The following is a 112491-nucleotide window of genomic DNA, read 5'->3' as shown; positions in this document are numbered from 1 at the left end:
CTGGGGCTTCATCGCCTTGACTGTGGCGGCGGTGCCGACCGGCATGAAGGCGGGGGTGCGGATTTCGCCGCGCTGCATCGCGATCGTGCCGGTACGCGCCTTGCCGTCGGTGGCGTGGATGGTGAAGGTGAAACGGGACATGACTGTCCGATGCGATGTCGAGGGGTGAATGGCAATGGCTGATCACGGCGGAAACCTGTTCGCGCCGTTGCCCGACGCGCGGGCGGGGGAGGTGTTCACCCCGCTGCTGGAGCGCGGTGAGGTGCGGATCGAGCGAATCGTGTCGCATGGGCAGGCGACGCCGCCCGACGCGCCGTTCGTGCAGGATGCCGACGAATGGGTGGTGGTGCTTCGCGGCGCTGCGGGCTTGCGGATCGAGGGACAAACCGAGGTGGCGCTGGCACCCGGCGATCATGTCTTCATCCCGGGCGGCGCGCGGCACTGGGTGACGCGGACAGATCCCGACGCCCCGACCCTATGGCTGGCGGTCCATCTCGGCTGAGGCAGCGACATAGGTCACGACATCGCCCGGCGTCGCGAAGGCGAGGTCGGGGTTGAGGTGGGCGAACGCCTCGGGCTCGGCATAACCCCACAGCACAGCGGCGGCGCGGATGCCGACCTCTCGCGCCGCGTCGATGTCGCGCGTTTCGTCGCCGAGCGACATGATCTGCGCCGCAGGAACGCCGCTCTGGCGCAGAATCTTGCGGAACTTGGGCGCCTTGCCGAACAGCGACGCGCCGCACGCCCACCAGCTGAATCGCGCCGCGTTTTCGGGGCCGAGGACGGCGCGGGCATTCGCCTCGCTGTTGGAGGTGACGAGCGCGAGGGGGATGCCCATCGCCTCGATCGCGACGAGCATCTCGGTCACGCCGGCGAACAGATGTACCTTGTCGGTGTTGCGCCCGAACAGCTTGCGGACGTAGCGCGAGATGAAGGGCAGTTTCCAGCGCGGAATGCGCAGATGGCTGATGACGTCGCGCGACGTCATCTTGCGCAGCGGCTCGATCTCGTCGGGGTGCACGCGCCGGAAATTGTAGCGATCCGACAGATGGTCGATGATCGACAGGAACCAGCCGCCGCTGTCGGACAGCGTGCCGTCGAAGTCGAAGATGACCAGCCGCAGCGGCTGTGCCGGGTCAGCCATGCCCGGCTCCGTGGCCGCCATGTAGGCGGCACGGGTCGCCATCGCCGATCTCGATCTGGAGCGTCGCGTGGTTGATTCCGAAATCATGCGCCAGTCGGTGCTGGGCATCGTGGAGAAACGCGTCGCCTGGATGGCCGCCGGGCATCTGGAGATGCGCGGTCAGAGCCACCTGGGTCGTGCTCATCGGCCAGATATGAAGATCGTGGACCCGCGCCACGCCGGGCAGTGTGGCGAGACTTTCCTCGACCTTTTCGGCGTCGATCCCCGGGGGGACGGCGTGCAGCGCCATCACCACCGAATCGCGCAGCAACCCCCAAGTGCTCCACAGGATTACGACGACGATCAGCAGGCTGAGCGCGGGGTCGATCCAGTTCGCGCCGGTGAACAGGATCAACGCGCCGCCGACCACCACGGCGGCGGAGACTGCGGCATCGGCGGCCATGTGGAGATAGGCACCGCGGATGTTGAGGTCGTCCTTGCTGCCGCGCATGAACAGCAGGGCGGTCGCGGTATTGATGACGATGCCGATCCCGGCGACGATCATCACCGTCGCGCCTGGCACGGGCGAAGGATCGCCGAAGCGCCGCACCGCCTCCAGCGCAATCGCGCCGACCGCGAACAGCAGCAACACCGCATTGGCGAGCGCGCCGAGAATGGTCGAACTGCTCAACCCATAAGTGAAGCGGCGCGACGCGGGGCGCTTGGCGAGCGATGCTCCACCCCAGGCGATCAGCAGCCCAACGACGTCGGACAGATTGTGCCCGGCATCGGCGAGCAGCGCCATCGATCCGGTCGCGATCCCCGCCAGCCCCTCGACCAGCACGAAGCCGAGATTGAGAACGGTGCCGATCGCGAAGGCGCGACCGAAGTCCTTCGGCGCGTGGCTATGGCCGTGGCCTGAATGATTATGCCCGGCGGGGCCGTGGTGATGGTGAGAGCCGTGCATCGCGCTGACCTTAGCCGCAGTGCGGCAGGAGATGCTAGGACATCAGTTCAGCGATTGCGCTGCCGGCGATTGGGCTGCTCGGCAGGGCGCTGGCCCGGCTGGGGCAGGGCGCGCACCGTGAGCAATTCGCTGCGGCGCAGCGACCCGTCCTTGTCGGCATCGAAGCGGGTGAAGAAAAGATCGAACCGCGTCTGGAGCTCGGTCAGGGTGATGCGGTTGTCGCCATCGGCATCGACTTCGAACGGGCTGGGCAGGGCGTTGCGATTGCCCAGCCACCGCTCCGACCAGTCGCCAAAGGCGATATAGCCGAGTGCGGGCTGGTCCTTGGCGCTGAGCTCGAAGCTACGGCGCACCCCGGTGTCGAACTCCGCGCGGGTGACGATGCCGTCCTGGTCGGCGTCGAACGCGGCGATGGCCATCGCGACCGGCTCGGCGATCATCAGCGGGATCGGCGTCGCCATTCCCGGCTGGGGCGGTGGTGCGGCGGGCGTCGTCTGGGTCGCGGCGAGGATCAGGGCGAGGGCAGGGATCATGCGCGGTCCTCCGGCAACAACAGGCTGGCGTCGCCATAGCTGTAGAAACGATAGCCTGATGCAATGGCATGCGCATAGGCGGCCTGCATCCGGTCCAGCCCCATCAGTGCCGATACCAGCATGAACAGGGTCGATCGCGGCAGGTGGAAATTGGTGACAAGGCCGTCGATGCCCCGGAAGCGGTAGCCCGGGGTGATGAAGATCGCGGTGTCGTCTTCGAACGGGCGAATGGTGCCGCTGTCGTCGGTCGCGCTTTCGATCAGGCGCAGGCTGGTGGTGCCGACGGCGATCACCCGGCCGCCAGCGGCGCGGACGGCGTTGAGCCGGTCGGCCGTGGCGGCGTCGATGCGGCCCCATTCGGCGTGCATCCTGTGGTCGGCGGTGTCGTCGGTCTTGACCGGCAGGAAGGTCCCCGCGCCGACATGGAGGGTCAGCGTGGTATGGCCGATCCCGGCGGTGTCGAGTGCGGCCATCAGGCCAGGCGTGAAGTGCAGCGCCGCGGTCGGTGCGGCGACGGCGCCGGGTTCACTGGCGAACATCGTCTGGTAATCGTCGGCGTCGCGGGCGTCGGTCGGGCGCTTCGCGGCAATATAGGGCGGGAGCGGCATGCGACCGGCGCGCTCCAGCAGCAGCTCGACCGGCTCGTTCCCGGGGAAGAACAGGGTGAAGCTGCCATCGTCGTGCCGCGCTTCGGCGGTCGCGGTGACGGCGTTGCCGAAGTCGATGCTGTCGCCGACCTTCAGGCGCTTGGCATTGCGGATGAACGCGATCCAGTGGCGCGGCCCTTCGCGCTTGTGCAGCGTCGCGCCGATTTTCGCCGCGCCCCGCGTCCCTTCGAGCTGGGCGGGGATGACGCGGGTGTCGTTGAACACCAGCATGTCGCCGGCGCGGAGCAGGTCGGGGAGGTCGGTGACGACCCGGTCTTCGGTGCGATCTCCGTCGAGCAGCAGCAGTTGCGCCGAATCGCGGGGGCTCGCCGGACGGAGTGCGATCCGTTCGGCGGGCAGGTCGAAATCGAACAGGTCGACGTTCATCGCGATACTCGAATTCCTCCCCGTCGCCGGGGAGGAATGGACATCACTGGCCCGGACCTGCGGGGAGTGCCGCCGGGGCCTCGACCGGGGCAGGGGCAGCGGGGGTGAAGGGCGGGGGATTGTCGGCGGCGATGTAGGCGCGGACGACGCGGGCGGGGTTCGCCGGCGGCTCGCCGCGCGGGATCGCGTCGACCCACTGCATGCCGTCGAGCACGCGACCGAACACGGTGTATTTCTGGTCGAGCTGAAGGCGCGGGACCAGCATGATGAAGAACTGGCTGTTCGCGCTATTCTCATCCTCCGCGCGCGCCGCGGCGACCGCGCCGCGCACATGGGGGAGGTAGTTGAACTCCTTGGGCAGGTCGGGCAGGTCGCTGCCGCCGGTGCCGTCGCCCTTGGGATCGCCGCCCTGCGCCATGAAGCCGTCGATCACGCGGTGGAAGATCAGGCCGTCATAGAATTTGCGGCGGGTCAGCTCCTTGATCCGCTCGACCGCCTTGGGCGCGACATCGGGACGCAGCCAGATGGTGACGCGGCCACCGGTCGACAGGTCGAGAATCCACAGATTCTCCTTGTCGGTCGTGGCGGGTGGGACAGCACGGCCGGGCGGGGGCGGGACATGCTGGGCGGTAGCTGGCATCGCGAACAGCGAGCCAAGCAGGGCAACACACAAGGCAACAAGACGCATCGATATCCCCACCGGATTTCAGAAAACTGGAGCGGCTTAGAGCAAATCGCCGCTTGCGGCAAAGTGAATGCGGTGCACCCCGCCGCCAAGGATTGAACCGCCCCGAAAGCTGACAAAGTTACGCGAAACGCGCTTCATTCTGTCAGCTTTGGCCCATGGATGCCCGGCGTCCGACCATCGTGATTCGAGGCTATGCCGGTTGGGGGTTTGTAGGAAAGCGGTTTTTGCGGGTCGTCCTGATCCTCCCCTCGGCGCTGGGGCGAAGCGTGACGGAGAGGGTGGATGCATAACGGTCGAGAGGACGCAGCCGTCCTCCCCCTCCGTCGCCTTCGGCGCCACCTCCCCCTGGCGGGGGAGGATTTAGAAGTGTCAGCTGCCCTTGCGGCCGATCCTCTCGACGCGCGCGACCACTTCGTCGCGAACCGTCGGCGGCACGAACTTGCGGATCTCGCCACCGAACAGGGCGATTTCCTTGACCAGCCGCGACGCGATCGGCTGGAGCGAGACATCGGCCATCAGGAAGACGGTTTCGATCCCCGCGTTGAGCTGCTGGTTCATGCCCGCCATCTGATATTCGTACTCGAAATCGGCGACGGCGCGCAGGCCGCGCACGATCATGCTCGCGCCCTCACGCTCGGCAAAGTCCATCAGCAGCAGAATCGAAGCTGACCACATGGATTTCGCCGTCGAGATCCGCGACCTCGCGCCGGACCATTTCCATCCGCTCCTCGACCGTGAACATCGGGTTTTTCGACGGGTTGGTGGTGACGCCGATGACGAGCCGGTCGACCAGCTTCGCGCCGCGCCGGATGATGTCCATATGGCCGAGCGTGATCGGATCGAAGGTGCCGGGATAGACGCCGGTGCGGGTGGTCATAACGCTACCTCGTCATGCCAGCGAAAGCTGGCATCTTGTGCCGCAGGCGCGGCGCTTGTGGCGGGAGACCCCAGCTTTCGCTGGGGTGACGGTTAGGGAGTTACTCACCGATCCCGCTCGAGCACGAAACGGGCGATGGCGCGGAGGAGGTCGGCTTCGGGGCCGTAGCTGTGGAGGTGTTCGATCGCCTGGTCGACCAGCATGCGCGCCTGTTCGCGGGCGCGGTCGATGCCGAGCAGCGAGAGGAAGGTTTCCTTGCCCGCCGCTTCGTCCTTGCGCAGCTGCTTGCCGACCGCGTCCTGATCGCCCTCGACGTCGAGGATGTCGTCGGCGATCTGGAAGGCGAGGCCGATGTCGCGGGCATAGCCGCGCAGGCCGGTGCGGCCTTCGGGTGGCAAGCGACCGAGGATCGCCCCCGCCTCGACCGAACAGGCGATCAGCGCGCCGGTCTTGAGCGCCTGGCAGCGGGTGACGGTGGCGAGGTCGAAGCTGGTGGTTTCGGCGACCAGATCCATCATCTGTCCGCCCGCCATGCCCGATGGGCCGGACGCCTGCGCCAGATCGGCGATCAGCTCGGCGCGGACGAACGGATCGGGATGGGTGGCGGGATCGGCGAGGATTTCGAACGCGAGTGCGTGGAGGCAATCGCCGGCGAGGATCGCGGTCGCCTCATCAAACGCACGATGCACCGTCGGCTTGCCGCGGCGCAGATCGTCATCGTCCATCGCGGGCAGATCGTCATGGATCAGCGAATAGACATGGATCGCCTCGATCGCGGTGGCAACGCGCGCGGTACAGCGGCGGTCGACCGCGAACAGCTGCGCCGTCGCGAAGGTGAGCAGCGGTCGCAGCCGCTTGCCGCCGCCGATCGCGGCGTGGCGCATCGCTTCATAGAGCTTGGCGCGCGGGTCGGCGGGAACGGCGAGGAGATGGTCGAACTGACGGTCGATCTCTGCCGCGACGTCACGCAGTGCTGCGTCGAGGGTCTGGCTGGCGTCCGCCACCATCGCGCTCAACCCGCCGCGAACGGGGTGGTGCCGGTGACGTTGCCGTTGGCGTCGGCCCGCACCTGTTCGATCCGCGCCTGGGCCGCGTCGAGCCGGGCCTGACACTGGCGGCGCAGCGCGTCGCCGCGTTCGTACAGGGTGATCGCCTGATCGAGCGGCACGTCGCCGGTTTCGAGCTGGCCGACGATCCGCTCGAGCTCGCGAAGGGCGTCCTCGAAGGACAGGGCGGCGATGTCGGGCTGGTCGGTCATGCTGACGCTATGCGATGGCGGCGGAACCAATTCAACCTCCCGCGATTGGCGTTGCGACTGTAGAATGGGTCGAGCCTCCTGATCCTCCCCCGCAAGGGGGAGGTGGCACGCGTAGCGTGACGGAGGGGGAGGAAGCGGAGCGGCATGAGGTTGGGGACATTGCCATCCTCCCCCTCCGTCGCCTTCGGCGCCACCTCCCCCTGGCGGGGGAGGATTAATGATCTCGAGGAGCGCGCATGTTTACCAGCATCAATCCGGCGACGGGCGAGAAGGGCGAGAGCTTCGAAGAACTGGACGGCGATGGCGTCGAGGCGGCGCTGGTGCGGGCGGATGCGGCGTTTGCGTCGTGGCGGGTGAGTCCGGTGGAGCAGCGGACCGCATTGCTGAGTGCGATTGCGGACCGGTTCGAGGCGGGGAAGGACCATCTCGCCGAAACCGCGACGCGGGAGATGGGCAAAACGCTGGCGTCGGCGGTTGCCGAGGTGGAAAAGTGCGTCGCGGGGTTCCGCTACTATGCCGAGCATGGGGCGGATTTTCTGAAGGGCGAGGAAGTCGCACTGCCGACCGGGCGGGCGGTGACGCACTGGCTGCCGCTCGGGCCGATCCTCGCGATCATGCCGTGGAATTTTCCATACTGGCAGGTGGTGCGCTGGCTGGCGCCGACGATCCTGGCGGGGAATGTCGGGTTGTTGAAGCATGCGTCGCTGACCCAGGGGTGCGCGGCGCTGATCCAGCAGATGGTCCAGGCGGCTGGCGCGCCGGACGGGCTGTTCCAGAATTTGGCCGTGAAGTCGGACAAGGTGTCGCGGATCATCGCCGACAAGCGCGTGGTCGCGGTGACGCTGACCGGGAGCGAGGGGGCGGGGGCCAAGGTCGCCGAAGCCGCCGGGCGCGCGCTCAAGAAGGTGGTGCTGGAGCTGGGCGGGTCGGACCCGTTCGTCGTCATGCCCTCGGCTGATCTGGACGCGGCGGTGAAGACCGCGGTGAAGGCGCGGATCCAGAATGCCGGGCAAAGCTGTATCTGTGCCAAGCGGATGATCGTGCATGCTGACGTTTATGATGCGTTCGCCGAGAAGTTCGTCGCGGCGATGGATGCGGTGAAGATCGGCGATCCGATGGAGGACGGGGTCGAGATGGGGCCGCTGTCGAGCGTGGAGCAGCGCGACACGGTGCTGGAGCAGCTGGAGCGGGCGGTCGCGGCGGGCGCGGTGCGGCATGGCGGCGAGAAGATCGAGCGGGACGGCGCGTGGATGCGGGCGGGCGTGCTGACCGAGGTCGATCAGGAGGCGGAGTTTGCGAAGGAGGAGATTTTCGGGCCGGTCGCGATGTTGTTCCGCGCGGAGTCGCTGGACGACGCGATCCGGCTGGCGAACGATGTGCCCTATGGGCTGGGGTCGAGCGTGTGGAGCAACGATGCCGACGAGCAGGCGCGGCTGGTGCGCGATATCGCGGCGGGAATGACCGCGGTGAACCAGATGCTGGCGTCGGTGCCGGGTGCGCCGTTCGGCGGGGTCAAGCTGTCCGGCCATGGCCGCGAGCTGGGGCCGTGGGGGCTGCATGAGTTTATGAATTTGAAGGCTGAGATGCGGGCTTCTTAGCCCCTCCCCTGAAGGGGAGGGGCTAAGAAGAGCGCTCAGGACATCTGCATGGTTCATGCTATCAGGGCCGCATGAACGACAACCGAGAACCGCGCAGAAACTGGCGGATGCAATGGCTCGGCAGCATCCAAGAATTTGCTGACGGCGAGGCGCAGCACCGACGGTGGCTCGACCGAACGAACACTAACCCGCATTATTCATTCGTCGAGTATATGTGCTGCTATTTTGACAACCTCTGTTTGTCAGACAGGGGCTACGACTGGGCCGTCAAAGAGAATCTGATCAGCCTTATGGAGGCTGCGGCAGTGGCTGAGTTCCACCAGATCGTCGACGCCTATCACAGTCCGACTAACGATTATGACCATGACGCTATTCTGGCAGACCCCGCTTGGGCTGAAGTGGTCGAGGCTGCCAAGCGTGCGCAGGCCGCACTCCTCTGCCTAATCGGCGACGTGGACGAACAAAGGTCGCTCACGGAAGCTTAGTTAGCAGCTCATTGACCTACTCAAGAAGAAGACCCTCCCCAACCCCTCCCGCGAAGGCGGGAGGGGCTTAAGAAGAAGGGGGAGAGCCTAAGAAGCCGCCGCCTCCGCTGCAATCTCCAGCAGCAGATCCTTGCGGCTCAACTTCCCGATCATCGTCTTGGGCAGCTTCTCGCGCACCACCACCGCATCCACGCGCTCGTGCTTGCCGACCTGGGGGTTGAGCCATGCACGCAACGCCTCGCCGGTTACCGGGTCGGCATCCTCGTTCAGCGCGACATAGGCGCGGGGGACTTCGCCCATGCGGGGGTCGGGCATGCCGACGACCAGCGCCTCCTTGATCGCGGGGTGGCGGTAGAGGACTTCCTCGACATGTTTCGGGAAGACCTTAAACCCGCCGACCGAGATCATGTCCTTGAGCCGGTCGACGATGCGGATGAAGCCGTCCTCGTCGATCTGGCCGACATCGCCGGTGCGCAGCCAGCGCGTGCCGGCGGCGTCGTGGCAGAAGGTGGTGTCGTCGGTCTCCGGGCGGTCCCAATATCCGGCCATGATCTGGGGGCCGGCGAGGACGATCTCGCCCGGTTCACCCGGAGGCGCGTCACGTGAGGGGTCTTCCTTGTCCACCAGACGCACGCGGGTGGCGACGATCGGCTGGCCGATGGTGCCGGACTTGCCTTCGCCGCGATAGGGGTTGGCGGAGACGACGCCCGAGCTTTCGGACAGGCCATAGCCCTCGATCAGCGTGGCGCCGGTTTCGGCCTCGAACCGTTTCTTGAGCTCGGCGGGCAGGGGGCGCCGCCGGAGATGCAGTAGAGCAGGCTCGACCAGTCGGTCGATTTGGAATGCGGGTGGTCGATCAGCGCCTGGAACATCGTCGGCACGCCGGGGAGCGCGGTCGGCTTGGTTCGGTTGATCGCGGCGAGTGCCTGGGCCGCGTCGAAGCGGGGGAGCATCACGATCTCGCCGCCGGTCAGCACGGTGCGGTTGAGGACGCAGGTGTTGGCGAAGACGTGGAAGAAGGGGAGGACGCCGAGCACCTTGTCATGGCTGGTGCCGAGATCGGGGTCGAGCCGGGCGACCTGACGGGCATTGGCGGACAGGTTCTGATGGGTCAGCATCGCGCCCTTGGGCACGCCGGTGGTGCCGCCGGTGTACTGGATCAGCGCGAGATGGGTTTGCGGATCGATCGGTGCCGCGACGCACGCGCCGTCATTGGCGATCAGTTGCGAAAAGGCGGTGATGCGCGGGTCGTTGGGCTTGGCCGCGACCTCCTTGCCCTTGAACAGGCGGTAGAGGATCGACTTGGTTGCGGGGAGCGCGCCCGCGACCGAACCGACGACGAGGCGTTCGAGGCCGCTCTTGTCGAGCACCTTGAGCGCGGTCGGGAGCAGGGCGGTGGCGCTGAGCGTAAACAGCAGGCGGGTGCCGCTGTCGGCGACCTGCGCAGCCAGTTCATCGACGCTGTAGAGCGGCGAGAAATTGACCACCGTCGCGCCGAGCTTGAGGATGCCGTAATAGGCCGCGACGTAATGGGGCACGTTGGGCAGGAACAGGCCGATGCGGTCGCCCGGGCCATAGCCCAGCGCCTTGAGGCCGCAAGCGACGCGGTTGGCGCCGTCGAGCGTTTCGGCAAAGCTGTAGTGACGACCGAGAAAGTCGAGCAGCGGCGCATTGCCCTTGCGCCGCGCCGATTCCTCGAACGCATCGACCATCGAGAGCGGCGGCATCGGCTGGTCCCACGGACCGGGATGACGGTAGTTAGTGCGCCAGGCGTGCTCGGGATCGCTCATTTACACGAGTGTAAGCAAAGCCCGGCGGAAGGCAAGTCAGCGCAGGACGGCGCGTTCGGTCCAGGTGTAGAGAACCGAGACGGCAAGCACGCCGGTATCGACGGCAGCCTGGAACTTGCGCGGCGTCTTGTCGGTGATCTCGTGCGTCAGGATCTCGAACTCGGCGCTGGGGCGCACCGCCGCAGTGGTGACGAGCAGGGCGGCGGCACCGGCGACAATTGCTAGTCTGCGCTTGTTCAACTGGTCCATCATGCCCTCCCGATGGGCGCGCATTAGGAGAAGCAGACGCTGAACGAAAGCTGAATTCGGCGAGGTCAGGCCGCGATCGGCGCGGTCTTGACGCGGTCGCGACCGGCGGCCTTGGCGTCGAACAGCGCACGGTCGGCGGCGCGATAGAGCGACTTCCACTGCCTTTCGTCGGCGATCGGACCCTGGGCGGTGCCGATGCTGGCGGTGACGCGCAGGTCAAAGGGCATCCGCGTCGCGCGCAGCCGGGCAAGCATAGTCTCCGCCTCCACCGGGTGGACGGCGTCGCACAACAGCGCGAATTCCTCGCCCCCGATCCGTGCGGTCAGTCCGTCCTCGGGCGCGAGCGCGCGCAAGGTACGGGCGACCACGCGCAGCACTTCGTCGCCGCCGTCATGGCCGATCGTGTCGTTGACCTGCTTGAACCGGTCGAGGTCGAGGATCAGCAACGTCTGTGGCCCCTTGCGCCCGATGGCATGGCTCAGGAACGAACGACGGTTGAGCAGTCCGGTGAGCGGATCGAGATCGGCAAGGCGGCGTGCGACCGTCTCCGCCGCTACCGCCGCGTCACGCTCGCGGCTGAGCAGGCGGATGCGATAGGCGATGGCGATCGACGACAGCAACGCTTCCGCCGCCATCGAAACCAGCGTCGAATTGTCGAGCCAGAAGCTCCACGGTACCACGCCAAGGCTATTGAGGACGCGCAGGCACCCCGCGACGATCGGTGCCGCCCACGCGATGCCGAACAGCCACAGGAAGTTGGAACGGTTGCGCCAGGCGGACGCCACGACCGCGAGGATCGGGAGGATCATCGCGGCGAACACCCAATTGTAGATGGTGCTGAGCAGCGTCGGCGCGAGCGGCGCGAAGATCGCGAAGCCGATGCCCACCGCCAGCAGTGCGGCCATGCTGATCCGCATGAACATGCGCAGCCGCGGGCCGAAGACATGCTCCTCGAAAAAGGTGCGCGCGAACCACAGCAAGGACGTCGCCGCGAGCGTGAGCAGCAGATAGTTGATCCGCAGTCGCGTCGTGTTGGCAATGTCCGGCATCAGCCAGGCGAGCGCGCCCGACGAGGTGAAGGCATAGCCCATCAGCGTCGCGACCATCACCGCATAGGCGAGCTGGAACCGGTAGCGCAGCGTCGCCCACAAAGCGAGATTATAGGTCAGCAGCGCGATGCACAGTCCGCCGAACGCGGCATAGAGCGCGGCCATGAACAGGTTCGCGCGGCTGCTTTCGGCCTGGGTCGCAATGCGGACATTGCGCACCACGCCGTTCATGTTGCTCGCACCCTCCACCTTCCACAACAGCCGGTCGACGGGCGCGCGCAGGCGGGGGATGGGGTATTCGACGATCGCGCCGAGCTGAATGCGTTTGGTGAGGCCGACCGGGTCATCCGACGCGGTTTCGACGCGACCGTCCTTGTAGAGAATGTGCAGCGTGGTCTGGCCCTGCCACAGGCTGAGCATCCGCACGTTGAGCGGACGGCGCGAGCGCGAGCGTTCGCCGACGTGTTCGGAGATGACCCAATAGTCGCCGCTGCCCAGTTGCTTCTGCGGCGTGACGCAGTCGAACCCGGCAAGGTCGCGGGCGATGGTGCGGAAATCGTCGCCGGGCGCGGCGCGGCGGATGCAGGTGGCGAGAGGGCGACCGGTCGTCCCCGCGCTCCAGCCCGGTGGGCGGGCATCCGCAGGGGAGGCGAAGATCGCGGCGAACGCGACTGCCAGTGCGATCAGCGTTGCGATCCCCCGTGTCATGATCCCGGATTAGGCCGCGGAAGGCGAAGAAGTGGTTAACATCAACCGCTTGAATCGCCCGGCACGGCGTCGTTTGCGCACCGCAAGTCCATGCGATGCCTGTCCGATGCCGGGACGGAGGGTGCGTCGTGCTGGTTAACGGCGGGCGCAGGTTGCGCTAGGATAGCGGACAGTGAGGCGTGTGATGACACCGATGCACCTGATGGCCGCACTGGCGGCAGCGATGATCCTGACCGCCCCGGCACGTGCGGGCGACCGGTACGAGACGCAGCGGATCGCGGTTCCGGCGGCGGGGCTGGACCTGTCGACCGATGCGGGGATCGATATTCTCGCCGCGCGGATCGACCATGCGGTCAGACGTATTTGCGGGAGCGACCGGCGGTGCCGCGACGGGGCATGGGAAAGCACCGAATGGCAGGTCGACCGGATGATCCGCAAGGCGCGGGCGTGGCGGCGACTGGCCGAGGAACGCGCGGCGCAGTTGCGGGCGTGCCGGGACCGCTGTTCGCGACCGGCGAGCTGGTACGCGCCGCCGCCGCCGGCGGGGGTGACGGTGATTGTGGTGCGGCACTGAGGGGGTGCTGGGCTGACCATCGGGTCGCGACTCCGTTGCGGACGTACCGCAGGCAGGGCATCTCACCCCAATGAAGCTGCCCTTCATCCTTTCGATGCTCCTGCCGCGCAGGCGCACAACCGAGGACGATGCACGCCAGGCTATGATGGCTTGCGACATTAATCCCGATGAGATCGTTTGGGAGGTTGGCGCTGATGGCTCGTTCGCTATCGGTCGCAAGCACCCCGATGCTGACAACCTTACAGATGCTCGGATTAGCTGCTTGGTCGGCTGGGCGCAGCGCAACCGTATCAAGCTTGGGTTTGTCGGTTGGGAAAGCCGCCCGAACTGACGATTGGGGGAGCGAGAAGGACAAGAAGAAGACCCTCGCGTCATTCCTTCCCAAACGAAAGCCGCCCCGGTTTTCACCGGGGCGGCTTCGTTGTTCGCGTGTGACGCGGGTTACTTCGCCTTGGCCGGAGCGGCCTTCTTGCCGCCGCCCTTCTTCGACCCCTTTGGCGCTGCCGGGGTGATGGCGAAGGTCAGCGCGCCGTCCTTCAGCTTCACCTCGACCTCGCCGCCATGGACGAGCTTGCCGAACAGCAGTTCCTCGGCCAGCGGCTGCTTGATCTTTTCCTGGATCAGCCGACCCATCGGACGAGCGCCGTAGAGCTTGTCGTAGCCGCGCTCGGTGAGCCACGCCTTTGCCTCATCGTCCAGGCTGATATGGACGTTGCGGTCGGCGAGCTGGAGTTCGAGCTGGAGGATGAACTTTTCCACCACGCGCTCGACCACCTTGGTCGGGAGATAGTCGAACGGCACGATCGCATCGAGACGGTTGCGGAATTCGGGGGTGAAGAGCTTCTTCACCGCGTCTTCCTGCACGTCGTCGCGGCTGATTTCACCGAACCCGATCGACTCCCGCGCCATGTCGGACGCGCCGGCATTGGTCGTCATGATCAGGATGACGTTGCGGAAATCGACCGTCTTGCCGTGGTGGTCGGTCAGGCGGCCATTATCCATCACCTGCAACAGGATGTTGAACAGGTCAGGATGCGCCTTCTCCACCTCGTCGAGCAGCAGCACGCAATGCGGGTTCTGGTCGATCGCATCGGTCAGCAGGCCGCCCTGATCGTAACCGACATAGCCCGGAGGCGCGCCGATCAGGCGGCTGACGCTGTGGCGCTCCATATATTCGGACATGTCGAAGCGCTGCAGCGGGATGCCGAGCAGTTCAGCGAGCTGCTTGGTCACCTCGGTCTTGCCGACGCCGGTCGGACCGCTGAACAGATAGTTGCCGATCGGCTTTTCGGGATCGCGCAGGCCGGCGCGGCTGAGCTTGATCGCCGACGACAGCACTTCGATCGCCTTGTCCTGCCCGAACACGACGCGCTTGAGGTCGGTTTCGATGTTCGCCAGCACCTTGGTGTCGTCGCTCGACACGGTCTTTGCCGGGATGCGCGCCATGGTCGCGATGACCTGTTCGATCTCCTTGGGGGTGATCGTCTTCTTGCGCTTGGACGGCGGCACCAGCATCTGCATCGCGCCGACCTCGTCGATCACGTCGATCGCCTTGTCGGGCAGCTTGCGGTCGTTGATGTAGCGGCTCGACAGCTCGACCGCCGACTTGATCGCGTCGGGGGTGTATTTGACCGAGTGATGCTCCTCGAACGCCGAGCGAAGGCCGGCGAGGATCTTGATCGTATCCTCGATCGTCGGTTCGTTGACGTCGATCTTCTGGAACCGGCGCAGCAGCGCACGGTCCTTTTCGAAGTGATTGCGGAATTCCTTGTAGGTGGTCGACCCGATGCAGCGGATCGTGCCGCCCGACAAGGCCGGCTTGAGCAGGTTCGACGCGTCCATCGCGCCGCCGCTGGTGGCGCCCGCGCCGATCACGGTGTGGATTTCATCGATGAACAGCACCGCATGGGGGAGCTTTTCGAGCTCGTTGACGACCTGCTTCAGCCGCTCTTCGAAATCGCCGCGATAGCGGGTGCCGGCCAGCAGCGCGCCCATGTCGAGCGAGTAGATCACGGCTTCCTTGAGCACGTCGGGCACGTCGCCCTCAATGATCTTGCGCGCCAGGCCCTCTGCGATCGCGGTTTTGCCGACGCCGGGATCACCGACATAGAGCGGGTTGTTCTTGCTGCGGCGGCACAGGATCTGGACGGTGCGGTCGACCTCCGGACCGCGGCCGATCAGGGGATCGATCTTGCCGGTCATGGCCTTTTCATTGAGGTTGACGGTGAACTGCTTGAGCGCGCTCTCGCCCTTCTTGCCGTCGCTCTTCTGGCTCTTGTCCTCTTCCGCGCCCTTGGGAGGGGCGGATTCGACCGGGGTCGATCCCTTGCCGACGCCGTGGCTGATGTAGCTGACCGCATCGAGGCGGCTCATATCCTGCTGCTGCAGAAAATAGACGGCGTAGCTCTCACGCTCGCTGAACAACGCGACGAGCACGTTCGCGCCGGTCACCTCGTCGCGGCCGGACGACTGGACGTGCAGGATCGCGCGCTGGACGACGCGCTGGAAACCGCTGGTCGGCGAGGGGTCGGTGGTCTGGTCGACGCGCAGCGCCTGAAGCTCGGTATCGAGATAATGGGCCACGGTGGTCTTGAGCTCGCCCAGATCGACACCGCACGCGCCCATCACCTTGGACGCATGTTCATCATCCACCAGTGCCAGCAGCAGATGCTCCAGCGTCGCATATTCGTGGCGACGCGAGCTGGCGGCTTCGAGCGCGCGGTGAAGGGTCGATTCGAGGGCGGAAGCGAAACTAGGCATTCAGGTCACTCCAGTCGGGCCGAAGGAGGGATACGCGGCCCGTGCGGTCCCTATGTCGGGAGCCTCGCACCGTGCATCAAGCGCCGCACCAGCCCCCAAGAGTCTTATAGCGTGACGCCCGGGGTTTGGTGCTCCACTCATCGTTTGAATAAGGCATCCGCGCTTGCACGATGGTTAACGGCGCGTTGAATAATATTACGGCATCGCGCGATTTCGGCTTCGAGCAGCGCGATGCGCTCCTCCAGCTCAGTCACCGAAAACGGATCGAGGTCCTGGCGCGCGAGCTGGGCGGCGGGATCGTCCTTGCGGCGGGGAAGATCGTCCGAGTCCATGCAGGGCAAGGTCGGACGCGAGTCTGTTGATGTCAAGCGGCACCGGCCCACTCCTCCACGCAGGCTATTAAAGTTGCGTGGCCGGGTGGGGGAGGGGCCGGTCCCGCTAATGCACAAAGCGCAACTGCGGCCTTGACGTCACGGGGCGCGGCCCCGATTCAGGCGTAGTTCTAGGGGGATATGCATGACCAGCCTGCCCGACCGGATGATCGCGATCGATCCTGCTGCGCCTGGCGGGCCGGAGGTGCTGGTGCCGGTTGAACGCCCCGTGCCGGTACCGCGCGCCGACGAGGTGCTGATCCGCGTCGCCGCCGCCGGGGTCAACCGGCCGGACGTGATCCAGCGGCAGGGCGCCTATCCGCCGCCGCCGGGCGTCACCAGCATTCCCGGGCTGGAGGTCGCGGGCGAGGTGGTCGCGGTGGGCGCGGACCTGCCGGTCGAGATGATCGGCCAGCCGATGTGCGCGCTGATCGCCGGGGGCGGATACGCCGAATATGCCGTCGCGCCGCTCGGCCAGTGCCTGTCGGTGCCGGAGGGGCTTTCGATGGTCGAGGCGGCGGCGATTCCCGAAACCCTGTTCACCGTGTGGACCAATCTGTTCGAACGCGGCTACGCGAGCGAGGGTGATACGGTGCTGGTCCATGGCGGCACCAGCGGGATCGGCACGATGGCGATTTCGCTGTGCAATCTGTTCGGGGTCAGGGTTATCGTGACTGCGGGCAGTGACGACAAGGTCGCGGCTTGCCTGGCCCACGGCGCGGATCATGCGATCAACTACAAGACCGAGGATTTCGTGGCGCAGGTCAAGGATCTGACCGAGGGGCGCGGGGTCAATGTCGTGCTCGACATGGTCGGCGGCGACTATGTCGCGCGCAACATGAAGTGCATGGCCGATGACGGGCGCCATGTATCGATCGCGGTGCAGGGCGGCGCGATGGCCACCGTGCCGGTGTTCGAGATCATGCGCCGCCGCCTGACGCTGACCGGATCGACGCTGCGTGCGCGCGATACCGCGTTCAAGACGCTGGTTGCCGACGAACTGTCGCGCGCGGTGTGGCCGTTCGTTGCCGAGGGGCGGCTGAGGCCGGTGATCGACCGCACCTACCCGCTCGCCGAAGCCGCCGAGGCGCATCGGCGGATGGAGAACGGGGCGCATATCGGGAAGATCGTGCTGACCGTCTGAGCGCAGCCGGAAATGGTGGCGGGGCTGTTACCAACCCCCTAGACTGGCGAACGAATCGGGGGTTTCGACGTGTTCGCCTTTCTGTCAGCGCCGGAGAATATCGTCTTCGTTTCGGCGCTCGTCCTGATGCTGCTGCTCGGGTTCGTGCAGGCGTTGGGGCTGGCCGGAGACGCCGATATCGACGCGCCCGACTGGCTCGACTGGCTGGGGTTCGGGCGGGTGCCGTTGCTGGTCGTCATCGTGTTGCTGCTGGCGAGTTTCGGACTGATCGGGCTGATCGGGCAGCAACTGGCGCGCGACCTGTTCGGCGTCCTCCTGCCCGGCTGGATCGCGGTGCCGGGTGCCGTGGTGCTGGCGCTGCCCATGACCGGGCTGTCGGCGCGGCTGCTCGGGCCGATCCTGCCGCAGGACCATACGACTGCGATCGATGTGGACGATCTGGTCGGGAGCCAGGCGCAGATTCTGACAGGGCGCGCCACCACCGGATCGCCGGCGCGCGCGCGGGTCGAGGACTGGCACGGCCAGGCGCACTACCTGATGGTCGAGCCCGACAATGCGGGACAGGTTTTCGAAGAAGGCGAGCGCGTGCTGCTGGTGCGGCGCGAGGGCGATGTCTTTCGTGCGATCGCATATGGCGATCATCATCTGCCGAGACTGGGGGTTTAGTGCATGCAGGAAGTAGCCACGGCGGGCGGGTCGATCCTCCCCTATCTGATCTATGCGGGCGGCGGGCTGCTGACGCTGTTGATCATCGGGTTGGTGATCGCGCGGCTGTACAAGCGCGCGTCGAAGGAGATCGGCTTCGTCCGTACCGGCTTTGGCGGCGAGAAGGTGGTGATCAACGGCGGCGCGCTGGTGCTGCCGGTGTTCCATGAGACGATGCCGGTCAACATGAACACCGTGCGGCTCGCGGTCGAGCGCAAGAATGCCGATGCGCTGATCACGCTCGACCGGCTGCGGATCGACGTGAAGGCGGAATTCTATGTTCGCGTGAAGCCCGACAGCCAGTCGATCGCCACTGCGGCGCAGACGCTGGGCATGCGGACGATGAACCCCGACGCGCTGAAAGAGCTGGTCGAGGGCAAGTTCGTCGATGCGTTGCGCTCGGTCGCGGCGGGGATGACGATGAACCAGCTGCACGAGCAGCGCGCCGAATTCGTCCAGAAGGTGCAGCAGGTCTCGTCCGCCGATCTGGCGATGAACGGGCTCGAGCTGGAATCGGTCTCGCTGACCGGGCTCGACCAGACCAGCATCGAGCATTTCAACGCCAACAATGCGTTCGACGCCGAGGGTCTGACCAAGCTGACCGAGCAGATCGAGCTGCGCAAAAAGGCGCGCAACGACATCGAGCAGGATACCCGCGTCCAGATCGAGACCAAAAACCTCGAGGCCGAGCGCCAGTCCTTCCTGATCGGGCGCGACACCGAATTCGCGCGGCTGGAGCAGGAGCGCGAGATCGAACTGAAGCGCGCGGCGCAGGCGTCCGAAGTGGCGCAGGAGCAGGCGCTGCGCACCCGCGAGGCGGATCAGGCGCGGATCGAGGCGAAGAAGCAGATCGACAGCTCGCAGATCGAGGCCGACCGCGCGGTCAAGGAAGCGCAGATCGCCCAGACCCAGGCGCTGGAACTGGCGCGGCAGGAACAGCAGATCGCGGTGCAGAACAAGAGCCGCGAGGAAAGCCAGTCGCGAGCCGAGGCCGACAAGGCGCGCGCGGCGGCAGTGGTCGCCGAGGAACAGGTCGCGACCGCGCGCGAGGCCGAGATCGCCGAGCGTACCAAGCGGATCGAACTGATCGACGCGGCGCGTGAGGCGGAGCGTGCGGCGATCGGCGTCAAGGTCGAGGCGGAGGCGGAGAAGCAGGCGGCGGCGGACCGCGCCGAGGCGGCGCGGCTGGTTGCGGAGGGTGAGGCCGAAGCGGCGAAGCTGCGCGCCGAGGCGGACCGGGTGCGGTTCGAGGTCGAGGCGGCGGGCCAGCGTGCGATCAACGAGGCTGCGAACCTGTTGTCGTCCGACCAGATCTCGCTCCAGACCAAGCTAGCGCTGCTCAAGGTGCTGCCCGAGGTGATCCGCGAGGCGGCCAAGCCGATGGAAGCGATCGACAGCATCAAGATCGTCCAGGTCGACGGGCTCACGTCGGGCGGTACTGGCGGTGCGGGCGCGGCGAGCGGCGGCGGGGACGGGAACCTTGCCGATTCGGCGGTCGCCGCGGCGCTGCGCTATCGTGCGCAGGCACCGATGCTCGACGGGCTGATGAAGGAGCTGGGCTTTGATGGCGGCTCGCTCGACGGGCTGGTCAAGGGTGCGGCGGCGGCGGGGAATGTCGCGCTGGGCGAGGGAACGAAATCGGGGGAACGGACGATGACGCCGATCCTGCATGAATATGCCCCGTCGGGGAATTGCTACAAGATCCGCCTGGCCGCCGCGCTGACCGGCACCGCGATCGAGCGGCGCAGCTATGACATCATTGCGGGGAGACGCGGACGCCGGCGTTCCTCGCCAACGTCAACGCCAATGGGCATCCCCGTGCTGCAGCTGGGCGAGCGGTTCCTGCCCGAGAGCAATGCCGCGACCTTCTACCTTGCCGACGGGACAGCGCTGGTGCCGAGCGACCCGTTCGATCGCGCGGACATGCTGCGCTGGATGTTCTGGGAACAGTATAATCACGAGCCGAACATCGCGACGGTGCGGTTCTGGATGGGCTGGGTCGGGGAAGGGAATCTCGACGACCTTCAGCGCGCGCTGTTGCCGGGCAAGCGTGCGGCGGGCGTCGCCGCGCTCAAGCTGATGGACGAGCATCTGGCGTCACGCGCGTGGTTCGTGGGCGATGCACCGAGCGTCGCCGATATCTGCCTCTATGCATATACGCATGTCGCCGAGGAGGGCGGGTTCGTCCTGGAGCCGTTCCCTGCGGTGCGTGCGTGGATCGCGCGGGTCGAAGGGTTGAAGGGGTATATCCCGATCACCGCATGACAGATCGGTGACGCACACACGATTCGAGCTGTAACATTCCATCGCCATAGGCGGGCCGGGCAAGGGCATTGCACGGGGCGCGCACATGGCCACGATCACACGACTTCCGTTCGATACGCATGTCGCGGACTTCGCCGACTTTACCGGTACCGATCCGGTGATTCCGGAAAAGACCGTCACCGAGCGCCGCAGCTATCGGACGATCTGGATCAGCGACATCCATCTCGGCACGCGCGGCTGCAACGCCGAGATGCTGATCGACTTTCTGGATCATGTCGACAGCGACACCATCTACCTGGTCGGCGACATCATCGACGGGTGGCAGCTGAAGAAGAAATTTTACTGGCCCGCGGCGCATAACGACATCGTGTGGCGCATCCTGAAGCGCGCCAAGCGCGGCGCCCGGGTGATCTACATCCCCGGCAACCATGACGAGATTTTCCGCCAGTTCAGTGGGCTGAGCTTTGGCGGCGTCGAGATCAAGCGCCAGGCGATCCACCAGACCGCCGATGGTCGCCGACTGCTGGTGCTGCATGGCGACGAGTTCGACGCAATCACGCTGAGCCACCGCTGGCTCGCGCATGTCGGCGACGCCGCCTATACGGCGGTGATGGCGCTCAACCGCTGGTGCAACAAATACCGGCGCTGGCGCGGCCTGCCCTATTGGTCGCTGAGCAAGCACGCCAAGCAGAAGGTGAAGAACGCGGTCGAGTTCATCTGCGGCTTCGAGGAGATCGTCGCCAAGGAAGCCGCCGCGCGCGGTGTCGATGGCGTGATTGCTGGGCATATCCACACGGCCGAGATGCGGACGATTGACGGCATCGAATATTATAATGACGGCGATTGGGTGGAGGGTTGCACCGCTCTGGTCGAACATTACGATGGCCGGATGGAAATTCTCCATTGGGCCGACGAGATCGCAGCGCGTGACCTCGGCTCGGAGAGGGTCGAGGAGCGCGCAGCGGCTTGAGCGACGAGGAAATGCGGATCGCGATCGTGACCGACGCCTGGGAGCCACAGGTGAACGGTGTCGTCCGGACGCTGCAGTCGGTGAAGCGGGTGCTGGAGGCGCAGGGACATCAGGTGCGGGTGATTTCCCCCGACCTCTTCTACTCGGTGCCGTGCCCGACCTATCCCGAAATCCGGTTGGCGATGGTGCGCAGCCGGACGATCGGCGACCTGCTCGACGAATTTTCGCCACATGCGGTGCATCTGGCGACAGAGGGGCCGGTGTGTGTCGCCGCGCGCCGCTGGTGCCTGCGGCATGATTTCCCGTTCACCACCGCCTATCACACGCAATTCCCCGACTATGTCGAGGCGCGATCGGGCGTGCCGGCGGAGTGGGTGTGGCGCTATATCCGCTGGTTCCATGCGCCCGCCCAGTCGATTCTCGCATCGACTGCGTCGATCCGGCAAGCGCTGGTCGACCATGGCCTGACTCAAATTCGGCACTGGGGGCGGGGCGTCGACCTTGCCAATTTCCACCCGGGGGTGACGAAGCACCCGGCGATGGCGGACCTGCCGGGGCCTGTGCAGCTTTATGTCGGACGGGTCGCCGTCGAGAAGAATCTGGAGGCGTTTCTCGCCTCAGGCCATCCGGGGACCAAGGTGGTGGTCGGCGATGGCCCGGCGCGCGCGGCGCTGGCGGCGAAATATCCCGATGCGAAATTCCTTGGCCCGATGTTCGGCGAGGAACTGGCGCAGGCCTATCGCGCGGCGGATGTGTTCGTGTTCCCGAGCAAGACCGACACGTTCGGACTGGTGATGATCGAGGCGCTGGCGTGCGGGACGCCGGTGGCGGGCTATCCGGTGACCGGACCGGTGGATATCCTGACGCCGGAGACGGGGGCGATGGCGGATGATCTGGATGTGGCGATCGGCGAAGCGCTGACCCGCGATCGCGATGCGTGCGCTGCCTATGGCCGCAGCTTCACCTGGGAGGCAAGCGCGGCGCAGTTTTTGGGCGCTTTGGTGCCGATCATCGAGGAAGCGCGCGCGGCTTGAAGACATTTTTCTTCTAACCCCTCCCGCAAGCGGGAGGGGCTAAAGATACGCTGCGGGACTCAAAACCCACAGCCGCATTGACCGCATATAAAGATATCTTTATATCTCTATGCCCATGAACACGGCACTCGAATCCTTCCGCGCGCTCGCGGATTCGACGCGGTTGCGCATCCTTGCGCTGCTGCGGTTGATGGAGCTGAGCGTCGGCGAACTGGCGCAGGTGCTGGGGCAGAGCCAGCCGCGGGTAAGCCGACATGTGAAGATCCTGTGCGATGCTGGCCTCGCCGAGCGGCGCAAGGAAGGCAGTTGGGTGTTCGTCGCGCTGGGCGAGGCGAAGCGTACCGGACCGATCCTCGCTGCACTCGATGCGTGGCGCAACGAAGGTGAAGATCACTGGGCGATCGCGGACAGCGCGCGGCTGGCCGCGGTGCGCGCCGATCGCGCGGCAGCGGCGGCGGAGTGGTTCGAGGCGAACGCCCGGGAGTGGGATGCGATCCGCTCGCTTCATGTCGCCGAGGAACAGGTCGAGGCGGCGATGGCGACCGCGCTGGATGGCCAGCCGATCGCCAAGCTGATCGACATCGGAACCGGCACCGGGCGGATGCTGGAATTGTTCGCGCCGCGCGCCGAACGCGCGCTGGGCATCGACCGGTCGTCGGAAATGCTGCGGCTTGCGCGCGCGAAGCTGTCGGAACAGGGCATCGCCAATGCCGAGCTGCGTCAGGCGGACCTCTATGCGCTGCCGATGAGCGATGGCGAGGCCGATGCGGCGATCCTGCACCATGTGCTTCACTTCGCGCAGCAGCCGGGCGCAGCGATTGGCGAGGCGGCGCGGGTGCTCAGCGCGGGCGGTCGCCTGCTGATCGTCGATTTCGCGCCGCACGACCGCGAGGAATTGCGCAGCCGCGAGGGGCATGTGCGCCTCGGCTTTTCGGACGAGCAGATGCTCGGCTGGTTCGCCAAGGCGGGGCTCGCGCCGATCCAGACCCAGACGCTGGAGGGCGGCGCGCTGACCGTGAAATTATGGCTGGGCCGCAAGGCCGGACAGCCGGGGGAACAACTGCCAGTGAATGAGGTGAAGGCAGCATGAGTATCGAACGCGACCCGTCAGCGCCGCCGCTGTTTGCGGATGTGGCCGGGGATATCGAGGTCAGCTTCGAATTCTTCCCGCCCAAGACCGAGGCGATGGAAAAGACCCTGTGGGAGTCGGTCGAGACGCTGGCCCCGCTCGACCCGCGCTTCGTGTCGGTGACCTATGGCGCGGGCGGGACGACGCGCGAGCGGACTCACAACACCGTCGCGCGCATCGCGCGCGAGACCCCGATTCCTGCAGCCGCACACCTCACCTGTGTCGAGGCGACCAAGGACGAGATCGACGCGGTCGCCAATGAATATTGGGCGGCGGGCGTGCGCCATATCGTCGCGCTGCGTGGCGATCCGCCGCGCGCGGGTGAGAAGTACGCGACCCATCCCGGCGGCTATGAGAATGCCGCCGATCTGGTCGCGGGGCTGCGCAAGCTGCACCCGTTCGAGATTTCGGTCGCGGCCTATCCCGAATGCCATCCGGATTCGCCCGATGCGGCGCACGACCTGGATAATCTGAAGCGCAAGATCGATGCGGGCGCGAACCGCGCGATCACGCAATTCTTCTTTGAGGCGGATACCTTCCTGCGCTTTCGCGACGCGGCGGCAGCGGCGGGGATCAATGCCGAGATCGTCCCGGGGATCATGCCGGTGATGAGCTTTGCTGCGGTCCAGAAGATGTCGGCGATGTGCGGCACCGACGTGCCGGCATGGATGGCACGGCTGTTCGACGGGCTGGACGACCGCCCCGCCGCGCGCCAGCTGGTCGCCGCGACGCTGGCGGCGGAATTGTGCCGCAACCTCTATGCGGGCGGCGTGCGGCAGTTCCACTTCTACACGCTCAACCGCGCCGAGCTGAGCTACGCGATCTGCCATTTGCTGGGCGTGCGCCCGCGCGGCGCGGCGGCGAGCGTGGCAGCGTAAAGTTCCCCTCCCGCTTGCGGGAGGGGGTTAGGGGAGGGCCTGTCGGAGGCCGGGCCTTCCCGTGATTGAACAGGCCCTTCCCCAGCCCCTCCCGCAAGCGGGAGGGGAGAGAGAAAAGACATGACACCACGCGAAAAACTGCTGGCCGAAGCCGCCAAGCGGATCCTGATCACCGATGGGGCATTCGGGACCGAGATCCAGAACTGGAAGCTGGACGAGGCGGCCTATGCCGGAAACCTCGGCCTCAGCCATGACCAAAAGGGTAACAACGACATCCTCGCGCTGACCAAGCCCGAGGTGCCCGCGTCGATCCACCGCGCCTATTTCGAGGCGGGGGCCGATATTGCCGAGACCAACACCTTCTCCGCCAACCGCATCAGCCAGGCCGATTATGGCGCCGAGCATCTGGTGCGGGAGATCAACGTCGAAAGCGCGAAGATGGCGCGTCAGATCGCCGACGAGTTCGAGGCGAAGGATGGACGTCCGCGCTTCGTCGCCGGCGCGCTCGGGCCGACCAACAAGACGCTGTCGCTGTCGCCCGACGTCAATGATCCGGGCTATCGCGAGATCGATTTCGATACGCTCAAGGACGTGTATCGCGAGCAGATCGATGCGCTGGTCGAAGGTGGGGTGGACTTCATCCTGATCGAGACGGTGTTCGATACGCTGAACGCCAAGGCCGGCGTGATGGCGGCGATCGAGGCGGGCGAGGCGCTGGGCCGCGACCTGCCGATCATGATGTCGATGACGCTGACCGACCTGTCGGGCCGCAATCTGTCGGGCCATACGGTCGAGGCGTTCTGGGCGGCGATCCGCCACGCCAAGCCGGTGACGATCGGGCTCAACTGCTCGTTCGGGGCGGAGCAGCTGCGCCCGCATGTCGCGACGCTCTCCAAGCTCTGCGACACGCTGATCATGGTCTATCCCAATGCGGGTCTGCCCAACGAACTGGGCGCCTATGACGAGGCACCGCAGACGACCGCCGGGCTGGTCAAGGAATGGGCCGATCAGGGGCAGGTCAACATCCTGGGCGGCTGCTGCGGATCGACCCCGGAGCATATCAAGGCGATTGCCGATGCGGTGAAGGACCTGCCGCCGCGCGCGATTCCGACGCCGCCGGTGCGGACGCAGCTTGCGGGGCTGGAGCCGTTCGTGATGGCGGCGTGACCAAAAAATCCTCCCGGAACGGGGAGGGGGACCGCGACGCGAAGCGGCGTGGTGGAGGGGGCCCTCCACCAGCGGAAAGATTAGCGGAGGGCCCCTCCACCATGCTTCGCATGGTCCCCCTCCCCGTTCCGGGGAGGATTTGGAAAGTGACATGACCTCGACGACCCCCACCTCCACCGCCTTCGTCAATATCGGCGAGCGCACCAACGTCACGGGCTCTGCCAAGTTCAAGAAGCTGATCATGGCCGGCAACTATACCGCCGCGGTCGAGGTCGCGCGGCAGCAGGTCGAGAATGGCGCGCAGGTGATCGACGTCAACATGGACGAAGGCCTGCTCGACGCGCATGAGGCGATGACGACCTTCCTCAAGCTGATCGCGGCCGAGCCGGACATTGCGCGCGTGCCGGTGATGATCGACAGCTCCAAATGGGACGTGATCGAGGCGGGGCTGAAGTGCGTTTCGGGCAAGCCGATCGTCAATTCGATCAGCATGAAGGAAGGCGTGCCGCAATTCCTGGAACACGCCCGCAAATGCATGAACTATGGCGCGGCGGTCGTCGTCATGGCGTTCGACGAGGTCGGACAGGCCGATACCCAGGCACGCAAGGTCGAGATTTGCGAGCGGGCGTACAAGGAGCTGATGGGCATCGGCTTCCCGCCCGAGGACATCATCTTCGACGCCAATGTGTTCGCGGTCGCGACGGGAATCGAGGAGCATAACAATTACGGCGTCGACTTCATCGAGGCGGTGAAGGAGATCAAGGCGCGCTGCCCGCATGTCCATTTCTCGGGCGGCCTCTCCAACCTGTCGTTCAGCTTTCGCGGCAACGAGCCGGTGCGCCGCGCGATGCACAGCGTGTTCCTCTACTATGCGATCCCTGCGGGCCTCGACATGGCGATCGTCAATGCCGGTCAGCTCGACATTTACGACCAGATCGAGCCGGAACTGCGCACCGCATGCGAGGATGTGATCCTCAACCGCGATCCCGAGGCGGGTGACCGGCTGGTCGCGCTCGCCGAGAAGTTTCGCGGCACCGATGCGGTGGCGGAGAAGCAAGCGGCGGAGTGGCGCGGCTGGGCGGTCGAAAAGCGGCTGGAGCATGCGCTGGTCAAGGGCATCGACCAATATGTCGTCGAGGATACCGAGGAGTGCCGCCAGAAGGCCGCCAAGCCGATCGAGGTGATCGAAGGCCCGCTGATGGACGGGATGAACGTCGTCGGCGACCTGTTCGGGTCGGGCAAGATGTTCCTGCCGCAGGTGGTGAAAAGCGCGCGCGTGATGAAGAAGGCGGTCGCGCACCTGCTCCCCTATATCGAGGCGTCGAAGGAGCCGGGGGCGAAGGGCAAGGGCAAGGTCATCATGGCGACCGTCAAGGGCGACGTGCATGACATCGGCAAGAACATCGTCGGCGTCGTCCTGCAGTGCAACGGGTTCGAGGTGGTCGATCTGGGCGTGATGGTCCCGTGGTCGACGATCCTGCAGGCGGCAAACGAGAATGACGCCGACATGATCGGCCTGTCGGGCCTTATCACCCCCTCGCTCGACGAGATGGTGACGGTGGCCGAGGAGATGAAGCGCTCCGGCATGACCATGCCGTTGCTGATCGGCGGCGCGACCACGTCGAAGGTGCATACTGCGCTCAAGATCGCGCCGGCCTATGACGGGCCGGTGGTGCATGTGCTCGACGCGAGCCGCGCGGTCGGTGTTGCGACGACTTTGGTCAGCGACACGATCCGCGACGATTATGTCGCCAAGGTCGCCGACGAGTATGAGGCGGTGCGCATTGCCCGCGCCAACAAGGGCCAGAGCGATCTGGTGCCGCTGGAAACCGCGCGTGCCAACGCGTTCGACGCCGATATGAGCCTCAAGCCCGGCAAGCCGCGCATGCCGGGCGTCCACACATTTCCCGATTGGGACCTGAAGGATCTGCGCCAGTATATCGACTGGACGCCGTTCTTCCGTGCATGGGAGTTGGCGGGCAATTATCCGGCGATCCTGGAGGACAAGGTGGTCGGCGAGAGCGCGACCAGCCTGTTTGCCGATGCGCAGAGGATGCTCGACCGGATCATCGAGGAACGCTGGCTGACCGCACGTGGCGTTGCCGGGCTGTGGCCGTGCCGCCGTCAGGGCGACGACATCATCGTCCATGTCGAGGACGAGAAGCATGTCACCCTCCCGATGCTGCGCCAGCAGATCCAGAAGCGCGAAGGCCGCGCCAATATGTGCCTCGCCGACTTCATCGACCGGCAGGGCGACTGGATCGGCGGGTTCGCGGTGTCGATCCACGGGATCGAGCCGCATCTGGCGCGGTTCAAGGCGGCGATCGACGATTACAGCGACATCCTGTTGAAGGCGCTGGCCGATCGCCTTGCCGAGGCGTTCGCCGAGCGGCTGCACCATTTCGTGCGCACGGCTCTGTGGGGCTATGCCGAGGGCGAGCAGCTGACCAACGAGGCGCTGATCAAGGAGCAGTATCGCGGCATCCGCCCGGCACCCGGCTATCCGGCCTGCCCCGAGCACAGCCTGAAGCCGATCCTGTTCGAGATGCTGGGTGCGCACAAGAAGACCGGAATCACGCTGACCGAGAGTTTTGCGATGCTGCCGACCGCGGCGGTCAGCGGATTTTACTTCGGGCACCCGCAGTCGGAATATTTCGGCGTCGCGCGGGTGGGGCGCGACCAGCTGGAGGAATATGCCGGGCGGCGCGGGGTCAGTGTCGAGCAGGCGGAACGCTGGTTGCGGCCGAACCTGGACTAGCCGGTCACGCCGCCGGAAAACTGCCCCGCGTGCGGTTGGCGAAGGCGACGAGGCTGAGCATCACCGGCACCTCGACCAGCACGCCGACCACGGTGGCGAGCGCCGCGCCGCTCGACAGGCCGAACAGGCCGATCGCGACCGCCACCGCAAGCTCGAAGAAGTTCGACGTGCCGATCAGCGCGCATGGCGCGGCGATATTGTGCGGGACTTTCCACGCCTTGGCCGCGGCATAGGCGATGGCGAAGATCGCATAGGACTGGATCAGGATAGGCACCGCGATCAGCGCGATCAGCAGCGGGTTGGCGACGATCGTTTCCGCCTGAAATGCGAACAGCAGCACGACGGTGGCGAGCAGGCCGATGATCGACCAGGGCTTGAGCCGGGCGGTGAAGGCGTCGACCGCTGTTACGTCTCCGCCATGCGCGGCGACCACCCGGTTGCGCGTGACGGCACCGGCCACCAGCGGGATCACGACATAGAGCGCGACCGAGAGCAGCAACGTCTCCCACGGCACGACGATGTCGGTGACGCCGAGCAGCAAGGCGACGATCGGGGCGAAGGCGATAATCATGACGAGGTCGTTCACCGACACCTGCACCAGCGTGTAGGCGGGATCGCCCCTGGTCATCTGGGCCCAGACGAACACCATTGCGGTACAGGGAGCGGCGCCGAGCAGGATCAGGCCAGCAATATATTGCTGGCCCAGGTCGCGCGGGATCAGGTCTGCATAAATCCAGTCGAAGAACAGGATCGCGAGCGCGGCCATGGTGAAGGGCTTGATCAGCCAGTTGACGACCAGGGTGATCACCAGCCCCTTGGGCTTGCGCCCGACATCGCGGATGCTGGCGAAATCGACCCCGACCATCATCGGATAGATCATCGCCCAAACCAGCACCGCGACGACGAGGTTGACCGAGGCAATTTCCAGCCCCGCGAGCGCGGTGGTGACGCCCGGCGCGATCAGGCCAAGCGCGAGTCCGGCAAGGATCGCCAGCGCGACCCAGAGCGAGAGCCAGCGCTCGAACAGGCCGAGCGGGGAGGAGGTGTCGGTCATGGTGGTCCTGTCAGGAAAGTCGGTTGCCGGCGGCGTCGACGACGCGCTCGCCATCTTCCTTGGCGAAGGCGCCGCGCTGGGCGGCGGGCAGCAGGTCGAGTACCGCTTCAGACGGGCGGCATAGTGCGACGCCGAGCGGGGAGACGACGATGGGCCGGTTGATCAGCAGCGGATGCGCCATAATCGCGTCGAGCAGTGCGTCGTCGGAGAGAGTCGAATCGTCGAGGCCGAGCTGCGCATAGGGCGTGCCCTTCTCGCGCAGCCAGTCGCGCGGGGTCGCGCCCGCGCGGGCGAGCAGTTCGACCAGCAGTGCGCGGCTGGGCGGGGTCTTGAGATACTCCACCACATGCGGCTCGATTCCCGCATTGCGGATCATCGCCAGTGCGTTGCGCGACGTGCCGCAATCGGGGTTGTGATAGATGACGATATCGACCGGCTCTGACATTCCCCGACCCTCAGCAGCAGGCGGACTTGGGGGCAGACGCGGGTGGCGCGAGCTGCGGCGCGCAGCAGGCGTCGGGCCGCGCATTGTCCGACAGCGCGGACAAAGCGGGGGAGTCGCCATAGACGGTCGCCTCCCCTTCGGTCAGGAACGCTTCCCACACGACGCCATCGGGATCGGCGATCCAGCTCTTTTCGGACTTGGCATAGCAGCAGGTGGTTGCGCCCTCCTCCAGCACCGGGCGGTCGGCGGCGCGCAGGCGGCCATAGACTTCGACCAGCTCGTCGCCATCCTCGACCTGAATGCCGAGATGTTCGATCCCCGTCGCGGCGTGATTGCCCGCCGAGATCGCGAAATTGACACGCGGATCTTCCAGCATCCACTTGGCATAGTCGGGCTTGGTGACGCTGGGCTGCACCCCGAACAGGGTGGAGTAGAAGGCGATCGAACGATCGAGGTCGGTCACGCCGACATGCACATGCATGCGCTTCATGCGGATTTCCTTTCGGGCTGTTCGGCGGGGGCCGCGCATCCCGCGCCGCCGCAGCAATTTTCCATGAGATAGCCGAGCAGGCCGTTCATCGCGGCATAGTCGGCGGCATAGATCAGCGACCGCCCCTGCCGCGTCTGGCTGACCAGCCCGGCGCGGTTGAGATGGCCGAGATGGAAGGACAGCGACGAGGCGGGGACGCCGAGCTTTTCGGCGATGGTTCCGGCGGGAAGCCCGTCAGGCCCGGCCTGAACCAGCAGGCGGAACAGCGCGAGGCGATGCTCCTGTGCCAGTGCCGAAAGGGCTGCGACGGCGGCGGTGTCGTCTTTCATTTCCATAATCGTGGAAATATCGAATCGTTAGCCGCCGCGCAAGTATTATTTCGAGTATGTTGGAAATGTTGCGGGTCAGCTTGCGCCCGACGCATCCTGATAGAACATCAGCGCATTGCCGTCGGGGTCGTAGAAAGTGAGCAGGCGGACCATGCCGGGGATTTCGTTGATCGGGCCATCCTGTCGCACGCCCGCCGCATCGAGCGCCGCCTTGGCCGCGTCGAGATCGGTGACGCCGAAGGTCAGCGTCGCACCACCGGGGCCGCCCGCGCTCTCGACCTGCGACAGGCCTAGATTGACCCGCGCGACCCCCGTTTCGAGCTCGCACCACGCGATCTCGTCCATCCGGTAGAGCAGTTTCAGTCCCAGCACGCTTTCGTACCAGGGAATCGCGCGGTCGAGGCTGGTGACGCTGAGCGCGCAGGTCAGGCCGCCGTCATAGGGGATCGTCGCGTGAGTTGCCTCAAGGGTAGCTTCGCTTGCCATATCGTCCTCCCGACTCTATGGTTCCATTTGTATAGCAGATTGCGATTTGGTCAAGCGCGTGGATGATCCGGTTCTGACAAGTGCGGTATTGCAGCGGCTGGCGGCGGGGCGGTGGACGATTCCCGTGCTGGCGCTGCTCAGCCGCGAACAGGGGTCGCGCTTTGCGGTGATCGAGCGGCGCTTTTCGATGTCGCGCAACAGCCTGACGCGGACGTTGGCTTACCTGCGCGAACAGGGCTGGGTGATGCCCAATCCCGGCCATGGCCACCCGCTGCGCCCCGAATATGTGCTGACCGAAGCCGGGCGCGCGATCGGCGCGGCGTGCGAGCGGATCGAGGACGTGCGCGTGCGGCTGGGACTGGAGGCGCCCGATCTGTCGCGCTGGACGTTGCCGGTGGCGGATGGGCTGGGGGCGGACTGGACCCGCTTCAACGCGCTCCAGTCGCGGCTCGCGCCGGTCACGGCGCGCGCGCTGTCGCTGACGTTGCAGGCGATGATCGGACAGGATCTGGTCGCGCGGCGACTGGAGGATCGGTTTCCCCCGGTGGCGCTCTATGGGTTGACCGGGCGCGGCGCGGAGCTGGCGGGGGCGGTGGCGGGGTGATCAGGCCGCCGTGCCATGCCCCTGCGCCAGATACTCTTCCGACTGCATTTCCATCAGCCGCGACACGGTGCGTTCGAACTCAAACTTGCCGTCGCCCTCCGCATAAAGATCGATCGGGGCGGCGTCGGCCATCGCCAGCAGCTTGACCTTATGCTCGTACAGCGCGTCGATCAGCGTGACGAAGCGCGCCGCCTCGTTGCGGTTTTCCGGGCCGAGGCGCGGGATGCCGACGATGATGACGGTGTGATAGCGTCGCGCGATGGCGAGATAGTCGGACGCGCCGCGCGCTTCCCCGCACAATCGCTTGAACGAGAAGACCGCGACGCCCTTCAGCGCCTTGGGGACGTGCAGCGTGCGGCCCTGTACCGACAGGTCTTCGCTCGGCACATGCGCGCGGTCCTCGACCGAGAAATCGGTCAGGCGGAAGAAGGCAGCAGAGAGTGTCGCGGTGTTGGCCGGGCTGTTGGGGGTCAGCCACATGTCCATCATCCCCAGCCGATCGCGGCGATAATCGGTCGGGCCGTTCAATGGCAGGACGTCGAGCTTGTCCTTGAGCAGCGCGATGAAGGGCAGGAAGCTGTCGCGCTGCAGCCCGTCCTTGTAGAGATCGTCGGGCGGGCGGTTCGACGTCGCGACCACGCACAGCCCCTCGGCCATCATCGCGGTGAACAGGCGCGAGAGGATCATCGCGTCGGCGGTGTTGTTGATCACCATCTCGTCGAACGCGAGCAGGCGGAGGTTCTCGGCCAGCGCCTTGGCTACCGGCGGAATCGGGTCGCCGGCTTCCTTCTTGCGCTCCTCGGCGATCCGCGCGTGGACCTCGATCATGAACTCGTGGAAATGGACGCGGCGCTTGCGCTCGATCTTCACGCAGCCGAACAGCAGGTCCATCAGCATCGACTTGCCGCGCCCGACACCGCCCCACATGTACACGCCGCGCGGCGCCTCCGGCGCGCGCCGGGCGAGTCGCCACAGCACGCTGCCCTTGCGCGGTCCCTGTTCGAGTTCGTGCGCGAGATGGGCAAGACGGCGCGCGGCAGCGGCCTGATCGGGGTCGGCGCGCAGTTCGCCCGCGGCGACCAGCGCCTGATAGCGTTCGAGGACGCCGGTCATGGGGCTGGAGATGATTTGCGCACGGTGCCGGAAAAGCTGGCGAGAACACTCTCCTCCTGTCGCACCAGCCCGCGCATGAACAGCATCCGCCCGGTTTCACGCAGCAGTTCGACCTCGGCGACGATCGGCTCGCCGATGCGGCTGGTGCCGATGAACTGGGCCGAGAGATCGAGCGTCACTGCGCCGCCCGCGCTGAGCAAACCGAAGCTGCGCGCGGCGGCGAACAGCGCGACGTCCATGAAGCCGAGCAGCGCCCCGCCATGGGTCGAATCGCGCAGGTTGGAGTGTTCACGCCCCGGCACCATCCGCACCAGCGCCTTGCCGTCCACGATCCGGGTCAGGATCGGGCCGAGAAAGGCGTTGAAGCGGGACGGGTCGCGCAGCTCCCAGCGCTTCCAGCCTGGATGGTCCGGGTCGTCGGTGTAGGTGAAATGCGGCTCGGGATTCATGCGGGGCAGTTCTTGTCCAGGTCGCCGCTGCGGATGCGGTTGGCGTAATAATCGGCCATGCCGAGGATGCGCACCTTCTCGGTCGCGAATGTGCTGTGCGACGTTGCGCGGTCGTACCAGCCAGCGGCGCAATAGGTCACCTTCTGCGTCCCGCGTGCGCAGTCGACAAAGGCATCGAAACTCGTCTTCCACGCCAAAAACGCTGCGCGATCCATCGGTGCGCCATGGCCGGGGATCAGCGTGACGAAGGGCGTTGCGGCGAGCGCGTCGAGCGCCTTGCGCCAGCCATCGGGGCAGGCGGTATCGAGGAACGGCGCGGGATCGGTCACCAGATCGCCCGCGATCAGCACGCGGCTCTGCGGATCGTAGAGCCAGACGTCACCTTCGGTCGCGGCGTGGCGGGCGAGGTGGATGTCGATGCGACGTCCGGTGCTTTTGTCCGCGGTCGTTCGGCGGATCACGTCATCGGGGCGTAGCTCCTTACCCCGCGCAAAGGTGGCGAGGTCGCCGCGCACGTCGCTCGCCATCGGTTCGGGGATCTTGCCCGCGTCGAGCGCGGCGCGGGCACCCTCGGCGCTGCGTTTGAGGAAGCCGTCGAGCGCGCCGTCGATCGCATTGCTGGCCGATACGCGGACGTCAGGATGCTTCGCCTTGAGCGCAAGATTGCCGCTGACGTGATCGAGGTGCCAATGGGTGTTGACGATGCGACGGAGCGGCTTGCCCCGGGCCGCGATCGCCGCCTCGACCTTTGCCAGATGCGCTGCGTGGCGGCCGGTGTCGATCAGCAGCAGGCCGTCGGGACCCTCGATCAGCACCGAATTGCCATCGGGCTGGCGGCCGGGTTCGAAGCTGCCTTCGATCAGCCGGATGCCGGGGGCGACCTCGCGATCCTGCGCGGCGGCGGGGGCCGCGAGCAGGACCAGTGCAAGGACGGCGCGCGCGATCAAACGATCCGCTCGGCTTCCATCTTCTTGATCTCCGCGATCGCCTTGGCGGGGCTGAGGCCCTTGGGGCAGACATTCGCGCAGTTCATGATCGTGTGGCAGCGATACAGGCGGAACGGATCCTCCAGCTCGTCGAGCCGCTCGCCGGTCGCCTCGTCGCGGCTGTCGGCGAGCCAGCGATATGCCTGGAGCAGGATCGCCGGACCCAGGAAGCGGTCGCTGTTCCACCAATAGCTCGGGCAGCTGGTCGAGCAGCAGGCGCACAGGATGCACTCATAGAGGCCGTCGAGCTTGGCCCGGTCCTCGGGCGACTGCAGTCGCTCCTTGCCCGAGGGCGGCGGGGTCACCGTCTCAAGCCACGGCTTGATCGACGCGTACTGCGCGTAGAAGTGCGTGAAATCGGGGACGAGGTCCTTGATCACGTCCATCGCGGGCAGCGGGGTGATCTTGATATCGCCCTTGATATCCTCGATCGCGGTGGTGCAGGCGAGGCCGTTCTTGCCGTCCATGTTCATCGAGCACGACCCGCAAATGCCCTCGCGGCACGAGCGGCGGAAGGTGAGCGACGGGTCGATCTCCGACTTGATCTTGATCAGCGCGTCCAGAACCATCGGCCCGCAATCGTCGAGGTCGATGGTGAATTTGTCGTAGCGCGGGTTCTGGCCCGAATCCGGGTCGTAACGATAGATGGTGAAGGTCCGGGGCCGACCCGCGCCCTGCGGCGCCGGATGCGCCCTGCCCTTCGTGATCTTGCTGTTCTTAGGAAGGACGAAATCGGCCATTCTGAACCCCGTACGGTATCTATGGGGGCGTCGCCCCGTCAGCTTTTGCCGGTCAGATACATAACCGCCGCCCCGGCTGCAAACACAAGCGGTGGAAAAGTCGCATGGGCGGTTCGTTGTCGGGCGCACCGGGGGTGTGCAGGGCGGTGGAGAGGGGGGCTTGCGAACCCGCCCCTCTCCCGACGACCTACGCTTCGGTCAGGGGAGCCGAGCGCCCGCCCCAGTCGAGGTTGCGGGTCAGGTACATCACCGCCGCCAGCGCCGCGAAGAGCAGCAGCGATCCGATCAGCAGCGAATAGGCCTCCAGGCTGAGCAGGATGTATAGCACGCCGTAGAGCGCGATGAGCAGCCCGGCGATGAACCCGGCCCTGCGACGGCTGCCGAGTACAGCAGCGCTATAGGCAGTGAGCAGCGCGATGATCCCCGCGCCCGCGACCAGATAGGCGGGGGTGAAGCCGATGACTTCGGCAAAGGCGAGCAGCAGGACGAAGAACAGCACCAGCCCCGCGCCGACCAGCAGATATTCGACCGCCGACACCCGCACGCCCGCAACCACATCGAACAGCAGGAATGCCATGAAGGTGAAGCCGATGAACAGGAAGCCGTACTTCACGCTGCGGTTGACCTGCGAATAGAGGTCGACCGGCTGGATCAGGCCGACCTGTGCCTCGGCGGTGGGGACGTTGCTGCCGCGCGCATAGGCGGAGGTCGTCTGCACCTCCGGCGCGCGCAGCTCGACCGCGGAATCGGCGGTGCTGACCAGCGTTACCCCGAGCGCGAGGTTCGAAATCTTGTACGTCGCGGAAAAGCCGTCGGCGGTCACTCCGCGGCTTTCGGGCAGGAAGCCGCCGGTGAAGCTGGGATGCTGCCAGGGCGAGGTGACGGTCCAGCGGGTCGCACCGGCGCGCGGCGCGAGCGCGATCACCGAATGGCCGCGCAGCGCAAACGCAAAACGTGCGGTCACCACCCCATCGCGCAACATTGCGGCGTCGAAGCTGGCGAAGAATCCCGATCCACCGGTCGCGGCAGGGCCGTTGCCGGGCTGGGCGGCAACGGGGGCTTCGTCGATCGTGATGCGGTTGGCGGGTTTCAGCCCGCGCGGGTCTGCGACCCCGAAGCGCAGTTCGGCCTTGTCGAATTCGAGCGTGGCGACATCGACGATCCGGGCGGTGTCGGCGGGCAGGCGGAAGGTCGCGGCGCCGCTGATATCGGCGTCGTAGACCACCGCCTCATAGATTGAACGCGCGCGCCGCTCGGGCTTCACCTTTGTGTCGAGATCGAGCGTCGTCGGGGCGAGGAAGAGTTCGCGGCGCTGGACGGACGTGCGCGTCACCGGCTTTCCGCCTTCCTGCACGGTCTGCGTCACCTCTTCTTGATAGGGGATGGCGATCAGCGGACCGGCCAGCGTCTGCGGCCCGCCCCATCCCTCGGCGATGCTGCTTCGCGCCGTCTCCGACTGGCTCTGGCGGTCATAGACGAGGAGATAGACGGTGAAGAGCGGGATGGTCAGCACTGCCGCGACGAGCAGCGAGAGCAGCAGTTTCATTCCGGGCGAACGGTCGGGCGCATGCAGATCCATGGTGATCTCCGGTTGGTGAGCGCTTTGGGTAGCGCCGATCCACTCCGGCGGCATGAGCGGGCGGTGAGGAATTTCTGAGCGCGTCAGATCACGTCGAGGACAAGGCCCAGCTCGCGCGCTTCCTCGGCCTCGATATACCAGTTTTCCGGTGCGCGGCGGCAGACCTCCTCGAACGCGATCTTCGATCCGGCGATCAGGTCACGAAACCCCTCCTCCTCGATCCGGATCGAATGTTCGATCTCGTGCAGCTTGGCCTTGAGTGTCGCGGTGAGCGATTTGAGCGGGCCGGACAGATGCATGTCGGCGGTGAGGATGCGTTCATGCACCATGATCCGCGTGCCGCAGGTCAGGAATCGCTTGTCGGTCGGGAATGCCGCCATGAAGGTCGCTCCGGCCGAATAGACCGCGACCTTGCCCAGGAACAGCGTCTCGCGTCCTTCATAATCGCGGATCAGCCTCACCTCGTCGCCCATCAGCCGCGCGACCTCCGGGTCGCCGCCGAGGGTGGAGATCGCGACGACGAGCGTTCCTTCGGTCGGCGCGGCGGCGAGCTGGTCGCGGAAGCTCTGGTACATCAGCTGGTCGACCGGGCCAGACAGATGGACATGCGGCGCGGCGAGCAGCGGGTAGTTGGTGGCGTGGGTCATGCCGCGCGTAACCGGCGGCGCGGTGGGAGGTTCCGTCAGGGCGCGCCGAGGCTGTCGACCGACGGCTTGCCGACCGGCGCGGTCGCGACCTTGGGCATGCGCGCTTCGAGCGGGGCGAGCCATTTCTGCACCTCGACCCCAAAGCTCTGCTGGGGCAGCGATGGCTTGAGGCGGCCGCGCGTTTCCCACCCCGCGATCTGGGCGAACGCCTCGGTCACCGCGCTGCCGAGCGGCTGGGGCTTGCGCAGCGCGCGGTTGACCAGCGCATCGCCGAAAAAGGTCCAGTCATTCTCCGCCGCACAGCCAAAGGACGAGCGGTCCGACGCGGCGGCGCTGACGACCGCGCTTTGCGGGCCGGACAGGACGGGGACGAATACGCCCGAATAACAGGCGCTGACGATCAGCAACCGCCGCTCGATGCCGTGCGCGCGGAGCAGGGCGGCGAGGCGGCGGGGCGAGATCGCGCCGAACCCTTCATTGCCGTCATTATACACCACCCCGAACGGTGCGCCGTGACTGGTGGTGTAGAGGACCAGCACATCCTCCTTCTCGTCCATCAGCTCGGCGATGCGCGCGAGCGCCGCCTCGATATTGGCGGGCGATCCCATCGGGAGCGGGGAGGGGGCCTTGCCGTCGCTGCCGCCAAGGATGATCGTGCGCCCGAGCGCGTCATAGCGGCGGCTGAGCACCTTGCCCGCCTCACGCGCCTCGCGCCCGAACACGGGGTCGCTGTCGAGGCCGACCGACAGGACATAGGCATCGACCACTCCCTTGCGGTGGGGCAGCAGCGTGGCGAGTGCACGGGTCAGGCGGCGATGTTCGGCAAGCGCATGGGTTGCGGTCCGGTCGCGTTCGATCTGGAGACCGCCATCGGCCTGCTGCACCACCTCCTCCGGCGTCGAGCGCGCGACGCCCGGCGGCGGGGGGCGGTGTGCTTGGGCGGGGAATAGGGCTGCTGCTGCGCGGAAGCGGCGGGAAGCGCGAGCAGCGCGAAGGCAAACGGCAGGATCGAACGCATCAAATCACCCCCTTGGGGGAAGGTGATTGGCGATAACGATCAGGTCAAGCACCAGCTGGCGGCGGCGCGGTCACCTATTCCATTGTATCGGGCAACGACCCATCCGGTTTTGGCATTCTTTCGGGGCGCTGCGGGATGGGAGTGCCGGGATCGAGCTGCACGAAGATGGCGCCCAGTCGTGCGATTGCAGCCGCAACGCGCGCCTGGTCTGCGTTGCCGATGGTTGCATAAACTCGAACACCCCTGAGCGGGCCGACCTTTGCTTGCGTCGCCTCCAGGACAAGTACGCTCGCGAGATTGGCGGTGTCGTAGGATGCGATGCCGAGTACATCGCCGAGCGGCTCTCTTGACAGAGCTCCACCTAGCCATTTGCGAGATTGAGCATACTCCTCGCTCTCGGGCCGATCGAGGACCTGTGTGTCGGGATACGCTGTCTTCCACTCGGGATCGAGGCGCTGAAACGCTTCGGTCAAGTACCAGTGCAGGGTACGCTTGTCCCTGACTCCATCCGGCGCAACGAGCGGAGAGCGCAGCATTTCGATATGTGCGGCCTGCGCTGCGCGCACCGGAATTGCCTCTCGCTTGGCAATCGCGAGCGCTTGGCGCCAAGCGGTTGTCTCGCGCGGAATTGCTGTCCCTGTCGCGGGGTCGATGGCGATTTCCGTATATTTCTCGTCGTCGTCCGAGCCGCCGGGATACGCGATCTGCAAGACTAGCTGACCATTTTCAAAGCGATGCGTGCCGCCCCACCAAATGGAGCTAACCGATCGCGGAAGTGTCAGGAACCAGTCTTCGGGAAGAAAGTCGGTAAGCGCCATCGCGCGGACGAGCTTTCCGTCCCGATCATAAATGACAACGGCGCTCTTACCCCATCCACCCGAGTGCCAGTTGTCAAAGGTCGCGACATAGTCCCCCGAGATCGCTGACGATTGCGCTGGCGGGTGCGACGTCGTTGACCAGCACCGTCTCCCAGACACGCTCCCATCCGCCAGAGGTCGAGCGCTGCTCAAGGATCGCGCGTGGTTCATCTTGGCCGCCGGCGGTTTGCCCGGGCTTACGCTTCTATCGGATCGCATCCGTGAAATAGGACAGCTGGCTGTCAAGCGCGCGAGGCGTAACGGTGAGGCGACGACAACCACCCGGGGAAACATAGGTGGCGGTAGTCGGAAGAGCCCAGCTATCGGCGCAGGCTGGTCGCGGCCAGACGATCGCCGCTGGCGCGACGATTGCCGCGATAGCAGTGATCCAACAAGAGCCGGTCAGCAAAGCGCGCATGGGAAATTGTTAGCGCGCTTCCAGCCTCAATACACCCGCTTCTTCGGCTTGATATACTCGATCTCGTCGGTGAGCGTGTATTCGTGGACCGGGCGGTAATCGATCGCGACAGCGCCGCCCTTGCCGCCCCAGCCTTCGAACGATGCCACCGTGTGCTTCATCCAGGTCGCGTCGTCGCGCTCGGGGAAGTCCTCGTGCATGTGGGCGCCGCGCGATTCCTTGCGATTGTCGGCGCTGCGGATCGTCACGACGGCCTGGCTGATGAGGTTGTCGAGCTCCAGCGTCTCAATGAGGTCGGTGTTCCAGATCAGCGAGCGGTCGGTGACGGCGACGTCCTCCATCCGCTTGTACACCGCGTCCATGTGCGTGACGCCCTCGGCCAGCAGCGCGGTGTCGCGGAACACGGCGCAGTGGCGCTGCATCGTCTTTTGCATGTCCTGACGGATCTGCGCGGTGGGCGAACCGCCCTTGGCGTTGCGGAAATGGTCGAGGCGGGTGAGCGACAGCTCTTCCGACCCCTTGGGCAGCGGCTGGTGCGGTGCGTTGGGCTTGAGCAGCTCCTTGAGCCGCAGGCCGGTTGCGCGGCCGAACACGACAAGGTCGATCAGGCTGTTCGAGCCGAGGCGGTTGGCGCCATGCACCGACACGCACGCCGCTTCGCCCACCGCGAACAGGCCGGGGACGACCGCATCGGGGTTGCCGTCGCGCAGCTGCACCACTTCGCCATGATAGTTGGTCGGCACGCCGCCCATATTGTAATGGACCGTCGGCACCACCGGCAGCGGCTTGCGGGTCAGGTCGACGCCCGCGAAAATCTTGCCCGTCTCGGTGATCCCGGGCAGCCGCTCGGCCAGCACCTTGGGATCGATATGATCGAGGTGCAGGAAGATATGGTCGCTGTCCTTGCCGACGCCGCGTCCCTCGCGGATCTCCATCGCCATCGAACGCGCGACGACGTCGCGGCTGGCGAGATCCTTGGCCGAGGGGGCGTAGCGCTCCATGAAGCGCTCGCCTTCCGAGTTGGTCAGGTAGCCGCCTTCGCCGCGCGCGCCTTCGGTGATCAGCACGCCCGCGCCATAGATGCCGGTCGGGTGGAACTGGACGAACTCCATGTCCTGCAGCGCGATGCCCGCGCGCAGCGCCATGCCGTTGCCGTCGCCGGTGCAGGTATGAGCCGACGTCGCCGACTGATACACGCGCCCGCCGCCGCCGGTCGCGAGGACCACGGCATGCGAACGGAAGCGGTGAATGCTGCCATCCTCCATGCACATCGCGATGACGCCACGACACGCGCCGTTTTCCATGATCAGGTCGAGCGCGAAATATTCGATGAAGAAGTCCGCGTCGTACTTCAGCGACTGCTGGTACAGCGCGTGCAGCATCGCATGGCCGGTGCGGTCGGCCGCCGCGCAGGTGCGCTGCACCGGCGGGCCTTCGCCCATATTCTGCATATGGCCGCCGAACGGGCGCTGGTAGATGGTGCCATTGTCGTTGCGGCTGAACGGTACGCCGGCATGTTCCAGCTCAATCACCGCCGCCGGTGCTTCGCGCACCATATATTCGATGGCATCCTGGTCGCCGAGCCAGTCGGACCCCTTGACGGTGTCGAACATGTGCCAGGTCCAGTGGTCGGGCGAATTGTTGCCGAGCGAGGCGGCGATGCCGCCCTGTGCCGCCACGGTGTGCGACCGGGTCGGAAACACCTTGGTGATGCACGCGGTCTTCAGCCCCGCCTCGGCGCAGCCCATGGTCGCGCGCAGGCCCGAACCGCCCGCGCCGACGACGACGGCGTCATAGCTGTGGTCGATGATCTTGTAGGCGGCGGTCATTATGCGGGCGCTCCGGTGGCAACGGTGGTGAAGGCGATCTTGAGGATCGAGAAGATCGCGAACGTTCCGGCGGCGATGGTGAAATAATTGAGCAGCGTCAGCAGCACGATGCGCGTCTCGTCATGCTGATAATCCTCGATCACTACCTGAAGCCCCAGGCGGAAATGATAGAAGACGCTGATCACCAGCAGGATCATCGGCACGGCGGCGATCGGCGCGGACAGCCATGCCTGGACAGTCTCGTAACCCAGGTCGGGCAGGCGGATCAGGCTGACGATCAGCCAGGTCATCAGGAATAGGTTCGATCCCGCCGACATCCGCTGATGCCACCAGTGATGCGTGCCCTCATGCGCCGAGCCGAGACCGCGCACGCGGCCGATGGTGGTTCCGTTGCCCATTACTTCTTCTCCACCGCGATCGGGGTTTCGGCCTTGGGTGCCTTGGTCAACTCGCCCCGCACGATCCAGCCCCACAGCGCGGCGGTCAGCGCGACCGACACGACCATCGTGAGGACCGCAAAATTCTTGTTGGTCTTCAGCTCATAGCCCGCGCCCGCATCGAGGAAGAAGTGGCGGATGCCGGTCATCGCGTGCTGGAAGAAGCTGAGCGTCAGGCCGACGCCAAGCAGGTAGCCGAGCCAGTTGGGTGCGCCGGTGTCGCTCGTCAGGCAGTCGAGGAACTTGGCATAACCCTCCGGCCCTGATGCCAGTGCGCACAGCCACCACAGGAAGACGCCGACGCCGACGGTGGCCATCCCGCTGCCCGTGACGCGGTGCAGGATCGAAACCAGCATGTGCGGACCCCATTTCCAGACCTGGAGATGCGGCGAGAGCGGGCGGTTGACGTTGCGGGCCTTGGCCAAGGCATATCCCCTATGATTTGCGGTCTCCATTAGCCCGCGTTGCCGCCGATGCAAGATACAGCGACATGGTCGTCCCTAACTCGCCCTTAACCAATTCCCTTTTAGCGTTGTGAGTAAGGCCCGGCGTGAGGTGCGTCCGGGACAATGGGGGGACCGATTCCGTGACTCGAGCGCGAGCGAACAAGGACATGCCGGCAACCGGCGCGATGAGCGCGCGGATCGACATTGCCGCGCGGCTGCGGATCTTCGACTTTGACGGGTCGCTGGATCGCCTGAGCCGCGACGTCTGGGACCTGCTCGAACCCGAAATTCGCGCGGTTTCGGAGGCATATTGGCAGCAATGGCTGCGTTGTTTCGCCGACGAGCGCGACTGGGCGCCCGACGATACGAAAAAGATGATCGATGTCGGCGTCGTGTTCCTGCGCAACCGCTTCCTCGACACGCGCGGGCGCGCCTGGGTCGAATCGATCGAGCGTTCGGTCGCCGCCGCCTATGGTGCCGATGTCGAGCCGATGGCTCTGCTGTCGATGATCAACGCCAGCGACCGCGCCGCGCTCGAAGTCCTGGTCCGCCGGGTCGAGCCGGGCGATGCGCGGCTGCCGACGCTCATCGACACGCTGATGCGATTGTCGGCGCTGGAAAGCGACATCACCGTCGAAATCTACAACCTCTATCGCGAACACAGCGCTACCGTGGCGCGCGACCGGCTGGCGGGGCAGTTCCGCGATTCGATCGGCAACACGGTCGAGCGCGCGTCGAGCGAGGGCGGATCGCTCCGCGCCCAGGCCAGCCATACCTCGGCGGCGGCGCGTGGCATGCTGGGCAAGGCGAGCGAGGTCGCCGCAGCGGCCGAGCAGTCCGCGCTGGCGATGCGCGAGGCAGCGCATACCGCTGCAGGACTGATTCGCGCGATCGAGGATGCGCGAACCGAGGTCGAGGTTGCGGCCGATATCGCCACCCGCGCGTCGGCACAGGCGGGCGAGGCCGTGGCGATGAGCGAAATGCTGTCGGATCACGCCAAGTCGATCGGATCGATTCTGGGTCTGATCCGCGACATTGCCGGGCAGACCAACCTTCTCGCGCTCAACGCGACGATCGAGGCTGCCCGTGCCGGGGACGCAGGCCGCGGCTTCGCAGTGGTGGCGCAGGAAGCGAAGAGCCTCGCCAACCAGACGGCGCGCGCGACCGACGATATCGCGGGCAAGATCGCTGCAATCCAGTCGGCAACGCGCAGCACGGTCGAGACCAACGCCTCGATCCGCAACACCGTCCAGGAAGTTCAGGCCAGCGCCGACCGCATTCGCGGCGCGATGGAGGTCCAGGCGCAGACCGTGACCGCGATCACGGCAGCGGTCGACGAGACCGCGCTCGCGGCGGATTCGATGTCCGCTACGATCGGCGCGATCCGTGAAGATACCGAAAGCGTCGCGAGCGATATCGAGCGCGTCGGCCAGGGCTTTGCCGTGCTCGACGGTGAACTCGGCACACTCAAGAACAGCGCGGGCGAATTCATCGCAAAAGTCGCTGCATGATGGAGGGGATCAATGGCCGGAGCCAAGGAGCTCGGGCAGTGGAGCGGCGATGACCGCCCCATTGCCGAGCGAATCCGCGACTATGACTGGGACGGCGCGATCAGCGAGGGCTGCGCCCAGATCGCCGAACTGATCGCCGACGATTTCGAGACGATCGCACGGGCATTCTGGGATCATTATCTGACCCTGCCCGGCACCGAGCATGTCCGCAGCCTGTTCGTGGGCAACCGGCTGGAGGAGCAGATCGTCCTCAGCACGCGCTACACCCGCGTCAAATATTCGCGCCCGTTCGACAGCGAATGGGTCGAGATGGCGGCGAAACATGCCGACGACACGCATCGCGCGCGGATTCCGCTGCGCGCGCTGCTATCCGGCTTTGCCTTTGCCCATGCCCGTACCTTTGAGGTGCTCGGTGACCGGCTGCCCGACGATATCGCGACCTTCCGCAAGCTGAGCGATGTTGCGACACGCATGTCGATGCTGGAGGCGGATTTCATGGCCTCGCAGCTTGGCGTGCGCGATGCGGAACTCGCCCGGCGCGAGCGCAAGGGCCAGTCCGACCGCTTCCGCGCCGACATCGCCGGCACGATCGATGTCGCGAGCTCTCTGGGTGCGCGGGTGCGCGATCAGGCGCGCGGCGCGGCCAATGCGGCGCGGGGCATGCAGGGCAAGACCAACGAGGTCGCCGCCGCCGCCGAGCAATCCGCGTTGGCGATGCGGGAGGCGGCGACCACCGCCGCCGGCCTTATTCGTGCGATCGAGGATGCCCGCGCCGAGGTCGAGGTTGCGGGCGATGTCGCGCAGCGCGCCAGTGTCCATGCGAGCGAGGCGGTGCTGATGAGTGCGACGCTGGCCGGCCATGCCCAGTCGATCGAATCAATCCTGGGCCTGATTCGCGACATTGCCGGGCAGACCAATTTGCTTGCGCTCAACGCCACGATCGAGGCGGCGCGCGCAGGTGATGCCGGGCGCGGCTTTGCCGTGGTCGCGCAGGAGGTGAAGAGCCTCGCCAATCAGACCGCGCGCGCGACCGACGATATCGCCGCCAAGATCGCCGCGATCCAGGCGGCGACCGATCAGACCGTGGCCACCAGCACCACGATCCGCGCCACGGTGAGCGAGGTTCAGTCGAGCGCCGAGCGCATCCGCGAGGCGATGGCGATGCAGGCGCAGACCGTCACCGCGATTACTGCGGCAGTCGACGAGACTGCGCTCGCCGCCGATTCGATGTCCGACACGATAGGCGCGATCCGTGAGGACAGCCATGCCGTGGCGGGCGAGATCGACTCGCTCGAACACGCATTCGGCGAGATCGACGCGCGGCTCGGCCAGCTCAGCGACGCGGCGACGGATTTTTCGGCAAGCGTGGCGGCGTAAGCTCCCCTCCCGCAAGCGGGAGGGGAGATTTGACATGCGGGATGTTCCGACTAACCCGTCCGCCATGACGACCCATATCCTCGTGACCGGCGCCAGCCGCGGCATAGGCGCCGCGATCCTTTCCAGCTTCGACGGTCGCGACGTCCGCGCGGTGGGGCAGGGAACCGCGAGCGGCATTCCCGCCGACTTCACCGATTCGGACGCGCCCGCTGCGCTGTGGCGGACGGCGCTCGACCAGCTCGACGGGCGGATCGACGTGCTGATCAACAATGCCGGGATCTTCGAGGCGGCACCGATCGACCTCGACGACGATGCATGGCTCGCCGCGTGGGAGCGGACGATGCAGGTCAACCTGACCGCGTCGGCGCAGCTCAGCCGCTTTGCGGTGAAGCATTGGCAGCAGCGGGGCGAGGGCGGCCGTCTGGTCAACATCGCGAGCCGCGCCGCCTATCGCGGCGATAGCCCGGCACACTGGCATTATGCCGCGTCCAAGGCGGGGATGGTCGGCATGACCAAGAGCATCGCGCGCGGCTATGCGCGCGAGAATATTCTCGCCTTCGCGATCTGCCCCGGCTTCACCATGACCGGCATGGCCGACGACTATCTGGCCAGCCGCGGCGGCGACAAATTGCTCGCCGACATCCCCTTGGGCCGCGTCGCGATGCCCGATGAGGTTGCGACGATGGCGCGCTTCTGCGCGCTGGAGGCCCCCGCGTCGATGACCGGCGCGGTGCTCGACGTGAACGGGGCGAGCTACGTTCGATGAGTTCGTGGAAACTGACCCTGCCCTGTACCCGCGACGAAGCCGAAGCGATCGACTTCGAGGGCGCTGAACTGACCGGCATCGACCCCGCACCGGTGCTGCTGACCAGCGAGACGATCCCCGACGACCCGTTCGCCTGGCAGCTCGAAGCCTATTTCGAGGCCAGGCCGGGCAAGTCGGAGATCGCCGCCGTCCGCACGCTCGTCCCCAGCGCGAAGAAGGCGAAGGAGGTCGTCGAGCAAATTCCCGATGAGGATTGGGTGACGCTCAGCCAGCAGGGGATCGCGCCGGTTCATGCCGGGCGCTTCTATGTCCATACCTCTACAAATCGCGGGACGGTGCCGGTCGACGCAAAGACCTTCCAGATCGAGGCGAGCCGCGCCTTCGGCACCGGCACGCACGAAACCACCGCCGGATGCCTGCGCACGCTCGATGCGATGCGCGCGCGGGGGGAGCGGGTCCACAACCTCGTCGATATCGGCACCGGCACCGGCCTGCTCGCCTTTGCCGCGATGCATTTGTGGCCGCGCGCTTATGCGACGGCATCGGACATCGATCCCGTGGCGGTCGATGTGACGGCGGAGAATGCCGCGATCAACGGCGTGCGGCTTGGCGTGATGCAGGGGCAACTCGCGCTCGCCGCCGCGGCGGGGCTGGAACATCCGCTGCTGATCGGCCGCGCGCCCTATGACCTCGTCATCGCCAATGTCCTCGCCGGCCCGCTGATCGAACTCGCGCCGAGCATCAGCGCGGTGCTGGCCGAGGGCGGGACGCTGATCCTCGCCGGATTGCTGGAGACGCAGGCCGAGCGGGTCGCGAACGCCTATCGCCGCCACGGTCTGCGCCTTGCCGGCAAGACCCCGATGGGCGACTGGCCGACGCTGCGCCTGCGCAAGCGGACGCGCTATGGCTGGGAACGCACCACGCGGCCCGGCCCGGACGGGCAGGGGCTGGCTCCGGGGTTCGGGAGCTGGTGAGGGAATCCGCCAGTTACCGTCATCCCCGCGAAAGCGGGGACCCATCTCCTATGCTTTCCACTTACTAACCGGTTCGGCGCGCGGCACGTCCGGGAGATGGGTCCCCGCTTTCGCGGGGATGACGTCGGAGGTGGCAGATCAGGCCGCGTCCCGACTCCGCGCATAGTCCTGCGTCCCCAGCGTGATCACCCGGTCGCCCGGCTCGATCGCCGCAATCGCGATGTCCGGCTGAGCCAGAATCTCGTCGTAAAGCGGCGCGAAATCGGTTTCGATCGTGACGCGCAGCAGCTCGTCGAAGCTGGGGATGACGAAGTAGTTCTGCTGGAAATCGTCGATGCGGTACTCGGTCCGCATCACCCGCTTGAGGTCGAAGCCGATCCGGTTCGGGCTGTCGCTGTCGAGCGCGAAGCGGCTTTCGCCATAGCTCGAGACGATCCCCGCGCCATAGATGCGCAGATCGTCATCCTCCTGAATCAGCCCGAACTCGACCGTGTACCAATAGAGCCGCGATAGCTGCTTGAGCGCGCCATGCTGCAACGCGCGCTGCCCGCCGCGGCCATAGGCTTCCATGTAATCGGCGAACACCGGGTCGGCGAGCAGCGGGACATGGCCGAACACGTCGTGGAAGACGTCGGGTTCCTGCAGATAGTCGAGCTGATCGGCGCGGCGGATGAAATTGCCCGCGACAAAGCGGCGGTTGGCCATATGGTCGAAGAACACGTCGTCGGGGACGAGGCCGGGGACAGCCACCACCTGCCACCCCGTCGCCTTCATCAGCCGTTCGGACAGCTCCTCGAAATTCGGAATGCCGCTCTCGGACAGCTTGAGCAGGTCGAGCCCGCGGAGATACGCCTTTGACGCACGACCGGGCAGCAGCTTGATCTGGCGTTCGTACAGCGTGTCCCACACCGCGTGTTCTTCGCGGGTGAATGCCTCCCAATTCTGGGGGATGGTCCAGTCGGTACCGGCGCCTTCGGGGGGACGCTCCAAAACATGGGTTTCACTGATCATGCCGACAGCATAGCATGAGTGCGCGCGGCGCGGAACCGAGGGGTTTGCCGGAGATTGTGTCCGCGAGGAGTGATGCGATGCCCGTGAACGTCGAAGCCAAGGCCCCGCCCGCATCCGCGCTGCTCGCCGAATGGCCGCGCGCGGCGCTGTCGCTGGGGTCGCTGCCCTTCGCGTGGAAGGAGTTGCTGGCCGAGCCGCGCGGCGACGGGCGTCCGGTGCTGACATTGCCTGGCCTGGTCAACAGCGACATGAGCAACATCGTGATGCGCCGCTATCTCGATGCGCTCGGCTATCGCGCTTACCCTTGGGCGCTGGGCCGCAATTTCGGCGCGCGCGCGATCGGGGCAGAGGGCGAGCGGCTGATCGAGCGGATCGCGCAGGTTCGCGACGAGACCGGGGAAAAGGTGACGTTGGTCGGCGTCTCGCTCGGCGGGATCATGGCGCGGATCGCGGCGCATCGCAGCCCGGAGCTGGTGCGGGAGGTGATCACCGTCAGCTCGCCCTTTGCCGGACTACCCACCGCGACCAATGTGTGGCGGGTGTTCGAGCTGGTCAGCGGCCAGCGCGCCGACGATCCGGCGGTGCGCGCGATGCTTGAGGAGGCGTCGTCGCCGCTGCCGGTTCCGGCGACCGCGATCTGGAGCGCGAGCGACGGGCTGGTCAACGGCGCGGTCTGTCACGAGCCCGACTGCGAAACGGCCCGCTCGATCGAGGTCGATTCGAGCCATCTCTGGGTTCAGATGAAGCCGCAGGTGCTTCGCGCGATCGCGCAGACTTTGGGACGTGGATCGCCACAGAGCTAAGCGCCTCTGTGCTCCTGCGAAGGCAGGAGCCCAGAGCAACGCGCGATTAGCCTCGCCACTCTGGGCTTCTGTCTTTGCAGGAGCACCGAGGGGACTCAAATCAATCGCAGTCGTCGGGGTCCTTGCGGCACTTTTCGTCCTGCTTCTTGCGCTCGCGACCTTCCTTGGCCTCTTTCTCGCGCATCTTGCGGCCGTAATTGCGGTCGGCCTCGTCCTGGCTTGTAGTCGCCCAGTCGGCGGCCTGGCCGACCGCCTTGACCGGCATGGTGACAATGTCGAACGCGGTCTTGGCGACGCAGCCGCCCGACAGCAGCGGCAGAACCGCAACAGCAACAATCAAGCTCTTGCGCATCGCGCGGTCCCTCAGTCGGCCGAGCGGCGGGAGTGCCGGTCGCGTGCCTCAACCGCGAGATAAGGGTAATCGGTGAATAAACCATCCACGCCGGCATCGAGAAATCGCGTAATTTCTTCGGCCAGTCGCCCATGTCCCGCCGGGTTGATCCCTTTCCGCAGTCCGGAGGGGGAGAAAGAAATTCTCCGCGCGGAAGGTCCAGGGATGGACCTTGAGCCCTGCGGCATGGGCATCCGCGACCAGGGGGGAGACCGTGCCGTCGCCCGCCAACACCATGTCCTTTTGCGGGCCGATGCCGGCGGCATAGGCGGCGATGGCCTTCAGCCCCTCCGGCGTCGCCATCGCCTTGTAGCTTGGCTGCGCCTTGTCCGCCGGGCCGCCGTCCGCCGCCATCAGCTGGATCAGCGGCACCTTGGTCAGCTGCCTCAGCGCCTTCAGATTATTGACCTCGAACGACTGGATGAACACCGGCGCATCGGCGCGGTCCCAGCCCGCCGCCTTGAGTTCGGCGACCAGCAGCGCCTCCATGGCCAGGCCGATGCTGGCGAAATAGCTGGGATGCTTGGTTTCGGGGTAGATGCCGATCATGCGGCCCGTCTTCGCGGTCGCCGCCTTCGCCAGCGCGATGATCTCGCGCAATGTCGGCACCTCATACTGCCCGTCGAACTTCGTATTGCCCCGGCGCAGCAGAGGCAGTCGCTCCTTGGCGCGTAGCGTCTTCAATTCGGCGAGGGTGAAATCCTCAGTGAACCAGCCGGTATGGCTGACGCCGTCGATGACCTTGGTCGCCTTACGGTCGGCGAACTCCTTGCGGCTCGACACATCGGTGGTGCCGCTGATGTCATTCTCGTGCCGCGCGACGAGCTGGCCGTCCTTGGTCACTACCAGATCGGGCTCGATAAAGTCCGCGCCCTGTTCGATCGCGAGTTGATAGGCCGCGAGCGTATGTTCGGGCCGCTCCCCGCTAGCGCCGCGATGCGCGATGATGATGGGATTGGACGAGATGACGGGTTCCTTCGCGGCGGCGGGCGTCGCGATCATGGCCAGCGCCAGCGCCGCTCGCAACATCTTCGACATGGCCCTATCTCCTCCAAGCATCTCAACCGGCTAGGTGATTCGGATGACAGTAGCGAGGCACCATGGCCGATAACGACAGCGTGATCGCCGCAGCGCGCGGATGGGCCGGGGCGCGGATGGCGCTGGCGACGGTGGTGTCGACCTGGGGCTCCGCGCCGCGCCCGCGCGGGAGCCACCTACTGGTCCATGAAGATGGCCGCTTCGAAGGGTCGGTGTCGGGCGGGTGCGTCGAGGCGGACATCATGGCGCTGGCGGCGGAGGTGATCGCGGGCGCGCCGTTCGCGCTGCGCCGTTATGGCGTCGCCGATGCCGCGGCATGGGAGGTCGGCCTGCCGTGCGGCGGCGAGATCGAGGTGATGGTGCAGCCGGTGACGGCAGACGGCTTCGACCCGACGTTGTTCGATGCGATTGCCGATGCGCGGGCGGAGGGGCGGGGGCTGGAGGTTTTCACCGATCTGGCGACCGGGCGCAGCAGCATCGACCCGCAGCCCAACGCCTTCATCAACCGCTACGAACCGCCGCGCCGCTTGCTGATCGTGGGTGCGGTGCAGATCGCGCAGGTGCTCGCGGGGCTCGCTCGCGAACTCGGCATTTCGACCGTCGTGATCGACCCGCGCGGGCGGTTCCTGACGCCGGAGCGCTTTCCCGACGTGACGCTCGACGATCGCTGGCCCGACGAAGCGGTGGAGGCGCTGTGCCCCGATGGCGCGACGGCGGTGGTGACGCTGAGCCATGATCCCAAGATCGACGACCCCGCGCTGATCGCCGCGCTCAAGGACGGCGCGGGTTATGTCGCGGCACTGGGATCGCGACTGAGCCATGCGGCGCGGCGTGAGCGGCTGGCGGCTGCCGGCCTGACGCCCGAGCAGATCGACCGGGTCGAGGGGCCGGCGGGCATCGATATCGGCGCGATCGGCCCGGCGGAGATCGCGCTGTCGATCGCGGCGGGCATGGTGAGGGCGCTGCATGATCCGCGCTGAGCGCACCGCTCTGGTCCTGCTCGCTGCCGGGCGCTCGCGCAGGTTCGGCGACGCGGACAAGCTGACCATTCCCTATCTCGGACGACCGCTGGGGCTGCATGTCGTGGTCGCGCTGGAGGCCGTGCCGTTCTGCTCCCGGATCGGAGTGGTCGCGGACACCGCGCTCGATCTGGCCAACTGCGGCTATACCATCGTCACCAATGACGACCCCGCCGCCGGGCTGGGCCGCTCGCTGCGGCTGGGTGTCGAGGCGGCAGCGCAATTCGACCCCGATGCGATCCTGATCGCGCTCGCCGATATGCCGCGTGTCACCGCGACGCAGATCTATCGCCTGCTCGACGATGCCGATGGCGATGCGGCGATCGTCGCATCGAGTGACGGCGTGGTCCCGCGCCCGCCGGTGCTGTTCGGGCGAGCGCATTTCGCCACGTTGCTGGCGGCACAGGGGGGACATGGGCGCGCGCGATCTGGTGCGGCGCGGGCGTCATATCGTGGTCCCGCCCGCCGAATTGATCGACATCGACACGCCGGAGGATCTGGCAAAGCTGGCGCATGGCTGACCAGTCGCTGGCCATTGCGCTCGGGCTGCTCTCGGCCTTCACCCTTGCGCTTGCCAATATGGCGGTGAAGCGCGGGGAGGACATCCTGGTCGGCCGCGCGGTACTGTCGTCGAGCGCGGCGATTGTGATCGCGCCGTTCGCGCTGATCGTGCCGTTGCCCGATGCCGCGACCTGGACCGCGCTCGCCTGGGCGGTGCCGGCGCATTTTGCCTATCAGTTGTGCCTGGTGCGCGCGATGGAGCGCGGTGATCTCAGCCTCGTCTTTCCGATCATGCGGGGGGCAGCGCCGCTGCTGACTGCGGGATTTGCGATGCTGGTGCTGCGCGAACATCTGCCGCTGATCGGCTGGGTCGGGCTGGTGCTGGCGACGGGGGCGGTGATCGCCTTCGCGCTGCCCGCGCGCGGAATTTCGCTCGCCGCGCATCCGGACAAGGTCGCGCTGGGCTGGGCCTTTGCCACCGCAATCGGCGTCGCGCTTTACAATATGGCGGACGCGCGCGGGGTGCGCGTCGCGCCCAGCCCGTTCACCTATATCGTCTGGCTGTTCATGCTCGACTGCGTGTGCATCACCACCACCGCATTGCTGCTGCGCCGCCGCGAGCTGGGGCAGGCGGTAAAGGCGACCTGGAAACACGGCGTGGCGGCGGGGGCGCTGTCGAGCATCTCGTTCGGCTCGGCGCTCTACGCCTTCTCGCTGATGGAGGTGGCGAAAGTGTCGGCGCTGCGCGAGACTGCGGTGGTTTGGGCGGCGCTGATGGGCGCGTGGATGCTCGGCGAAGGATTTGGCGCGCGCCGCATCGTTGCGGCCCTTGTGTTGGCCTTCGGTCTGATCCTGCTACAGTTCAGCTGAGTTTTACTCGTGCCGCAGCGCGTCGATCGGGTTCAGGCTCGCCGCGCGGCGAGCCGGGAAATAGCCGAAGACCACCCCGATCCCCGCCGCGATGGCAAAGGCGATGATGTTGATCTGCAGGTCGAATGTCCACGGCACCTGCATCACCGGGGTGAGGATCGCGACCGCCACCTGCGCCACCAGCAAGCCGATCACCCCGCCCAGCATCGACAGCACGATCGCCTCGACCAGGAACTGCATCAGCACCTCCCGCGCCACCGCGCCGATCGCCAGCCGGATGCCGATTTCGCGCGTCCGTTCGGTCACGCTGACCAGCATGATGTTCATGATGCCGATGCCCCCGACGATCAGGCTGATCGCGGCCACCGTCGCGACGATGCTGGTCAGCAGCTGGGTGGTGCCCGTCAACGTCGCGCTGATCTGGGCGGTGTCGAAGATGTTGAAATTGTCCTGCTCGCCAGCCTCGATCCCGCGCCGCTCGCGCAGCAGGTCGCTCAGCGAAGCCTGTACCGCAGCAGTGTCATAGGCGCTGTCCACGCCGACCAGCATCAGGCGGATGTCGCGATTGCCCGAAAAGCGGCGCTGCACCGTCTTGATCGGCATGATGACGATGTCGTCCTGATCGCCGCCGAACCCGGCCTGGCCGCGCGTCGACAGCGTGCCGATCACGTCGCAGGAGACATCGTTGATCCGTAGCCGTTGACCCACCGCATTGCCGCCGCGGAACAGGTTCTGGCGGACGGTGTTGCCGATGATGCACACTGCCTTGCCCGCCGCTTCTTCGGCTGGGGAGAAGGTCCGCCCCCCGGTCAGCGGCCAGGGCTGGACGCGGAAATAGTCGTTGGTCGTGCCGTTGATCGTGGTGGACCAGTTGGCACCGTTATAGATCGCCGTGCCGCTTGCCTGCGCTTGCGGAGCCACCGCAGTGACGCCGGCAATCTGTTCGCCGATCGCCTCGACATCCTGCTGTTCGAAATCGGGCGGACGCGGCCCGCCGCCGCCACGACCAAAGCCCTGGCCGGGGCGGACCTGGAGGATGTTGGTGCCGAGGCTGGCGATCTGTTGCTGCACGGCCGCCGTGGTGGCGTTGCCGAGCGTGACCATTGCCACAACGGCAGCAACACCGATGATGATGCCGAGCGTGGTCAAAAACGAGCGCAGCTTGTGGCGCAGGATCGAGCGGATCGCGAGGGTGAAGATGGTGCCGAGCATCAGGCGCTGACCCCCGCCCGGGCGCCGGTATCGATCCGCTCGACCAGCCCGTCCTTGAAATGCACGATGGTGCGGGCGAACGCCGCCATGTCGGGCTCGTGGGTGACCATCAGCACCGTGATCCCGCTGTCCTTGTTGAGGCTGGTCAGCAGCTGCATGATTTCCACCGAGCGTTCGGAATCGAGATTGCCGGTCGGTTCATCGGCGAGCAGCACGTCGGGGCTGGTCACGATCGCGCGGGCTATCGCCACGCGCTGTTGCTGGCCGCCCGACAGTTCAGCGGGTGTATGGTCCCACCACGGGTCCAGCCCCACCTTCTCCAGCGCGGCCATGCCCAGCATGTGCCGCGTCTTCTTGTCCTCGCCGCGATAGAGCAGGGGCAGTTCGACGTTTTCGAGCGCGCTGGTGCGGCTGAGCAGGTTGAACCCCTGGAACACGAAGCCGAGATAGCGGCGGCGCAGTAGGGCGCGCTGGTCGCGGTCGAGCGTTTCGACATGGACATTCTTGAACAGAAACTCGCCGCGCGTCGGCACGTCGAGGCAGCCAAGGATATTCATCGTCGTCGACTTGCCCGATCCGGACGGCCCCATCACCGCGACGAAGTCGCCCTGTTCGATGTCGAGGTCGACGCCTTTCAGCGCCTGGAATGCGGTCGGCCCCTCGCCATAGGTCTTGGTGACGCCGCGCAGGCGGATGATCGGGTCAGCCACCCGTGCCGCCTCCCGCGCCGCCGCCGCCGGAGCGGCGCTGACCTCCGCCGCGCTTCGACTGGCCGCCCTTGGACTGGTCGCCGGCAAATTGGCCGGTGATGACCTCCATGCCCGGCTTCAGGTCGCCCGATAGGATTTCGGTCACCTGACCGTTGGTGTCGCCCGTGGTCACCTCGATCGCGCGCGGTTGACCATCTTCGCCCTTCACATAGACAGTCTGCTTGGCACCGCGCGTGATCGTCGCGCTCTTTTCATTGTCCTGCTGACCGCGACGACCGCGGCGCGGAACCAGTGCACCGGCCATCCCACCGCCACTCGACGCCTGCTCTCCCCCGGTGCTGGGGGTAAAGCGCAGCGCTGCGTTCGGGACCAGCAACAGATTGTCCTTCTGCAGCGTCACAATCTCTGCCGTCGCGGTCATGCCGGGGCGCAACTTTTGCTCCGGATTGGCGACCGACAGGATCGCGGCATAGGACACGACCTGTGCGGTCGTACTGGTGGTGCTGGTGGTGGTCTGTGCCGACAGGTTCGATCCGACATCGACGCGCTGGATCACCGCGGGGAATGTCTCGCCGGGGAAGGCATCGACCGTGAAGCTTGCCTTTTGCCCCTGTTTGACCTGGCCGACATCGGCCTCGTCAATCGCGACCTCCAGCTCCATTGCGCTAAGGTCTTCGGCGATGACGAACAGGGTCGGCGTGTTGAACGACGCTGCGACCGTCTGGCCCGGCTCGACCTGACGCGCCAGCACCACGCCGTTGACGGGGGAGCGGATGATCGCCTTGTTCCGCTGGGTCACCGCCGATCGCAGCGCCGCCTGTTGCGAGGTGACCTGCGCCTGGCTGGCGCGCACCGTCGCGACCGCGCGGGCAAGTGCGGCGCGGGCATTGTCGAGCTCGGTCTTGGCCGGGACGCGCCCGCCCGACAGGCGGCTCACTTCCTCGAACCGGGCAAGCTGGCTCCGTGCCTCCGTCAGCGTCGCCTGATTCTGTGCGACCGTCGCCTGGGCGGCGGCGACCGATGCGCGTGCCTGGGTGATCGAGTCGTCGAGCCGCTCGGGGTCGATCAGCGCCAGTGGCTGGCCGGCCGTCACCCGGTCGTTGACGTCCACCAGCACGCGGTTGACCAGACCTGACAGCTCGGAACCGACCTGAACCTGATTGGTCGGCGCGAGCTTGCCCGTCGCGGAGACGGTGACGGTCAGCGACCCCTTCTCGACCGCGCGCGTGGCATAGCCCGCTTCCTCGGTCCCGCCGAACATCTTCCACGCGCCGAACAGCACCGCGACGACGACCAGCGCCAGCGTGATCCATTTGGCATGGCGCTGCCACGCCGGGGTCGTCTTCCCGCCGAGAAACTCGTCGATCTTGGGGTTCGCAGTTGCGTCGGCCATCAATTGCTTCCGGTGATGATTGCGGGGGGCGGGGCGGGGACGGTGTCCGGGGTCGGCGCGACCGAGGCGTCCCAGCCGCCGCCCAGCGCGAGATAGAGCTGGATCAGCGCATTCGCCTTGTCCGAGCGGGCCTGATTGAGGCCATTGCGCGCGGAGATCAGCGACGCCTCGGCCTGGCTGAGCGTCAGGAAATCGGCAAGGCCCGCACGGTACGAGCTGCGCGACAGGATCGCGCTGTTGGTGGCGGCGTCGAGCGCGATGGTGAACTCGCGCTCGCGTGCCTGCGCGGTCTGCAGCGCGACGGCGGCGTTCTCGACCTCTTCGATGCCGACCAGCACGGTCTGTTTATAGGCGTAGAAGGCACCATCCGCCGCCGCCTGCGCCGAGCGCACCTGCGCGCGGTTGCGCCCGGCGTCGAAGATGGTCTGGGCGATATTGGCGAAGACCCGCCCGGTGATGACGTCGAACAGGCTGCCGATGCTGCCCGCGCCCGCATCGATGCTGCCGCCAAGCGACAACTGGGGGAAGAGTTGCGCCTCCGTCACGCCGATCTGCGCGACGGCGGCGGCAAGGTTGCGTTCGGCCAGCCGCACATCGGGCCGCTGGCGCAGCGTGTCCGCGGGAATGCCCACCGCGATCCGTTCGGGTCCCTGGGGGATCGGGCGCACCGCCTCCATCTGCGCCTTGAGCGCCCCTGGAGCCTGACCGGTCAGCACGCCGAGGCGGGAGACGGCGCTGTTGTAGCTTGCTTCGATTGACGGCACGGACGCGGCGGTCTGCGCCCGGCTGGCGCGCGCCTGTTCCTGATCGAGCGAGGAGACGAGACCCGCCTGCACGCGAAAGCCCGCAATCTCCAGATTGTCGTCCTGAATGGACAGGCTCTCGCGCGCATTGGCGAGTTGCGCCTGCGCGGCGCGGGCAAGAATGTAGTTGCGCGCGATCTCGCCCTGAATCGACACGAGCGTGGCGGCGTAGCTGTAGCCGGATGCCTCCAATTGCGCGCGGCTTGCCTCGACCCCGCGCCGCACGCCGCCGAACAGATCGACCTGATAATTCACGTCCGCGCCGAGCGAGAAGCTGGTGCTGCCGCCCTGCGACACGGTGGTGACGGTGCCGTCGGGCAGGGTCACCTGGGTGCTGGTGCCGCGAATCGGCTCGCTGCGCGACGCGCCGCCGCCGGCGCTGACCGACGGGAGAAGCGTCGCGCGCGACTGGACCAGCGCCTCGCGCGCCTGACGGAGGCGAGTGACGGACTGCGCCACGTCAAGATTCTGCGTTGCCGCCTGTTCGACCAGTCCGGTCAGCATCGGATCTTTGAACGCGGTCCACCAGCGTTGCAGATCGGCCTGCGCCTGCTGGTCCGCCGCGACCGAGAAGGTGGGCGGAACCCCGAGTTGCGCGGCGCTGCTCGGACGGTAATCGGGTCCGGCGGCACACCCCGCCAAGGGAAGCGCGGCGATGCCGAGGATCAGAAACGGGCGAACCATCATCTCGCGAAAATGGCTGTCACCTGCGGGAACGTCCACCAAAAGAGTGTCGCAAATTGTAAGCATCCGCGTTGGAACACGCGCGAAACGAATTAGTTGCGCGGGGGATTTACCGCGTCAGCCATTGATCCAGCGCCAGATGCCGGCGGGCATTTGCGCCAGCGGAAGGTGCGCCCAACTCGCCGCGAGCCACAGGATCGTTCCGCCGACGACCGCAATCCTCCCTGGCCACGCAGCGGCACCCTGTGCGCGACCCTGCGCGATGGCGACGAACGGCCAATAGCTGGTCACGCCCTGCCAGCGCGGCCAGAAATCGGGCTGGAGTTTGCGCTTCTTGTCGTCCTGAAACTTTGCGCCGACCAGGGCAAGCAGGCCGATGCTCGTTGCCAGCACAATCTGCGCCGGCTGCGGAAAGACCAGGATATGCACCAGCGCCCACAGGGCGAAGCTCCACATCATCGGGTGACGGGTGATCGCGAACACCCCGCGCGGGCGCGGCACGGCCTTGGGCCTTCCGGTCGGGTCGGGCAGCGCCGGGTTGCCGATCAGCGACCCGACCAACAGCACCGATGCGAGCAGCATGATCGCGCTGGCGGCAGCCCACAGTGCATCGCCGACCGCCCAGAGCGGCGCTTCGTCTGGAATGCGGCCATAGGCGTGGACCATCCAGCCCAACGTGGCGAATGCGACGAGGGAATAGAGCCCAAGAAAAATCCGCTCGCCGACAGCGTCGACCAGCGGCTTTCGCAAGGGATGGGAGAGGAGAAAATGGGTTCCCAGAAACGCCGCACATGCCGCGATCAAAGTTTCCATTTTCCCTCTCCCGGTGTCAGTCGATCAGCGCTTCTCGTCTTCGAGATGCACGCCCGGTGCTTGCGGCTCGGCCAGCTGGGCAGTCCCGGCGAGCTCGCCGTCGTCGCGCAGCGTGTCGAGGTGCATCAGCTTCTTGATCAGTGGCGATACGACCAAGATCGCTACGCCGACGCCGATCGCGACCCAGCCGATCGTGCTGTACACATCCAGCACCGTCTGAACATTTGCCGCCTCACCGCTTGCACTTTCCGAACCCGTCGCTGCGGCGATCAGTCCGGCGACGAAATTCCCGGTGGCTGACGCGAAGAACCAGGTGCCCATGATGAGCGATGCCATATGGGCCGGTGCCAGTCGGTTCATGGCGCTCAGGCCCACCGGTGACAGACAAAGCTCGCCAGTGGTGTGGAGCAGGTAGATCAGGAAGATGAACACGAGCGGGATCATCACGCCATCGCCCGCTCCCGCGCCGCCCGCGACCAACACGAGAAAGCCGATACCAAGTTGTACGACTGCCAGACCGAATTTGGCCGGGGTGGACGGCTCGATGCCCTTGCGACCCAGCGTGGTCCAAAGCCAGGCAAACAGCGGTGCCAGCAGCACGATGTAGATCGCGTTGAGCGACTGGAACATCGACGCCTTGGCTTCCCACCCAAAGATCGTGCGATCGACATGCCGATCGGTGAGCAAGTTGAGGGACGAACCCGCCTGTTCGAACAACGCCCAGAACAGGATCGATCCGACGATCAGGAACATCGCCGCGAAAATGCGGTCGCGATCGTGATTGGAGCGCCCAATGGATTGCCAGATGACGACGAGCAGGGACAATCCGAAGCCGCCGAGCGCCAGATTTTGCGCGGCGCTGTCCGTCATTGCTCCGATGAACATGGCGAGGAATGCAGCGATCGCGAGCGCGCCGCCGAGTGCGAACAGTCCGAGGGGCAGCTTGGGAGCTGCGGCATAGGAGCCGTGGACGAAGACGAAGGTCGCGACGCCCAGGACATAAAGAATCAGGATTGTGCCGCCGATGCCCAGCAGGGTGCCCACGACCGCCTGATTCTGCACCAGCCACCAGCACACCACCACGGCGACTAGACCGACCACATACAGCAGCCATTCGAGCTTGATGCCAAGGACCGGCTTGGCAAGTTTTGCGGCGTCGGGGGCTTCGCCCTTGCCCATGAGCAACGGCTTGCCGAGCACGAAGACGATCAGACCCAGCAGCATGCCGACACCGGCCGCGCCGAAGCCGTAGCTCCAGCCATAGGTTTCGCCGAGATAGCCGCAGAGCAGCGAACCAAGCGCCGCGCCGAGGTTAATCCCCATATAGAAGATCGTGTACGCGCCATCACGCCGCACGTCCGTTCGCGGATAGAGTTGGCCGACGATCACCGAGATATTGGCCTTCAGGAAGCCCGAGCCGACAATGATGAAGGCGAGCGCGAGCCAGAAGACGTTGAGGGCGCTGGGATCCTGACCGCCAGTACCCTCGAACCCCATCAGGAAGTGGCCAAAGGTCAGCAGCACTGCACCGTACAGTACCGCCTTGCGCTGCCCCAGATATTTGTCGGCCAGATAGCCGCCCAGCACCGGGGTGATGTACACCAGCGCGGTGTAGGCGCCGTAGATAACGCTCGAAGACTGGTCGGAAAAGAGCCAGTGCTTGGTCAGGTAGAACATCAACAGCGCGCGCATGCCGTAGTAGGAGAATCGCTCCCACATTTCGGCGAAGAAGAGGATGAAGAGGCCGAGCGGGTGGCCCAAAAAGGTTCGCTCGCCGCCCGGTGCGGCTGCTGGTGTGTGCGCCATCGGCACGAAACTCCCTGACATTTCTTGGCCCCTGGGGCCGGATGGCGGGGAGACTAGCGGCGAAAACCCGCATGTGAAGCATGATTGTTACAGTGGAAACCGTGACCGGTTCGGCTTGGCCCATTGCGACTCGTTCGCAATGGCCCTTTGCGGCGGCGGATCGGCGCGCTAACGGGCGCGGATGACTTTCAACGACACCACCACCCCGCTTTCGCTGCTGCGCACCCGCCGCTCGGGCAAGGCGCGCGACCTGATCGCTCCCGGCCCCGACGCGGCACAGCTGCGCGACATCATCGAGATCGCCGTGCGGACGCCCGATCACGGCAAGCTCGCCCCGTGGCGCTTCGTGGTGGTGCCGGGTGAGGCGCGCGATGCCTTCGCGACGGCTTTGGTCGATGCCTATCGCGCCGAGCGACCCACCGCCGCACGGCTGGAGATCGAAGCGATGGAGCAGTTCGCGCGCCAGGCGCCGACGCTGGTGGTGGTGCTGCACGCGCCGAAGGTCGGCAGCCACATTCCGCTGTGGGAACAGGAGCTCTCCGCAGGCGCGGCAACGATGAACCTGTTGCACGCCGCGCATGCGATGGGATTCGCGGCAAGCTGGTTGACCGGATGGGCGGCGTTCAGTGACACGGTGCGCGACCTGTTCGGCACCACGCCGGAGCGGATTGCGGGCTTTGTCTTCATCGGGACCCCCGCCAAGCCATTGGAAGAACGTCCGCGCCCAGATCTGGATGCGATCGTGTCGGACTGGGTAGCTTGAGCGTCAGACGGTTTCAGTAGAAACCGCATTGGGGGTGGAACTTTAATCCCCCGTGCTGTATTAAGGCAGCATGACAGCACTCGAGCATGAAGACAGCCCGGTTTATCTGAAGCTGCGCGCCAGCATCGCGACCGCGATCCTGCGTGGCGAATACCGGGCGGGGGACCAGTTGCCATCGGTGCGCGCGCTCGCCGCCGAACATGGCGCCAACCCGCTGACGGTGGCCAAGGCCTATCAGAGCTTCCAGGACGACGGCTATGTCGAGGTTCGTCGCGGCGTCGGCATGTTCGTGCTGGCCGGAGCGGTCGAACGGCTGAAGCTGGCGGAGCGCGAGCGCTTCCTGACCGGATACTGGCCCAAGGTGCGCGAGCATATCGCGCTGCTGGGGCTCAGCGCGCACGAATTGCTGGATCGTGAGATCGCCTGAACCAGCCGTCACCCCAGCGAAAGCTGGGGTCTCGTGCCTTTAGAGCTAGGCGCGTTGCAGTAGACCCCAGCTTTCGCTGGGGTGACGATCAGGCCGCGAACGTTTCCGCATCCACGGCGTACAACGCCTCCGCGCTCGCCGTTGCCGCCGCCTTGAGCCCCATCGCCTCTGGCACCACCTGCGCGACATAGAAGCGCGCCGCTGCGCCCTTCATCGCCAGGAACGCCGGGTCGCCCTGCGCCTCCGCCGCGATCCGGCCCTGTGCCTCCATCAGCCAGCCACATACCGCGACCGACAGCATCGTGAGGAACGGCGCGGAGCCCGCCAGCCGGTCGTCCATCTCGCTCGCCAGCATGTGCCGTGCGACCTCTTCGCACGCATCGATCAGCGCGATCAGTCCCGCGTCCTGCGCCTCGCCTTTCATCCGCGCGGTCAGCGCCAGCAACGTCGCACCGCCATCCATGCTCAGCTTGCGCCCGACCAGATCGGCGGCCTGGATGCCGTTAGTGCCTTCATAGATCGGGGTGATCCGCGCATCGCGGAAATGCTGGGCCGCGCCGGTCTCCTCGATATAGCCCATGCCGCCATGAATCTGGACGCCGATGCTGGCGACCTCATTGCCGATATCGGTGCCATGCGCCTTGGCGAGCGGGGTGAGCAGTTCGACCAATGTCTTCGCCTCCGCATCGCCGGCATTGGCACGGTCGAGCTGGCCAAAGGCGAGATAAACCAATGCGCGCGCCGCCATCGTCTGCGCCTTCATCCGCATCAGCATGCGGCGGACGTCGGGGAATTCGACGATCGTCGCGGGCTTGCCGTTGCGACTGCCCTGCACCCGCTCACGCGCATAGGCGACCGCGCGCTGAGTCGCGCGCTCGGCGACCTCGACCCCCTGAAGCCCGACATTGAGCCGGGCATTGTTCATCATCGTGAACATCGCACGCATGCCGCCCATTTCGGGACCGATGAGCTCGCCGATGCAATCGTCATTGTCGCCAAAGCTGAGCACGCAGGTGGGGGAGGCGTGAATGCCGATCTTGTGCTCGATCGACACCACGCGCACGTCATTGGCCGCACCCGGATTGCCATCGGCGTCGAGGCGGAACTTGGGGACGAGGAACAGCGAAATCCCCTTGGTCCCGGCGGGTGCATCGGGGGTGCGGGCGAGGACGAGGTGGATGATATTGTCCGCCATGTCATGGTCGCCAAAGGTGATGAAGATCTTGGTCCCCTTGATCGACCATTTGCCATCGGCGCGCGGTGTCGCGGTGGTGCGGAGCGCGCCGACGTCGCTGCCCGCCTGCGGCTCGGTCAGGTTCATCGTGCCGGTCCATTCGCCGGTCGACAGCTTGGGCAGATACGCCGCCTGCTGCTCCGGCGTGCCGTGGTGGATCAGCGATTCGATCGCCCCGACGGTGAGCATCGGGCAGAGCGTCAGCGCGAAATTGGCGCTGCCGATCGTCTCCATCACAGCGGTCGCGAGCGAGATCGGTAGCCCCTGTCCGCCGAACGCCTCCGGCGTGCCGATCGTCCCCCAGCCACCATCGACATAGGCCTTGTACGCCGCTGCGAACCCGTCGGGCATGCGCACGCCCTCTGGCGTCCATTTCGCGCCGACCGTGTCGCCGGTGCGGTCGAGCGGTGCCCATTCCCCGGCGGCGAGCGCACCGGCCCCTTCCAGCACTGCATCGAGGATATCGGCATCGACGCCGAGTTCGGCGATCTGCGCGACATGCTCCAGCACGAACCGCTGTTCGGCGATGGCGGGGGTGAAGCTCATTTCGTCCTCTCTCTTGCAGCGCTTTTGCCCGCGCTATAGCCACCGGAAATGACCGCGCCAAATATGCAGATTTTACCGTACGGCGAGGCTGCCATCGCGCAGGCCGCTGCCATCATCGCCGCGGGTGGATGCGTCGCGACTCCGACCGAGACGGTGTACGGGCTGGCCGCCGACGCGACCAATGCAGAGGCGGTGGCGGGCATCTATGCGGCCAAGGGGCGTCCCAGCTTCAACCCGCTGATCGTCCATGTCGCCGATCGCCGCGCGGCCGAAGCGATCGCGATGTTCGACCGCGACGCGCGCGCGCTCGCCGATGCCTTTTGGCCCGGTCCGTTGACGCTGGTGCTGCCGCTGCGCCCCGACGCGCCGATCGCCGGGCTGGTCACCGCCGGGCTGTCGACCGTGGCGATCCGCGTGCCGCAGCATCGCGCGATGCAGGCATTGTTGGCGGCTACCGGAAAGCCGCTCGCCGCGCCGTCCGCCAATGCCAGCGGATCGATCAGCCCGACCCGCGCGAGCCACGTAGCCGCGTCGCTGGCGGATCGCATCCCGCTGGTGATCGACGATGGCGCGACCAGCGGCGGGATCGAATCGACCATCGTCGCGCTCGGCGCGCAGCCGCGCCTGTTGCGGCCGGGCCCGATTTCGGCGGCGGATATCGAGCGCGAGATCGGGCGCTGGCTGGGTGTGGCGGGGGACAAGGTCGAGGCGCCCGGCCAGCTCGCCAGCCACTACGCCCCGCGCAAGCCGCTGCGGTTGAACGCGACCGAGGCGCGCGCCGGCGAGTGGTTGATCGGGTTCAGCGACGTGGCTGGAGACGATACGCTGTCGGCCAGTGGCGATGTCGTCGAGGCGGCGGCCCGGCTGTTCGACGCACTGCACCGCGCCGATGCATCGGATCGCGCGGGAATTGCCGTCGCGCCGGTGCCTGACGGCGGGATTGGGCTGGCGATCAACGACCGGCTGCAGCGGGCTGCGGTGCGTTGATTGTCGCGTCACCGGGGTGACGGCAAGCGCTACGCCCCCTCTTTCGCCTTCAACCGCTCGGCAAAGCTCTTGCGCAGCTTGTTGAGCTTGGGCGGGATCACGCCCAGGCAATAGGGGTTCCGCTGGCCTTCGCCTTCCCAGTAATTCTGGTGATAATCCTCGGCCGGCCACCAGGTGTCGGCATGTTCGATCGTCGTGACGATCGGCGCGGGCCATTCGCTGGCATTGCGTTCGATCCCTGCGCGCGCCGCCGCTTCCTGTTCGGGCGACTGGGGGAAGATCGCCGAGCGATATTGCGTGCCGACATCGCCGCCCTGACGGTTGAGCGTCGTCGGATCATGCGTCGCGAAGAAGATGTCGAGCAGATCGTCATAGCGGATCTGTTCGGGATCAAACGTCACCTTCAGCGCCTCGGCATGGCCGGTATCGCCGCCGCACACCGCCTTGTAGGTCGGGTTGTCGACATGGCCACCGATATAGCCGCTTTCGACCGACTCGACGCCGATCAGGTCCTTGAACACGGCCTCCACGCACCAGAAGCAGCCACCCGCGAGGATTGCGGTTTCGGTAGTCATTCGCTTCAACTCCTTGCTACGAGGCCCAAGATAGGATTGAGCGCAACGCGCAACTAGGGGTGAGACGAAGATGCGCGACGGCACGGTGATGGTGACGGGCGGGGCGGGCTATATCGGCAGCCATGCGGTGCTCGCGCTGCTCGATGCGGGGTGGCGCGTCGTCGTTTTGGACAATCTGGTCACGGGTTTCGACTGGGCGGTCGATCCGCGTGCAGCGTTGATCGTCGCCAATATCGCCGATGAGGACAAGGTCCGCGCCGCGATCCGAGAGCATCAGGTGACCGCGATCATGCACTTCGCCGGGTCGGTGGTGGTGCCGGAATCGGTCAGCGATCCGCTCAAATATTACCGCAACAACACCGCCGCCAGCCGCAGCCTGATCGAGAGCGCAGTGGCGGAAGGGGTGAAGCATTTCATCTTCTCCTCCACCGCCGCAACCTATGGAATCCCGGAGGTCGTGCCGGTACGCGAGGAGGCGCCGAAACAGCCGATCAACCCCTATGGCATGTCCAAGCTGATGACCGAGATCATGCTGAAGGACGTCGCCGCCGCGCACCCGATCAACTATTGCGCGCTGCGCTATTTCAACGTGGCGGGCGCTGATCCCGAAGGGCGCAGCGGACAGAGCACGGCGGGCGCCACTCACCTGATCAAGGTCGCAGTCGAGGCGGCGACGGGCAAGCGCGACGGGGTTTCGGTATTCGGCACCGATTTCGCGACACCCGACGGCACCGGGGTGCGCGACTATATTCATGTCAGCGACCTTGCCGCCGCCCATGTCCATGCGCTCGACCTGCTGATCGCCGATCCGGGGAGCAGCCATACACTGAACGCCGGTTATGGGCGTGGCTATTCGGTGCTCGAAGTGCTCGACGCGGTCGATCGCGTGACCAATGTGACGATCGAGCGCCGAATGGAGGGCCGCCGCGCGGGTGACCCGGACGAGCTGGTGTCGGACAATCGCGCGATCCTGGCGGCGCTGCCGTGGCGGCCGCAATATGACGATCTCGACCGCATCGTCCGCGATGCGCTCGCCTGGGAACGCAAACTGGCAGAGAGGCAAGTGCAATGATCGAGCTGTTCCTGTCCGCCTTTGCAATGCTGTTCGTGGTGATCGACCCGCCCGGCTGCGCACCGATCTATGCCGGGCTGACCAAGGGCGCGCGCCCGACCCAGCAGCGCGCGATGGCGGTGCGCGCGGTGATGATCGCCACCGCGATCCTGCTGGTGTTTGCGCTAGTCGGCGAAGCTCTGCTCCGGACGCTCGGCATCAGCCTCAGCGCGTTCCGCATCGCGGGCGGGATCATGCTGTTCATCATCGCGCTCGAGATGGTGTTCGAGAAGCGCCAGGAGCGCCGCGAGGATCGCGCGGAAAAGGTGATGCAGACGCCGGAGGTCGAGGATGTATCGGTGTTCCCGATGGCGATGCCGATGATCGCGGGACCGGGGTCGATCGCGACGATCATGCTGCTGGTCTCACGGGCGGAAGGGCCGGGCGAGACTGCAGCAGTGTTCGGCGCACTGTTGCTGGTGCTCGCGCTCACCCTGTTCGCACTGCTGGCCGCAGGACCGCTGATGCGGGTGCTCGGAGCAAAGATCGAATCGGTCATTACCAGGTTGCTCGGCGTGCTGCTCGCGGCGCTGGCGATCCAGTTCGTGATCGACGGAGTGAAGCGGAGCTTCGGGGTTTAGGGCGCGAGCCTCAGCGGTCGTACCGGATGCGCCACAGCCGGTAGGGGGCGCCTTTGGGCAGCGGCATCGGCTCCAGCCAGTCGGGGACGTTGCCCTTGGCCAACTGACCGTAGAACCCATCCTTCGCCCGTGCGCGGTACATCGTCGTCTCGGCCATATTGGGGCAGACCAGCAGATATTGCGCGTCATAACGCCGCGCGATGCCGCGAAACGCCTGCGGTGCGCCCTTGAAGGCGTGGTGGACGTCGAGGATCGCGCGCTCGTTGCGGTGATAGGGGCCGGCGATGCCCTTGTGCCGCGTCATCACGATCAGGCGCGGGCCAAGGTCGACATGGGTGAACAGGGTCGAGGGGGGCAAAGCGCGGTCGAGGGTCCGCATCGCGGCGGCGCTCATGCAGCGGCTGTTCGCCTTGCTTACCGCGACACGGACCTTGCTCGGCGGGCCGTTGACCGGGAGATACTTGACCACGAACCCGGCGAAAAGGCCGGATACCATGAGGAAGGCGGCGACCGATCCCAGCACGCGCACGGCCATCCACTTATGCCCCAGAAACCACGGCATGACCGTCCAGGCGAGCCACACCGCGCCCGGCACCGCGAGCAGCTGTGCCGCCGGTCCCGCGCGCACCTGCCACAACAGCATCGCTCCGGCGAAGGCGGTGAACAGGCCGATCGCGACCCAGGCGACCAACTGGTCGGCGGTCTTCGCACGCCATGCGGCGAACCCCGCGCCGATGATGCCGATCACCGGCAGCACCGCCATCGGAAACGCCATGCCGAAGCTGTGCTTGTAGATCGGCCGGGCCTCTCGGACATTGTTGAGCCAGGTTTCGGCCAGCTCGTCCGACACGCCTTCCGGGCGCTGGAGGCAATTCGGGAACAACCCTGCGAACCCGCCCGCGACGATGCTGCCTGCGATCACGGCAAGGCCCAGCCGGAGAAGTCGATTGGCGGGATTGGCGAGGCTCAGGAGGAACAACAGCGCCCCCGCCGCGACCATCACCGACAGCCACACTGGGGTCAGCGCATCGCAGCGCATCGCGTAATTGGCATTGGACGCAAACAGCACGAAGCCCGCGCTGCTCCCGCCCGCGAGGCTGAGGCCATAAGCGCGCATCCGCGGCATTTCGTCGCGGTCCCACACCCAGCGCAGCGCGACGATCGCTCCGGCCATCGCGCAGAACGGCAGCAGTTCCAGCCCGATCGTCAGCGAGCCCGCGCTCGCCAAACCGACGGTGAGGCCGCCGCGCGTGCGCTGCGGGTCGGCAATGCCCATCACGGCGAGTGCGAGAAAGGCGAGCTGCCAGCCATGATGGTCGATGCGCAGCGGCACGAACTGCGCCATCGTCGCGGTGCAGCCCATCAGGATGATGATCGCCAGCGTCCATGCGGCGGGCGCGATCAGCCGGCGGACGGCAGCGCCCATCGCCAGCATCGTCACGGCGAGTGGAAACAGCGGCGCGATCCCCGCCGCCAGCCGTTCGGCCATCGCCGTGCCGGTAAACGGCTGGAACAGCAGGATCAGCCCCGCGATCGGCAGGTCGACGAGGCGCGACCAGTGGATGTCCAGACCGTTCGGCGGGCTGAGGCGATATTGCCGCAGGTCATACCAGTCCTGCCCGGCGAGCAGGCCGCGTACCTGCATCAGCCGCATATTGTCGTCGGTATCGCTCAGCGTGAGCGCGTTGATCAGCCCCCAGCGCTGCCACAGATACCAGCCCGCGATGACGGCCCAGGCCAGCAGGGCCCAGCGCACCCATCGCGCGGTCAACTCGTGTTCGAGGTCGAACCCCGCGAATCGTGTCGAACTCAAAACTGCTTCCCCTTCTGCAGCGCGAGCATTAGGGCGGCGCGCGAGTTCAGGGCAAGGCGGGCGTGGCTTCACTCATTCATCGACTGGACGATTTGCGGCGGAGCGGGATGCTCGGCCAGCTGATCCGTTTCGGCATCGCGGGGGGCATCTCCACCGTGATCTATTCGGCCGTCTATCTGCCGCTGGTGTGGTGGGTGTTCCCGAACCTCGCCGTTGCGGCGGTGCCATTCGCCTTTGCGGTCGCGGTCACCTGCGGCTTTTTCCTGCATAGCTTCTGGAGCTTCAAGGGGCATGGCAGCCGCGACAATAGCGGGCGCCAGCACTTCAAATTCCTGATCGTCCAGGGCTTTGGGCTGTTGCTCAACGCGCTGTTCACCTGGGTGCTCGCCGACCTGATGCACTATCCCGAATGGGTGCCGCTGATCCCGATCGTGACCGTAACCCCCGTCGCGACATTTGCACTCAACCGCCAATGGGTGTTTGGGTAGAGGGTCTGAACTCACTTGAAACGAGGATCGAGATCGCCCGTGGAAGGCCGCCGACAAGGAGCGCAGCGCAGACGCGTAGCAGCGCTACGCGCAAGCAAGCGACGCTGCTCGGCGGCCTTCCACGGGCGACCGCGCGGCGGGCCGAATTTGGCGCCATGCGTCGTCGATCGTCGGTCACGATGTAATCCCATCGCTCCCTCCTCTCCCCTCGCCTGGCGCCAAATTCGGCTCCGTCTCGACCTCGTTTTAAGTGAGTTCAGACCCTAACATGGACCGCATCGTTTACGACCGCATGGCCGAGCATGATTCCACCCATTGGTGGTATGTGGCGCGCCGCGACATCCTCGCCGATTATATCGCGCGCTATGTAAAGCCGCCCAAGGACGCGCGAATTCTCGAGATCGGCTGCGGCACCGGGCACAACCTCCCCATGCTCGGCGCGTTCGGGCAGGTCGACGCGATCGAAATCGACGCCGCCGCGCGCAGCGTCGCCAGCGCACGACTGGGCAAGGAAGTCGGCAGCGCGCCACTGCCCGAGTTGAGCGGTGTGGCCGAGGGTCAATATGACCTGATCGCGGTGCTCGACGTGGTCGAGCATGTCGAGGACGATGTCGCCGCGCTTGCCGGCATGGCCAAGCGGCTGAAGCCCGGCGGGACGATCCTGATCACCGTGCCGGCGCATCAATGGATGTGGAGCGCGCATGACGTGGTGAACCACCATAAGCGCCGCTATTCCAAGGCGACACTGACCGCCGCGCTGGAAAAGGCGGGGCTGAAGTGGCGCAAGCTGCGCTGGTTCAACTCGCTGCTGTTCCCCGCTGCAGTCGCCGCGCGACTGGCGGGCAAGCTGACCGGCAAGGACGACAGCGACGATTCGCCACCGCCGGGGCCGCTCAACTGGGCGTTCGAAAAGATCTTCGGGCTAGAGCGCCATCTGCTCGGCCGCGTGCCGATGCCGCCCGGCCTTTCGATCATCGTGCTGGCACAGCCGAAGTAAGCGATAGCCGCCACGCGACGCGGATACTGGTCGCGAACACGGGCGCGTAGCTGCGCAACTCGTTGCTCGCCGCCGCGTCGAAGGTGCGGAAACGGGCCTGTGACTCCATCGCCCCGGCCATTGCCGCGCGCAACCGGCTGCGGGCTTCGGCTTCCAGTCCGGGGCGGGTGGCGAGCAGGTCGCCCAGGCTCCACTCGCCGATAATGCGGTCGCGATTGTCGGGGGGCAGGAAGCGCGCCTTGATACTCAACGCCTGCCGGTAGCGATCCTCCGCCTCCGCGGTCATCCCGGCGGCGCGGTAATTGGCGGCGAGGCCGTTGAGCAGGTTGGCGACGTCCGGATGATCCGCGCCCGATGCGGCGGTGAACATCCGCATCGCCTCGTTCAACAGATCGCGACCCTGCGTGAGGAAGGCGCGTTTGCGCAGCGGATCGAGGCCGCCGCTATCCTCCATGTCGGTGGGTGCGACCACCGAACGGGTGGCCCCCGCGCGCCGCCGGAACATTGGCGGGATCACCGTTGCGGTCGCCATGCGGTAGAAATTATTGCCGCGATTGTTGAGAAGAATGGCGAGGTCGGGGTCGCCGATCTGGCGAGCAATCGTCACCGCTTCTGCAAACAACGGTTCGGCGTCGAATGCCTTGCCCTGCGCTGCCAGCACCTCGGCCATGGCGTTGAGCGCCCAAGCCAGCTCCATCGCTCCCGGCGACACGGCGCGCTGAATGTCGAGCGAGCGCCGCGCCAGCGCCCCCGCCTCGTTCAGCGCGCCGCGCGCCATCGCCAGCGCGGCGAGCTGGCGCAGGCTGCGCGCGGTGTCGCCATGCTTCTCGCCAAGCTTGGCCAGCCGGATCTCGAACGCGCGACGATAGAGCGGTTCGGCGTCGTTGAGGCGCAACTGCATCGCCAGATTGTCGGCGAGCTTCTCCGCAGCATCTGCCGCCGCGACAGTAGCGGAGCCGCGCCGCTGGACCTGTTCATAGTGCGTCCGGCGCGCGCGCTCGGCGTCGGCGTAGCGCCCCGCCGCTTCGAGCGCGGGGGCGTCCTGGACCAGCATCATCGCGGCGAGCAGCATGGCCTTCTCCCCCTCATCGGGGGCGGCGTCAGTTCGCTTCGGCGACCGCCACCAATGCCGCGTCGATCATCGGCGTTCCCGACGCATCCCCCGGCACATCATTGGCATAGGCGGCGAAGGTGAGCAATTTTCCACTCTTGCCAATCATATAGCCGGCGAGCGCGTTGGTCGCGTTGATCGTCCCGGTCTTGGCGAAGATGCGGCCTTCCAGCGCGGTGCCCTTGAACCGGCGCGACAGGGTACCATCGACCCCGCCGACCGGCAGCGTCTCACGCCACGCCGCGCCCCAGGGCTGGCGCGCGATCCAGTCGAGCAGGGTGACCATGCCGCGCGGCGCGATGCGGTTATAGGTCGACATGCCCGATCCGTCGGAGAAATCGAACGCGGTGCGCGGCACCCCGGCGGCGGCGAACAATGCGGCAACCCGCTTCTGCCCGTCGGCGACCGATCCGGTCCCCTCGACCAGCCCGGTGCGGCGCAGCAGCAATTCGGTGTGCAGGTTTTGGCTGACCTTGTTGATCGTGTGCACATCCTCCGCCAGCGGAGGCGGGGTCAGTGCGGCGAGCCACACCGGAGCGGGTGGGCGCGGGGGCGGGGCGGCGCGCTTCGCCGGATCGTCGGTAGCGGGATCGAGCGTGCGATAGCGCGAGGTGATCGTGCCGCTCACCTTCACCCCGCGCTCGCGCAGCATCGCGGCGAGCCGCCATGCTGCATAATGCGCCGGGTCGTCGATGCCGAAGCGGATCGTCTGGGGCGTCGCGTCGGCGGCGATGGTGCCGGTGAAGCGGATCGTTCGGTCAAAGGGGAGGCGGTCGAAATCGATATCGGTCTTGCCGCCCGCGACAGTCACGACGCGATTGTCGATCTTTACATAGCCGAGATGCTCGACCTTCGGTGCCTCGCCCGGCTTGCCCGGGGGTGACGGTCGCGGCCAGCTCGTTATCGTCGAGGGTGAGCGCGGAATTGGCGGTGCCGTAGCGCGACGGGATGTTGTTCCAGCTCATCCCCGAGCTCCAGCGTTCGTCGGGGAACAGGGTCGCGTCGCCGGTGATGTTGCGGACCCGGCGGATACCTGCTGCGATGGCGTTGGCGAGCTGGCCGAGGCAGTTGGTGACGCAATCCGCCGCGCTCGACAGGCGGGCGTCGCCGCGCCCGGTCAGGATCACGTCCTTGCCCTCGACCCGCACCGCCGCGCCGCCGCTGGTGTCGGGCGCGGTGATCGCGTCAGGCATTGTCCACCATGCTGCGGCCGTGGTCACGATCTTGGTGTTGGACGCGGGGATGAAGCGCTCGTCCGGGCGGATCGACACGATCTCACGCCCCGCGCCATCGCCGACGACCAGCCCGAAGCGCGCGCCGGTCGGGGCCTTGGCGAACTCCGCTTCGACCCGGTCGCGCAACGACGGCGCGTCCTGTGCGAGAACCGGCGCGGCGAGCGCGAGCGCGGCAAGGGCAAAGGCGTGCTTCACAGCAGCGTCGGCGGTTCAGGCTTGCGCTTGGGCGTCTTGGTGGGGGCGGGTGCGGGTTCGTCGGTGTCGGCGCGCGGGGGCGCGAACGGCGCGACGGTGACCTCCCCCGAATCCTGGAAGCGGTAGCCGAGTGAGGCGTGACCCTTCACCGGCCCCGCCACATCGGCGACGAGGTAGAGCGGACGCCGCTTCGATTCGACATAGAGGCGGCCGAGATACTCACCGATCATGCCAAGCACGAACATCTGCACCGCGCCGAGGAACACCACCACCAGCATCGTCGAGGTCCAACCCTGCACCGCGTTGCCGAACAGCCACCCGACGACGATGTAAAGGAACAGCAGCGCCGACAGGCCGGTGAGTGCGAGACCGACATGGCTGGCGAAGCGGAGCGGCGCGGTCGAGAAGCCGGTCACCGCATCGAGCGCGAAGCGGACCATCTTGGCCAGCGGATATTTAGTCTCGCCGGCGTGGCGCTCATGCCGGTCATAGACGAACGGTACCTGGCGGAACCCGACCCAGGCGACCATGCCGCGAATGAAGCGCGCCTGTTCGGGCAGTGACAGAAAGGCGTCGAGCGCACGGCGGGTCATCAGGCGGAAATCGCCGGTGTCGAGCGGGATCGGCGTGTCGGTGATCCGGTCGAGCATGCGGTAGAAGAGCGCGGCGGTCGCTTTCTTGAAAAACGTCTCGCCATCGCGCTTGCGGCGCACCGCATAGACCACGTCCGCGCCCTGTTCGCGCATGGTCGCGCGCATGTCGGACAGCAGCTCGGGCGGGTCCTGAAGATCGGCGTCGATCACGAGAATCTCCTCGCCCGCGCACAGGTCGAGCCCGGCGGTGAGCGCAAGCTGATGCCCGTGGTTGCGCGACAGATTGACCGCGACCAGATGCGGGTCGGCGGCTGCCAGTCGCTGCATTACCGCCCAGCTGCCATCGCGCGACCCGTCATTGACCAGCACGATTTCATAATCGTCGCCAACCGCGGCGCGCGCCGCTGCGGAAACGCGACCGTGGAGTAGCTCGAGACAGCCTTCTTCATTGTAGCACGGCACGACGACCGAGAGCTTGGGACGTTGCATGCGACGGCTTCTAACGCGGCGCGCGGCCTTCGTCATGCGCGATTTATGCCGACGTGGTTGACACCCGAAACGACGCCGCCTACTCGAACCGCAAATGAGAATCACTCGCATTCGCAAGTTGAAGGGGTTTGGTATGAAGTCGCAGCGTATCGTTCTTGTCTCGGGAGTCGCGCTCGCCGCGCTGCTCGCTTTGCCCGCGCGGGCAAACGACGCGGATGCCGACCCCAAGGACGTCGTCACCATCACCGCGACCCGCACGCCGATTGCGACGCAGGATGCGCCCGCGACCGTCAGCGTGATCGACGAAGCGCAGATCGCCGATGAACTCGTCACCGACATCAAGGAACTGGTGCGGTTCGAGCCGGGGGTGAGCGTCGCGCGCCAGCCGACCCGCTTCGGCGCGGCGCTGGGCACCACGGGGCGCGCGGGCAATGAGGGGTTCACGATCCGCGGCCTCGGCGGCAACCGCGTGTTGATCCAGGTCGATGGCGTGCGCGTCCCCGACGGGTTCACGTTCGGCGCGCAGGGCGTGGGGCGCGGCGACTATGTCGACCTCGGCCTGATCAAGTCGGTCGAGATTCTGCGCGGCTCGGCGTCGGCGCTTTACGGCAGCGACGGACTGGCGGGCGCGGTCAGCTTCATCACCAGCGATCCCGAGGATCTGTTGCGCACGGGGCAGAATGTCGGTGGCCTCGTGCGTGCGGCCTATTCCTCCGCGGACAACGAGTTCAGCGAGACCGCGATCCTCGCCGGGCGCTCGGGCGACTGGTCGGTAATGGCGGCCTATACGCGCCGCGACTTCCATGAATATGAGAATCGGGGGACCGTCGGTGGCACCGGCGCGGCGCGGACCCAGCCCAACCCGCAGGATGGACGGTCGAACGCCGCGCTCGGGCGGCTGGTCTGGGAGAGCGGCGGGCACCGCATCCGTCTGACCGGCGAGTATCTCGACACGCACCTCTACACCGATGTGCTGACCGGCCACAGCGCGAGCGTGCTCAACCTCGACGCGACCGACACCGGCCATCGCTGGCGCGCAGGACTCGACTGGAGCTGGCAGGGCGACGGCACGATCGAGGCGGCGCGGCTCGCCGTCTATCTTCAGGATTCGGAGGACAGCCAGTTCACGTCCGAGGATCGCAACCCGGCGGTCGATCGCACGCGCCTCAACATCTTCGCCAACCGCGTCTACGGCGCAGCGGGCGAAGCGCGGCTGAACTTCGGGACGGCGGAGGCGCCGCTGCGGATCATCCTGGGTGGCGACGTCAGCCGGACCGAGCAGCAGGGACTGCGCGACGGGACCGTCCCGCCGGCGGGCGAAACCTTCCCGACCCGCGCCTTCCCCGATACCGACTATACGCTGATCGGCTTGTTCGCGGCGGGTGAAGTGGCGCTTGGTCCTGTGACGCTGCACCCGGCGCTGCGCTTCGACCATTTCGACCTGTCCCCCGATACGAGCCAGACCTTCCCGGGCATCACTCCGGTCGCGCAGAGCGGGTCGCGTGTGTCGCCCAAGATCGGCGTGGTCGCGAAGCTGGGCGAGCGCGTTCGCCTGTTCGCCAACTATGCGCAGGGGTTCAAGGCGCCCGAACCGAGCCAGGTCAACGCCTTCTTCGGCAATCTCGGCTTTGGCTATATCGCCGCGCCCAACCCCGATCTGCGCCCCGAAACCAGCGCCAGTTTCGAAGCAGGCGTGCGCTTCCTCAGCGACAATGTCCGGCTCGACGTCACCGCCTTCCACGCCGATTATGACGACTTCATCTCGCAGGAGGTGGTCGGCGGCAGCTTCACCCCGACCGATCCGGCGATCTACAAGTTCATCAACATCGACAAGGCCGAGGTCGAAGGGATCGAGGCCAAGTTCGAGGCGTGGAGCGACACCGGCTTCACCGGCCGCCTCTCGATCGCCTACGCCACGGGTGACGAGATTGCGCCGAGCGGCACCCGCTCGCCCCTGCTGACGGTCGATCCGTTCAAGGTCGTGATCGGCGCGGGCTGGCGCGATCCGGGCGGGCGGTTCGGCGGGCAACTCATCGCCACGCACAGCGCGAAGAAGGAAACCGACCGCGCCGGCGGCGGCTACACCCCGCCCGCCTTCACCACGCTCGACCTCACCGCATTCGTCAAGGTCACTGACAGCATCACGCTGCGCGGCGGCGTCTTCAACCTGACCGACGAAACCTATGCCTGGTGGAGCGATGTGCGCGGCCTGTCGCCGACTTCAACTATCAAGGACGCCTACACCCAGCCGGGCCGCAACGGCAGCGTGTCGGTCAGCTTCCGCTTCTGAATACCGACATCAACGGAGGGTAAGGTGAAACACTGGATTCGATTGAGCATCGCCGCCGCGCTGCTGACCGCAACCGCCGCCCCGGCGCTGGCCGACGGCCCCGTGCGGGTGCGCACGCCCGAGGAAGAGAAGGCGAGTTTCGAGGCCGACCGCCGCGACATTCTGGCGATGGCTGGTAACTACAAGGTCAAGTTCGACATGCGCGAATCGACGCCGTGGCGTGGGGGCTATGCGCCGATCGAGGCGAAGATTTCGGGCGGGCATGAATCGGTCCGCGTGATCGAGGATACCGGCCGCATCATCCGCCTTCAGCACCTGCTGGTCGTGACCCATGAGGGCAAGGACCACGTCATCAAGCATTGGCGACAGGACTGGGAATATGAGCCGGAAAAGGTGCTGGTCTATTCCGGCCCCGACAGCTGGACCTGGGAAGAAGTGCCCGAACGCATGCGCGCCGGCCGCTGGTCGCAGACCGTGTATCAGGTCGATGACAGCCCGCGCTATGGCGGCTGGGGCCAGTGGACGACCGAGGGCGGGGTCCGGCGCTGGCGCTCCAACTGGATCTGGCGTCCGCTCGCCCGCCGCGATGCGGTGCGCGGGCCGGTCTATGACCGCTATCTCGGCATCAACCGCCACCAGAACTTCCCCGGCGGCTGGGTCCATTGGCAGGACAACACCAAGATGGGCCAGTTCGACGGCAAGCTTCAGCCGGTGGTGCAGGAATATGTGCTGAACACCTACACCAGGTTCGACGGCTACAGCGTCAAGGCGGCGGACGAGTATTGGGCGGCGACCAAGGGCTATTGGGCCGCAGTGCGCGCCGAATGGGACCGCATCGCTGCCGTCAAGAACGGCATCCGCATCACCGAAGCGGCCGAGTCCGGCACCGTGATCGCCAGCCGCCTGCTGGAAATCGCTGGCGACGTCCGGTCGGGCAAGCTTGCTGAAGCTGATGCGATCAAGACGGCCAAGGCGCTAATGGATCAGGCCACCCGCGCTGCGAACTGACGTGACCCTCCGGCCCGCGCAACCGTGCCGGTTCCTGCCTGCCCCGGACTTCAGCCCCTGCGGCGGGCGTTTTGGTGGTTGAGGAACGGCGAGATTGGGTAGAGCGTCGCGCGTCCAATTTGGATCGCTCTACTGCCGTTTGCCCTGAGCTTGTCGAAGGGCAGGGGGCTGCCCTCCGTGAGCGCGGCAGCGGTGCTTCGACAAGCTCAGCACAAACGACTGTGTAAGCCTGCCTTGCGCCCTAAACCCGCTCCGCCGAACTCACCGCGTCCGCCGCGCGGAGTGCCGCGATCAGTTTCATCAGATGCGCGGCGTCGCGCACCTCGACGTCGATCAAGTTGGTGTGGAAGGTCGTGTCGCGCGTGTCGAAGCGGATGTTGAGGATGTTCGCCTTGTGCTGGCCGAGCAGAGTCGCGACCGCGCCGAGCGCGCCGGGTTCGTTTTTCAGCGTCACCGCGATGCGCGCAGTGCCCCCCCTCCGCCTTGTCGCCCCAGCCGATATCGACCCAGTCCTGATCCTCGACGGCGTCGAGCCGGGAGCAACTGATCTGGTGAATTTCGATCGGGGCGTCGGGGTGGCGCACGCCGACGATGCGGTCGCCGGGGACGGGGTGGCAGCACGCGGCAAGCGTGAAGGCGACGCCCGGGGTCAGCCCCTTGATCGAGATCGGCATGCGCTGCACCGGCTGGAGCAGCGCTTCGTCGGCGGTCGATCCAGGCATCAACGCTTCCATCACCTGCGCATCGGTGACTTTCTGGCGCGCGATCGCCTCCATCAGTGCGTCGGCATCCTCCAGCTTGAGCCGGGTCAGCGCCGCGCCAAGCGCTTCCTCGCCGATCGGCACCGGCAGTCGGCCGACAATCTCGTCATAGAGCTTGCGGCCGAGCGCGATGGTCTCGTCGCGCTCCTTGTGGCGCAGATGGCGGCGGATCGCGGCGCGCGCCTTGCCGGTGATCGCGAAGTTGAGCCAATTGTCCTGCGGCCGCTGCGCCTTTGAGCGCAGGATCGCCACCTGATCGCCCTGCGCGATCTCGGTGCGCAGCGGGACGACGCGGCCATTGACCTTCGCGCCCACCGCCTGGTCGCCCAGATCGGTATGCACCGCATAGGCAAAGTCGATCGGCGTCGCGCCCTTGGGCAACTGGATCAGCTCACCCTTGGGCGTGAAGGCGAAGATGCGATCCTGATACATCGCCATCTTGGTATGTTCGAGCAGCTCCTCGGGGCTTTCGGCCTGTTCGAGGATATCGACCAGATCGCGGATCCAGCTGACCTGCGTGTCGGGGCGCACCGCATTCTGCTTGTACGACCAGTGCGCGGCGAGGCCATGTTCGGCCTGGCTGTGCATTTCGCGGGTGCGGATCTGGATTTCGACGCGGGTGTCGCCGGCATGGATGATGCTGGTGTGCAGCGAGCGATAGCCGTTGCGCTTGGGCGTCGAGATATAATCCTTGAACCGCCCCGGCACCATCGGCCAGCGGCGATGGATGATGCCGAGCGCGCGATAGCATTCCTCTTCGCTGTCGACGATCACGCGGAACGCCATGATGTCGGACAGCTGCTCGAAGCTGACGTGCCGCTCCGACATCTTCTTCCAGATCGAATAGGGGTGCTTCTCGCGCCCCGAAATCTCCGCCTCGACTCCGCCGCGCGAGAGCAGCAATTTGAGACCCGAGCCGATCTTGGCGATGCGGTCCTCGCCTTCGACGGTCAGCGCTTCTAGCCGCCTGGTGATCGACTCATAGGCTTCGGGCTCGAGCTGCTGGAAGGCGAGCGTCTGCATCTCCTTCATGAATTCGTACATGCCGATCCGCTCGGCGAGCGGGGCATAGATGTCCATCGTCTCGCGCGCGATCCGTCGCCGCTTCTCGGGCTTCGCGATATGGTGCAGCGTGCGCATATTGTGCAGCCGGTCGGCGAGCTTGACCAGCAGCACGCGGATGTCGTCCGACATGGCGAGCAGGAATTTGCGGAGGTTCTCCGCGGCGCGCTCGCTTTCGGTCTGCGCCTCGATCTTGGACAGTTTGGTGACGCCGTCGACCAGCCGCGCGACGCTGGGGCCGAACTTCGCCAGAATCTCTTCGGGGGTGGCGACGGTATCCTCGATCGTGTCGTGCAGGATCGCCGTCGCGATCGTCTCGTCGTCGAGATGCAGGTCAGTCAGAATGCCGGCCACCTCGATCGGGTGGCTGAAATAGGGGTCGCCGCTGGCGCGCTTCTGGCTGCCATGCGCGTGCATCGAAAACACATAGGCGCGGTTGAGCAGCGCCTCATCGGCTTCAGGGTCGTAGGACAGGACCCGGTCGACTAGTTCATATTGACGCAGCACCGGTCGAAGATGGGGGCGGGTGGTGCTGCTTTGCAACAGGATTCACGCGGAACGGGCACCGGCGCTGGCCGATGCCCGTTCAGTGTTGCGTCAAGGTGACGGGTGTGGCGCGATTACTTCGCGCGGGCGTTGCACGCCGCAAGCGCCTCGGCGTCGAATGCGGTGCCGCCGACTGAGAAGCTGGACAGCGCGCCGACGCGCTGCACGACGCGCTCGCACATCACCTTCTCGCTCATCGTCGACTTCGGCGCGGCGCAGATGCCGTCCTTGCACTTCCAGACAGTGGTCTGGGTGATGAAGCTGGCCTTCTTCGGCGCTTGGACCGGGGTGGCAGTGTAGTGGCCGGACTGGGCAAAAGCGGGGGGTCGCGGCGCTGACGAGGCAGAGCGCGGCAGCGGCGATCGGGGCAAGGCGGATCATGATACTCTCCCTGGGGTGCACTGCAACAAAGGTTGCGAATCACTACTTACTCCGATAGGTTTTCAGTTGCAACTAGAAACTGTTGCTGCACCGCAAGGAACTAATCGCGTTGTGTGGCCGTCAAAATGAGGTAGATTCAGCGGTTATGGGCCACAATGGACTGCGAGAGCCGCTTCGACAGCTCGCCAACAACTGCAGCCTTCCGGCCGCGCTGGAGGCGATGGGAGAGCGCTGGTCGTTCCTGATCCTGCGCGCGTCGTTCAACGGCCTGTATCACTTCGAGGAGTTCCAGTCGGAGCTAGGCATCGCCCGCAACATTCTCGCCAACCGCCTCGCGCGGTCGGTCGATCATGGCATCCTCGCGCGACAGACCTGTGACGACGATCGTCGCAAGGTCGAATACCGACTGACCGAAAAGGGGTTTGCGCTGCTCCCGACCATGGTTGCGCTGCGGCAATGGGGTGAGCGCTGGGAGACAGGAATGCCCGCGACGCCGGTGCTGGTCGACGCGCGCGACCATCGCCGCATCGCGCCAGTTCAGGTGATGAGCCATGATGGGCGCGTGCTGGGCAAGCACGACCTGATCTGGTCGCTGCCTGAAGATGTTGTCGGGGAAGGCGCAGTCGAAGCCGCTGAATAGTCACGCGGCGGCGAGTTCGCTGCGGTTGCGGCCGCGCGATTTGGCACGGTAGAGTGCGACGTCGGCAATGCGGAACACTTCGTCGGACGACAGGTCGGGGCCGATCGGCGCGATGCCGACACTGACGGTGATGGTGAACGTCGCGCCGCCGGCATGGATACGAGCGTCCTGAAGCGAGTTCCGCACCCGCTCGCACGCTGCCAGCGCGGCGGCGGTCGACAGGCCCGGAAACAGCACCGCGAATTCCTCGCCGCCCAGTCGCCCGATCACATCCTCGACCCGCAGATTGGCGCGCAACACATCCGCGAAGTGCAGCAATGCCGCGTCACCGGCATCATGGCCATGGCCGTCATTGACCTGCTTGAAATGATCGAGGTCGAACAGGGCGAGCGTGCCGGGCCGGTCCGGGGTGTCCATGCGATACTGGTCGATGCGGTCCTGGAAGGCACGACGATTGAGCACGCCGGTCATCGGATCGGTGTTGGCCTGCCGCACCAGATCGGCCTCGCGCGCCTTGCGCTGGCTGACCTCGCGGATCACGGTGACGACGCTCAGCACCGCATCCTGCTGGTTTCGCACGGCGCGCGCTGTCGTCTCGAACCAGCGCACACCGCCCGTCGCGATCTGGCCGCGAAATTCGAAACGGTGGACGCGATCCGGTTCGGCGATCACCCGGCGATAGGCGTCGCGCACGCGCGCGCGATCGACCTCGTGCACCAGCTCGACCGGGCTCTTGCCGATAATCGAGTCGGGCGGATGGCCGGTCACGTCGCGCATCGAGGGCGAGGCGAACTGGACGACGCCGTAAGGGTCCAATGTCATCACCACGTCCGAGACATGATCCGAAATCAGCCGATAACGCGCCTCGCTCGCCGCGACGGCGACGGCGAGTCGCTGGTTTTGCGCGATCATCGTCGCGAACGGGACCGCGATCAGGAACAGCACGGCCAGATAGAATTGGAAGAATAGCAGCTTGAACGCATGGCTCCCGTCGATCAGCTCGATCGGACCCATGCCCGCGACGGTGAAGCCCGCACCGATCACCGCGATCAGGAAGACGCCGAGAGTCGCGCCGGCGACGCGAAAAGCCATCGTCGCCGCAATCAGCGGAAGGATCGGTACGAACAGCAGCGGCAATCGGGTCTGGGCGAAGCAGAGTGTGGTCACACCGACCATCAGCGTCGCGATCACGACGAAACGTGTCACCGTAGCGCGGCTCGCGGCTTGCTCTCGATAGGTGTTGCCCGCCAATGCAAGTAGTGCGATCGGGGTGGCGATCAGCGCGCCCAGGCCATGGCCAATACCCCAGCTCATCCAGACCGCCCAGGGGTTTGCTCCTTGATAGAGCGCCAGCGTCGCGGCGGAAATGACCCCCGTAGCCAGCGGCGCGACCACCCCTGCCGCAGCGACAAACCCGGCCAGCGCGCGCAGCGACAGGAACACGCGCGCGTCCGCGCCGAAGCGGGCGAGCAACCCCCAGGCGATCAGCGCTTCGGCGATATTGGCAACGCCAAACACCGGCGCGAGGGGGGCGTAGGGCGAGACCGCCAGCGTCGCGGCGACCGATGCGCCAAAGCAGCTCGCAATGTGCAGCGGGCGTTCGGTTGCGGGGCGGGTCAGCAGGGCCGCGACCAGCACGCCATTCGCGATCCACAGTAGCGCCACATTGCCGCTCAGCCGGGTGAATGCAATCGCCCCCGCTGCGCACAGAAAATAGGTGAACGCAATCGCGGCGACCACCAACAAGTCAGTTCGAAACAGGCTGCCGCGATGCATCCACCGACGCTAGTCAGTGCCGGTTAACACCACGTTTCGCGTACCCCCATCCGAACCGCGTATCACAACCGCTTCAATCGCTTGGCAGCATTCGCGCGCGGATGGCGGGCGGTACCGGAGTTGAGCGCCCCGCGTCGAGATCGACGTTGACGTGAACCAGCTCAATCACCGTGTGCAGCACGCCGGTCTGGGCATGGACCAGCTCGACGCGGCTGGTCACGCTCGACGTCCCGATCCGGTCGGTTCGGGCATAGGCATCGAACTCGTCATCATAGCGGAGCGGGGCCCGGTAATCGACGGTCGCGCGGGCGACGTGGAATTCCATCGCGAGCCATTCGGGCAGGTCGGCCAGGGCCAGCCAACGCCAATATTCGCTGAGCGCCACATCGGCATATTCGAGATAGCGGGAGTTGAAGACCACCTTCTGCCCATCGATCTCCGCGTAACGCACGCGCAGCCGGTGGCAGAAGGCAAAGCCCTCTCTCGACGGCGCGATCACGCCGATTTTGCGCCGGTGTTCACGCCCATCGACTGAAGATAGCGCTTCACGTTGCGTGCGGCCTGACGCAACCGTTGCTCATTCTCCACCATCGCGATGCGGACGAACCCCTCGCCATTCTCGCCGTAACCGACGCCGGGCGCGACCGCGACCTTGGCGTGTGTCAGCAGCTGCTTGGAGAATTCGAGGCTGCCGAGATGCGCCAGCGCGGGCGGGAGCGGAGCCCAGGCGAACATCGATGCAGGTGGGGGCGGGATGTCCCAGCCGGCGCGGCCGAAGCTCTCGACCAGCACGTCGCGGCGTTTGTGGTAGAGCTGCCGGTTCTTCTCGACGATGTCCTGCGGGCCGTTGAGCGCAGCACAGGCGGCGGCCTGAATCGGGGTGAAGGCGCCGTAATCGAGGTACGACTTCACCCGCGTCATCGCGGCGATCAGCTGCTTGTTGCCGACCGCGAACCCCATGCGCCACCCGGCCATCGAATAGGTCTTGCTGAGCGAGGTGAACTCGATCGCGACATCCTTTGCGCCCGGCACCTGCAGGATCGACACGGTGGGCTTGCCGTCGAAATACAGTTCCGAATAGGCGAGGTCGGACAGGATCCAGACCTTGTTGTCCTTCGCCCAAGCGACCAGGCGCTCGTAGAACGCAAGGTCGACGGTCTCGGCGGTCGGGTTCGACGGATAGTTGACGACCAATATGCTCGGGCGGGGGACAGTGAAGGCGATCGCGCGCTCGAGGCTGTCGAAATAGGCCTCGTCCGGGGTCGTCGGCACCGCGCGGATCGTCGCCCCGGCCAGGATGAAGCCGAAGGTGTGGATCGGGTAGCTCGGGTTGGGCGCGAGCACGACGTCGCCCGGCGCGGTGATCGCGGTGGCGAGGCTGGCCAGCCCCTCCTTCGACCCCATCGTCACCACGACCTCGCTATCGGGATCGATATCGACGCCGAAGCGGCGGCCATAATAATTGGCCTGGGCACGGCGCAGGCCGGGGATCCCCTTCGACTGCGAATAGCCATGCGCGTCGGGCTTGCGCGCAACCTCGATCAGTTTTTCGATGACATGATCGGGCGGGGGCAGGTCGGGATTGCCCATGCCCAGGTCGATAATGTCCTCTCCCGCCGCGCGCGCCGCTGCCCGCATCGCATTGACTTCGGCGATGACATAGGGGGGCAGTCGCTTCATGCGGTAGAATTCTTCGGACATACTGCTGGCTTTCGGCTCCTCGTGGTCGCGCATTGCGCTTGGGCTCGTTATACAGGGGGGCGGGGCGGCAAGCCAGAGGAGAGGCGCGTGGCGACGGCAAAGAAAAAGACGGCGACCGCAAAGACGAAGCCTGAGCCGACCACCACAGCAAAACCCAAGGCGAAGCGCGCGGCCAAGCCCAAGGCGGCGGGAGTGCCACCGCCGGAATCCGATGCCCCGGCTCAGCCGGGCCTTGAAGATCTGCAGCACTGGACCTGGGTGTTTGGCCGCGCGCAGCAGATGATGATGGAGCAGGGGCTGGACCTCGCCGGGCAGATGTCGGCGATGCCCCAGATGCCCGCCATGCCGACGGTGCCCCCGCTCGACCCAGCTGCCGCGATGCGTGCGGGGGCCGAATTCTGGGCCGACACGATGAATTTGTGGCAGCGCTTCCTCGATCCCGCCAAGGCGCAGAAGTTCGAGGAAACGCCAGAACAGGCACGTGACAAGCGCTTCAAGGCGCCGCAATGGCGCGAGCAGCCGGTGTTCGACTTCATCCGCCAAAGCTACCTCACCTTGTCGGGACATCTGCTCAAGGGGGTCGACCAGATCGAGGGGCTTACCCCGAAGCAGAAGGAGCAGTTGCGCTTCGCGACGCAGGGCTTCATCGACGCGATGAGCCCGAGCAACTTTCCGGCGACCAACCCGCTGGTGGTCGAACGGACGATCGAGACCAAGGGCGAGAATCTGCTCAAGGGTCTGGCGCACATGCTCAACGACCTTGGCAAGGGCCAGATGACCCAGACGGTCGAGGGCGCGTTCGCGGTGGGGGAGAATATCGCGACCACGCCGGGCCGGGTGGTCAAGCGCACGCCGCTCTATGAGCTGATTCAGTATTCGCCGACCACCGACACGGTGTTCGAAACCCCGCTGGTGATCTTCCCGCCGTGGATCAACCGCTTCTACATCCTCGACCTGACGCCGGAAAAGAGCTTCATCCGCTGGGCGGTGGAGCAGGGGCTGACGGTGTTCGTCGTGTCGTGGAAATCGGCCGATGCGAGCATGGCCGATGTCGTGTGGGACGACTATGTCGAGCGCGGTCAGATCGACGCGATCGACACGATTCGGGAATTGCTCGGCGTCGAGAGCGTCCACACGATCGGCTATTGCGTCGCGGGGACGACGCTCGCCGCGACGCTGGCGGTGCTCGCCGCGCGGGGTGAGGCGGCGAAGGTCAAGAGCGCGACCTTCTTCACCGCTCAGGTCGATTTCAGCGAGGCGGGCGACCTCAACGTATTCGTCGATGACGAGCAGCTCGCGCTGATCCAGTCGTTGACCAGCGATGGATTTCTCGACGGACGGTACATGGCCGCGACCTTCAACCTGCTGCGCGGGCGCGACCTGATCTGGAATTACGTCACCAGCAATTACCTGCTGGGCGAGGATTATACCCCGTTCGACCTGCTCCACTGGAATTCCGACGTCACCAACCTGCCGGCGAAGTGGCATGCCAGCTATCTGTGCGACCTGTATCGCGACAATCTGCTGGTCCAGCCGGGTGCGCTGGCGATCGGGGGGACGCCGATCGACCTCACCTGCGTCAAGACCCCGGCCTATGTCCAGGCGGGGCGCGAGGATCATATCGCGCCGCCGCGCAGCGTGTGGAAGCTCACCGGCCATCTCGCGGGGCCGATTCGCTTCGTGCTGGCCGGATCGGGGCATATTGCAGGCGTGGTCAACCCGCCCTCGTCGGGCAAATATCAATACTGGATCAACGAGGCGGGCGCGACCAATATTGACGAATTTGTTGCAGGTGCGGTCGAGACCAAGGGGAGCTGGTGGCCGGACTGGATCAAGTGGATCGAAGCGCTGGATGCAGCGCGCGTTCCCGCAAAGAAAGCCAGAATCCCTAGCGTAAATGAGGAACTCGGGGCGGCTCCGGGACGTTACGTCCGAACCCGCTGAATTTTTTTGTGCACTGCACAATAAACCTCTTGAAACACGGTTTACATCGGCGTATATGCTGCAATGCAATAGTCGCAGCGAGGACGTCGATATGGCCAGCAAGGGTCCGCGTACCGGGGCGAAGAAGCCGGTAGCCAAGTCGCCAGTCGCGAAGGTCGCGCCCAAGGTTGCAGCTCTGGCCATCGAGCCGAAGCCGGAGCCTGTGGTCGAAGCCGTCGCCGCGCCGGTCGAAGCCGTCGCCGCGCCGGTCGAAGCCGTCGCCGCGCCGGTCGAACCGGTGGTCGAAGCCGTCGAAGCGGCAGAGCCCGTCGTCGCGGCCGAGCCGATTGTCGAACCGGTGGTCGAGGTTGTCGCCGAGACCGTCGAGCCGGTCATCGAAACTGTCGCGGAAACCGTCGAAGCGGTCGCCGCACCTGTAACCGAGATTATCGAAGACACCGCCCCGCAGACGGCGGACACCGCAAGCAAGGGAATTTATACCATGGAAGCCATTGAAAAGACCCAGGCGATGTTCGCCGAGCTGAACGACAAGGCGAAGGCGCAGGTCGAAAAGAACACCAAGCTGGTCGGTGAAATGACCGAACTGGCCAAGGGCAATGTCGAAGCGCTCGTCGAGAGCGGCAAGATCACCGCCAAGGGCCTCGAGACGCTGGGCCAGGACGCTGCGGAATACAGCCGCAAGTCGTTCGAGAACGCGACCGCCACCCTGAAGAGCATGTCGGCAGTCAAGTCGCCCGCCGACTTCTTCAAGCTGCAGAGCGACTATGTCCGCAGCGCGTTCGACTCGATGGTCGCCGAGACCTCGAAGAACACCGAAGCGTTCATCAAGCTCGCCGGCGACGCCGCGCAGCCCGTCTCGAACCGCGTCGCGGTCGCGATGGAGAAGATCAAGACTGCGGCCTGAACCGGCCATCGGTCCTGATTGGACGAAATTGGGGCGGTCGCGGGAGCGATCGCCCTTTTTCTTGTCCTGCACCCGCGATTTCGCACGATCCGCCCCTTGCCCTCCACCCGGGCCTGCCATATTTTTCCGGGCTCATGTCAGCACCGCATCTCACGACCCCGATGGCCCCGATCGCGATGGCCGACGATCCCGACCGCGATGACGAGGACGGGACCAATACCGGCGTCGCGACCCGCACCCGCGCGAAGACCAAGAAGCCGACGCCCTATCGGGTGCTGATGCTCAACGACGATTACACGCCGATGGAATTCGTCGTGCTGGTGCTCCAGCGCTTCTTCAAGCTGGATATGGAAGAGGCAACGCGGGTGATGCTTCAGGTCCATCAGCGCGGCGTCGGGGTGTGCGGCGTGTTCAGCTATGAAGTCGCGGAGACCAAGGTGGCCCAGGTGATCGACTTCGCCCGGCAGAACCAGCATCCGCTTCAGTGCACACTCGAAAAGGCGTGAGCCGCCGATAGCTAGATGTAGCGTCACCCCGGGCTCGACCCGGGGCCCCGCTATCTTGCCTGGTCGAAGAAGCTGGACCGCGGGTCAAGCCCGGGGCGACCGATTGGCTCAGTAATCCCGCCCGCGATAACGATGGTCGGTGCCTTCGACGGGCGTGTCGCCGATGAAGGTCGCCCAGACGCCCGCGGGTTCCCAAACTGAATTCAGTTCGGCGCGTGCGGCCTCCTCGCCAATCGCATCGCGGCGGTAGCGATAGAAGAATGCCGAAACGCGCGCATTGACGATGCAGTGGACATGGACCGCCCGCCCGTCCGCCTCGGCCATGGCGGCGGCGAAGGCGGCATAATCCGATTCGGTCGGGGCTGAGAAATCGACCGGAATATAGGTATAGCGCATGCCCAAGGCTGTGACGCTGGCCGCTTCGTCGGGCAGTGCCTGGACATGTTCGTGCGGGCCGAGATTGATCACATCGGTCACGCCGAGCGCGGCGATCTCGGCTAGCTGCGCTTCGGATGGCTGGCCCGAGCAGGTCAGCGTCGGGCCAAGACGGCGCCAATTGAGGATGGCGGGGTCGCTCATCCCGCACCTATAGCATTGCGGTTGCGGACAGGCGACCGGCTCAGCGCGCCTCCGGCAACCAGCTCAGGTCCAGCCCTTCGTACCGGTTCACATAATTCGCCGCACGTCCCATCGCCGCCTCGTCGAGCAAGGTGACGCGGCCCGATCTGCGACCGATCATCCCCTCTTCCTCCAGCTGGCGCAGCATGCGGTTGACATGGACCGACGTCAGGCCGGTCGCGTCGCCGATCTCTTCCTGGGTCAGGCCGAGGTTAAACGCCTTGTCGATCGTCTTGTCGGTGCCGCGCAGCCGGTTGCGCATCTCCAGCAGCAACGCCGCAACCCGCGCCTTGGCCGAGGTCCGGCCGAGTGCGGCAAGCCGGTCGGTCAGTGCCACCCGCTCGATCTGGCAAAGGACGAGGATCAGCGATGACAGGCGAGGGTGGGCAACGCTCAGCGCGCTGAACGCCTGCCGGTCGAACGGGCAGACGACACAGTCCGAAAGCGCGCACAATGTCTCGGGCGATTCGCGATAGACCAGGCTGGATACGCCCAGCATGTCGCCTGGGAAGTGAAAGCGCAGAATCTGGCGGCTGCCATCGTCGAGCAGGACATAGCTCATCACCAGTCCCTTGCGCAGGACGAATAACTCGCCCGCCGGCTCATTCTCACGCAACAGGATCGCGCCGCGCCGGATATGGCGCTGTCGTTCCTCCAGCCGCTCCAGCGCAGCCCTCTCTCCCGGCACGAGCGTAACCAGCTCGCCGAGAATTTCCGCGAAACAACTCCCTGACACTCTGTCCCTTCCCCCCAACTTCCCCCTGCAAAGCATTGCTGCAAAATCAGCGCATTAAAGTCGATCAAGCCGCGTAACGGTTGGCCGCACTTGCGCGCGGATTTCGAGTCGATAGAAGCCCGTCAATGGACCGTATTCTCATCCGCGGCGGAAACCGCCTATCCGGTAACATCGCTATATCCGGTGCGAAGAACGCCGCGTTGACGCTCATGCCGTGCGCGCTGTTAACCGACGAGCCGCTGACGCTGCGCAATCTGCCGCGTCTCGCCGACGCCGACAGCTTCGGGCATCTGCTCAACGAGCTGGGCGCCTCGACCGCGATCGAGGGGACGCGTCCCAATGATTTCGGCCGCGTGCTCACCGTCCGCGCATCCCGCCTGACGTCGAGTGTCGCGCCGTATGACATCGTGCGCAAGATGCGCGCGTCGATCCTGGTGCTCGGCCCGTTGCTGGGGCGTGAGGGCGAGGCGACGGTTTCGCTGCCCGGCGGCTGCGCGATCGGCAACCGTCCGATCGACCTGCATCTGAAGGCGCTGGAAGCGATGGGCGCGGAGATCGAGCTGGCGGCGGGCTATGTCAAGGCGACCGCTCCCGGCGGGCGTCTGGCTGGCGGGCGCTACCGCTTCCCGGTGGTGTCGGTCGGCGCGACCGAGAATGCGCTGATGGCGGCGGCAACCGCGCGCGGCACCACGGTGCTCGAAAATGCGGCGCGCGAGCCCGAGATCGTCGACCTGTGCAACCTGCTGGTCGCGATGGGCGCGTCGATCCACGGCATCGGCAGCGAGACGCTGACGATCGAGGGCCGCGACCGGCTGCACGGCGCGACATACAGCGTGATGCCCGACCGGATCGAGGCGGGCAGCTATGCGTGCGCCGCCGCGATCACTGGCGGCGACGTCGTACTCGAGGGCGCGAAGGCCGACGATATGCGCGCGACGCTGGACGCGCTGGTCGAGGCAGGCGTGACGGTCGAGGAGAAGCCCAACGGCATCCGCGTCGCCGCCGATGGTCCGTTGAGGCCCATCACGCTGTCGACCGCACCCTATCCGGGCTTTGCCACCGACATGCAGGCACAGTTCATGGCGATGCTGTGCAAGGCCGATGGCGCGAGCGTGCTGACCGAGACGATCTTCGAAAACCGCTACATGCACGTGCCCGAACTGACCCGGATGGGCGCGAATATCGACGTGCGCGGGCGCACGGCGGTGGTCCATGGCGTCGATCGCATGGTCGGCGCGCCGGTGATGGCGACCGATCTGCGCGCATCGATGAGCCTGATCCTCGCCGGCCTGGTTGCCGAGGGCGAGACCCAGGTCAGCCGCATCTATCACCTCGACCGAGGGTATGAGCGGCTGGAGGAAAAGCTGCAGGGCGTCGGCGCGGACATCGAACGCGTCGGTGACGGCTGACCCGCAGGCTGTTACCTGACCGGCGAGACCGACTCGCCGGAGACTGCATATGCGCCTGATCGTTGGATTGCTCGCGGGCCTCGCGCTCAGCGGCTGCGCGTCGCAGCGTGCCGCCACGCCCGCCGCGCCCATGACGGTGCGGATCATCGCCTTCAACGACTTTCACGGTGCGCTCGAAACCCCGGCGCGGCCGATCGACTTGCAGGCGGCCGACGGCAAGACGGTCAAGGTGCCCGCCGGTGGCGCGGCCTATTTCGCCTCGGCGGTGAAGGCGCTCAAGGCGGGCAACCCCAACAATGTCGTCGTCGCGGCGGGTGATCTGACCAGCGCCAGCCCGCTCGTCTCCTCGCTGTTCCTCGACGAACCGACGGTCAAGGCGCTGAGCATGGCTGGCCTTGAGTATAACGCCGCGGGCAATCACGAATTCGATCGCGGGACGAAGGAGTTGCTGCGCCTTCAGCGCGGCGGGTGCGAAAAGAACGCCGTCGCCCAGCCGTGCCAGCTCGAGCCGTTCAAGGGCGCGTCCTACACCTATCTGGCGGGCAACACGCTCGACGCATCGGGCAAGAGCCTGATGCCCGCGACGGGCCTAAAAAGCTTCGGCAAGGGCCGGCGCAAGGTCACGATCGGCTTTATCGGCATGACCACGCGGATGACCGGCACCTATGTCGATCCGGCGGGCATCGTAGGATACAGTTTCGCCGACGAGGCAGAGACCGCGAACAAGCTGATCCCGCAACTGAAGGCGCAGGGTGCCGACGCGATCGTCATCCTGGTGCATGAGGGCGGCTATCCCGCGCGGTCGGATCAGCCGGAGAAATGCGAAGGGCTGTCGGGACCGATCCTCGACATCATGGACCGGCTCGATCCCGGGGTGGACGTGATCGTCTCCGGCCATACTCACCGCGCCTATATCTGTGATTACTCGGTCACCAACCCGGCCAAGCCGGTACTGCTGACCAGCGCGGGAAATAACGGGGTAATGCTGACCGCGATCGACCTGACCTTCGACCTCGCGACGAAGAAGGTGTCTGAACGCTCGGCGAGCCAGCGGATCGTTCAGGGCAGCGGCAATGTCAGCGCGGGCGGGCCGGTGAAGAGCAATATGTACTTCCCGGTCTATCCCGCCGATCCGGAAGTCGCCGCGCATGTCGCACGCTATGCCGCCGCCGCCGCGCCGCTCGCCCGCCGCCCGGTGGGCAAGGCGTCGGCACCGATCCTGCGCGACGAGGATAGCGAGACCGTCGAATCGCCGCTGGGCCTGCTGATCGCCGATGCGCAACTGGCGGCGACGAAGAAGGATGGAGCACAGATCGCGCTGATGAACCCCGGCGGCGTGCGTGCGTCGATCACCCCGGCTGCGGACGGGACGGTGACGTTTGGCGACCTCTATACGACCCAGCCTTTCGGCAATAACCTTCAGGTGCGCGAGTACACGGGCGCGCAGCTGCTGGCGGTGCTCGAACAGCAATTCACCAACGCGGACGGGCCGAAGCTGCTGTTCCCGTCGGGCCTGACCTATAGCTATGACCGGTCGAAGCCGGAGGGGCAGCGGATCATTGCGCCGCTGGTCGATGGCAAGCCGCTCGATCCGGCGGGCAGCTATCGCGTGGCGATGAACGGGTTTCTGGCCGGCGGCGGCGACAGCTTCACGACGTTGAGGGTCGGGCGGATCGTCGCGGGCGGCGTGCTCGACCTCGACGCGCTGGAGGCGTGGTTCGCGCGGGGGGCAGGTGGTGACCCCGCCCGCGCTCGGACGGGTCAAGGATGTGGGGGCGGAGTAACGCTGGATCGTCACCCCCGCGAAAGCGGGGGCCCATCTCCCGAACGCGCGGCAAACCGCACCGGTGTGGATTTGGAGGGCGCAGGGGATGGGCCCCCGCTTTCGCGGGGGTGACGGGCGTGGGTTACGCCCGCACCACCTTCGCAATCGCGTCGAGCAGCCCGTTGACGAAGCCCTTCTCGCGCCGATCGTAAAAGGCGTCGGTGACGTCGAGATACTCGCTGATCGCGGCCCCGGTCGGCACGTCCTTGCGCGCCAGCAGCTCATAGGTGCCCGCGCGCAGGATCTGGCGCATCGGGCGGTCGATCCGGTCGAAGCTCCAGTCCGCCGTCAGCTTCGACGCGATCAGCGCGTCGATCTCGTCGCGGCGCGCATCGACGCCCTTGACGATATCGTCGAAGAACATCGGATCGGCGTCGATATATTCCTCATCCTCGATTGTCGCGCCCAGCCGGTGCTGGTGAAACTCGGTGAGCAGCTGGGGCAGGGGGGTCTTCTCCATCTCCTGCTGATACAGCGCCTGCACGGCGGCGAGGCGCGCGGCGGCGCGGGCCTTGGATCGGGTCTTTGCGGTTGGGCTAGGCATATCTATCTCTTTAACAATTCGGGGCGGCGACGCGCTACGAGCTTTTTTTCGGAGCAAGCATTAAACGTCGGTCCAGAAATCCGAGTTGGGGTCGGCGATGGCCGCCTTGCTATCTTCGCTGGCGTATTCCCAATTTATGATGTGCCGTGCTTCAAAGTCGATCCACGCTCCATGATCTAGCCGGGCATCGTCGGGTCTACTCGCAGGGGTATTCGCCAAACGGCCGCGATACTTGCCGCGATCGTTCGAATGGATGATTAGCCACATTCGTTCGACCGCCTCCCCACCTTCGATTTCAGCGCTGGGAAACCTAAAGATCGCTTTGGCGTATTCGCCCGGCTCCAGTCGGACGCGTGTTTCCTTTGGCGCGATATGGAAGGTGTCAGGATAGAGCTCGGCTAACTCTTCAGCGTCATCCAGCGTCCATCTCACCGCATTCATCGCGGATGTCCGAGCCGCAGCGCCACCGACTTGGCATGCGCCGGAAGCCCTTCGGCCTCCGCCAGCGCCACTGCGGCGGGGCCGATCGCCGCCAGCCCCTGTGCATCGAGTGCGAGGAAGCTGGTGCGCTTCATGAAATCGAGCACCGACAGGCCGCTGGCAAAGCGTGCGCGGCGGCCGGTGGGCAGGACGTGGTTGGGGCCAGCGACATAATCGCCGATCGCTTCGGGCGTCATCCGGCCGAGGAACACCGATCCGGCATGGCGCACGCGCGCGAACAGCGCATCGGGATCGTCCACCGCCAGTTCCAGATGCTCGGGCGCGAGCTTGTTGACCAGCGGGATCGCCTCGTCGAGGTTCGCGGTCAGGATGATCGCGCCGTTGGCGTCCCAGCTCTGCCGCGCGACGTTGCGCGTCGACAGCTCGCCGATCTGGCGATCGACCGCTTCGGCCACCTTGCCCGCCAGCACCGCGTCGTCGGTGATCAGGATCGACTGGCTGGTCGGGTCATGTTCGGACTGGCTGAGCAGATCGGCGGCGATCCATTCGGGGTCGTTCTTGCCATCGGCGACGACGACGATCTCGCTCGGCCCCGCGACCATGTCGATGCCGACCACGCCGTACAGCTGGCGCTTGGCCTCCGCGACCCAGGCATTGCCGGGGCCGGTGATGACATCGACGGCAGCGATCCGCCCGGTGCCATAGGCGAGCGCGGCGATCGCCTGCGCTCCGCCCACGCGCCAGATTTCATCCACCCCGGCGATATGCGCGGCGGCGAGGACGAGCGGGTTGATCTCGCCATCCGGGGTCGGGGTGACCATCACGACGCGATCGACGCCCGCGACCTTGGCGGGGATCGCGTTCATCAGCACCGAGCTGGGATAGGCCGCGCGGCCGCCGGGGACATAGACACCGGCTGCTTCGACGGCACTCCAGCGCGCGCCGGTGCGGATGCCGGCGGTGTCGGTCGTGTCGCTGTCGCTGGGCTTCTGCAACGCATGGTACGCGGTAATGCGTGATGCAGCGAGTTGCAGTGCGTTGCGCAGGTCGGGCGCAAGCGCATCGAACGCCACGGCGCAGTCGCTCTTCTCGATCCGCCAGCCGGTTTCGTTAAGGTCGTGCTTGTCGAACTTGCGGGTAAATGCGTGCAGCGCGGCGTCGCCCTCGTCGCGGACGGATGCGACGATGGTGCGCACATCGCGCGCGACATCGGCGTCGGCCTCGCGCCGCGCATCGACCAGCTCGCGAAACGCCTGGGCGAAGCCGGGTTCGGAGGTGGACAGGCGGATCATGCCGCGACCGCCCGGCGGAAAGCGTCGACCAGTGGCACGACTTCGGCGCGCGTCTTGAACGCGGCGCGGTTGGCGATCAGGCGGCTCGACACCTCCATGATCGTCTCGACCTCGACCAGCCCGTTTTCCTTGAGCGTGCGACCCGACGAAACCAGATCGACGATGCGCGGGGCCAGGTCGAGCAGCGGGGCCAGCTCCATCGCGCCATTCAGCTTGATGCACTCGGCCTGCACGCCGCGCGCCTCGAAATGGCGACGGGTGAGGTGCGGATATTTGGTCGCGACGCGGACATGGCTCCACCCGCGCGGATCGTCGGTCGCGGCGAGCGCGGAGGGTTCGGCGACCGACAGGCGGCAATGGCCGATGCCGAGATCGACCGGCGCGTAAAGCTCCGAATAGGCGAACTCCGCGAGCACGTCCGATCCGACGATGCCCAGCTGCGCCGCGCCATGCGCGACGAAGGTCGCGACATCGAACGCGCGCACCCGGATCAGGTCGATGTCGGGGCGGTTGGTCTTGAAGCGCAGCGCGCGGCTGCCCTCATCCGAAAAGGCCGGTTCCGGCACGATTCCGGCACGCGCGAGCAGGGGCAACGCTTCCTCGAGGATGCGTCCCTTGGGCACGGCCAGGATGATCGGATCGGGCGGGCTGTCGGTCATGGGTTGCGCGCCTTTACTTGGGGGGCGTTGCGGCGCAACAAGAGCGCAGCTTTATCGGCGGAAAGGGCAGGGCATGACCGACTGGATGGCGCTGGAGGATGTGCGGACCGCGTTCGCCAATCAGGTCGACTATTGCCGCGCCAACGATGCGGCGCTGACCGCCAGCGTGGTGCAGGCGATCCTCGACGGGATGGCCGGGCCGGGGGCGTTCCGCGCAAAGCTGCGCGACTGGCCGGGCAAGCCGATGGCCGACGCGCTGCCGCTGCGTGCGGCGGGCGGGTTGCATGCGCTGTATCTGACCGGTGCCGCGCCGTCGCTTGGGCCGCTCTATGCGGGGGAGGCGGTCGATGCGGGGCAGCTTATCAACGCAGCGATCGACGCGCATGACGCGGCTTTGCTTCCTTGGCTCGACGGCCCGCCGCAGACCAATGAGGCGGCGCGGTCGAGCAACTATGCCGCCGCGATGCTGTGGCTGGCGGCGCAGGGGCTGCCGGGGCGGTTCGAGTGTATCGAGATCGGGTCGAGCGCCGGGATCAACCTGATGATGGACCGCTATCGCTACGATCTGGGCGGGGTCGGGGTGGGGCCGGAAGATGCGGCGATGCGGATCGCGCCTGAGTGGCGCGGCCCGCCGCCGCCTGCGGGTGCGGTCGAGATCGTATCGCTGCGCGGCTGCGACGTCGCGCCGATCGACCTGACCGATCCCGAGGCACTGCTCCGCCTGCGCGCCTATGCCTGGCCGGAGCATCGCGTGCGGGCAGAGCGGCTGGAGATCGCGGCGGCGGAAGCGGCCCGGCGCTCGCCCGATCTGGTGGAGGCCGACGCGGCGGCGTTTGTCGTCGAGGCGCTCGCCCGGCCACAGGCGGCGGGGACGACTCGCGTGCTGATGCATTCGATCGTGTGGCAATATCTTGCGGCCGAGGGGCAGGCGGCGATCACGGAGGCGATGGAGGCTGCGGGGGCGACGGCAACGCCCGAGCGCCCGCTGGCATGGATCGCGGTCGAGGCGAACCGACAGACCTTCCGCCACGAACTGACGGTGCGGATGTGGCCGGGAAGCGGGGAGCCGCAACTGCTGGCGGCGGCGCATGCCCATGGTGCGTGGGTGGAGTGGATGGGGTAGTTATAAATCTTCCCCCGCCAGGGGGAGGTGTCAGCGCAGCTGACGGAGGGGGAGGACGGCGGCGCACTCGCAAATGTTGTGCTTCCTCCCCCTCCGTCGCCTTCGGCACCACCTCCCCCTTGCGGGGGAGGATTGATCGCCCGTCGGTCGCCCCGCAGACCAACCGTCACCCCGGACTTGTTCCGGGGGCCACCGGGAGGCAGGCGCGAGGCAAGCGGCTCAAGCGACGCGCTGGAGCATGAGTGGACCCCGGCACAAGGCCGGGGTGACGAGCTTGTTTTAAGCTACGAACTTGCAAAAGCCGTCTGTCGAGAAACGACCCCATAGCGGACATTCCGGAATTGGCCTTATGATGGCGCAATGCGATGCCTGCGATACATGCTCCTCTGCCTGCCACTGCCGCTGCTGGCTGGATGCGAACCGGAGCGCGGTATCAGGTCAGGTCGAGATGTTCCTTCGCCAGTAGACATAGCATGCGTTGATCGAGCTCTTCGTTAGGCTTTCGGCAAAATCGAACGATGGGATTATGTTAGCGACGGAGGCATCTTCCCGAAGGGAACCTCTGTCGCACAGTTCGCCTACTTCAAGTCGGATGACGGAACAGGGTGGGCCAAACTACACGTTGGTTCGCTGGGGCAGATGACCCGCATCTCGCACGACTTCACCGGCATTGGCGCGAAGTTGCCTCAATCCGCGTTTCCACCCGCCATCGAGGCAATGGCTAACGCCACAGATATTATTCAGGCTGCATGCGGGCTGAATATCGCCGCAGACGGGTGGCAAGAGATTGGGCAAGATGTGGAAGCGCTAGATTGACCTCGACCTAATGGCCGGTTCCCACCCACAGTCGGACAAACACTCCGCAAATGCGGCCGCATCCAACCTCAGAACCTACGCCCCCGCCTCACTCTTCCCAGTCTTCCCCATCCCCCCACGCAAACAACCGCGGGATCGGTGCATTACGCTCCATCCACTCGCTATACGCCCGGTATTCGGGGTCTTCGCCGAGATGCTTCTCCTCGGTCTTGGCGCGGACATAATAGATCAGGCTGACCAGCCCGAGCAGCAGGGTCGCGCGCGCCGCGTCGGCGAGGCTGCCGGTGGTGACGAGCAGCGGGCAGGTCGCGATCCACCAGAACAGGTTCTTCGACAGATAGGCCGGGTGCCGCGTCCACGCATAGGGGCCGTGGGTGATGATGCCGCGATGGGTGAGGTTGGAGAAGCGGAAGCCGAACGCCATCGTCGCCCAGGCATAGATCCCGGTCAGCGCCACCAGCACCGCGCCGACGATCCACAGCAGCACATCATGCCCGGCCAGCCAGTGCGTCCAGTCCGACGTGCCGGGGTGATAGTCGAGCGGGCCGCCATTGCCCATCAGGATGAATGGCGGGTAGCAGATCAGCGCCACCGCCCACGCGCCCGCGTACGGGTTGGCGGTGCGGATATGGCTGTCGAGCGGGCGGAAGGTGAGAATGTAGCCGACCGTCGCGAACGCCACGTCGAGCATGAACATGCCGGTGATCAGCCAGTTGGCGAGCGCGATCGGGTTGGTCAGGATGCCGCTCGCATCCGCTCGCACGAATGCACCGAACCCCGGCGGCACGATGGCGAGCATGAAGGCGAGGAAGAACGCCTTCACCGCCCAGCTGCGCAGGTGATTGTGGATCGCGGCCTCGTCCACTGGCTCTTTCGACCCGATCAGCCATGCGCCGAGCATGAAGGCGCCGTCCTTGGGCTTTTCGAGGTGGCGGTCGATCCACAGCACATAGGGGATCGACAGCACGAACAGCGCGGGTGCGGCCATCTGGAAACACCACATGGCAAAGGCGAAATTGCCCTCCCAGTAGAAGCGGCACACGGCATAGATGCCCGCGATCGCTCCCCCAGGTCAGCCACAGGCCGGCGAGCTTGGTGATCGAAATGTCGAGCGTTTCCTTGAGCGGGCGCGGATCGCTCCACTTGACCCCGGTCGTCGGATTGCGATGCACCTTGTCGACGAACACCGCCCACAACACCATCGGGATGCCGCCCGCGGCCAGGTTCACCAGCGCCGCGAACGGCCCGTCGAGGCCATAGGTCCGCGCGACGGTCAGCCAGATCGCCATGCCGACCAGTCCGGCCAGGCCGCATCCGGTGCTGACGGCGGATTTGGGCCGCGGATCGGCCTTCACGCTGCGGGCAAGGGCGGGGTCGTGATACATGGCGTATCGTCTAGCGCGAAAATGGTAAGCAAGCCGTGAAGCACAAATCCTCCCCGGAACGGGGAGGGGGACCATGCGCAGCATGGTGGAGGGGGCCCGAGGCAACCGACTCCTTTGCCTCGGGCCCCCTCCGTCAGCGCTACGCGCTGCCACTTCCCCGTGCCGGGGAGGATTTACGCGCGTCCCGGGCGTGGCTACGGTAACAACATCTCCCGCCTCTCCCGAAAGGTTCCTGCATGCGTCGCGCCGTTGCGCTCACCGCCCTGTTGCTCGCCACCTCTGCTGCCACCGCCCAGAACAGCACGCCCCAGCCACTGCCGTTCGACAACCGAATCCCCGCCGCGCGCGACACCGCCTATCCCGGCACGATGATGGTCAAGGTCGATGCGACCGACATCCAGCAGGCAATCTATCGCGTGAAGCAGGTGATCCCCGTTGCGGATGCGGGGCCGATGGTGCTGATGATGCCCGCCTGGCTGCCGGGCAAGCATGCCGCACGCGGCGAGATCGAGAAGCTGGCGGGCCTCAAGATCAGCGCCAATGGCAAGCCGGTTGCGTGGAGCCGCGACACGGTAGATGTCTGGGCGTTCCATGTCGAGGTGCCGGTCGGCGCCAAACAGCTCGACATCGAGTTCCAGTTTCTCGGTGCCACCGACCGCGATCAGGGGCGCGTGTCGATCGCGCCCAATATGCTCAACCTGCAGTTCGAGCAGGTCAGCCTCTATCCCGCCGGTTACTTCACCCGGCGCATCCCGGTGGCTGCGACCGTGACTTATCCCAAGGGCTGGACCGCCGTGTCTGGCCTGCCCGCGAAGAAGCAGGGCGACGCCTATGTCTATGAGACCACCGATTACGAGACGCTGATCGACTCGCCGGTGTTCGCCGGGCGCCACTATCGCGAGTTCAAGCTGTCCGAGCGCGTCGACCTCAATGTCTTCGCCGACGAGCCAGGCGAGCTTGACGCAAAGCCCGAGCAGATCGAGGCGCACAAGAAGCTGGTCGAACAGTCGATCAAGCTGTTCGGGTCGCAGCATTACGACCGCTACGAATTCCTGCTCGCGATCAGTGAGGAAATGGGCGGCATCGGCCTCGAACATCACCGCAGTTCCGAGAACGGCGTCGGTCCGGGCTATTTCACCAAGTGGAGCGAAGGCCCAGGATCGCGCAACCTGTTGCCCCACGAATTCGTGCACAGCTGGAACGGCAAGTTCCGCCGCGGCAACGACAGCTGGACGCCCGATTTCCGCACGCCGATGCGCGATTCGCTGCTGTGGGTCTATGAAGGGCAGACGCAATTCTGGGGCTATGTGCTGCAGGCGCGCTCGGGGATCGTGTCGAAACAGGATACGCTCGACATGCTCGCCAGCATTGCCGCGAGCCTCGACAACCGCCCGGCGCGGCAGTGGCGTGCGCTGGTCGATACCACCAACGATCCGATCATCTCTGCGCGCCGCCCCAAGGGTTGGGTGAGCTGGCAGCGGTCGGAGGACTATTACAATGAAGGCATGCTGGTGTGGCTCGAAGCCGACGCCAAGCTGCGCGAACTGTCCGGCGGCAAGAAGTCGATGGACGATTTCGCGCGCGCCTTTTTCGGGATGCGCGACGGTGACTGGGGCGTGCTGACCTATGACCTGGCCGAGGTCGCGGCGACGCTCAACGGCATTCAGCCCTACGACTGGGCGACATTCCTCAAGACCCGCGTATACGATGTCGCGCCCAAGGCGCCGCTCGCCGGGTTTACGGAAAATGGCTATCGCCTGATCTATACCGATGAGCCGACCGCCGCGTTCAAACATGCCGAGAAGCGCGCGAGCCGCGCGGACTTCAGCTATTCGCTGGGGCTGGCGGTCGGAAAGGGCGGGGCGGTGTCGAGCGTCACCTGGGATTCACCTGCGTTCAACGCGGGACTCGACCTGGGTGATACCATCGTCGCGGTCGCCGGGCGCGAATATAGCGACGACCGGCTCAAGGCTGCGATCACCGAGGCGAAGGCGAGCAAGGCACCGATCAGGCTGCTGGTGAAAAGCGGCACGCGCTATCGCGAAACGACCATCGACTATACCGGCGGCCTGCGCTATCCGCGCCTCGAAAAAATCGGCACCGGAGAGGGTGGCCTGGATAGGTTGTTGCAGGCCCGCTGAGGCGGGCAAGGCATCGGCCGAACCAGATATAAGGAAGACCAATGCGTATCGACATGATCCCTGTCGGCGACAATCCGCCGCACAGCCTGAACGTCATCATCGAAGTGCCGACCGGCGGCGAGCCGGTGAAGTATGAGTTCGACAAGGAATCGGGCGCGCTGTTCGTCGACCGCATCCTGCACACGCCGATGCGCTATCCGGCGAATTACGGCTTCGTGCCGCACACGCTGTCGCCCGATGGCGATCCGCTCGACGCGCTGGTGATTTCGCGCTCGCCCTTCATCCCGGGCTGCGTCGTACGCGCGCGACCGATCGGCGTGCTGAAGCTGGAAGACGAAGCCGGCGGCGACGAAAAGCTGGTGTGCGTGCCGGTCGACACCACCTTCCCTTATTATTCGGACGTGGGCGAGCGGCAGGACCTGCCCTCGATCGTGCTCCAGCAGATCGAGCATTTCTTCAAACACTATAAGGACCTGGAGTCCGAAAAGTGGGTCCGGATCGGCCAGTGGGGCGATGCCGAGGAAGCCAAGCGCATCGTCGTCGAGGCGATCGAAGCTGCCAAGCAGGCCAAGGCTGCCGCGACCGCCTGACCCGCTTTACGCTGAGCAATTTGCAAGGCCCCGGATGCACCTGCATCCGGGCCCTTGTTCGTTCAGAACGCGCCGCCTGCCGGGCGGACGATGATCTCGCTGACATCGACCCCGCCGGGCTGGGCAATGGCATAGGCAATCGCGCGGGCGATGGCGTCGGGGGTCAGCGACTTCTGCCGCCACTGCTTCAGGCCCTCGGCGATCTCCGGCACCGTGATGTCGTCGCCCAGTTCGGTCGCGACCACGCCGGGGGAGATGATCGTGGCGCGGATATCGTCATGCTCCATCCGCAGCCCTTCGGTGATCGCCCAGACGGCATATTTGGTGCCGCAATAGACCGCTGCGGTCGGAGCGACCATGTGCGCGGCGACCGAGGCGACGTTGACGACATGGCCGCTGCCCTGCGCCGTGAAGCGCGGGAGCACCGCCGCAATGCCGTTGAGCACGCCATGGACATTGACGTCGATCATCCGCTTCCACTCGTCGCGCTTGAGCGCATCGAGGCGGGAGAGGGGCATCACGCCGGCATTGTTGACCAGCACGTCGACGCGACTGAAGCGCGCTTCCGCCGCCGCGACGAACGCCTCGAAGCTGTCGTCATCGGCAACGTCGAGCTGCTGCCAGGCGACATTCGCGCCCAGTTCGTCGGCCAGCGCGGCAAGGCGGTCGGTGCGACGCGCACCGATGAACAGGCGGGCACCCGCGGCGGCGAGTTCACGGACGGTCGCCTCACCGATGCCGCTCGATGCGCCGGTGACGAGGATGGTCTTGTCGATGGGCGTGGTCATGGGTCGGTTCCTTTCCGCTGGAGTTGATGGCGGTGAAATGGCCCCGGAGCCGCCGAAGGCGGTAGAGTGATTGCCCGCAGAAATTGCACGATTCTCCAAATCAATCGCGCGCGACTTGCGATCCCGCATCGTGCGCGCGACAAGGCGGATATGGAACGTATCGCGCAACTCGCATCGGTCATCGCTCGCCATACGCCGGAACCCGGTATGTTCGCGTCGCGCGTGCCGCGACTGGCGCTGATCCGCGGGCATGAGCCGACCCAGCCGGTGCCGGCAGTCTATGAGGCATCTCTTTGCCTGATCGCCCAAGGTTCCAAGCGCGTGTCGCTGGGCGAGCACAGCGTCGTCTATGACGCTGCGCATTATCTGGTGGTGTCGGTCGACCTGCCGCTGGTCGGCCATGTGCTTCAGGCCAGCCCGGACCAGCCCTATCTTTGCTGCAAGATTGACCTCGACATGCCGGCGCTCGCCGATCTGGTGGTGGCACAGGGCGGGCCGGGCGCACCGGCGGGGCTTCCTGCGCTCGCGGTTTATCCCAGCGATCCGGGGCTGGTCGATGCGGCGTGCCGACTGGTCGCGCTGCTCGACACGCCCGGCGATATCGCGATGCTCGCTCCGCTAATCGAACGAGAGATCCTCTATCGCCTTCTCGCCGGCCCGCACGGGCCGATGCTGCGCCATATCGCGGCGGGGGACAGCCATTTGCGGCAGGTCAGCCGCGCGATCCAGACGATCCGCAGCGGCTATGACAAGCAACTGCGCATCCGCGACATCGCCGATGCGGCCGGGATGAGCGGATCCTCGCTGCACGCGCATTTCAAGGCGATGACCCGGATGACGCCGATCGAATATCAGAAACAGCTGCGACTGCAGGAAGCGCGGCGGCTGATGCTGGCGGAGGGGGCGAGCGCGGGCAGCGCAGGCTTTGCGGTCGGCTATGACAGCCCGTCGCAGTTCAGCCGCGAATATCGCCGCCTGTTCGGGGCTCCGCCACGCCGCGACATCGCGCAGATGCAGGGCGCATTGGCGAGCGCGTGACGCGCGTCAGCCGCGCTTCTTCTTCACCGGAGCGCGGCGGCTGGCCTCCAGTGCCAGCTCCGCCCAGCGCTGCATCGAATCGGCGTCGTCATAGACATCGTCCGGCGCGCGGCGGTAGTTCATCGACATCGTCTCGCCGTCCTTGCCGGTGAAGGTGAAGGGCGGGCAGCCTGCTTCGTCCCAGACGGGCGCGCTGACCTTGTCGTTCTTGAAGTAGATCGCTTCCTCGTCGACCACCGCGAACACCAGACCGTCGCAATAGAGCGTCGCCGCGCCCATCATCGGGCGGTGCGTGATGGTGCCGAGCGGCTCCAGCGCCTCCTTCGCCCAATCGACCAACCCCGCGTCAAACGCCACTGGCCAGCGCCTCCAGCGCATCGTCCTGCATCCGCCAGCGTTCCCAGCCATCGACATGCGCCGCGCCGATGGTCCGGTAGAAGCCCTTGCCCAGCTCGTTCCAGTCGAGGACGTTCCACTCCAGCCGCGCGCCGCCGCGCTCGATGACCAGGGCGGCAAGGCGCGACAGCAATGCCCGACCGAGGCCCACGCCGCGCGCATGCGGCTCGACGAACAGATCCTCCAGCCAGATGCCCGGCTTCCCCTCGAAGGTCGAGAAGGTCTGAAAGAACAGCGCAAACCCCGCTGGCGTGCCATCCACTTCGCCGATCAGCACCTCCGCAGCCGGGCGAAGGCCGAACAGGTGGCGGCGCAGCGTCGCGTCGTCGAAGCGGACCTCGTGCGCCAGCTTCTCATACTCCGCGAGCTTGCGGATGAACCCCGCGACCAGGGCGAAATCCTGCACCTCCGCCTGACGAATCGTGATCAAATCTGTGCCTCCGTATCGGCGACCGGGGCATGGTCGCGCCGCCGCGCCGCGATGATGCAGCCGCCGACGATCAACGCAGCGCCGGCCACGGTGAAGAAGGAAACGCTCTCGCCGAACACGACCCATCCCCACAAGGTCGCCCACAGAAAGCCGGTATATTCGGTCGGCGCAAGATAATTGGCCTCGGCGCGGGCATAGGCCCAGCTGAGCAGGAACAACGACGCGGTGGCGAGGATCGCGGCAAGCGCGAGCGCGGGGACATGATCGATCGCGGGTAGTTCGAGCAGCCACGGCGCGGCGAGCAGGAAGGCGAGCGAGATGAACAGCGACTGGTAGAAGGACACCTCCATCGGCCCCGCGACCAGCGACTGTTGCCGCATCAGGATGATGTTCCAGGCATAGCAGACCGCCGAAACGAGGATCGCGATGGCGCCAAGGAACGCATCATGCCCCAGCTCAGCCTGCGCCTGTCCCCACAGGATGAGGAGGACGCCGGCAAAGGCCAGCGCGGTGGCGATGATCGTGACGCGCGTAATCCGCTCCCTGAGCAGCCATGCGGCAAGGAACAGCGCGATGATCGGCGCGATGAACGACAGCGCGATCGCCTGCGCCATCGGCACTCGGCCGAGGCCCCAGAAGAACAGAAAGGCCATCACGGCGGACACGGCGGCGCGGACCAGGTGCAACCGCATCGCCTCCCGACTCGGCCGCTTGGGTCGCGACAGCGCATAGGGCACTCCGCTCGCGACGATCCCCGCCATCGTCCGCCAGGTCAGCGCATTGTACGCGCCGAGCGCCAGCACCAGCCCCTTCATCACGGCATCCATCGACGAGAAAATCGCGATGCCGAGCGAGGCGACGGCAAAGGCGATGAGGGGGGAGGCGGGGCGCATGGGGGGCGATTGGCGGGCGCGCGCCGCGCGGTCAACCTATCGCGACGTCGCCTTCTCCTTCGCGAGCCGCGCGTCGAGCCGTTTGCCATAGGTCGCGGCGAGCGTGCGGCACGCGCCTGGCTCGATCAGCGGGTTGGGCACACGCCGCCGCGTCAGCATGGCGAGGTGCTCCAGCGTGGCATTGGTGTCGGGATGCGTCGGGATCGCGATGTCACAGCGGAGCGCGGCCAGCCTGGCGGCACCCCGGCGCAGCATGGTGACCCGCTCCGGATGATCGGCGAAACGGTAATCGTCGTCGCTGACCGGATTGATGCTGGCAGCGAACACGATGTTGACGCAGCTTTTGCCTTCGCACGAGCGCCAGGACCAGCTGCTGCTGCCTGTCGTATGCCCGGCGGTCGCGTGCGCGGTGACGGTGACGGAGCCGAGGCGGATCGTCGCGCCATCGCCGACCCCGCGCACGCGGGCAACTGGCGGAAACGGCGCGTGAATGTCCGCCTGCGGATCGTCGGAGCCGACCTGCCCCGCGCGCAATGCCGGCGCGGCCGCCGTGCCGGCGATGACCATCGCCCGGCTGTCGCGCGCTAGTGCCGCGATGCCGCCGGCATGGTCCCAATGCGGCTCGGTGCTGAAGATGTAGCGGATTCGCTTGGGGTCGAAGCCGAGCGACCGGATGTTCGCCTGAAGCGTGCGCACCGATTGCGGGACGCCGCCGTCGAACAGCAGCAACCCGGCACCGGTATCGACCAGCACCACGGCGAGCCCGCGGAACCCGACATAATAGCTGCGCCCATGCAGCCGCTGCGGTGCGATGTGCGGTTCGATCCAGCGTTGTGCATAGTCGGGCGCGATCGGTCGCAGCATCGGGTCTCCCGCGTCGGTCTGCGCGGCCGGGGCGGCGCCAGAGAGCGTTGCAACGGCGATCGGTATGAACGCAATTTTCCTCATCGACTTTCCTCTGCGATCTACGGTCGCTTGACGGTGTCAGCATGGTGCGATCGACACAAAGCATCGTTTCTAGACTTTGCCATGAATTAAGCTCATGCGATCGGGATGGACCGCCCCCAGCTCCCGCTCAATGCCCTGCGTGCGTTCGAGGCCGCCGCGCGGCATCTGAGCTTCACCCGCGCGGCGGTCGAACTCTGCGTCAGCCAGGGCGCGGTGAGTCATCAGGTCGCGGCGCTCGAACGGCGGCTTGGAGTCAGCCTGTTCCGCCGGTTGCCGCGCGGGCTCGCGCTCACCGATGAGGGGTTGGCGCTCGTGCCGGTCGTGGGCGAGGCATTCGACCGGATCGGCGCGACGCTCGATCGTTATGCGGGCGGGCGGATGCGCGAAGTGCTGACGGTCGGCGTCGTGGGCACCTTTCTCAGTGGCTGGCTGTTGCCGCGCCTCGATGATTTCGACCGGACGCATCCGGAGATCGAACTGCGGCTGATGGGCAACAACAACCGCGTCGACCTGTCAGGGGAGGGGCTGGATTGCGCGATCCGCTTCGGCGACGGCGCGTGGCACGGGACACATGCCGTGCCGCTGATCGACGCGCCGCTGTCGCCGCTCTGCACACCCCTGATCGCCGCGCGGCTGGCGGTGCCGGGCGATCTTGTACGTGAGGTGCTGTTGCGCTCCTACCGCGCCGACGAATGGCCGCGCTGGTTCGATGCGGCGGGGATGGCGTGCCCGCGGCTGGGGGGCGGTGTTCGACAGTTCGGCGGTGATGGTTGCGGCAGCGCTGGCGGGGCATGGCGTCGCGCTCGCCCCGCCCGCGATGTTCGCCGCCGACCTTGCGGCGGAGCGGCTGGTCCAGCCCTTTGCGACACAGATATCGCTGGGCCGCTACTGGCTCACCCGGCTCCAGTCGAAACGCGAGACGCCGGCGATGGCGGCGTTCGCGGCATGGGTTGCGGAGTTGCGCTAGTCGGGACCCGTCCGGCGCGACCGCACCGCGCTTCGCTAATGGGCGAGCTTGACGCGAGCAGGCTTCACGCCGCCGCCACCGCTGCGGCCTCGTTCGCCGCCTCGATCTCCGCCGCCTTGGCCTCGACCAGCTTTACGATATGCTCCAGCATGTCGGCGTCTTCCACCGTGTGGTCGGTGACGCCGGACAGATAGACCATATGCTTGCCGTTGCCGCCGCCGGTCAGGCCGATATCGGTCTCGCGCGCTTCGCCGGGGCCGTTGACGACACAGCCAAGCACGCTGAGCGACAGCGGGGTGCGGATGTGCTGGAGGCGTTCCTCCAGCGCCTGGACGGTGCGGATCACGTCGAAGCCCTGGCGCGCGCAGCTGGGGCAGCTGACGACGCGGACGCCGCGATTGCGGATGCCGAGCGCCTTCAGGATCTCGAAGCCCACACGGACTTCCTCCTCGGGCTCGGCGGACAGTGATACGCGGATCGTGTCGCCGATGCCGTACCATAGCAAAGATCCCATCCCGATCGCGCTCTTGACCGTGCCCCCGACGAACCCGCCCGCCTCGGTGATGCCCAGATGCAGCGGGCAGTCGACCGCTTCGGCGAGCTGCTGGTACGCGGCGGCGGCGAGGAACAGGTCGCTCGCCTTCACCGCGACCTTGAACTCGTGAAAATCGCGGTCCTGGAGCAGCTTGATATGGTCGAGCGCGCTTTCGACCAAAGCCTCGGGACACGGCTCGCCGTACTTTTCGAGCAGGTCCTTTTCGAGCGACCCGGCATTGACGCCGATGCGGATCGCACAGCCATTGGCCTTGGCGGCGTTGACGACTTCGTTCACCCGCTCAGCCGACCCGATGTTGCCCGGGTTGATGCGCAGGCAGGCGGCACCGGCATCAGCGGCTTCGAGCGCGCGCTTGTAGTGGAAATGGATGTCGGCGACGATCGGCACGCGCGCGGCGCGGACAATCTGCCTGAGCGCGGCGGTGCTTTCGACATCGGGGCAGGACACGCGGATGATGTCCGCGCCGGCATCCTCGCAGCGTCGGATCTGGTCGATCGTCGCGACCGGGTCCGACGTCGGTGTGTTGGTCATCGTCTGGACGGTAACGGGGGCATCGCCGCCGACGGGGACGTTGCCGACCATGATCTGACGGCTTTGACGGCGCACGATATCGCGCCATGGACGCACGGACATTGGGGTTCCTTCGGTCTTTGCCGCGCCTATAGCCTATCGCCCTGCGCCGAGAAAGGCGGCGACGCGCTGAACCGCATTGTGGCGGACGTCCATCCAGACCAACTGGTAATCGAGCGCGTGGTAGCTGCCGTCGGGACGCATGAACCGCGTGTAGGGGCTGCCCGGGGTCGCGATGACAAGCCGTCCGTCCGCGCCGCAGGTCGCATCGATCAGCCATGTGTCGGGGCCGCGCAGCGGCTCCGGTCGTTCGAGCCCATCGCGGAACCACGCGCCGCGATGCTGGCGATAGACTGACGGCATGTCGGTCGACCAGTTGATCGGATTGATGCACGCTATCGCCGCGCGCGTGCGCGGCACCTTTCTCCCCTCAAGCCAGATCGACCAGCTGGCGATGCATCCGGTATCCGTCGCTGCGGTGCACGCGCGAACCGACTGTCGCGCCTTGAACCAGTCCAACTGGATTGCATGGCCGGGCAGATAGGCGGCCACCATCCGCGCCGCGACCGGCTGGCCGTCGATCGCGCGCTCGATCAGCATCTGCCCAAGCTGCGATCCCTGTCCATGCCCGGCGAGGATGAACGGGCGGTCGCCGACCCGGCGACGAAACTCTACAAAAGCGCGTGCCACGTCCGAATAGGCGATCGCCAGCGCCGCGCCGGACTCCCCGTCCGGGTTCGCCTGGCGATAGCGCGGGGCATAGATCGCGCAGCAACCGTTGAACGCGCTCGCCTGATTTCGGATCGTCGTTTGGCCGACATCGCCGTTGAACCAGACGTCATTGGTGTCGGCGTTCCAGACGGGGCGACGCAGCGGCACGGCGGCGTGGATGAAGAAGACATCGGCAGGCGCGCGCAGCTGGGGTGGCTCGGGCACGCCTTGAGGCGTCGTGTCCCCATCGTCGCGGATCGACGGGAGCGAGGCCCAATGGGTCGGTCCGGCATAATCCGGCGCGGGCGGGGCGGCGGCCGGGTCGAAACGGGCCGGGGGCGGTTGATTCTGGTGCAACACGGCCTGCTGCGCCGCAGCAGGACCGGAGGCAAGCGCACAGGCCATCGGAATGGTCCGCAACAAGGTGAGTCTTCGCCGCATTTACGCTCCCGCTAACCAATTGGTGAGGCCCGCACGCCTATAGCGCAGCGGGTGAACGAAGCGAACGAGTCCCTTGAGCGCACCGGGCGGCACTACGGGTTGGACTGGCTGCGCATCGCCGCGTTCGCGCTCCTGATCGTCTATCATATCGCGATGGTCTTCTCGCCCTGGCCCTGGGTGATCCATACCGACTACAAGTTTCCAGCGCTGATCGCGCCGATGGCGTTGCTGACGCCGTGGCGGCTGCCCCTGTTGTTCGCGGTGTCGGGGTTCGCGTCCTGGCACCTGTTCGCCAAATCGCGCGATCCGGGCGGGTTCGTGCGCGCGCGCAATTTGCGGCTGCTGATCCCGCTCCTGTTCGGAATGGCGGTGTTGATCCCGGTCGAGATGTGGGTGCGGGTGGTCGAGGCGGGCTATCCGCACGGCTATCTGCGCTTCTGGACCAGCGACTATTGGCGCATCGGCGACTATTGGGGGCGCAGCTTCCCGAGCTGGGAGCATCTGTGGTTCGTCGTCTATCTCTGGGCATACACGCTGGTCCTCGCCCTGATCCTGTGGCGCGGACAGCGCGGCTACGACCTGCTGGCCGACCATGTCGTGCCGTGGATGGCGCAGGGCTGGCGGCTGGTCTGGGTGCCGGCGGCGCTGCTCGTGCTGGCGCGACTCGCACTCCAGTTCGTCGTCGCGGACGAACAGGGGTTGCTGCGCGACTGGGCCGGGCATGCGAATTACTTCCCGATCTTCCTGTTCGGCTTTGTACTTGCGGGATCGCCGATGCTGTGGCCGGTGTTGCGCCGGGTGTGGCGCGGCGCGCTGGCGCTGGCCGCGATCAGCGGTGTGGCGGTGGTGCTGGTCGAGACCAGCTATCCGGGCAACGCGGTCCCGCCGCACTGGGTGATGGCGGTGGCGCGCGCGGCACAGGTGGCGATGGGCTGGGCAATGACGATATTTCTGATTCAGGTCGCCGACCGATTCTGGAATTGCGATCATCGCTGGCGCAGGACGGCGGCGGAGGCGGTATTCCCCTTCTACCTCGTTCACCAGCCGGCGATCGTGCTGATCGCGTGGCACACGCTGCCAATGCGCCTGTCGGCCGGAGTGCAGTTCCTGGTCCTGCTCGGTGGGACCGCGCTGGCCTGTACGCTGACATATCTGGTGGGGCGTGAGATCGGCTGGCTGCGACCGTTCATCGGCCTTGGTCCGCGCCAGCACGAAGCCCCCGTGCAGATTTCGACGCAAGCCGCCTGACAAGCGCTTGCACCCTCGCTATGGCGCGCGGGTGGAACGGCATTATGGCATGGACTGGTTGCGGATCGGGGCGTTCGGCCTGCTGATCCTCTATCATATCGGCATGGTCTTCGTGCCCTGGGGGTTCCATGTGAAGACCGCAGACCCGGCTGCATGGGTCACGGTGCCGATGCTGTTCACCAACCCCTGGCGGCTTACCCTGTTGTTCGTCGTTTCCGGCTATGCCAGCCGCGCCTTGTGGCTCAAGTCGCGCGGGCCGGGCCAGTTCGTCGCCAATCGCAGCTGGCGGCTGGTGGTGCCATTGCTGTTCGGCGTCGCGGTGATCGTGCCGCCGCAGAGCTGGGTCGAGCTGCGCACCCAGTGGCCCTATCCCTACGACTTCTGGACCTTCTGGACCCGGCATTACTGGTATTTCGGCGATTTCGGGCCGATCATTCTGCCGACCTGGAACCATCTCTGGTTCGTCGGCTATCTCTATCTCTACACGCTGGGACTGGTGCTGGTCGCCAGCCTGCCCGGCGGCGCGGCGGCGCAGACGATGTTCGACAAGCTGTTCGCGGGCACGCGGGTCTTGTGGCTACCCGCAGCTTACCTGCTGATGACTCAGGTGGTGGTGTTCCAGCGCTGGAGCGACAGTCATGACGTGATCAACGACGGCGTCGCGCACCTTGCCTATTTCCCCGCCTTTCTGTTCGGCTTTGCGCTCGCCGGATCGGAGCCGGTGATGCGCTGGATTGCGCGGCTGTGGAAGCCGGCGCTGGCGATTGGGCTGGCCGGTTACGCCGTCACTGCGGCGATCGACATCGCCTATCCCGCACGAATCCCCTGGCTTCCGGGCCGGATCATGCTCGCGGCGCGCTATATCCAGGCGTGGATGATGATCGCGGCGCTGATCGGCATTGCCGAGGTGTATCTCAACCGCGACCATCGCTGGCGGCCGATGCTGACCGAAGCGGTGTTCCCCTTCTACCTGATCCACCAGACGGTGATCATCGTGGCGATGTACTGGCTGCTCAAACTGGCGCTGCCCGCCGCAGTCGAGTTCGTGGTGCTGGTGCCGGTGACCGCGCTCGGCTGCTGGATCTTCTACCGCTATGGGCGCGAACTTCCCTGGTTGAGGCCGCTGATCGGGCTGCGCTATGCCCGGCGGGACCGGCCGGAACCGACCCGTCCCGCCAGCCCGGAGGCCGCATGAACCGCCTAGCCCTTCTGATCGGAGCCCTGATGATGTCCGCCGCAGCACACGCCCAGACCAAGCCCCAATGGACGCTCGTCATTCATGGTGGGGCAGGCGTGCTGGAGCGCGAGCGGATGACGCCGGAGCGTGAGGCGGCGGCACGCACGGGGCTGGATGCGGCGCTGGAAGCGGGGGCGAAGGTGCTCGCTGCGGGCGGGACGGCACTCGATGCGGTCGAGGCTGCGGTGAAGGTGCTGGAGGACGATCCCCACTTCAACGCCGGGCGCGGCGCGGTGTTCACCTATGAAGGCACCAACGAGCTCGACGCCGCGATCATGGAGGGCGCGACGCGCAAGGCGGGCGCGGTAGCGGGCGTCACGCGCACCAAGAACCCGATCAGCCTGGCACGCAGGGTGATGGAAGACAGCCCGCACGTCATGCTCGCCGGCAAGGGTGCGGACGTGTTCAGCGCCGAGAAGGGGCTGGAGCAGGTCGGCCCCGAATGGTTCGCGACCGACGAGCGCCGACAGCAGCTCGAAACGATGAAGGCGCGCAAGACCAGCTGGTTCGATGTCGACATGAAATACGGCACGGTCGGCGCAGTCGCGATGGATTCGAACGGGGATGTCGCTGCCGCGACCTCGACCGGCGGTGTCACCGGCAAGCGCTGGGGCCGGGTCGGCGATTCGCCGCTGATCGGGGCTGGCACCTATGCCGACAACCGCGCCTGTGCCGTTTCGGCGACCGGGGCGGGGGAGTTCTTCATCCGTGAGGGCGTCGCGCATGAAATCTGCGCGCGCGTCCGCTTCAAGGGCGAAAGCCTGAAGGTCGCCGCCGATGCGGTGATGGCCGATACCAAGGGTCTGGGCGGCACCGGCGGGGTCATCGTCACCGGGCCGAGCGGCGAAATGGCCTGGAGCTTCAACACGCCCGGCATGTATCGCGGCAAGGTGTCGGCGGGGGGCAAGAAGACCGTCGCGATCTACGGCGACGAACAGTAAGGCCCGTCGCATGATTCGCCGCATCCTCGCGCTGTTCGCGTTCGCCGCCAGCCTTTCCGCCACCCCTGCGCTCGCCTATTGGGAGTTCGGGCACGAGACGATCGCGACGATTGCCTACAAGAATGTGAAGCCCCAGACGCGCGCCGCGATCGACCGGTTGCTGCGCCAGCAGGGGCTGCTCGAAACGCCGACCTGCCCCGCAAGGACGCTGGAGCAGGCGAGCGTGTGGGCCGATTGCATCAAGCCGCTCGGGGTGCGGTTCAGCTATGCCTACAACTGGCACTATCAGAATGTGAACATCTGCAAGCCGTTCACGCTCAAGGGCAATTGCCCCGACGGCAACTGCGTGTCGGCGCAGATCGAGCGCGGCGTGAAGCTGTTGCAGGACAAGGACGTGCCGGTCCGCGAGAAGGTGATGGCGCTCGCTTTCCTGACGCACTTTGTCGGGGACCTGCACCAGCCGCTGCACGCGGGCGACAAGGGCGATCTGGGCGGCAACCGCGCGCGCACCGATTACGGCATCTACGCCCCCGAGCGACTCAATCTGCACAGCATCATGGACGGCTGGCTCGCCGAGCGCGCGATCACCACGCCGCCGCCGGTGGTGCAGGTCTATTCGGACGAGGAGCGCGCGAAGGAAAGCGCCGGGACCGTCGAGGACTGGAGCCGCGAAAATTGGCAGGCATCGCACATGGCCTATGAGGCGGCCTTTGACGGCGATCCCTGCCGCGCTGACCTGCCCGCGCGCGGCAAGCTCGACGATGCGGATATCGAAAAGCTGGTCCCGATGATGCAGGCGCAGATCAAGCGCGGCGGCCTGCGCCTTGCCCGGTTGCTTGACGAGGCGTTCGGCCCGCCGCCGCCGATGGAGGCAAAGCGGTAAAGAATAATCCTCCCCCTGGCGGGGGAGGATTGGGCAGTTCACCCCTTCGCGTACTGCTCCAGAAAGCCGCAGCGCTGGCAGCGCCAGGTGGCGATATCGACGTAGGTTTTGGGCAGCTTCAACCCGAACCAGCCCGCCACTGGCGCGCCGCGGTACCAGCGGCCGAGTCCCGGCAGGCTGCTGCGCTCATGCGGCACATAGCCTTCGGCCATCGAACCCTGACATTTGGGGCAGCTATTCGAACGCATTGGCGAACTTCCTCGTTAGAGCGCGGCGATGCCGATGACGAGCATCAGCAGCGATGCGGCGAACAGCCAGATCAGGTGCGAGCGGCGGGCGAACATCACGATCAGCATCATTCGTCTCCTTGTTTCGGTGGCCTTCCGCGCTTGGCACGCACCGGGTCGGCCAGTTTCACGCCGCGCCGGCCCAGCGCCTCGCGCAGCAGGCATTCGACTTGCGCGTTGACGCTGCGCAG

109 protein-coding genes and 7 pseudogenes (2 of these 116 running past the window's edge) are annotated in these 112491 nt (G+C 66.2%); 49 read left to right on the top strand and 67 right to left on the bottom strand.

Features of this window, described 5'->3' with window-relative positions; all coding sequences use genetic code 11:
• A protein-coding gene (gene tgt / locus LRS08_RS04225) for a tRNA guanosine(34) transglycosylase Tgt (protein WP_257844766.1) crosses the window boundary here: on the bottom strand, positions 1 to 141 show its start. The gene continues 990 nt to the left of window position 1, outside the view; the window shows 141 of its 1131 coding nt (coding positions 1-141); the start codon lies at positions 139 to 141; its stop codon lies beyond the left edge, outside the window.
• Between the two features lie 34 nt (positions 142 to 175).
• Between tgt and LRS08_RS04220 the strand changes: the two genes are divergently transcribed.
• Positions 176 to 502: a cupin domain-containing protein gene (locus LRS08_RS04220; protein WP_257844767.1), complete on the top strand. Its 327-nt coding sequence runs from the start codon at positions 176 to 178 to the stop codon at positions 500 to 502.
• On the opposite strand, the gene LRS08_RS04215 is transcribed toward LRS08_RS04220, so the two are convergent.
• The 8 genes and pseudogenes from LRS08_RS04215 to LRS08_RS04180 form a co-directional block, all read right to left on the bottom strand.
• A complete protein-coding gene (locus LRS08_RS04215) occupies positions 476 to 1144 on the bottom strand; it encodes an HAD hydrolase-like protein (RefSeq protein WP_257844768.1) in 669 nt (222 codons plus the stop codon). The genes LRS08_RS04220 and LRS08_RS04215 overlap by 27 nt on opposite strands.
• The gene (locus tag LRS08_RS04210) at positions 1137 to 2090 is read right to left on the bottom strand and encodes a cation diffusion facilitator family transporter (RefSeq protein ID WP_257844769.1); all 954 of its coding nucleotides are present in this window, start codon (positions 2088 to 2090) and stop codon (positions 1137 to 1139) included. The genes LRS08_RS04215 and LRS08_RS04210 overlap by 8 nt, the downstream gene beginning before the upstream one ends.
• Positions 2091 to 2137: 47 nt before the next feature.
• Positions 2138 to 2623 (bottom strand): EF-hand domain-containing protein, encoded by a 486-nt coding sequence (locus LRS08_RS04205; RefSeq protein ID WP_257844770.1) that lies wholly within the window; start codon positions 2621 to 2623, stop codon positions 2138 to 2140.
• Entirely contained in the window at positions 2620 to 3657 is a 1038-nt protein-coding gene (gene queA, locus LRS08_RS04200; protein WP_257844771.1) for a tRNA preQ1(34) S-adenosylmethionine ribosyltransferase-isomerase QueA, read from the bottom strand. The genes LRS08_RS04205 and queA overlap by 4 nt, the downstream gene beginning before the upstream one ends.
• Positions 3658 to 3700: 43 nt before the next feature.
• Positions 3701 to 4345, bottom strand: a complete 645-nt coding sequence (locus tag LRS08_RS04195) for a peptidylprolyl isomerase (protein WP_374580904.1) — start codon at positions 4343 to 4345, stop codon at positions 3701 to 3703.
• 369 nt (positions 4346 to 4714) lie between these two features.
• Positions 4715 to 5222: pseudogene (coaD, locus tag LRS08_RS04190) on the bottom strand (pantetheine-phosphate adenylyltransferase).
• Positions 5223 to 5326: 104 nt separating this feature from the next.
• Positions 5327 to 6229: a polyprenyl synthetase family protein gene (locus tag LRS08_RS04185; RefSeq protein WP_257845499.1), complete on the bottom strand. Its 903-nt coding sequence runs from the start codon at positions 6227 to 6229 to the stop codon at positions 5327 to 5329.
• Between the two features lie 5 nt (positions 6230 to 6234).
• Positions 6235 to 6480, bottom strand: coding sequence for an exodeoxyribonuclease VII small subunit (locus LRS08_RS04180; RefSeq protein ID WP_257844774.1), 246 nt, complete (start codon positions 6478 to 6480; stop codon positions 6235 to 6237).
• A gap of 236 nt (positions 6481 to 6716) precedes the next feature.
• Between LRS08_RS04180 and LRS08_RS04175 the strand changes: the two genes are divergently transcribed.
• Entirely contained in the window at positions 6717 to 8078 is a 1362-nt protein-coding gene (locus LRS08_RS04175) for an NAD-dependent succinate-semialdehyde dehydrogenase (RefSeq protein ID WP_257844775.1), read from the top strand.
• 71 nt (positions 8079 to 8149) lie between these two features.
• Entirely contained in the window at positions 8150 to 8563 is a 414-nt protein-coding gene (locus tag LRS08_RS04170) for a hypothetical protein (RefSeq protein WP_257844776.1), read from the top strand.
• Positions 8564 to 8650: 87 nt separating this feature from the next.
• Here the strand turns inward: LRS08_RS04170 and LRS08_RS04165 are convergent.
• The 3 genes and pseudogenes from LRS08_RS04165 to LRS08_RS04155 form a co-directional block, all read right to left on the bottom strand.
• Positions 8651 to 10353 (bottom strand): annotated as a pseudogene (locus LRS08_RS04165) (AMP-binding protein).
• Between the two features lie 36 nt (positions 10354 to 10389).
• A complete protein-coding gene (locus tag LRS08_RS04160; RefSeq protein ID WP_260481377.1) occupies positions 10390 to 10605 on the bottom strand; it encodes a hypothetical protein in 216 nt (71 codons plus the stop codon).
• Positions 10606 to 10667: 62 nt separating this feature from the next.
• On the bottom strand, positions 10668 to 12359 hold the full coding sequence (locus LRS08_RS04155; protein ID WP_260481376.1) for a sensor domain-containing diguanylate cyclase: 1692 nt from the start codon (positions 12357 to 12359) through the stop codon (positions 10668 to 10670).
• A 184-nt stretch (positions 12360 to 12543) separates the two neighbouring features.
• Between LRS08_RS04155 and LRS08_RS04150 the strand changes: the two genes are divergently transcribed.
• Together LRS08_RS04150 and LRS08_RS04145 are read left to right on the top strand one after the other, a co-directional pair.
• Positions 12544 to 12933, top strand: a complete 390-nt coding sequence (locus LRS08_RS04150) for a UrcA family protein (protein WP_257844780.1) — start codon at positions 12544 to 12546, stop codon at positions 12931 to 12933.
• A 70-nt stretch (positions 12934 to 13003) separates the two neighbouring features.
• Positions 13004 to 13264, top strand: coding sequence for a hypothetical protein (locus LRS08_RS04145; RefSeq protein WP_257844781.1), 261 nt, complete (start codon positions 13004 to 13006; stop codon positions 13262 to 13264).
• Positions 13265 to 13374: 110 nt separating this feature from the next.
• Here LRS08_RS04145 and clpA read toward each other — a convergent pair whose 3' ends face one another.
• Positions 13375 to 15693 carry an ATP-dependent Clp protease ATP-binding subunit ClpA gene (gene clpA, locus LRS08_RS04140; RefSeq protein WP_260481375.1) on the bottom strand — a complete coding sequence of 773 codons (2319 nt, stop codon included), beginning with the start codon at positions 15691 to 15693 and terminating at the stop codon, positions 13375 to 13377.
• A gap of 137 nt (positions 15694 to 15830) precedes the next feature.
• Positions 15831 to 16025, bottom strand: coding sequence for a DUF1192 domain-containing protein (locus LRS08_RS04135; RefSeq protein ID WP_257844783.1), 195 nt, complete (start codon positions 16023 to 16025; stop codon positions 15831 to 15833).
• A 184-nt stretch (positions 16026 to 16209) separates the two neighbouring features.
• On the opposite strand from LRS08_RS04135, the gene LRS08_RS04130 reads away from it, so the two are divergent.
• From LRS08_RS04130 to metH, 10 genes and pseudogenes are all read left to right on the top strand, one after another.
• Positions 16210 to 17208, top strand: coding sequence for an NAD(P)H-quinone oxidoreductase (locus LRS08_RS04130; RefSeq protein WP_257844784.1), 999 nt, complete (start codon positions 16210 to 16212; stop codon positions 17206 to 17208).
• A gap of 69 nt (positions 17209 to 17277) precedes the next feature.
• Positions 17278 to 17874, top strand: coding sequence for a YqiJ family protein (locus LRS08_RS04125; protein WP_257844785.1), 597 nt, complete (start codon positions 17278 to 17280; stop codon positions 17872 to 17874).
• A 3-nt stretch (positions 17875 to 17877) separates the two neighbouring features.
• Positions 17878 to 19518: pseudogene (locus tag LRS08_RS04120) on the top strand (flotillin family protein); the annotation flags it as partial.
• 48 nt (positions 19519 to 19566) lie between these two features.
• Positions 19567 to 20178 (top strand): glutathione S-transferase family protein, encoded by a 612-nt coding sequence (locus LRS08_RS04115; protein ID WP_312026677.1) that lies wholly within the window; start codon positions 19567 to 19569, stop codon positions 20176 to 20178.
• 85 nt (positions 20179 to 20263) lie between these two features.
• Positions 20264 to 21148: a UDP-2,3-diacylglucosamine diphosphatase gene (locus LRS08_RS04110; protein WP_260481374.1), complete on the top strand. Its 885-nt coding sequence runs from the start codon at positions 20264 to 20266 to the stop codon at positions 21146 to 21148.
• Between the two features lie 11 nt (positions 21149 to 21159).
• Positions 21160 to 22182: a glycosyltransferase family 4 protein gene (locus LRS08_RS04105; RefSeq protein WP_257845500.1), complete on the top strand. Its 1023-nt coding sequence runs from the start codon at positions 21160 to 21162 to the stop codon at positions 22180 to 22182.
• A gap of 115 nt (positions 22183 to 22297) precedes the next feature.
• A complete protein-coding gene (locus LRS08_RS04100) occupies positions 22298 to 23272 on the top strand; it encodes a metalloregulator ArsR/SmtB family transcription factor (protein WP_260481373.1) in 975 nt (324 codons plus the stop codon).
• Positions 23269 to 24189, top strand: a complete 921-nt coding sequence (gene metF, locus LRS08_RS04095; protein ID WP_257844787.1) for a methylenetetrahydrofolate reductase — start codon at positions 23269 to 23271, stop codon at positions 24187 to 24189. Before LRS08_RS04100 ends, metF begins: the two co-directional genes overlap by 4 nt.
• A 120-nt stretch (positions 24190 to 24309) precedes the next feature.
• Positions 24310 to 25356: a homocysteine S-methyltransferase family protein gene (locus LRS08_RS04090; RefSeq protein WP_257844788.1), complete on the top strand. Its 1047-nt coding sequence runs from the start codon at positions 24310 to 24312 to the stop codon at positions 25354 to 25356.
• Between the two features lie 151 nt (positions 25357 to 25507).
• Positions 25508 to 28114 (top strand): methionine synthase, encoded by a 2607-nt coding sequence (metH, locus tag LRS08_RS04085; RefSeq protein WP_260481372.1) that lies wholly within the window; start codon positions 25508 to 25510, stop codon positions 28112 to 28114.
• Positions 28115 to 28118: 4 nt separating this feature from the next.
• On the opposite strand, the gene arsB is transcribed toward metH, so the two are convergent.
• The 5 genes from arsB to LRS08_RS04060 form a co-directional block, all read right to left on the bottom strand.
• Positions 28119 to 29168, bottom strand: a complete 1050-nt coding sequence (gene arsB, locus LRS08_RS04080) for an ACR3 family arsenite efflux transporter (protein WP_257844789.1) — start codon at positions 29166 to 29168, stop codon at positions 28119 to 28121.
• 10 nt (positions 29169 to 29178) lie between these two features.
• Entirely contained in the window at positions 29179 to 29613 is a 435-nt protein-coding gene (arsC, locus tag LRS08_RS04075) for an arsenate reductase (glutaredoxin) (protein ID WP_260481371.1), read from the bottom strand.
• 10 nt (positions 29614 to 29623) lie between these two features.
• Entirely contained in the window at positions 29624 to 30103 is a 480-nt protein-coding gene (locus LRS08_RS04070; RefSeq protein WP_257844791.1) for an ArsI/CadI family heavy metal resistance metalloenzyme, read from the bottom strand.
• Positions 30100 to 30432 (bottom strand): ArsR/SmtB family transcription factor, encoded by a 333-nt coding sequence (locus LRS08_RS04065; RefSeq protein WP_374580915.1) that lies wholly within the window; start codon positions 30430 to 30432, stop codon positions 30100 to 30102. Before LRS08_RS04065 ends, LRS08_RS04070 begins: the two co-directional genes overlap by 4 nt.
• A gap of 75 nt (positions 30433 to 30507) precedes the next feature.
• Positions 30508 to 30918 carry a VOC family protein gene (locus LRS08_RS04060; protein ID WP_257844793.1) on the bottom strand — a complete coding sequence of 137 codons (411 nt, stop codon included), beginning with the start codon at positions 30916 to 30918 and terminating at the stop codon, positions 30508 to 30510.
• A gap of 58 nt (positions 30919 to 30976) precedes the next feature.
• Between LRS08_RS04060 and LRS08_RS04055 the strand changes: the two genes are divergently transcribed.
• Positions 30977 to 31522 carry a winged helix-turn-helix transcriptional regulator gene (locus tag LRS08_RS04055; RefSeq protein WP_257844794.1) on the top strand — a complete coding sequence of 182 codons (546 nt, stop codon included), beginning with the start codon at positions 30977 to 30979 and terminating at the stop codon, positions 31520 to 31522.
• Here the strand turns inward: LRS08_RS04055 and zapE are convergent, their stop codons facing one another.
• The 11 genes from zapE to sdhC form a co-directional block, all read right to left on the bottom strand.
• Positions 31523 to 32635, bottom strand: a complete 1113-nt coding sequence (gene zapE / locus LRS08_RS04050) for a cell division protein ZapE (protein ID WP_257844795.1) — start codon at positions 32633 to 32635, stop codon at positions 31523 to 31525.
• Positions 32632 to 33084, bottom strand: a complete 453-nt coding sequence (locus LRS08_RS04045; RefSeq protein ID WP_257844796.1) for a PaaI family thioesterase — start codon at positions 33082 to 33084, stop codon at positions 32632 to 32634. Before LRS08_RS04045 ends, zapE begins: the two co-directional genes overlap by 4 nt.
• Positions 33081 to 34031, bottom strand: a complete 951-nt coding sequence (locus tag LRS08_RS04040; protein WP_257844797.1) for an MBL fold metallo-hydrolase — start codon at positions 34029 to 34031, stop codon at positions 33081 to 33083. Before LRS08_RS04040 ends, LRS08_RS04045 begins: the two co-directional genes overlap by 4 nt.
• Positions 34028 to 34810, bottom strand: a complete 783-nt coding sequence (locus LRS08_RS04035) for a succinate dehydrogenase iron-sulfur subunit (protein WP_257844798.1) — start codon at positions 34808 to 34810, stop codon at positions 34028 to 34030. Before LRS08_RS04035 ends, LRS08_RS04040 begins: the two co-directional genes overlap by 4 nt.
• A gap of 187 nt (positions 34811 to 34997) precedes the next feature.
• The gene (gene creD / locus LRS08_RS04030) at positions 34998 to 36389 is read right to left on the bottom strand and encodes a cell envelope integrity protein CreD (RefSeq protein WP_260481370.1); all 1392 of its coding nucleotides are present in this window, start codon (positions 36387 to 36389) and stop codon (positions 34998 to 35000) included.
• Between the two features lie 83 nt (positions 36390 to 36472).
• Positions 36473 to 37036 carry an ATP-dependent Clp protease proteolytic subunit gene (locus LRS08_RS04025; protein WP_260481369.1) on the bottom strand — a complete coding sequence of 188 codons (564 nt, stop codon included), beginning with the start codon at positions 37034 to 37036 and terminating at the stop codon, positions 36473 to 36475.
• A gap of 35 nt (positions 37037 to 37071) precedes the next feature.
• Complete coding sequence (locus LRS08_RS04020) at positions 37072 to 37920, bottom strand: C13 family peptidase (protein WP_257844799.1); 849 nt, start codon at positions 37918 to 37920, stop codon at positions 37072 to 37074.
• Positions 37921 to 38128: 208 nt separating this feature from the next.
• Positions 38129 to 38872 (bottom strand): hypothetical protein, encoded by a 744-nt coding sequence (locus tag LRS08_RS04015; RefSeq protein WP_260481368.1) that lies wholly within the window; start codon positions 38870 to 38872, stop codon positions 38129 to 38131.
• Positions 38873 to 39355: 483 nt separating this feature from the next.
• The gene (sdhA, locus tag LRS08_RS04010; protein ID WP_257844801.1) at positions 39356 to 41158 is read right to left on the bottom strand and encodes a succinate dehydrogenase flavoprotein subunit; all 1803 of its coding nucleotides are present in this window, start codon (positions 41156 to 41158) and stop codon (positions 39356 to 39358) included.
• Complete coding sequence (gene sdhD, locus LRS08_RS04005; protein WP_257844802.1) at positions 41158 to 41556, bottom strand: succinate dehydrogenase, hydrophobic membrane anchor protein; 399 nt, start codon at positions 41554 to 41556, stop codon at positions 41158 to 41160. Before sdhD ends, sdhA begins: the two co-directional genes overlap by 1 nt.
• Complete coding sequence (gene sdhC / locus LRS08_RS04000) at positions 41556 to 42020, bottom strand: succinate dehydrogenase, cytochrome b556 subunit (protein WP_374580921.1); 465 nt, start codon at positions 42018 to 42020, stop codon at positions 41556 to 41558. The genes sdhD and sdhC overlap by 1 nt, the downstream gene beginning before the upstream one ends.
• A 188-nt stretch (positions 42021 to 42208) precedes the next feature.
• On the opposite strand from sdhC, the gene LRS08_RS03995 reads away from it, so the two are divergent.
• The 4 genes from LRS08_RS03995 to LRS08_RS03980 all read left to right on the top strand — a co-directional run bounded on the left by LRS08_RS03995 (position 42209) and on the right by LRS08_RS03980 (position 46669).
• Entirely contained in the window at positions 42209 to 43552 is a 1344-nt protein-coding gene (locus LRS08_RS03995; protein WP_260481644.1) for a methyl-accepting chemotaxis protein, read from the top strand.
• 12 nt (positions 43553 to 43564) lie between these two features.
• On the top strand, positions 43565 to 44929 hold the full coding sequence (locus tag LRS08_RS03990) for a methyl-accepting chemotaxis protein (RefSeq protein WP_257844804.1): 1365 nt from the start codon (positions 43565 to 43567) through the stop codon (positions 44927 to 44929).
• Between the two features lie 64 nt (positions 44930 to 44993).
• Positions 44994 to 45695, top strand: a complete 702-nt coding sequence (locus LRS08_RS03985) for an SDR family NAD(P)-dependent oxidoreductase (RefSeq protein WP_257844805.1) — start codon at positions 44994 to 44996, stop codon at positions 45693 to 45695.
• Positions 45692 to 46669: a 50S ribosomal protein L11 methyltransferase gene (locus tag LRS08_RS03980; RefSeq protein WP_257844806.1), complete on the top strand. Its 978-nt coding sequence runs from the start codon at positions 45692 to 45694 to the stop codon at positions 46667 to 46669. Before LRS08_RS03985 ends, LRS08_RS03980 begins: the two co-directional genes overlap by 4 nt.
• Before the next feature lie 138 nt (positions 46670 to 46807).
• On the opposite strand, the gene phhA is transcribed toward LRS08_RS03980, so the two are convergent.
• A complete protein-coding gene (gene phhA / locus LRS08_RS03975; protein ID WP_257844807.1) occupies positions 46808 to 47680 on the bottom strand; it encodes a phenylalanine 4-monooxygenase in 873 nt (290 codons plus the stop codon).
• A 77-nt stretch (positions 47681 to 47757) separates the two neighbouring features.
• Here phhA and LRS08_RS03970 point away from each other — a divergent pair, with 77 nt between their 5' ends.
• Complete coding sequence (locus tag LRS08_RS03970; RefSeq protein ID WP_257844808.1) at positions 47758 to 48483, top strand: alpha/beta hydrolase; 726 nt, start codon at positions 47758 to 47760, stop codon at positions 48481 to 48483.
• Between the two features lie 100 nt (positions 48484 to 48583).
• On the opposite strand, the gene LRS08_RS03965 is transcribed toward LRS08_RS03970, so the two are convergent.
• Together LRS08_RS03965 and LRS08_RS03960 are read right to left on the bottom strand one after the other, a co-directional pair.
• Positions 48584 to 48835: a hypothetical protein gene (locus LRS08_RS03965; protein ID WP_257844809.1), complete on the bottom strand. Its 252-nt coding sequence runs from the start codon at positions 48833 to 48835 to the stop codon at positions 48584 to 48586.
• Positions 48836 to 48846: 11 nt separating this feature from the next.
• Positions 48847 to 49876 (bottom strand): annotated as a pseudogene (locus LRS08_RS03960) (glycerophosphodiester phosphodiesterase).
• A gap of 98 nt (positions 49877 to 49974) precedes the next feature.
• On the opposite strand from LRS08_RS03960, the gene LRS08_RS03955 reads away from it, so the two are divergent.
• The 3 genes from LRS08_RS03955 to LRS08_RS03945 are packed head-to-tail and all read left to right on the top strand — an operon-like array spanning position 49975 to position 52302.
• On the top strand, positions 49975 to 50892 hold the full coding sequence (locus LRS08_RS03955; protein WP_257844810.1) for an XdhC family protein: 918 nt from the start codon (positions 49975 to 49977) through the stop codon (positions 50890 to 50892).
• Positions 50879 to 51520 (top strand): nucleotidyltransferase family protein, encoded by a 642-nt coding sequence (locus tag LRS08_RS03950; protein WP_260481367.1) that lies wholly within the window; start codon positions 50879 to 50881, stop codon positions 51518 to 51520. Before LRS08_RS03955 ends, LRS08_RS03950 begins: the two co-directional genes overlap by 14 nt.
• Entirely contained in the window at positions 51445 to 52302 is an 858-nt protein-coding gene (locus LRS08_RS03945; RefSeq protein ID WP_260481366.1) for a DMT family transporter, read from the top strand. Before LRS08_RS03950 ends, LRS08_RS03945 begins: the two co-directional genes overlap by 76 nt.
• 3 nt (positions 52303 to 52305) lie before the next feature.
• Here LRS08_RS03945 and LRS08_RS03940 read toward each other — a convergent pair whose 3' ends face one another.
• The 6 genes from LRS08_RS03940 to LRS08_RS03915 form a co-directional block, all read right to left on the bottom strand.
• Positions 52306 to 53514, bottom strand: a complete 1209-nt coding sequence (locus tag LRS08_RS03940) for an ABC transporter permease (RefSeq protein WP_257844813.1) — start codon at positions 53512 to 53514, stop codon at positions 52306 to 52308.
• Complete coding sequence (locus LRS08_RS03935) at positions 53514 to 54224, bottom strand: ABC transporter ATP-binding protein (protein WP_257844814.1); 711 nt, start codon at positions 54222 to 54224, stop codon at positions 53514 to 53516. The genes LRS08_RS03940 and LRS08_RS03935 overlap by 1 nt, the downstream gene beginning before the upstream one ends.
• On the bottom strand, positions 54217 to 55617 hold the full coding sequence (locus LRS08_RS03930) for an efflux RND transporter periplasmic adaptor subunit (protein WP_257844815.1): 1401 nt from the start codon (positions 55615 to 55617) through the stop codon (positions 54217 to 54219). Before LRS08_RS03930 ends, LRS08_RS03935 begins: the two co-directional genes overlap by 8 nt.
• Positions 55617 to 57107: an efflux transporter outer membrane subunit gene (locus LRS08_RS03925; protein WP_260481643.1), complete on the bottom strand. Its 1491-nt coding sequence runs from the start codon at positions 57105 to 57107 to the stop codon at positions 55617 to 55619. Before LRS08_RS03925 ends, LRS08_RS03930 begins: the two co-directional genes overlap by 1 nt.
• A gap of 114 nt (positions 57108 to 57221) precedes the next feature.
• Positions 57222 to 57917: an NnrU family protein gene (locus tag LRS08_RS03920; RefSeq protein ID WP_257844816.1), complete on the bottom strand. Its 696-nt coding sequence runs from the start codon at positions 57915 to 57917 to the stop codon at positions 57222 to 57224.
• Positions 57918 to 57941: 24 nt separating this feature from the next.
• A complete protein-coding gene (locus LRS08_RS03915; protein WP_260481642.1) occupies positions 57942 to 59723 on the bottom strand; it encodes a peptide MFS transporter in 1782 nt (593 codons plus the stop codon).
• A 181-nt stretch (positions 59724 to 59904) separates the two neighbouring features.
• Here LRS08_RS03915 and LRS08_RS03910 point away from each other — a divergent pair, with 181 nt between their 5' ends.
• Positions 59905 to 60486 (top strand): nitroreductase, encoded by a 582-nt coding sequence (locus tag LRS08_RS03910; RefSeq protein ID WP_257844818.1) that lies wholly within the window; start codon positions 59905 to 59907, stop codon positions 60484 to 60486.
• Between the two features lie 70 nt (positions 60487 to 60556).
• A complete protein-coding gene (locus LRS08_RS03905; protein WP_257844819.1) occupies positions 60557 to 60913 on the top strand; it encodes a GntR family transcriptional regulator in 357 nt (118 codons plus the stop codon).
• 88 nt (positions 60914 to 61001) lie between these two features.
• Here LRS08_RS03905 and LRS08_RS03900 read toward each other — a convergent pair whose 3' ends face one another.
• Entirely contained in the window at positions 61002 to 62693 is a 1692-nt protein-coding gene (locus LRS08_RS03900; RefSeq protein ID WP_257844820.1) for an acyl-CoA dehydrogenase, read from the bottom strand.
• Between the two features lie 48 nt (positions 62694 to 62741).
• Between LRS08_RS03900 and LRS08_RS03895 the strand changes: the two genes are divergently transcribed.
• Positions 62742 to 63680, top strand: a complete 939-nt coding sequence (locus LRS08_RS03895; RefSeq protein ID WP_257844821.1) for an L-threonylcarbamoyladenylate synthase — start codon at positions 62742 to 62744, stop codon at positions 63678 to 63680.
• Between the two features lie 29 nt (positions 63681 to 63709).
• Here the strand turns inward: LRS08_RS03895 and msrA are convergent, their stop codons facing one another.
• Complete coding sequence (gene msrA / locus LRS08_RS03890; protein WP_257844822.1) at positions 63710 to 64255, bottom strand: peptide-methionine (S)-S-oxide reductase MsrA; 546 nt, start codon at positions 64253 to 64255, stop codon at positions 63710 to 63712.
• Between the two features lie 70 nt (positions 64256 to 64325).
• Here msrA and galE point away from each other — a divergent pair, with 70 nt between their 5' ends.
• Together galE and LRS08_RS03880 are read left to right on the top strand one after the other, a co-directional pair.
• Entirely contained in the window at positions 64326 to 65327 is a 1002-nt protein-coding gene (galE, locus tag LRS08_RS03885; protein WP_257844823.1) for a UDP-glucose 4-epimerase GalE, read from the top strand.
• On the top strand, positions 65324 to 65947 hold the full coding sequence (locus tag LRS08_RS03880; RefSeq protein WP_257844824.1) for a MarC family protein: 624 nt from the start codon (positions 65324 to 65326) through the stop codon (positions 65945 to 65947). Before galE ends, LRS08_RS03880 begins: the two co-directional genes overlap by 4 nt.
• Before the next feature lie 10 nt (positions 65948 to 65957).
• Here LRS08_RS03880 and LRS08_RS03875 read toward each other — a convergent pair whose 3' ends face one another.
• On the bottom strand, positions 65958 to 67718 hold the full coding sequence (locus LRS08_RS03875) for an AcrB/AcrD/AcrF family protein (RefSeq protein ID WP_260481365.1): 1761 nt from the start codon (positions 67716 to 67718) through the stop codon (positions 65958 to 65960).
• 104 nt (positions 67719 to 67822) lie between these two features.
• Here LRS08_RS03875 and LRS08_RS03870 point away from each other — a divergent pair, with 104 nt between their 5' ends.
• Both LRS08_RS03870 and LRS08_RS03865 read left to right on the top strand, forming a co-directional pair.
• Complete coding sequence (locus LRS08_RS03870) at positions 67823 to 68248, top strand: GtrA family protein (RefSeq protein WP_409456274.1); 426 nt, start codon at positions 67823 to 67825, stop codon at positions 68246 to 68248.
• A 268-nt stretch (positions 68249 to 68516) separates the two neighbouring features.
• Entirely contained in the window at positions 68517 to 69245 is a 729-nt protein-coding gene (locus LRS08_RS03865) for a bifunctional 2-polyprenyl-6-hydroxyphenol methylase/3-demethylubiquinol 3-O-methyltransferase UbiG (RefSeq protein WP_257844825.1), read from the top strand.
• Here LRS08_RS03865 and LRS08_RS03860 read toward each other — a convergent pair.
• From LRS08_RS03860 to LRS08_RS03845, 4 genes are read right to left on the bottom strand one after another with little or no spacing between them, the layout of a single operon-like run.
• A complete protein-coding gene (locus LRS08_RS03860; RefSeq protein WP_260481364.1) occupies positions 69220 to 70317 on the bottom strand; it encodes a tetratricopeptide repeat protein in 1098 nt (365 codons plus the stop codon). The two genes, LRS08_RS03865 and LRS08_RS03860, sit on opposite strands and share 26 nt — an antisense overlap.
• A gap of 28 nt (positions 70318 to 70345) precedes the next feature.
• The gene (gene dacB / locus LRS08_RS03855) at positions 70346 to 71167 is read right to left on the bottom strand and encodes a D-alanyl-D-alanine carboxypeptidase/D-alanyl-D-alanine-endopeptidase (protein WP_260481363.1); all 822 of its coding nucleotides are present in this window, start codon (positions 71165 to 71167) and stop codon (positions 70346 to 70348) included.
• Positions 71115 to 71786 (bottom strand): D-alanyl-D-alanine carboxypeptidase, encoded by a 672-nt coding sequence (locus tag LRS08_RS03850; protein ID WP_260481362.1) that lies wholly within the window; start codon positions 71784 to 71786, stop codon positions 71115 to 71117. The genes dacB and LRS08_RS03850 overlap by 53 nt, the downstream gene beginning before the upstream one ends.
• Positions 71783 to 72868, bottom strand: coding sequence for a glycosyltransferase family 2 protein (locus LRS08_RS03845; RefSeq protein WP_260481361.1), 1086 nt, complete (start codon positions 72866 to 72868; stop codon positions 71783 to 71785). Before LRS08_RS03845 ends, LRS08_RS03850 begins: the two co-directional genes overlap by 4 nt.
• Before the next feature lie 133 nt (positions 72869 to 73001).
• Here LRS08_RS03845 and LRS08_RS03840 point away from each other — a divergent pair, with 133 nt between their 5' ends.
• Both LRS08_RS03840 and LRS08_RS03835 read left to right on the top strand, forming a co-directional pair.
• Positions 73002 to 75158: a TonB-dependent hemoglobin/transferrin/lactoferrin family receptor gene (locus tag LRS08_RS03840; protein ID WP_257844827.1), complete on the top strand. Its 2157-nt coding sequence runs from the start codon at positions 73002 to 73004 to the stop codon at positions 75156 to 75158.
• 24 nt (positions 75159 to 75182) lie between these two features.
• Positions 75183 to 76166 (top strand): DUF6607 family protein, encoded by a 984-nt coding sequence (locus LRS08_RS03835; RefSeq protein ID WP_257844828.1) that lies wholly within the window; start codon positions 75183 to 75185, stop codon positions 76164 to 76166.
• A gap of 241 nt (positions 76167 to 76407) precedes the next feature.
• On the opposite strand, the pseudogene LRS08_RS03830 reads toward LRS08_RS03835, so the two are convergent.
• Together LRS08_RS03830 and LRS08_RS03825 are read right to left on the bottom strand one after the other, a co-directional pair.
• Positions 76408 to 78496, bottom strand: a pseudogene (locus LRS08_RS03830) (RelA/SpoT family protein).
• Between the two features lie 113 nt (positions 78497 to 78609).
• Positions 78610 to 78906, bottom strand: coding sequence for a CC_3452 family protein (locus LRS08_RS03825; RefSeq protein WP_260481360.1), 297 nt, complete (start codon positions 78904 to 78906; stop codon positions 78610 to 78612).
• A 230-nt stretch (positions 78907 to 79136) separates the two neighbouring features.
• On the opposite strand from LRS08_RS03825, the gene LRS08_RS03820 reads away from it, so the two are divergent.
• On the top strand, positions 79137 to 79556 hold the full coding sequence (locus LRS08_RS03820; RefSeq protein WP_409456273.1) for a winged helix-turn-helix transcriptional regulator: 420 nt from the start codon (positions 79137 to 79139) through the stop codon (positions 79554 to 79556).
• Here the strand turns inward: LRS08_RS03820 and LRS08_RS03815 are convergent, their stop codons facing one another.
• From LRS08_RS03815 to LRS08_RS03805, 3 genes are all read right to left on the bottom strand, one after another.
• A complete protein-coding gene (locus LRS08_RS03815; protein WP_260481359.1) occupies positions 79557 to 81332 on the bottom strand; it encodes a sensor domain-containing diguanylate cyclase in 1776 nt (591 codons plus the stop codon). It lies immediately after the preceding gene.
• Between the two features lie 73 nt (positions 81333 to 81405).
• Positions 81406 to 81783, bottom strand: a complete 378-nt coding sequence (locus tag LRS08_RS03810) for a thioesterase family protein (protein ID WP_260481358.1) — start codon at positions 81781 to 81783, stop codon at positions 81406 to 81408.
• A gap of 44 nt (positions 81784 to 81827) precedes the next feature.
• Positions 81828 to 83033, bottom strand: a complete 1206-nt coding sequence (locus tag LRS08_RS03805; protein WP_260481641.1) for an LL-diaminopimelate aminotransferase — start codon at positions 83031 to 83033, stop codon at positions 81828 to 81830.
• 192 nt (positions 83034 to 83225) lie between these two features.
• On the opposite strand from LRS08_RS03805, the gene LRS08_RS03800 reads away from it, so the two are divergent.
• The 3 genes from LRS08_RS03800 (at position 83226) to clpS (ending at position 86387) form a co-directional block, all read left to right on the top strand.
• A complete protein-coding gene (locus LRS08_RS03800; protein ID WP_260481640.1) occupies positions 83226 to 84977 on the top strand; it encodes an alpha/beta hydrolase in 1752 nt (583 codons plus the stop codon).
• 91 nt (positions 84978 to 85068) lie between these two features.
• Positions 85069 to 85881, top strand: a complete 813-nt coding sequence (locus LRS08_RS03795; protein ID WP_257844834.1) for a phasin family protein — start codon at positions 85069 to 85071, stop codon at positions 85879 to 85881.
• A 176-nt stretch (positions 85882 to 86057) separates the two neighbouring features.
• A complete protein-coding gene (gene clpS / locus LRS08_RS03790) occupies positions 86058 to 86387 on the top strand; it encodes an ATP-dependent Clp protease adapter ClpS (RefSeq protein WP_260481639.1) in 330 nt (109 codons plus the stop codon).
• Positions 86388 to 86495: 108 nt separating this feature from the next.
• Here clpS and LRS08_RS03785 read toward each other — a convergent pair whose 3' ends face one another.
• Entirely contained in the window at positions 86496 to 86966 is a 471-nt protein-coding gene (locus tag LRS08_RS03785) for a protein tyrosine phosphatase family protein (RefSeq protein ID WP_257844836.1), read from the bottom strand.
• Positions 86967 to 87006: 40 nt separating this feature from the next.
• Complete coding sequence (locus tag LRS08_RS03780) at positions 87007 to 87741, bottom strand: Crp/Fnr family transcriptional regulator (protein ID WP_257844837.1); 735 nt, start codon at positions 87739 to 87741, stop codon at positions 87007 to 87009.
• Positions 87742 to 87866: 125 nt separating this feature from the next.
• On the opposite strand from LRS08_RS03780, the gene murA reads away from it, so the two are divergent.
• Both murA and LRS08_RS03770 read left to right on the top strand, forming a co-directional pair.
• Complete coding sequence (gene murA / locus LRS08_RS03775) at positions 87867 to 89150, top strand: UDP-N-acetylglucosamine 1-carboxyvinyltransferase (RefSeq protein ID WP_257844838.1); 1284 nt, start codon at positions 87867 to 87869, stop codon at positions 89148 to 89150.
• A gap of 49 nt (positions 89151 to 89199) precedes the next feature.
• The gene (locus LRS08_RS03770) at positions 89200 to 91047 is read left to right on the top strand and encodes a bifunctional metallophosphatase/5'-nucleotidase (RefSeq protein WP_260481357.1); all 1848 of its coding nucleotides are present in this window, start codon (positions 89200 to 89202) and stop codon (positions 91045 to 91047) included.
• A 10-nt stretch (positions 91048 to 91057) separates the two neighbouring features.
• Here the strand turns inward: LRS08_RS03770 and nusB are convergent, their stop codons facing one another.
• From nusB to hisG, 4 genes are read right to left on the bottom strand one after another with little or no spacing between them, the layout of a single operon-like run.
• Positions 91058 to 91519, bottom strand: coding sequence for a transcription antitermination factor NusB (gene nusB / locus LRS08_RS03765; protein ID WP_260481356.1), 462 nt, complete (start codon positions 91517 to 91519; stop codon positions 91058 to 91060).
• 60 nt (positions 91520 to 91579) lie between these two features.
• Positions 91580 to 91960: a hypothetical protein gene (locus LRS08_RS03760; RefSeq protein ID WP_257844840.1), complete on the bottom strand. Its 381-nt coding sequence runs from the start codon at positions 91958 to 91960 to the stop codon at positions 91580 to 91582.
• Positions 91957 to 93252 (bottom strand): histidinol dehydrogenase, encoded by a 1296-nt coding sequence (gene hisD / locus LRS08_RS03755; RefSeq protein WP_257844841.1) that lies wholly within the window; start codon positions 93250 to 93252, stop codon positions 91957 to 91959. The genes LRS08_RS03760 and hisD overlap by 4 nt, the downstream gene beginning before the upstream one ends.
• Entirely contained in the window at positions 93249 to 93911 is a 663-nt protein-coding gene (gene hisG / locus LRS08_RS03750; RefSeq protein ID WP_257844842.1) for an ATP phosphoribosyltransferase, read from the bottom strand. The genes hisD and hisG overlap by 4 nt, the downstream gene beginning before the upstream one ends.
• 73 nt (positions 93912 to 93984) lie before the next feature.
• Here hisG and LRS08_RS03745 point away from each other — a divergent pair, with 73 nt between their 5' ends.
• Together LRS08_RS03745 and LRS08_RS03740 are read left to right on the top strand one after the other, a co-directional pair.
• On the top strand, positions 93985 to 95034 hold the full coding sequence (locus LRS08_RS03745; protein ID WP_257844843.1) for a DUF2332 domain-containing protein: 1050 nt from the start codon (positions 93985 to 93987) through the stop codon (positions 95032 to 95034).
• A 639-nt stretch (positions 95035 to 95673) separates the two neighbouring features.
• On the top strand, positions 95674 to 95850 hold the full coding sequence (locus LRS08_RS03740) for a hypothetical protein (protein ID WP_257844844.1): 177 nt from the start codon (positions 95674 to 95676) through the stop codon (positions 95848 to 95850).
• Positions 95851 to 95938: 88 nt separating this feature from the next.
• On the opposite strand, the pseudogene LRS08_RS03735 reads toward LRS08_RS03740, so the two are convergent.
• Positions 95939 to 97235: pseudogene (locus tag LRS08_RS03735) on the bottom strand (methyltransferase family protein).
• 236 nt (positions 97236 to 97471) lie between these two features.
• Between LRS08_RS03735 and LRS08_RS03730 the strand changes: the two are divergent.
• Together LRS08_RS03730 and ppa are read left to right on the top strand one after the other, a co-directional pair.
• On the top strand, positions 97472 to 99376 hold the full coding sequence (locus tag LRS08_RS03730; protein ID WP_260481355.1) for a M61 family metallopeptidase: 1905 nt from the start codon (positions 97472 to 97474) through the stop codon (positions 99374 to 99376).
• 41 nt (positions 99377 to 99417) lie between these two features.
• On the top strand, positions 99418 to 99966 hold the full coding sequence (ppa, locus tag LRS08_RS03725; protein WP_257844846.1) for an inorganic diphosphatase: 549 nt from the start codon (positions 99418 to 99420) through the stop codon (positions 99964 to 99966).
• Between the two features lie 62 nt (positions 99967 to 100028).
• Here ppa and LRS08_RS03720 read toward each other — a convergent pair whose 3' ends face one another.
• Positions 100029 to 100754 carry an SDR family oxidoreductase gene (locus tag LRS08_RS03720; protein WP_257844847.1) on the bottom strand — a complete coding sequence of 242 codons (726 nt, stop codon included), beginning with the start codon at positions 100752 to 100754 and terminating at the stop codon, positions 100029 to 100031.
• A gap of 150 nt (positions 100755 to 100904) precedes the next feature.
• On the opposite strand from LRS08_RS03720, the gene LRS08_RS03715 reads away from it, so the two are divergent.
• The gene (locus LRS08_RS03715) at positions 100905 to 101792 is read left to right on the top strand and encodes an AraC family transcriptional regulator (protein ID WP_260481354.1); all 888 of its coding nucleotides are present in this window, start codon (positions 100905 to 100907) and stop codon (positions 101790 to 101792) included.
• Between the two features lie 6 nt (positions 101793 to 101798).
• Here LRS08_RS03715 and LRS08_RS03710 read toward each other — a convergent pair whose 3' ends face one another.
• Genes LRS08_RS03710 through bla form a run of 4 tightly spaced genes read right to left on the bottom strand, consistent with a single transcriptional unit; the run spans position 101799 to position 104375 of the window.
• Positions 101799 to 102149, bottom strand: coding sequence for a TfoX/Sxy family protein (locus LRS08_RS03710; RefSeq protein ID WP_257844849.1), 351 nt, complete (start codon positions 102147 to 102149; stop codon positions 101799 to 101801).
• Positions 102139 to 102618 (bottom strand): GNAT family N-acetyltransferase, encoded by a 480-nt coding sequence (locus tag LRS08_RS03705; protein ID WP_257844850.1) that lies wholly within the window; start codon positions 102616 to 102618, stop codon positions 102139 to 102141. Before LRS08_RS03705 ends, LRS08_RS03710 begins: the two co-directional genes overlap by 11 nt.
• Positions 102615 to 103511 carry a DMT family transporter gene (locus LRS08_RS03700; protein WP_260481353.1) on the bottom strand — a complete coding sequence of 299 codons (897 nt, stop codon included), beginning with the start codon at positions 103509 to 103511 and terminating at the stop codon, positions 102615 to 102617. The genes LRS08_RS03705 and LRS08_RS03700 overlap by 4 nt, the downstream gene beginning before the upstream one ends.
• 36 nt (positions 103512 to 103547) lie before the next feature.
• Positions 103548 to 104375 carry a subclass B3 metallo-beta-lactamase gene (gene bla, locus LRS08_RS03695; protein ID WP_257844851.1) on the bottom strand — a complete coding sequence of 276 codons (828 nt, stop codon included), beginning with the start codon at positions 104373 to 104375 and terminating at the stop codon, positions 103548 to 103550.
• A gap of 189 nt (positions 104376 to 104564) precedes the next feature.
• Between bla and LRS08_RS03690 the strand changes: the two are divergent.
• Positions 104565 to 105426 (top strand): annotated as a pseudogene (locus LRS08_RS03690) (LysR substrate-binding domain-containing protein).
• A gap of 64 nt (positions 105427 to 105490) precedes the next feature.
• Here LRS08_RS03690 and ispG read toward each other — a convergent pair.
• The gene (gene ispG, locus LRS08_RS03685; protein ID WP_260481352.1) at positions 105491 to 106615 is read right to left on the bottom strand and encodes a flavodoxin-dependent (E)-4-hydroxy-3-methylbut-2-enyl-diphosphate synthase; all 1125 of its coding nucleotides are present in this window, start codon (positions 106613 to 106615) and stop codon (positions 105491 to 105493) included.
• A 33-nt stretch (positions 106616 to 106648) separates the two neighbouring features.
• Positions 106649 to 107704, bottom strand: a complete 1056-nt coding sequence (locus LRS08_RS03680; protein WP_260481351.1) for a DUF3089 domain-containing protein — start codon at positions 107702 to 107704, stop codon at positions 106649 to 106651.
• A gap of 51 nt (positions 107705 to 107755) precedes the next feature.
• Here LRS08_RS03680 and LRS08_RS03675 point away from each other — a divergent pair, with 51 nt between their 5' ends.
• From LRS08_RS03675 to LRS08_RS03660, 4 genes are read left to right on the top strand one after another with little or no spacing between them, the layout of a single operon-like run.
• Entirely contained in the window at positions 107756 to 108952 is a 1197-nt protein-coding gene (locus tag LRS08_RS03675) for an acyltransferase family protein (protein WP_257844853.1), read from the top strand.
• A gap of 31 nt (positions 108953 to 108983) precedes the next feature.
• Entirely contained in the window at positions 108984 to 110147 is a 1164-nt protein-coding gene (locus LRS08_RS03670; protein ID WP_257845504.1) for an acyltransferase family protein, read from the top strand.
• Entirely contained in the window at positions 110144 to 111130 is a 987-nt protein-coding gene (locus LRS08_RS03665; RefSeq protein WP_374580946.1) for an isoaspartyl peptidase/L-asparaginase family protein, read from the top strand. Before LRS08_RS03670 ends, LRS08_RS03665 begins: the two co-directional genes overlap by 4 nt.
• Before the next feature lie 10 nt (positions 111131 to 111140).
• A complete protein-coding gene (locus LRS08_RS03660; protein ID WP_257844854.1) occupies positions 111141 to 112013 on the top strand; it encodes a S1/P1 nuclease in 873 nt (290 codons plus the stop codon).
• Between the two features lie 38 nt (positions 112014 to 112051).
• Here LRS08_RS03660 and LRS08_RS03655 read toward each other — a convergent pair whose 3' ends face one another.
• Positions 112052 to 112261: a PF20097 family protein gene (locus tag LRS08_RS03655; protein WP_257844855.1), complete on the bottom strand. Its 210-nt coding sequence runs from the start codon at positions 112259 to 112261 to the stop codon at positions 112052 to 112054.
• Between the two features lie 107 nt (positions 112262 to 112368).
• On the bottom strand, positions 112369 to 112491 hold the 3' portion of the coding sequence (locus LRS08_RS03650) for a toxin-antitoxin system HicB family antitoxin (RefSeq protein ID WP_257845506.1). The gene runs 96 nt beyond the window's last position; the window shows 123 of its 219 coding nt (coding positions 97-219); the start codon falls outside the window, past its right edge; the stop codon is at positions 112369 to 112371.

It is taken from the genome of Sphingomonas sp. J315 (genome assembly GCF_024666595.1).
Taxonomy (GTDB): domain Bacteria; phylum Pseudomonadota; class Alphaproteobacteria; order Sphingomonadales; family Sphingomonadaceae; genus Sphingomonas.
This window is presented reverse-complemented; position numbering and strand designations above follow the sequence as displayed.

Coding starts and splice junctions, on each gene's coding strand:
- LRS08_RS03845 (WP_260481361.1), bottom strand. CDS start 72,868: ATGCAACGTCCCAAGCTCTCGGTCGTCGTGCCGTGCTACAATGAAGAA.
- LRS08_RS03925 (WP_260481643.1), bottom strand. CDS start 57,107: ATGATGGTTCGCCCGTTTCTGATCCTCGGCATCGCCGCGCTTCCCTTG.
- creD (WP_260481370.1), bottom strand. CDS start 36,389: ATGGATCTGCATGCGCCCGACCGTTCGCCCGGAATGAAACTGCTGCTC.
- sdhA (WP_257844801.1), bottom strand. CDS start 41,158: ATGACCGCCGCCTACAAGATCATCGACCACAGCTATGACGCCGTCGTC.
- LRS08_RS03680 (WP_260481351.1), bottom strand. CDS start 107,704: ATGCGGCGAAGACTCACCTTGTTGCGGACCATTCCGATGGCCTGTGCG.
- hisD (WP_257844841.1), bottom strand. CDS start 93,252: ATGATCCGCCTGTCCACCTCCGAACCCGGCTTCGCCCAGGCGTTTCGC.
- ispG (WP_260481352.1), bottom strand. CDS start 106,615: ATGTCCGTGCGTCCATGGCGCGATATCGTGCGCCGTCAAAGCCGTCAG.
- LRS08_RS03770 (WP_260481357.1), top strand. CDS start 89,200: ATGCGCCTGATCGTTGGATTGCTCGCGGGCCTCGCGCTCAGCGGCTGC.
- LRS08_RS03785 (WP_257844836.1), bottom strand. CDS start 86,966: ATGAGCGACCCCGCCATCCTCAATTGGCGCCGTCTTGGCCCGACGCTG.
- LRS08_RS04205 (WP_257844770.1), bottom strand. CDS start 2,623: ATGATCCCTGCCCTCGCCCTGATCCTCGCCGCGACCCAGACGACGCCC.
- LRS08_RS03945 (WP_260481366.1), top strand. CDS start 51,445: ATGGCTGACCAGTCGCTGGCCATTGCGCTCGGGCTGCTCTCGGCCTTC.
- LRS08_RS04060 (WP_257844793.1), bottom strand. CDS start 30,918: ATGGCAAGCGAAGCTACCCTTGAGGCAACTCACGCGACGATCCCCTAT.
- LRS08_RS03815 (WP_260481359.1), bottom strand. CDS start 81,332: ATGCATCGCGGCAGCCTGTTTCGAACTGACTTGTTGGTGGTCGCCGCG.
- LRS08_RS04170 (WP_257844776.1), top strand. CDS start 8,150: ATGAACGACAACCGAGAACCGCGCAGAAACTGGCGGATGCAATGGCTC.
- arsC (WP_260481371.1), bottom strand. CDS start 29,613: ATGTCAGAGCCGGTCGATATCGTCATCTATCACAACCCCGATTGCGGC.
- LRS08_RS04035 (WP_257844798.1), bottom strand. CDS start 34,810: ATGGCCGATTTCGTCCTTCCTAAGAACAGCAAGATCACGAAGGGCAGG.
- arsB (WP_257844789.1), bottom strand. CDS start 29,168: ATGACCGACACCTCCTCCCCGCTCGGCCTGTTCGAGCGCTGGCTCTCG.
- LRS08_RS03655 (WP_257844855.1), bottom strand. CDS start 112,261: ATGCGTTCGAATAGCTGCCCCAAATGTCAGGGTTCGATGGCCGAAGGC.
- LRS08_RS04215 (WP_257844768.1), bottom strand. CDS start 1,144: ATGGCTGACCCGGCACAGCCGCTGCGGCTGGTCATCTTCGACTTCGAC.
- LRS08_RS03760 (WP_257844840.1), bottom strand. CDS start 91,960: ATGAATGCGGTGAGATGGACGCTGGATGACGCTGAAGAGTTAGCCGAG.
- LRS08_RS03865 (WP_257844825.1), top strand. CDS start 68,517: ATGGACCGCATCGTTTACGACCGCATGGCCGAGCATGATTCCACCCAT.
- metF (WP_257844787.1), top strand. CDS start 23,269: ATGAGTATCGAACGCGACCCGTCAGCGCCGCCGCTGTTTGCGGATGTG.
- hisG (WP_257844842.1), bottom strand. CDS start 93,911: ATGACCGACAGCCCGCCCGATCCGATCATCCTGGCCGTGCCCAAGGGA.
- sdhD (WP_257844802.1), bottom strand. CDS start 41,556: ATGGGCAACGGAACCACCATCGGCCGCGTGCGCGGTCTCGGCTCGGCG.
- LRS08_RS03910 (WP_257844818.1), top strand. CDS start 59,905: ATGACTTTCAACGACACCACCACCCCGCTTTCGCTGCTGCGCACCCGC.
- LRS08_RS03820 (WP_409456273.1), top strand. CDS start 79,137: ATGGGAGAGCGCTGGTCGTTCCTGATCCTGCGCGCGTCGTTCAACGGC.
- LRS08_RS04175 (WP_257844775.1), top strand. CDS start 6,717: ATGTTTACCAGCATCAATCCGGCGACGGGCGAGAAGGGCGAGAGCTTC.
- LRS08_RS03980 (WP_257844806.1), top strand. CDS start 45,692: ATGAGTTCGTGGAAACTGACCCTGCCCTGTACCCGCGACGAAGCCGAA.
- LRS08_RS03715 (WP_260481354.1), top strand. CDS start 100,905: ATGGAACGTATCGCGCAACTCGCATCGGTCATCGCTCGCCATACGCCG.
- LRS08_RS04210 (WP_257844769.1), bottom strand. CDS start 2,090: ATGCACGGCTCTCACCATCACCACGGCCCCGCCGGGCATAATCATTCA.
- galE (WP_257844823.1), top strand. CDS start 64,326: ATGCGCGACGGCACGGTGATGGTGACGGGCGGGGCGGGCTATATCGGC.
- LRS08_RS03900 (WP_257844820.1), bottom strand. CDS start 62,693: ATGAGCTTCACCCCCGCCATCGCCGAACAGCGGTTCGTGCTGGAGCAT.
- metH (WP_260481372.1), top strand. CDS start 25,508: ATGACCTCGACGACCCCCACCTCCACCGCCTTCGTCAATATCGGCGAG.
- LRS08_RS03985 (WP_257844805.1), top strand. CDS start 44,994: ATGACGACCCATATCCTCGTGACCGGCGCCAGCCGCGGCATAGGCGCC.
- ppa (WP_257844846.1), top strand. CDS start 99,418: ATGCGTATCGACATGATCCCTGTCGGCGACAATCCGCCGCACAGCCTG.
- clpS (WP_260481639.1), top strand. CDS start 86,058: ATGGCCGACGATCCCGACCGCGATGACGAGGACGGGACCAATACCGGC.
- LRS08_RS03905 (WP_257844819.1), top strand. CDS start 60,557: ATGACAGCACTCGAGCATGAAGACAGCCCGGTTTATCTGAAGCTGCGC.
- LRS08_RS03895 (WP_257844821.1), top strand. CDS start 62,742: ATGACCGCGCCAAATATGCAGATTTTACCGTACGGCGAGGCTGCCATC.
- LRS08_RS03665 (WP_374580946.1), top strand. CDS start 110,144: ATGAACCGCCTAGCCCTTCTGATCGGAGCCCTGATGATGTCCGCCGCA.
- murA (WP_257844838.1), top strand. CDS start 87,867: ATGGACCGTATTCTCATCCGCGGCGGAAACCGCCTATCCGGTAACATC.
- LRS08_RS03840 (WP_257844827.1), top strand. CDS start 73,002: ATGAAGTCGCAGCGTATCGTTCTTGTCTCGGGAGTCGCGCTCGCCGCG.
- msrA (WP_257844822.1), bottom strand. CDS start 64,255: ATGACTACCGAAACCGCAATCCTCGCGGGTGGCTGCTTCTGGTGCGTG.
- LRS08_RS04025 (WP_260481369.1), bottom strand. CDS start 37,036: ATGACCCACGCCACCAACTACCCGCTGCTCGCCGCGCCGCATGTCCAT.
- LRS08_RS03955 (WP_257844810.1), top strand. CDS start 49,975: ATGGCCGATAACGACAGCGTGATCGCCGCAGCGCGCGGATGGGCCGGG.
- LRS08_RS04065 (WP_374580915.1), bottom strand. CDS start 30,432: ATGAAAGACGACACCGCCGCCGTCGCAGCCCTTTCGGCACTGGCACAG.
- clpA (WP_260481375.1), bottom strand. CDS start 15,693: ATGCCTAGTTTCGCTTCCGCCCTCGAATCGACCCTTCACCGCGCGCTC.
- LRS08_RS04130 (WP_257844784.1), top strand. CDS start 16,210: ATGACCAGCCTGCCCGACCGGATGATCGCGATCGATCCTGCTGCGCCT.
- queA (WP_257844771.1), bottom strand. CDS start 3,657: ATGAACGTCGACCTGTTCGATTTCGACCTGCCCGCCGAACGGATCGCA.
- LRS08_RS03720 (WP_257844847.1), bottom strand. CDS start 100,754: ATGACCACGCCCATCGACAAGACCATCCTCGTCACCGGCGCATCGAGC.
- LRS08_RS03700 (WP_260481353.1), bottom strand. CDS start 103,511: ATGCGCCCCGCCTCCCCCCTCATCGCCTTTGCCGTCGCCTCGCTCGGC.
- LRS08_RS03795 (WP_257844834.1), top strand. CDS start 85,069: ATGGCCAGCAAGGGTCCGCGTACCGGGGCGAAGAAGCCGGTAGCCAAG.
- LRS08_RS03950 (WP_260481367.1), top strand. CDS start 50,879: ATGATCCGCGCTGAGCGCACCGCTCTGGTCCTGCTCGCTGCCGGGCGC.
- LRS08_RS04155 (WP_260481376.1), bottom strand. CDS start 12,359: ATGACACGGGGGATCGCAACGCTGATCGCACTGGCAGTCGCGTTCGCC.
- LRS08_RS04160 (WP_260481377.1), bottom strand. CDS start 10,605: ATGATGGACCAGTTGAACAAGCGCAGACTAGCAATTGTCGCCGGTGCC.
- LRS08_RS04135 (WP_257844783.1), bottom strand. CDS start 16,025: ATGGACTCGGACGATCTTCCCCGCCGCAAGGACGATCCCGCCGCCCAG.
- LRS08_RS04220 (WP_257844767.1), top strand. CDS start 176: ATGGCTGATCACGGCGGAAACCTGTTCGCGCCGTTGCCCGACGCGCGG.
- LRS08_RS03660 (WP_257844854.1), top strand. CDS start 111,141: ATGATTCGCCGCATCCTCGCGCTGTTCGCGTTCGCCGCCAGCCTTTCC.
- LRS08_RS03965 (WP_257844809.1), bottom strand. CDS start 48,835: ATGCGCAAGAGCTTGATTGTTGCTGTTGCGGTTCTGCCGCTGCTGTCG.
- LRS08_RS04100 (WP_260481373.1), top strand. CDS start 22,298: ATGAACACGGCACTCGAATCCTTCCGCGCGCTCGCGGATTCGACGCGG.
- LRS08_RS04070 (WP_257844791.1), bottom strand. CDS start 30,103: ATGAAGCGCATGCATGTGCATGTCGGCGTGACCGACCTCGATCGTTCG.
- LRS08_RS03995 (WP_260481644.1), top strand. CDS start 42,209: ATGCCGGCAACCGGCGCGATGAGCGCGCGGATCGACATTGCCGCGCGG.
- LRS08_RS03730 (WP_260481355.1), top strand. CDS start 97,472: ATGCGTCGCGCCGTTGCGCTCACCGCCCTGTTGCTCGCCACCTCTGCT.
- LRS08_RS03805 (WP_260481641.1), bottom strand. CDS start 83,033: ATGTCCGAAGAATTCTACCGCATGAAGCGACTGCCCCCCTATGTCATC.
- LRS08_RS03920 (WP_257844816.1), bottom strand. CDS start 57,917: ATGGAAACTTTGATCGCGGCATGTGCGGCGTTTCTGGGAACCCATTTT.
- LRS08_RS04195 (WP_374580904.1), bottom strand. CDS start 4,345: ATGCGTCTTGTTGCCTTGTGTGTTGCCCTGCTTGGCTCGCTGTTCGCG.
- LRS08_RS03740 (WP_257844844.1), top strand. CDS start 95,674: ATGACCCGCATCTCGCACGACTTCACCGGCATTGGCGCGAAGTTGCCT.
- nusB (WP_260481356.1), bottom strand. CDS start 91,519: ATGCCTAGCCCAACCGCAAAGACCCGATCCAAGGCCCGCGCCGCCGCG.
- LRS08_RS03880 (WP_257844824.1), top strand. CDS start 65,324: ATGATCGAGCTGTTCCTGTCCGCCTTTGCAATGCTGTTCGTGGTGATC.
- LRS08_RS03930 (WP_257844815.1), bottom strand. CDS start 55,617: ATGGCCGACGCAACTGCGAACCCCAAGATCGACGAGTTTCTCGGCGGG.
- LRS08_RS04110 (WP_260481374.1), top strand. CDS start 20,264: ATGGCCACGATCACACGACTTCCGTTCGATACGCATGTCGCGGACTTC.
- LRS08_RS04150 (WP_257844780.1), top strand. CDS start 12,544: ATGACACCGATGCACCTGATGGCCGCACTGGCGGCAGCGATGATCCTG.
- phhA (WP_257844807.1), bottom strand. CDS start 47,680: ATGATCAGTGAAACCCATGTTTTGGAGCGTCCCCCCGAAGGCGCCGGT.
- LRS08_RS04185 (WP_257845499.1), bottom strand. CDS start 6,229: ATGGTGGCGGACGCCAGCCAGACCCTCGACGCAGCACTGCGTGACGTC.
- LRS08_RS04145 (WP_257844781.1), top strand. CDS start 13,004: ATGAAGCTGCCCTTCATCCTTTCGATGCTCCTGCCGCGCAGGCGCACA.
- LRS08_RS03940 (WP_257844813.1), bottom strand. CDS start 53,514: ATGCTCGGCACCATCTTCACCCTCGCGATCCGCTCGATCCTGCGCCAC.
- LRS08_RS04115 (WP_312026677.1), top strand. CDS start 19,567: ATGACGCCGATCCTGCATGAATATGCCCCGTCGGGGAATTGCTACAAG.
- LRS08_RS03970 (WP_257844808.1), top strand. CDS start 47,758: ATGCCCGTGAACGTCGAAGCCAAGGCCCCGCCCGCATCCGCGCTGCTC.
- zapE (WP_257844795.1), bottom strand. CDS start 32,635: ATGACCGGCGTCCTCGAACGCTATCAGGCGCTGGTCGCCGCGGGCGAA.
- LRS08_RS03915 (WP_260481642.1), bottom strand. CDS start 59,723: ATGGCGCACACACCAGCAGCCGCACCGGGCGGCGAGCGAACCTTTTTG.
- LRS08_RS03990 (WP_257844804.1), top strand. CDS start 43,565: ATGGCCGGAGCCAAGGAGCTCGGGCAGTGGAGCGGCGATGACCGCCCC.
- LRS08_RS03745 (WP_257844843.1), top strand. CDS start 93,985: ATGACCGACTGGATGGCGCTGGAGGATGTGCGGACCGCGTTCGCCAAT.
- bla (WP_257844851.1), bottom strand. CDS start 104,375: ATGCTGCGACCGATCGCGCCCGACTATGCACAACGCTGGATCGAACCG.
- LRS08_RS04180 (WP_257844774.1), bottom strand. CDS start 6,480: ATGACCGACCAGCCCGACATCGCCGCCCTGTCCTTCGAGGACGCCCTT.
- LRS08_RS04015 (WP_260481368.1), bottom strand. CDS start 38,872: ATGGCGCTTACCGACTTTCTTCCCGAAGACTGGTTCCTGACACTTCCG.
- LRS08_RS03860 (WP_260481364.1), bottom strand. CDS start 70,317: ATGCTGCTCGCCGCGATGATGCTGGTCCAGGACGCCCCCGCGCTCGAA.
- LRS08_RS04045 (WP_257844796.1), bottom strand. CDS start 33,084: ATGAATCCCGAGCCGCATTTCACCTACACCGACGACCCGGACCATCCA.
- LRS08_RS04105 (WP_257845500.1), top strand. CDS start 21,160: ATGCGGATCGCGATCGTGACCGACGCCTGGGAGCCACAGGTGAACGGT.
- LRS08_RS04090 (WP_257844788.1), top strand. CDS start 24,310: ATGACACCACGCGAAAAACTGCTGGCCGAAGCCGCCAAGCGGATCCTG.